Here is a 115,343-nt window from a genome sequence, read left to right as displayed (position 1 = left end):
CGTCGTTGCAGTATTAACCTACTATTTGCATGGAATGAAAGGCGAGGAGTTCGCTAGGGCTTGGAAAGACTCCGGTAAAACGATGATTGCTGCAGGTTCGGCTCTTGTCTTTACTGTTCCAATGGTGCAAGTATTTCTTAACTCAGGCGGTGGGGCAGTTGGTTATCAAGAAATGCCAATCGTTTTAGCAGAAGGTGTTGCAAATCTTGTAGGTTCTATGTATCCGATCTTTGCAACGTTCATTGGTGGACTTGGTGCATTTGTAGCTGGTAGTAATACCGTTAGTAACATGATGTTCTCACTCTTCCAATTCGGGGTAGGCGAGCGCATCGGTGCTGACCCGACATGGATGGTTGCACTTCAAGCGGTTGGTGGTGCAGCTGGAAACATGATTTGTGTTCATAATGTTGTCGCAGCATCAGCAGTTGTTGGCCTTGTAGGAAAAGAAGGGCACGTTATTCGTAAAACGCTTCTTCCGTTTTTCTATTACGCACTATTGTTAGGTTCAATAGGTTATTCCATTATGTGGACAGCTGAAAAAGGGATTTTTAACATTGGATCGATTATAGCTGTACTTATTTGGGGAACTGTTATATACATTATTGCGACAAACAACAAACGTTTGAATGCAATTGAACAGAAACGAAATTCCGCTTAGAGGACCAGAGGGACAGGGCACTGTGCCCCAGTTTTTTGTAAGTTAGACTGAGTGTGTTGGCAGCACTTAGTCTGTTTTTGTGAAAAGGTGTCTGCCCCCCTGTATAAGAATAATTATTAATATGGAGATTCCGTATTTAGAATGAATAACGCTGTGCAAATTGCGAAGTAATTAAAAGTAAAAGAAAAAGGGTCAGTTCCTCACTGCGCTGTTGCGGGGGACTGACCCCATAGCCCGTGTTAGTAAGGTGAGAGTGGTTTGCTAACATAAGTTAAATTAACGGAGGCTTCTCATGAGTTCAGCGAACTTTTGAGAGGCTTCTTTTTTCATTTTTTAGGTTATGTGAAGGTATACATTTTTCGTATAAAACAACAATTAAGTATTAATCAAGGTACATACCACTACTTCAATAGTTCTACGATCACTACTCAAGCCATGTAGAGTGTGTTGCACAGCTTATCTTAAATTAAATAGAGTAATTATTGGGCCCAGAAGAAATAAACCTGGGCCATTTTCCATGTAATTTTCATATGCAAACTACGAAAATCCCCATATACTTTCGGTTGTTTCAAGGGCGTATTATATCACCTGTTTTGGATACTATGCTGGTGAAAGGTAATACTAAAAAGTATAGTAAACGGAAAGAGGTGTCAAGATGTCGGAAGCAACCACTAAAGAGGGGCAATTCATTCACAGGTCAAAAATTTGGCAAATCGGTTTTTTTTCACTTAATAATGCAGCAACAAACCTATATTTCTTTTTACTTGGATTAGTTTCCTATTATGCAACTGGTGTGGCTGGGCTAGCGGTTGTGGTTGTTAGTACAATTTTAACTGCCTTAAGGATTTTTGATGGGATCACAGATCCGATTATAGGATTTATTATTGATCGTACAAATACAAGGTTTGGGAAATTTAGACCTTTTATGGTGTTAGGAAATATTATTCTTGCTGTTTCAACCATCACTATGTTTATGGTAACCCATCACTTGCCAGAAGGTTTACGTTTGGTGTTTTTTATTTGTATGTATGCAATCCATATTATCGGTTATACGTTCCAAGCAGTTTGTACAAGAGCGGCCCAAACAGTGTTGACTAATGATCCCAAACAACGTCCGCTTTTTTCAGCCTTTGATGCAACGTTTACAACCATCATTTTTGTTGGTGGACAAGTCCTTCTTGCTTCTTATCTAGTTCCAAAATATGGAGGGGAATTTTCAGAAGCTTTATTTACTGAATTAGTAACGTATGGAGTAGTAACTGGGGCAATTTTTACAATTATTGCTGTAATTGGCATATGGAAAAAAGACCGCCTCGAGTACTTTGGTTTTGCAGAAAAATCAGTGAAAACAAAGTTCAGCGAATATTGGCCGGTAATTAAAAGAAATCGACCTCTCCAAATGCTCGTAATTGCAGCATCAACGGACAAGCTTGCTAATAGTATCCTAAGGCAACCTGCAGTCCCAGTCATGTTTTTTGGAATCCTTATCGGGAATTATGCATTAAGCGGAACAATCCAAATGATTACCATCCTTCCTACTTTGCTGATTACATACCTAGGAATTGGGATAGCAAGGAAAGCTGGCATGAAAAGGATTTTTGTGTATGGGACTTGGGCAGCGCTTCTTTGTTTCGTTGGTGTCCTAGGATTGTTGATGATAATGGACCCGAAAACAATTTCTCTTATCGATATGGGTCTGAATACATTTCTTTTTCTTGCTTTATATGGATTAGGAATGGGGTTTGCTGGATTAACGGGGAATATGGTCATCCCCATGATTGCTGATACTTCGGATTACGAAACTCATATTACAGGTAGGTATATACCGGGAATGATTAGTACCATCTTTTCTTTTGTTGATAAGTTAATATCCTCTTTAGCGACAACCATTGTTGGATTTTTATTAGCATCTATTGGATTTAAAGAAGTTTTCCCACAGGTAGGTGAGGAGTTGACATCCTCACTATTAATAATGACGTTGGTTTTCCAATTTGGTTTCCCAATGTTCGGTTGGGTGTCGTCACTCTTAGCGATGAAATTTTACGAGTTGAATGGCAGGAGAATGGTTGAGATACAAGATGAAATTGCAGACGTTAAGAAAATACTTGTGGCCAAGAATCAGATTACACTTCCAGACCCTGAATAACTTCAATAAAAACAGTCTTTTCTTAATACAGGTTAGAGTGCCAAAATAATCGGAGAGGTTGGGACGTTATCATCCCGACCTCTTACTTCTTCCTATTCTTCCTAACCCGTTCTTTTCAATTGGAACAAGTTTAGGAAAAGCGATTAGATGTTAAACAGAAATTTTTAACGGAGGCTTCTCATGAGTTGAGCAAACTCTTGAGAAGCCTCTTTTTTCATTCTTGCGTGACATGGAGGTATTATTTTTTCACCGTCTAATTTATTATAGGGGGATTTAATGAACCTTATAGCATTTATAATAACTTTTGTTTTTGTATGTATCGATAAGTTTACCTTAAATATAAGGAATAGGCTATGTAATTGACTGGGTTTCAGATGCAACATAATTTCAAAAGTTTAAAGGATATGTAATTGAGGAATTCTTAATAATTATCTTATATAAACTGTAATAGCGCGTATTGTGGGAATTGTTGTTAGTTTGGTTATTTTAATAAGGCGACAATCAAATGAGTCATAATTTGTACAAGAATATACTTAAAGTAAAGGTGCAGGTTAGTGAAACATTTGTGATTATGAAATCGTACAAATAGAAAGATAACTATTCATGAACATTTGGATTTTTCAATGTAGGTGGTGTTATTTTCTATGAAGAAAGCACAAGTAACAATCGCACTGCCTTCCTTGCTACTCTTAAGTTTAGCTTTAATTAAAATTTAATTACAGTAGACTATTGCTTCATTCCTTTGGCTGCAATCACCATTCAAGACGCATTGAAGAATGTTAACATTTTGCTAACGCAATCCAGTGAAAAACGGTAAAATCTCGTTAAAGATATTACACACTCTCATCTTACGGGCCATGATGTAAACACCCACCCAATTCCCTTGGTGCATGTGGCCTCTTAGGTGTTAGTGATCAAATAAACCATATTTTAACCACATTCTTGGAAAAAGTTAATACTTATTAAGGTTTTGGGATGCCTCTCATTAGTTCACCGAACTTTTGGGAGGCTTCTTTTTTCGGCTCTTAGTGTGGCAGTATTGTCATCTACATGACCTAATTGTTTCCCATAATCTAAGGAACACTTCCCTCTAGCTTTAGCTAATAAAGATGTATGTGTATGTCATAATGAATACTGTGTTAAATATTGTGCTGGAAAAAAACTGCTAATCTGAGTAAAAATCGGTAAATTTCCCTTTCAAAACCTTGATAAATTAGTAAACTATAAATCAAAATAGATTGTAAAAAATCAACGTTTATGCTATTCTTAAAAATAGAGAAAAATTAATAGTATTTTAGTCCTATTAACGTAATCAAAATATTCAAGTTTTAATAAGATGATAGTAAAAGGAAAATGAAGGTTTTCGCCTTTTATTTCTGGTATAGACACCAAGTTTTTCTAACTTTTTATGATTAATACCTTTCGATAATGGCAAACTCATTGAAAAATGGGGACGCAAAGCCCATGGGTCTAAGGTCTAGTACTATGACAGCCGGGTTACCGAAAAAGGGTTGGCTTTCTTAAATATATAATTTTGCGTAGTAGGCAAAACTACTTATTTAAGCCCACCATTCTTTTTGGTGGGCTTTTTTCTTGCTTTAAAAAAAGTGTAAGTTTTGTCGGATTTACGTATGAGAAAACTTCGACCTTCTCAGAAGTTGTGCTTTTCTGGTTATCAAAAGGTACTTAGAAAAAATAAAAGCATTAACCAAGATATTACACGCGGGATTGCGTAAAGATGGAGTTCGCATTACACCCGTTTTATTGGGGGCTGTAAGTAGATCTTTTTGAGAGGATATTGATCCAAAAATCAGATCTATCCTAAATGTTAATTGTACAATCCGTTGCTGAACATTTTTGCATTTTTATTATGTTAACCAAAACAGTCGATTGTTGCTGAAATTACGATAATTTCTTCAGCTGGAATATTATGAGAAAGGGTGTGGAAGGGAAATTGAAAAAATTGGTAAATAAATTTTTTCAAGGATCAAGTGATAAAGGTAAAACAACATCAAATAGTGCTCTTCCAAAACTCGCTGAACTTAACGCTTATAAGGAAGTACAAACGAGGGCGTTAATTGGGTGGCTTGTATACCGCTTGGCGGCTGTAGCAGAAATAGATAATGAGCAAAGAGATGCCTTATTTCATCTTGCTTTTACGGATACATCAATAAGTGACTTCCCAGATGAATCGACAAAACAGTTATACGAGTTAGCAGAATCAGGGGTCGAATGGTTAAAAAGCAATGCTGTAGTGGAAGAAGAGTTAAAGGCCTTACAATTACCCCGTTTATATCGAGAAAATTTGTCTCGATTATTTAGTGAGGTTCAAATGTACTCTGATTTTCAACAGCCTTCTACTGATGATTCCGGTAAGGAATGGGAAGTGTATCGAGATGTTATCTATTCTGCTACCCATGGTGCCTTTCTTTTAATTGATAAAAGTGAACTAGGTAAATACAGGCAAAGTAAACTTCTTTGTGAGGTAGAGATTCATGACCGAGCGGATATTTCTAAGGCTAGGAATTCTGCAAAAGAAGCCTTCAATGGGGCAGGTCTTAAGGCTTCTAAAACAATGAGCTACAACTTAATCATTTCTGAGGCGGTAACAAACATTTTGAAGCATGCTGAGTATGGAAAGATGCTCATTTATAAAGACCAGGATGTTTTTCGAGTTGTGATAGAGGACAAAGGTCCTGGTTTCCCATTAAAGATACTTCCGAAAACAACGTTAATGGCAGGGTTTTCTACGAAAGAATCGCTAGGACAAGGATTTACCCTAATGATGAAAATGGCGGAGCAAGTTTTATTGGAAACATCCTCTACAGGTTCTACTTTAATTTTGATCCTAGACGGAAAGGGGGAAGAGTAAATCTTCAACCTAACTAACAGTTACCTGAAAAATCCGATGGTATGACCAACCACTTGGGACTTTTTCCGAAATCCAATCAACTATCTAATCATACCATTCATAAAAGGTGAATTTCATGATTAAAACGCAGTAGGATGGGGATTATTCCAGATAAATCAAAGCGTTTGTCATTATAATTAATCCAATAGATTCAATAAGAGCTATACATCTATAAAAATAAGGTATGCAACGTTTTGCTTCGAAGATTTTGGGCAAGCACCCAAATTACCATCTTAAGCAACAGAAAATCGATGGAGTCAGTTCAAGACGCGGTTATTACTAGCAAATGAACTTACCAGATATCTATTGAAGGGGGTGATCATGCAGAGCATTATCAAAGGGGAAAAATATAGAGGACAACATATAACTAAGAAAATGATGGAGTTAAAGGGTAGCTAGTGTTGTCCGAGGTGGTGAGGTATACTGTCGTCTCGGAGTCTCTCATATCTAAGTCAATATCAATAGGAGACATACCATTTGTTAATTCTTCTGGAATGAGATTACTAACACGTTAGTCAACAAGCTAAAAGACAGTACTATTAAAGTGACATTTCAAGAGTAAGTCCAGATGTATATAAAACTGCTTCGGCTCCCAGAGATATTGGGTGATGGGGTATTTGTTTAATATAGAAAGTAAAAGGTATTGAGATAAATGGAGGTAATATGGAATGAGAATTCATAATTTAAAAGATAAAGTTATTTTAAGTCTTTTTATTGTATTATTGATTACTTTGCTTGGGGGGTGCAGTGAACAATCTACATCAAAAGATAATGATACATCTGATGAATCCAGTCAAGAAGGAAAACCTGTTGATCTTTTAATACCTACGATGGAACCAGGGACATTACCTTACGTTTCATCCGAAACGTTGACTCCTTATTTTAAGGAAGTATTACCTGAGGGTTCACAAATTCAAAGAACACCAACTTCAACAGGGGATATTAGTGGTATCTATTTATTAAAGGAAAACCAAGGAGATTTGTATATGGTTTCCGATCTACCTGCCCTTTGGGTATGGGAAGGAAAGCCTTATCCAAATATAGATGGGGAATACCAAGGTTTTCGGAAGCTGCTTCAAATGGATTCTTATGCTGGGATGGGATTTTTAGTCTCTAAGGATTTTGCTGAGAAGCATAACATTGAAACAGTCGATGATTTGTTTGAGAAGGATGTAAAAATTTCACTTGCAACTTATCCATCTGGCTCTTCTAGCGTTATTATGTTTGAACAAATTTTGATGGGATATGGATTTGAAAATCTAGAGGAATTTAGGTCACAAGGGCATACCGTTTTACAAGGAGGTCCTCAAGACTTAGTAAAATACATGCGGGATAGACAAGCAAACGTACATTTCGGATTAATTGTTGGGCATAACTTTCCACCTGTAGAAGAGATGATGACAAGTGTAGACTTAAACTTGCTACCATATGGTGAAGAAAAAATGAAGCAAATCCAAGAGGAATATCAATTTCCATCTTTTACTGTACCAAAGGATTCCTATAAAGGCATAGAAGAAGACACTATCATTTTAGGTCTTGGTAATTATGTTATTGTTCGTGAGGACATGCCGGATGATGTAGCGTATCAATTAACAAAAGCGATGTATGAAAACTGGGAAGAAATTCGTGAAAAGGATCCGTTCTTTTCGATTACACCGCTTCATTTTAGGGAAAGTGTTGTTCCATTCCATACTGGTGCTGAAAAATATTTAAAGGAAGTTGGCGCGTTGGAATAGCTAATAACGAATAGATTATTATAAGAATGGTGGTAATTATGCGAAAAATAGTATTGTCTGCAGTAGCCGTTGTCTGGGCGGTTACCCAAATATTCACCCTTTATTTTGTGAATTTAGAAGCTCTGCAGATTGTTTCGTTGCATTTAGGTTTTGCGCTAGCACTTACTTTTATATATATTCCTATGAAAATATCCTTACTCCATAACCGGTTTAAACTCGTTATGGACTTGGTTCTCTCTTTCACAATTTTATTGACAAGTATATATTTCATTATAGAGTATGATCGTATTCGAAATCATATGATGTTTGTGAGTCCGTTTACCTCTGTAGATTTAATTGCAGGAGGAATAACGCTATTGCTTACACTCGAAGCAACTAGACGAGTGTTAGGCTGGCCGCTAACCACATTAGCATTTATTAGCATAAGCTATTTGCTTGCCGGTCCATATATACCAGGTGTGTTTCATAGCAGACCGATCACCATCTCCCAAATAATAGAGTATAACTATTTTACAACTAGTGGTCTTTTTGGAATAGCACTACAAACCTCTGCAACATATGTTTATGTATTTGTGTTTTTTGCATCCTTGTTAAACATATCGGGGCTTGGTCCAAAGTTTATGGATATTATCATCTCGTTTGCGGGAAAATGGCGTGGAGGACCGGCAAAAGTATCTGTATTGAGTAGTGGATTATTTGGGATGATCACAGGTAGTCCATCGTCAAACGTAGCATTTACTGGTTCTTTTACTATTCCATTAATGAAGAAAATAGGTTTTAAGCCGGTCTTTGCAGGTGCGGTTGAATCCGTATCATCATCAGCGGGAATGATTACTCCCCCTCTTATGGGGACGGCGATATTTCTAATAGCACAATTTACACAGGTTGGTATTGGAACTATTGTCATAGCGGCAATTATACCTGCTATATTATATTTCTTCGCCTTGTTTATACAGGTGGATTTAGAGAGTAGAAAGTACAATATAAAACCTTTAGATGCTAAGGATCTACCGAAATTTAAAAAATCGTTACAAGAGGGTTGGCACTTACTGGTACCAATTGGAGTTATAATTGTAATGTTATTAAAAGGTTATAGTCCGCAACTTAGCGCAGTTGTTTCGATTATAATTGCTATTATTCTATCTTATTTTAAAAAGGAATCTCGGCTAGATATAAAGAAACTAATCGAGGCCAGTATAGATACAGGAAAAACGATGACTTTAATTGCAACCGCAACCGCAACCGCTGGTATAATTATAGCGTCTATTACTTATTCGGGGTTAGAGTTTAAATTAACCAGTTTTCTTGTAACTGCTGCTGGAGATAGCTTACTGTTATTAACCGTTTTTACAGCTATTCTTTCATTTATATTAGGTATGGGGCTTCCAGTGTTACCAGCATATATTATCGTTTCATTAATTACAGCACCAATATTAGTTGAATCGGCTGGTGTTAGTGTAATTTCAGCTCATTTATTTGCTTTCTATTTTGCGATGATGTCATTTTATACTCCACCAGTTGCTCCAACTTCGTTTGTTGCGGCTGGGATTGCAGGTGCAGGCCCATTCCGTGTGGGCTGGCAATCGATGAAATTAGGTATAGGTGGATGTATTGTTCCATTTCTGTTTATTTATCATCCGTCTATATTAACTTTTACACCACTTAGTCAATTTTTACTGACGATAATACCTGTCGGCATCGGCATATTTGTAATTGCGGCTGTGCTTTCGGGACACTTAAAACAAAAGCTATCACTTGTTGAATCATCATTCCTTTGTATTCTATCATCCTTGCTTTTATTCGCTAATACGTATATCCAATGGATAAGTATTGTTTTCTTCTTATTGATGTACAAATATAACGCTATAAAAAAGGTTAAAGAAACTGTAGAAAAATGACGATATATAGATTATGCAGAAATGTGGTACAGTATAGTGCAAATCTATCATTCCGAAAATGGCAAACTAGTAAGAAAGGCTAGGGCGCAAAGCTACGGGACTAAAGGGAAGGTTTCTCTCTATAATAGCCGGGTTACCGAATAAGGGTAAATGTCTACTCTTTTTGGGATAAACTATTTTTACATTCAATGACTCAAAAGGTATAAAAACGAAACTTTCAAATTGATTTTGTAAAGGTTATTTCGAAGTTAACTGCTAACGAATTAATTGAATAAAAGTTTAGGTAGGAGGGGAAAACATGTCAACTTTTTATGACTGGATATTTCATCGTAATACGACTGATAAATCCAAAGTATTATTGGCTGATGAAAACAAGGAGTGCACATTAGGTGATATAGAGAAGAAAACAGACTTTTTCTTAAATCTGCTAAAGAAAGAGGGGGACTTAAAAGGAAAGAAAGTAGTCCTGATAGTCCCATCCATTTTGCCACACATTTCTTTGTTTTTAGCTGTAAACCGTTTAGGTGGGACTGTAATCCCTTTGAGCTGGCAATTAAGATCAAAGGATTTAACTGATATTTTATCACTGTTAGATTCACATATTCTATTTACCGTTGAAACCTATCATAATTTTAATTTTTTAAAAGTACTAAAAGATTGGGCAATATCAACGAACAAACATACCGTTATTTATGGAACAGTGGAATATCAAGAATGGAATCGTAACGTTTGTGATGGTATGCCTCGCGAAATAGAACAACAAAGAATTGATTTAATTAGCTGTACATCAGGCAGTACTGGATCTCCAAAGGGTATTATGATTAACAGTGATGCTATGAAGCATTGGGTTGCCTATTTGGAAAATACGTTTGAGATGAAGTCTTCCGATAAACTGATGTCGACAGTACCAATTAGTGTTCCATATGGGATGCTATTAGTATTAGTAGCTTTAAAAAAACAGCATCTTATCGTTGTGAATGAAACGTTTGATTTACCTCAAATGGTAAACATATTCTATCAGAAGGGCTGTAACAAAATAGCGAGTACCCCTTCAATCTTTAAAGCGTTTCACCAATTCTTCAGGCATTTAAAACCGGAAATTGGGGGTCGTATAGAGCTAGCAATCATGGCTGGCGAAGTAATTACAGAAGGTTTTATTAACTCTGTATCTGAATTGAAAAATGTTACATTTTCAAATAATTACGGACTCTCAGAAATTGGAGGGGTTATGTTTAACATGGATATGTTAAGCAAACAAGCATTTTCAGTAAGAGAAGATGCTCAATTTAAAATAGTACCTACTGATAGTAAGGATGATGGTGTAGGTGAACTGGTAATTCGTCCACCTGCTGCATTCCATGGTTATTATAGACGTCCAGAATTAACATCTGCTGTACTAGATGAGCAAGGGTGGTTTTATACAGGGGATCTTGTAAGAGCTGTTGGGCAAAGAGACTTAGAGTTAATTGGTCGTAAAAAAGATATGATTAAAAAAGGTGGACAACAGGTTATACCAGGTGAGATTGAAGATATACTCCTCCAGCACCCTGCGGTTAAAAATGTAGTTGTAGTAGGGGTTCCCCATGATGTGTTTGGTGAACAAATTGTCGCCTTTGTCCAGCCAGAACATTTATTTGATAGTAATGAGCTATATTCTGCCTGCGCTTCTAAGCTTGCTGGCTATAAGGTTCCTGATTTAATTAAAACAATTGATGAATTTCCGATTGTACAAGGCAAGGTAAATAAAGTAATGCTACGTAAATTAGTAAAGGAGGATAAATAGGATGGCAGAAAATAAGAAAAAAATTTCTTTGCGTTTTCAATTTTTAACTAGATTGTTTCTAGTCTTGTTAGCAGTTGCCCTTATAACAGGTGCGTTTCAGTTGTATTTTATTAATGAGCAAATCGACAAGGACATTGAAAAGCAATCTGATATTATTGCAAATAGCATTGAACAAGGGATTGAAGAAACAAATCTTGCCAGTGAAGTAATTGAACATCAAATTGATCTGAAGTTATTGTCTATTTCTCACCATATTGCGGATTTATTGGAAGGGAAAAGCATAGATGAGATTAATAACGAAGAACTAGTAGTTATTAAAGATAGACTAGGGTTAAGTGGTATTTCCCTAATTATACACGATAATAATGATGACATTGTGGTAGCTAAGTCTTCTACATCCGAAGAAATTGGGTTTAGCCTTAAAGAATTTCCTGATGTGTACGAAAACTTTACTAGTTTATTTAATAATCAACCACCACCATTAACGGAAACGTTAAGTATGCATACAGATAATGCAATAATATTGCCAATTGCACAGTCTGGCTCACACGAGGGTGAACCCCTTTTCTTTAAATATGCATATTATCACCCACCAGGTGCAGATTATATTATCGATCCTTATATAGAAGCTAACGAGGTATATAAGTTTACAAGCGAGGTTGGACCTGATGCTTTAATTGAGAAAGTGAGTAAAGTGAATCCATATGTCATGGAATTGGCTGTTTTGGATCCTCGTGTGTTTAAGGATCCGAGCTTAGAAGATAATATTTATCCTCCGTTGAAAAAGGTTGTATACGGGGATTATGAAATGAGAACAGAAGAAGACACTACTACCTTGATCAACATGCTGGAAAAACCAAATCAGACTTCCTATGTTAATAATTATCATGGGGATAAGGTGTATAAAGTATTTATGCCGACAAAAGAAGGAAAAGTTATTTATATGGCGCTAGATTACGGAGAGCTAAGTGGACCATTATACCGTCATTCTATTATATTAATTATTTCCGGTTTGGTTTCGTTAGTTATTCTATTCTTATTAACCGCTCGATTTTTTAATCGTGTCTATAGAAACATTCAACAGATTAAAAAGCAGATTCAATTACTCGAAACGGGTGATTTTACAGCAAAAAGTGCTGTATCGGATAACAATGAGCTTGGAGAGTTGTCGGAAAGCGCCAATAAAATGGTGGATACGTTACACGGAGTACTAAATGAAACAAGCGATCAGGCAAGCCAAACACAACGATTAGCAGTAATGCTAGAGGCTGAAGCTGCAAATTCAGTAGAAAAAATGTATACAATCTCAATGGAAAAAACATCACAGTTCCGCGAACAACTAGATGATATTACCGAATTCTTGGATAAATTAGAGGAATATATTAATAATAATAATCAAACCGAAGATAAAAAAGGAAAAGAAATTCTTGAAAAGATTGGTGAGATGCGTAAAGTGGCTAAAGATCGTACAGGTGCAACAACTGATACAACACTAGCACTTTCTGACTTATTGAAATCCTTACATGGCCAATCTACTGAACTATCTAATATCGCAAATAATCTACTACGTAAGATTGATAAGTTTAAGCTTTAATCGTGTAGATACTTTTGCAAAAGGGGATTTACCTAGGGTTATTGATAATAGAAGAAAACGGCTGACGTTACTCAGCCGTTTTTTTAATGTGTACCCGGCATGAGGGAAAACTATAGGGTGAAAGTCCCAATCAGGAAAGGCAGTAGTAGCTGTAGCTTAAGACAAGGCTATGAAAGGCGACTTACATAGCTGAAGAAAGTCGGCGGCAATCTGCTCCGAGGAATATGAACCTCATACAAGGATAGGTGGCATTGGAAGAGTCTGCATAACAAGTCGAAAACCTTACTGCCGAAGGTGCCACAGAGTAAATGAGGCGGAGACATGGAAGGAAAGTCTCTACTCTTACCCGGGGAGAATCTGTCGGCATACTGTGCTCACAAGGTAAGCGTACCCGAGGCGGGTGCATTGAACACCAGAAGTCAGCAGCGGTCATAGTGCCTGACAGCTTAAGATGTTAGGGAAGGACCAAACCAATTATGGAGAGTCTCGCCTTGGTGTACATACCCTCTCAATGAAACAGAAAACGTCAGATACCTCATCAATGGAGGAAGTAATGAATGTACTGGGAACATTAGAGAAGGGGGAGAATGTTTATGACACAAAAAGAAAAGAGACTCATGCAGGAGAAAATATCGATGAGAGTTGATGTCTCTTAAAATGCAAACATTATTTTGAAATAAAATTTAACAAAAAGAAGTAGAGGAAGGAGATATTTAAATCAAAATAGATAACAGCTATTTTCGGATATCGTAAAATAAATGCTTACATTTTGCTAACGCAATCCAATAAAAAACGGTAATACTTCGTTAAAGATGTTACAGACAGAATTTAACAAAACCCCGATATTCCGTACTTTTAGCACACATCGTTAGAGATATTGTTTGGAGCAGTTCATCTTCCGTCATTATCCTAAAAAACAAGAAAATCACATTTGTTTTTAATTATATCTAAAAGGGCATTTTCGTATTAGTTTTCACTTTTGCGGTAGTGTTCTAGGTATTTCTTTTTTGTGTTTCGTCACCATTCTTTTGACTATAATGTATAATAAAAAATAAAGGTGGTGGGTCTATGCGTTCAGTTAAAATTACACGATTTAATCATAACTTTTTAGAAAATCGTCAAAAGGTGAATGAGCGAATACATGCAGAGCGGGCTGAAAATCCACTTGTTAAACGTAAAACAGTCGGTGCGCCCAGTCATAGTCATCTGAATTGAAAAGTCGTGATAAGTAATTTCGTATACATAAATCAAATGCTGTTGTTCTATCGGTATCATTCATTATCCATATGGCCCCGCGTGTTAAAAGCTTTTAACTCTATTACTGAATTTGAGTTTAGGAAAAAAGTATTCACCTAAAATATTATTCTTGACACTTTCAAAAGATAGATGTACGATATAAATCGTAATGGTTACGATTAAAAAAGAATTGTTAACATGAAGTATTTATGAGGAACAGTATTAGATTTAAGTTTATTTCCAGCGGGTTGTTAGGTTTCAAATTCACCCGAAATGGATTGATTTTCAACAGAATCAATTGTTGAATTAGAGGAAGTAAAGTCTGAAATTATTGTAACCATTGATGGATTAGCTGATTATGATCATGCTGACGATCCTATTCTTAGAAGAATAACGGAATATAGGGATTTGATTAAGCCTTTGGTAAAGAAGGAAATTTTTTTAAAGATTAAATCGTAATGGTTACTATTTACAGGGATTAGGAGGAGAGTTTGTATGACAAAAAAGGTACCGGTTAATGTTCTAAGTGGCTATTTAGGAGCTGGGAAAACAACGCTGCTCAATCATATTCTACACAATAAACAAGGAATGAAAGTTGCTGTTATTGTAAACGACATGAGTGAGATTAATATTGACGTGGGTCTAGTCAAGAATGAGGGGACTTTATCAAGAGTGGATGAACAACTGGTAGAAATGTCTAATGGATGCATCTGTTATACATTGCGGGAAGATTTACTGATTGAAGTAGAGAAATTAACGAAGGACGGTAGGTTTGATTATATTCTTATTGAATCGACTGGTATTAGTGAACCAATTCCTGTTGCACAGACATTCTCTTATTTAGATGATCAATTAGATATTGACCTTAATAAGCACTGTAGACTGGATACGATGGTAACGGTAGTGGATGCAAGTCGTTTTTGGTATGACTTTGCTTCTGGTGAAAGCTTACTGGATAGGAAGGAAGCTGTTTCCGAGGATGATGAAAGGGAAATCGCGGATTTATTAATCGATCAGATTGAATTTTGTGATGTACTTATTCTAAATAAATGTGATCTGATAAAAGAAGAAGATTTGATGAAATTAGAAAAGGTGTTGAGAAAATTACAGCCGAACGCTAAATTCATAAAAACATCATATGGAAATATTGATCCAAAAGAAATCTTACATACCAATTCCTTTGATTTTAGGAAAGCAAGTGCTTCAGCAGGCTGGTTGAAAGAGTTAACCAATGGTCCAGAACAGCATACACCAGAGACAGAGGAATATGGGATTGCTTCGTTTGTATATGAACGCAAGCTTCCGTTTCATTCCGTTCGGCTACTAAGATTTATCGAATCAATGCCTGAAAATATTGTTCGGTCTAAAGGAATTATTTGGTGTGCAACTCGAAATGATTATGCTTTATTGCTCTCACAAGCTGGGTTATCTGCCAACATTGAGCCAGTTTCTTATTGGGTGGCCGCCCTTTCCGAGCGAAAACGAGAAGCGCTTTTACAAGAAAATTCAGAAGTAAGGAAATCATGGGATCCAAAGTTTGGAGACCGCAAAACACAGCTTGTATTTATTGGTATGGATTTGGATAAAGAAGCAATTACACAAGAATTGGATGAATGTTTATTAACAGAGGAAGAGATGGATTCGAATTGGAGGATGCTCCCAGACCCATTCAATTGGAATGTCCAAACAATCTAATAAAGACAGTGATGTCATAGCTAATTACTAGTAAGGAGGATATGTAAAGTGGCAAAGAAATCAAAAGTAGCAAAAGCGTTGAAACAGCAAAAAATGGTAGAAAAGTATGCTGCCATCAGAAGAGAACTGAAAGAAAAAGGTGATTATGAGGCGCTTCGTAAACTGCCTCGTGATTCTTCCCCAACGAGGTTGAAGAACCGATGTGCACTTACAGGCCGTCCTAGAAGTTACATGCGTAAGTTTGGTATGTCACGAATTGCTTTTCGGGAATATGCGCATAAGGGGCAGGTCCCTGGTGTAAAGAAATCTAGTTGGTAGAAGGAAAGGGGAAAGCCACAATTAAGTAAGAAGAAAGATTTCTTGCTTATTGTGGCTGCAAGTATTGCATTTTTTAAATGGTAAGTCTACTTGATAGTCATGTATAACGAACCTTCCACCTACATCAACTGCTCCGATAACCTTTCCGTCTTAAAAGAGGTTTACTACTACCGAATAAGATACTTCTGCTATTGGTTGTATTTTAGTCCGTTCGTATAGCTCCACTTTAGACAAAGTTGCTTCAGTTAACAGCCAAAGCTCCTTGCTTGTTCTAAGTGATCTTCTTCCTTAAATTATTGTTCTATTAAAGATGTCTTTGTGAAAGCACATTATTCTGTATATCGTATGACTATAATATTAAAATAATTAAATAAATAATAATTATTCAAATACATTGATATGTATGTTATTATAACGTTGAATATATTAAATTAGTGATTGGAATACTCTATTTATATTTACATATTAGGAGAGAACCTGGCATTTTATTGACGTCTTTAATTTACATCCATATATATCTAGTAGGCACATTCAAATCATACTTAATTTATGTATCAACGATTTAATTAACATAATCTTAATACATTATTTTAGGAGGATGGTTATTTGGAAAAGGTGAAGAATCGCTGGTTAATTGCTGCATCTGCCGTTGGTGTCCATATTTCGATTGGCTCTGCATATGCCTGGAGTGTTTTTACAAACCCGATGGTCAACCAATATGGATGGGAAGTAACAGAGGTATCCCTGGCTTTTAGTATTGCTATTTTTATGTTGGGGTTTTCGGCAGCATTCATGGGAAGATTTGTAGAAAAGAATGGGCCAAGGAAGTCGGCGCTACTGTCGGCAATTTTCTTTAGTATTGGTGTTGCTGGTTCTGGTTTAGCGACAGCAATGGAATCATTATTGTTATTGTATTTATTCTACGGGGTAATCGGAGGATTCGGCTTAGGTATAGGGTATATTGCGCCAGTTTCGACACTTGTTAAATGGTTTCCAGATAGACGTGGGCTTGCTACAGGTTTAGCAATTATGGGGTTTGGCTTCGCTGCACTCATTAGTGGGCCAGCTGCTGCCACATTAATTGAAGCAACCGGCATTACGAATACATTTTTCACACTTGGAATCGCCTATTTTGCAGTTATGGCAATTTCTGCCTATTATTTGTCCCCACCACCTGAAGGATGGGCACCAAAGGGCTTTATAGAAAGTCAGCAAAATGGTTCACGTAAAATAAAGCAGGATTTATCACAGCTTACTGCTAATGAAGCGATAAAAACACGGCGCTTTTGGATGTTATGGATCATGCTATTTCTAAATGTAACCTGTGGTATTGCAATTATTTCTGTAGCATCACCGATGGCTCAAGAAATTGCAGGTATGACACCTATTGCAGCTGCAGCAATGGTTGGAATTATGGGTCTCTTTAATGGTGGTGGAAGGCTTGGCTGGGCATCTCTATCAGATTATATCGGTCGTCCAAACGTATATACTGTATTTTTCGTTATTCAAATCATTGCATTTTTTATGTTACCATTTGCAACGAATGGTATCATTTTCCAAATTCTAATATTTGCAATTTTAACTTGTTATGGTGGTGGGTTTGCATCGATCCCAGCTTATATTGGCGATTTATTTGGGACGAAACAACTTGGGGCAATCCACGGTTATATTCTAACAGCATGGGCACTTGCAGGAGTAGCAGGTCCAATTTTATTGTCATTCATTTACGACTCAACGAACAGTTATAATTTAACATTGTTAATTTTCGGGATATTATTTGTTGTAGCCTTTATCGTATCACTTTGGATCAGAGTTGATATCAAGAGATTAAGCAATATACAGTCTGTTCCAAGCCAGACAATACGTCATGTGGCTAAAGAGTTTAAATAGAGGCCTTCATAAATGGGGAGTCCAGCGTTCGCTGATTATTAGTAAATAAGTCGAGAGTCTAATAAGTTATTATAAATAACTCCCTACTTTTTCTGATAAAAGTCTTAGAACTAGTTAGTAAAAAATAATAGTTTTTTTAGATATGTTTTTTATGAATAATGGAGGGATTTACGTGGGGAAAACAAAGCATACTGGTCCAGTTAAGTTGTCAAAGAAACCAGACCCATCACTTTGGGTAAGTAAAGTTCCATTCGGTCTTGGGAAAGTAAAGCCACATCATATTCGCGACACCATGAAAGTAGTTTGGGAAAATAAAGATAATCTGCCATATGCAACGAGAATCCTCACACAAGGGGTATGTGATGGTTGTGCACTTGGAGTATCAGGACTTCAAGATCAAACATTAACAGGCCCACATGTATGTACAACTCGCTTAAATGTCCTAAGATTAAATACGATGCCCGCGATGGATGAGAAATTCTTGCATGCTGATATGAAAGATTTGCGTAAAATGAGTAGTACAGAATTGCGTAAACTAGGCAGAATTCCGTATCCACTTATCCGCAGACAGGGAGAAACGAAATTTAGTCGTATCAGCTGGGATGATGCAGTAGATCAAATTTCAAGCAAGATGAAAACGCTTAATCCAAAGAATTATGCATTCTATACTACCTCAAGGGGAATTACGAATGAAGTATATTATACATTAGGAAAGGTTTCAAGATTTCTAGGAACGAACAATGTTGATAACGCATCCCGTATTTGCCATTCCCCATCGAAAACAGCATTAAACCGTTCTATTGGTGTTGGTGCATCTACGTGTAATTATAAAGATTGGATCGGTACGGATGTTCTGCTTTTTTGGGGTTCTGTTGCTGCAAATAATCAACCAGTATCAACGAAATATATGTATGCAGCCAAGCGTAAAGGTACAAAAATTATTGTTATTAATCCATACCATGAGCCATCCATGGATAATTACTGGGTTCCATCCATCCCTGAGTCTGCTTTATTTGGAACGAAAATAGCGGATGATGTTTACCAAGTAAATATTGGTGGCGATATTGCTTTCATGCACGGCATTATGAAGCATTGGTTTGATATGGAAGAAAGCAATTATGGGTCTGCCATCGATCATGAATTTGTTTCCAAGCATGTGAATGGACTGGAGGAGCTGCGAGAAAAAGTTATGGCATATGAATGGGAACAGCTAGAGAAATCGTCTGGCATATCTAAAGTCAGAATGATGGAATTAGCTGAGCTTCTCACTAAATCACAATCGGCCGTTTTTGTTTGGTCGATGGGACTAACACAACACCGATTCGGAACAGATAACATATCACAGGTAGCGAATCTTGCTTTGCTTAGAGGATTCTTAGGTAGAGAGCATTGTGGGTTAATGCCAATCCGTGGACACTCTGGGGTTCAAGGTTCAGGGGAAATGGGTGCAGATCCATTTGTACTTCCAGGTGGGGGTATGGATGATGCGAATAGAAGTCGAGTAGAATCTATATGGGGATTTGATATTCCAAAATGGCAAGGGGACATTGTTGGTGTCTCTTTAGAGAATGCGCTGCTTCCAGATGATCATGAACGAAAGCTGAATCTCTATTATTTATCTGGCGGTAATTTTCTAGAAACGATGCCAAACCCGGAATTCGTAAAGCAATGTTTGGAAAATGTCGATATCCGGGTTCATCAGGACATTATTTTTAATACGTCGACACTCGTTGATGCAAAGGAAGCAGTTATTGTATTACCGGCAATGACCCGCTATGAGCAGCCAGGTGGAGGGACATCTACTTCTACAGAGAGGATGGTATACTTTTCTCCTGAAATTAAAGGACCACGTATGGAGGAAGCAAGGGCAGAATGGGAGATTTACGTTGATCTTGCAAAAAGGGTGAAACCGGAAAAATCGCATCTGATCGATTTTAAAGATACCTCTGAGATTCGGGAAGAAATAGCGAATGCAGCACCAAATTATGAAGGGATTCAACATTTGAAAGATAGGGGAGATGTTTTCCAATGGGGTGGTGCATGGCTATGCGAGGATGGAATATGCCCAACACCAGATGGAAAGGGAAATCTCATTACCGTTGAGCTACCAGAACTTCGTAAGTCAGAAGGACATTTCTATGTGACCTCACGACGCGGGAAACAATTTAATTCGATGATTTATAATGAAACAGATCCATTTAATAACGCAGACCGTTATGACCTGCTTTTAAATGAAGTAGATGCAACAGAGTTAGGGATAAAAGAAGGTGATGCTGTTGTTGCTTTTAATCAACATGGCACATTTCAAGGCCGTGCAAAATTTGTGGAAATCAGACAAGGAAATGTGGAAGTTCACTGGCCAGAAGGAAATGCGCTTATCCCTAAAGGAATCTACGAAAAATATGCAGGCATACCAGAATACAATGTTGCTGTTATTGTAGAGAAGGCGGAAACATATTATGCACATAAAGATACGAAATATGCGGAAAAGAGAGTGGAGGAGCTTGAGATGGAACCAAGCTAAGGGGGTCTATAATGACTGATACAAAGGAGAATGGTTGGGAAATCATCCGATTTAATGGGGATTCAAAGTCTGTCCTACAAGAAGATGTGGCAATTGAACAGCCATTTACCATTGTGTTAAATGGGGAGGAGTTTGCAACCATCGTATGTACACCAACAGATCTTCAGGATCTCATCATTGGATTTCTAGCAGCAGAAGGGGTTATCCGATTCAATGATGAGATCAAATCGATTTCCATTGATGAGAAACTAGGATTTTCCTACATTCAATTGAATAAGACTTTAGAAGTAAGTCAGCTTGATCATTCCAAACGGTTTATCGGTTCTTGCTGTGGGAAAAGTCGCCAGTTTTATTTTAAGAGTGATGTTAGAACAGCGAAGACGATTACGAGTCAACTTACGATTTCCGTGAATCAATGTTTTACCTTAATGAAGGAATTACAAGCAAAATCAGAACAATTTATGAAAACGGGTGGCGTTCATAATGCTGCACTAGCAACTCAGGACGAAATCATTACAATTCGTTCCGATATTGGTAGACATAATGCATTAGATAAATTATATGGGCATGTTATCCAAAATAGAATTCGGCTTGGCGATAAATTAGTAGTTTTTAGCGGAAGGATTTCATCAGAAGTGTTGCTGAAGATTTCCAAGATGGGTGTGGGGATTCTCCTTTCTAAATCAGCACCGACCAATCTGGCATTACAACTTGCAGATGATTTGGGAATTACAGCGATTGGCTTTGCGCGTGGCAATCGATTAAATATTTATACACACCCCCATCGTGTTATAGAGGCAAGTAATAATAATGAAGTGTAAGAGTCTAATATCATCGATTGGAGCTAATTTACTAGATTTCATGCACCAATAAAAGACAGAGAAGGGCATTTCGATCCTTCTCTGTCTTTTTACTGTTAGTTAATCTATTATGTCTCTGTTCTGTTGATGACTTTTGCATTCTTTATACGTGTCCACTTAGAGGTTACTTCTTCGGAGCTGTATAATAAATTTAAACTATTCTACAAAAAGTCATACACAACTATATGATTTTATTACTTTACCTGTATTATTGACCCGCACCAACGTTTATACTTTCGAAAACGTCTACAGCTGCCTGGGCTACTTGAATATCATGGTCAACAGAGCTTCCACTTACACCAACTGCTCCAACAACCTTGCCGTCTTGAACGAGTGGAATGCCACCGCCGAATACGACAATTCTGCCATTATTGGTTGTGTTAAGTCCATATAGCTCTGCATTAGGAACAGTCGCTTCAGCTAAGTTGGAAGTTGGCATCTTAAGGGCAACCGAAGTCCAAGCTTTATTTTGAGCAATATCAATACTTGCAAGCCAAGCATCATCCATACGATGGGTGGCAATTAGGTTTCCGCCTTCATCTAAAACCGTAATGACCATATTTACGCCAATTTTTTGTGCTTCTTTTTCAGCGCCTTCAATTAATTGTTTTGCTAATTCTAAATTCATTTTGCTCATCATTTCATTCCTCCAATTTAAAATAATTAGTAATTTATTAAAAAAATTACTTTAATGATCCATGCGGGTCAATGACAAATTTCCGTGATGCACCGCCATCAAAAGCCTTATATCCTTCTGGTGCCTCATCGAGTGAGATGACTGTCGCATTGACCGCTTTCGCAATTTGGGCGCGACCACTTAAAATCGCTTTCATCAAATCACGATGGTATTTCATTACCGGTGTTTGGCCAGTCACAAATGTATGTGCTTTTGCCCAGCCTAATCCTAATCTGATTTTCAATGTACCTTCTTGGGCATCTGCATCTGTTGCACCAGGGTCACCTGTTACATAAAGGCCTGGAATACCAAGTCTGCCACCTGCTCGAGTGATTTCCATTGCTGTATTTAATACAGTAGCTGGAGCCTCACCTGCACGATCACCATGTCCACTTGCTTCAAAGCCAACCGCATCAACGGCGCAATCCACTTCTGGTACACCAAGAATCTGTTCGATTTGCTCTCCCACATTTTCATGTTCCCGTAAATTAATCGTTTCACACCCAAAACTTCTTGCTTGTTGGAGTCGTTCCTCAATCATGTCCCCAACAATGACAACAGAAGCTCCCAGTAACTGTGCAGAATGAGCAGCAGCCAATCCAACTGGTCCTGCCCCAGCAACATATACTGTTGAACCTGGTTTTACTCCAGCACTAACTGCACCGTGGTAGCCGGTTGGGAAAATATCTGACAGCATGGTTAAGTCAAGGATTTTTTCCATCGCTTGATCTTTATCAGGGAATTTTAACAGCTGAAAATCGGCATATGGCACCATGACATATTCAGACTGGCCGCCGACCCATCCGCCCATATCCACGTAACCATACGCAGAACCAGGACGATCCGGATTCACATTTTCACAAATATGAGTATCTTGTCTCCGGCAGCTTGGGCAACGTCCACAAGCAATATTAAACGGCACAGAAACTAAATCACCTTTTTTAATAAATTCAACATCCCGCCCCGTTTCTATCACTTCACCTGTGATTTCGTGACCGAGTATCAGTCCGGACGGGGCAGTCGTTCGTCCACGAACCATATGTTGGTCACTTCCGCAAATATTGGTCGTGACAATCTTTAAAATAACTCCATGTTCACATTTTCTTCCGACATTAAGGGGATTAACACCAGGTCCATCTTTTAACACAAGCTCTGGAAAATCAATTGCTTCAACCTCTACTACCCCAGGTTCCTTATAGGCTACCCCTCTGTTAGCTACTACCATTCATTTTCCTCCTATCCTGATTATGATGACTTCATTACGAACGCAATTCAGACGTTCTTTTAAAAGCCTCCTTTAGAAAATGGGTGGATTCTTAAGTTTGTTACTTCCATGATAGTGGTTAATTCATATTAGGTAAAATAACTAAAATTGATGGTTGCTATCTCTATTTTTGATATCTCTTTTGTGTTAATTTGAATTTTTTTTGCCTTTGAGAGTTGAGACATTAAAGTAAGTCTTTAAAGTACGTGGTCAAAAAGGAGGATGAAAAGGACCGAGAAGTTCGAGGCGGCGAAGCTTTGAGTAGCGGGCTTCCACAGGATGTGGTGACTTCTACGTTGCCCACAGGACGTGGGCGATTTTAGTAGAAGTTCCTTACCATACGTGAGCAACGGAAAAGTGAGCCAACGAAGAAATTCGACGTGTCCTTTTCACCGGACTTTTTGAACAACCTCTTAAAGGGAAAATAAAGTAAATGATGTGAAGACATGGAGAGGTGAAATACTTATCTGTGGTGTGAGAGGTGGAGGTAAGTGACCTCCACCTACTCGATTATGTTTTGTTGAACATTCAATCTATGTGTTGAAATAAACCTCATAATGTATACTGGTCATAATGGAACCTTACCTGAGTAATTTATACAGGAAACTACTTACGATGAAAGAACGTTAAAAATGGGTTCAATAGCCGGGCGGTGGATATTATTTTTATATTCATTTATAGTTTCAATGAACTTTTCCATTGTATTGGTTAGATAGGAGTCTGCGCGCCGAATAAACACGGTTGAAATATTACTGTAATTAGGCGGGATTTCATGACACTGGATTGCTCCCATTAATTCTAATTTATTAACGGTTGATTGCGGGATAAGACTAATCCCAAGACCAGATATAACACTGCCCAAAATGGTTTCCAATGTGCCGAATTCCATGACCTTCGGGTTAATTACTCCCTCATCACGAAGCCATTCTACTAGTCGTTCCCGGTAACTGCAACCCGAATTGAAAACCAAAAGGGGTTTATTTTTTAAATCGTTAAAATCAGCTTCCTGATTATCGGAAATTAATACTAACTTTTCTTGAAAAACTTCCACTTGCTCCATATCAGGGTGTTTACCAAAACCAGTGACGAACGCACCATCAAGCTTACATTGTAAAACTTGACCGATAAGTTCCTCGCTGACACCCGTTCGGAGTGATAGATCAACTTTGGGGTAATTTCGGTGATAGGCGGATAAAATCGTTGGAAGTTTCATTACTGTTTCAACCGTCCCAATTTCAAGGGTGCCTGAAGGACTGTCCGAATCCTGAAATGCCTCGGTCATATTATCCAGCATGAATAAAATTTTTTCAGTGTAGGCTAGGAGTTTTTTTCCTTCCGAATTTAATGTAGTTCCTCGGCTATGGCGATGAAATAGTTGTGTTTGCAAATGTGATTCTAATGATTTGATTCGAGCAGTTACATGTGATTGAACATAACAAAGTTCCTCTGCTGCTTTACTAATACTACCATTTCGAGCTACACTTTGAAAAATAAGCAAGTCCTTAATTTCCATTTCCACCCCTCCATAATAATAGCACTTTATGAGCTTCCTTCAACTAACTAAACTGGTTGCTGCCATTTTTTAACGATATCCATTCAGTTTCCGTGATATTAGCCATCTTTTCTAGTCATTATACATGAAAGCAGTTTTATTTTATAATATTTTCAAATATTAAACAAGTTAAAATAGTTAAAAAGTTTTAAGGGAAAATAGTAATTTATATAGTATTATGTTCCCCATTATGCTTGATTGAAAGGAGGGACCTGCTGGAAGAAAAAACATTCTTAAAAATGTAAACGTTATCGAGAAAACAAACTGGATAAAGCGAGGTGCTATTTCTAAATGGTGTTGGAAAAAAAGATTGGAAGTGACGTGAAGTATCCCGTTACAGGGTTAAAGAAAACGGTATTCGGTGCAGCAATTGGAAATTTTATTGAATGGTTTGATTATGCAACATATGCTTATTTGGCTACTATTATATCTGCCGTATTTTTTGCATCAAGTAATCCGACAGTAGCGTTATTGGCTACATTTGCAGTATTTGCTGTTTCCTTTATCGTACGCCCTCTGGGAGGGGTGATTTGGGGCTATTATGGGGACAAATTGGGAAGAAGAAAAGTTTTAATACTTACCGTAATTATTATGTCACTTGCAACATTTACTATTGGGTTGATTCCAAGTTATGCGTCAATTGGTATTTTGGCTCCATTATTACTCCTAATTTGTCGTCTTGCTCAAGGTTTTTCTGCATCAGGTGAATATGCTGGTGCATCTGTATTTATTGCCGAGCATGCTCCGGATTCGAATAGAGGACTCTTAGTTAGTATGGTACCTGCTAGTACCGCAGCAGGCTTATTGCTTGGAGCTGTTACTGCCTCACTTTTGGAGTTTAACCTGTCGCATGAGGCATTACACAGTTGGGGATGGCGTATCCCATTTCTTTTATCGGGTCCGCTTGGGTTATTTGCCTTGTTTATACGTTTGAAGCTAGAGGATCCAGACCTCTTTAAAGAGATGGAAAAAGAGATGGAAACGGAAGAAAAATCACCTATGCTAAGTGGAATTAAAACAAATTGGAGAGAGATTTTAGCTGCAGTTGGAGTGGTTTCCCTTAATGCTGTTGGATTTTACATTATTTTAACTTATATGCCAACTTATCTTTCTAAGGAATTAGGATTTAACAGTGTTGCATCTATTTTGACGACAATCTTGTCATTGGCATCTTATGTGTTGTTCCTACCGTTAATAGGAATGTTGGCCGACAGAGTAGGAAGAAAGCCTGTATTAATTTCTGCATGTTTACTATTTATTTTACTGACCTATCCGATTTTTATGATGCTTTCTTGGGGTGGCGTATTCGCTATATTAGCGCAAATTCTGCTTGGTGCAATATTGGCGGGAAATGACGGGGTACTTGCTACCTTTTTGTCAGAAATGTTTCCGACAAATGCCCGCTATAGTGGCTTTGCCCTATCCTTTAATACTAGTAACGCCCTCTTTGGTGGGACTGCACCGTTCGTAGCAACTTTTCTGATTTCGATTACACATAACACATATGCACCAGCTTTTTATCTAATGGGTGCAGCCGTAATTGCCTTTGTATCCCTCTTTTGGACAAAGGAAACGGTAAATCAGCCGCTAAGATCCGACTGAAACAAATGATGATCGAATAAATCGTTGTATTGATTTTGGATGAAACCGGACTTTCTATCATTTGGCTAAATAAACCTACAGACAAGGGAGTGGTGGGCAAAGCAGGGACATTGGGAATTGGCACTTTTGTTAACGCTTCCAAAATCTGTTTAAGGATGTGAATATAATGAAAGAGGATATGATGGCAACTAAAGACGTAGCCATAAATGACGAGGTGAATAGGTTAGAGGGAAGTGTATCCAAAGAATATGTGGACGTTGATTATACGCTGACTCATGTGCCAAAAAGTGCTAGAAAGGGCTGGGTTTCCATATTTGCAGTTTTACTTGGATTTACTTTTATTGTCACAACGATGGCAGCCGGAGCTAGCCTAGGAACATCCATGATGCTTGGAGATTTAATTAAAGTTTTATTGATAGGAAATATAATCCTCTCTACTTATGTTGGAGTGCTATGCTGGATTTCCGCAAAGTCGGGGCTTAATACAATACTTCTGGCGCGTTATACTTTAGGGAAGGTCGGCTCAAAATGGACAGGTATTATATTAGGTGGTACGCAAGTGTTCTGGTATGCATTTCAAGCTGCATATATGGGAAAAGTCTTCACAACTGCTCTTGGATTGGAAGCGTATTTTGTCCCAGTCACGATTTTTTGGTCACTCTTTATGGGAGCCTTCGCTATATGGGGAACGAAAGGGATGGAGTTTGTAGCTTTTTGTTCTATCCCACCTTTTCTGTATTTAGTTTATAAGATCCCCGCTGTTAGTGTGGAACAGGCAGGAGGAATTCGTGAACTTTTAGCAATAGAGCCTACAACAACAATTTCCTTTGCAGCTGCTATTACCATCGTCATCGGGGCTTTTATTTCCGGAGGCACCCAAGCACCTAACTGGGCCCGGTTCGCAAAAACTCCGAAAGCAGGTTTTATTGTAGCTTTTTTAGCGTTTATGATAGGTAATATCGTAATGGCTATGTCTGGAATGTTAGGTGGATTAGTCATGCAGAACAGTGATATGGTAGAGGTATTATTGGGAATGGGAATCATTGTGATGGCAATGCTCATCCTGATTTTCAATATATGGACGACAAATACAACTGCAGCCTATTCCTTTGGTGTTGCAGGTGCTGAATTTTTTAACAAGCCGAATAAAGTTCCGTTTGTTATTGGCGGACTTATTATCGCCTCTATTATGGCAGTTACAGGTATATATGAAGTATTTATTTCGTTCCTTTCATTCTTGGGAGTATTTGTCCCATCTCTTGGTGGGTTAATTATTGGGGATTATCTGTTTAACTGGAGAAAAGGGATGCCGAGAATTGAGGAGATAAAATTTAGGTTTGTACGTTATTCAAATCTAATTGCATATATATTGGCAACGCTTGGTGCGTATGTAAGCTCTGTTTTTGAATTTGGATTGCCGCCTTTAAATGGTATATTATTAGGAATAGTATTAGTTTTTGTTATCCAAAAAATATTCGATGTTTTAGGTGTCGATGATCGTCATGAAATACCAGCTAATCCTAAGAGTGTAGAAGAAATGGTTCATAAACAAAATTAATCATATAAAAAGGAGATGGATATGTATGAAAAATAACCTAATAAGGAACATGACATGGCAGGAATATCAATCAAAGGTAAAAGACCATATTCTTATTTTGCCAATAGGGTCTACCGAACAACATGGCCCCCATTTGCCGTTAGGGGTGGATGCCATTATATCGGAAAATTATGGCCACGCTATTGCAAGGAGAGTAAAGGCAGTTATTGCGCCAACGATAACGTATGGCTATAAGTCACAACCGGCTAGTGGAGGCGGACCTTTATTTCCTGGTACTGTAGATTTAAATGGCACTACTTTAACCTCCTTAGTCTATGATGTATTGAAAGAATTTATAGAAGATGGATGGAAAAATATTTTATTAATGAGTGGCCATTATGAAAATGATGCCTTCCTAGCTGAAGCTTGCGATCTTTTATTAAGAAATCAAAAAGAAGAATACCCTAAAATTTTATTATCTAATTGGTGGGATAACATTTCACCTGAACTGATGCCGAAAATATTTGATGAGGTTGAATTTAAGGGGTGGGCCATGGAACATGCAGCAATTACAGAAACATCCATGATGATGTATTTTGCACCCGAACTTGTACATGAAGACCTCATTACGGACGAGGGCATTGATCAGCCACCAACTTATCAAAGGTTTCCGCCTTCAAAAACGTTCATTCCGTCTTCAGGTTGCCTATACACTGGAAAGTCAAGTTCAGCTGAAAAAGGTCGTTTAATTGTTGAAGATGTTACGAACAACATTGTCTTATTTTTGAAGAAGGAATTTACTGTAGTTGAGGTTTAAAATCATATCATTTTGGACTAATTATCATTCTTTTCCGATATAGTACTTAAAGTTATTCGAGTTACAGAACTAAAGAGCAAGTACAATTATTAAGAGGTTCATCTTAAAGGGAAGTCTATGTAAAACCTGGCAGTATCTATTATTTTAGTAGGAGGCCTTTCAGTTTGCCGGAAATCTTTAAAAATGATAATTACTATCATTTTTAGCTATTATACATGATTGCGTCTATCTATTAAAATAAAATTAGATAATCATTTCCGATCATTTGCTAAGTTATCCACTAAAAATTGAAAACGCATTCATATATCTGCACCGCAAGAAAGGGAGGAAAGGATTATCAAAATCATTGATTATCGTATACCCTCAAGGGGTTAAATCGAAAAAACGAAAGGGGATATAAAAATGCAAAAGATGACTGATTTGGAAAGAACAAAAACAATTAATAACGGGGAGAAGGTACAACCAACCTTTTCCAAGGGAGAAATGGAAAATCGTAATCGAATTTTACGCCGCAACATGGTGGAGATGGGAATCGATGCAGTGCTTTTTACTTCCTATCACAATATTAATTATTATAGTGACTTTCTATATACGACATTTGGCAGATCCTATGCACTTGTGGTAACAGAGGATAAACATTATACGGTTAGTGCAAATATTGATGCTGGTCAACCATGGCGCCGCAGCTTCGGTGACAACATTGTTTATACAGATTGGAATAAAGATAACTTTTTATACGCAGTTCAAAAAGTATTAAATGGATCTTCACCTCAGCGTCTTGGTGTGGAATATGATCATTTGACTTTAGAAATGCAACAAAAAGTGCAGGATGCTTTTCCGAATAGCGAACTAGTAGATGTGTCTAAAGTAACGATGAAGCAGCGAATGATCAAATCCCAAGAAGAAATTGAACTGATTAAAAATGGAGCGCGCATTGCTGATATTGGTGGGGCTGCAGTGGTAGAAGCTATTGGTGAGGGAGTACCAGAGTATGAAGTAGCTTTACATGGGACACAAGCAATGACACGGGAAATTGCTCGGACCTATCCAAATGCGGAATTGAGAGACACATGGGTTTGGTTTCAATCGGGTATTAACACGGATGGAGCACATAACTGGGCAACATCCCGTAAAATACAACGTGGTGATATTTTAAGTTTGAATACTTTCCCAATGATTGCTGGTTATTATACAGCACTTGAGCGCACGTTGTTCTTTGAAGATGTGACTGACCGTGAATTGGAATTATGGGAAATAAATGTAAAGGTACATGAAAGAGGGCAGGAGCTAATAAAACCTGGTGCTAGATGTATGGATATTGCTGCTGAGCTAAATGACATTTATCGGGAGCATGGTCTTTTACCAAATCGTACATTCGGTTATGGGCATTCTTTCGGAGTACTTAGTCATTATTATGGTCGGGAAGCTGGTTTGGAGTTACGTGAGGATGTAGAAACGGTTCTGGAACCGGGTATGGTTATTTCGATGGAACCAATGATTATGATTCCAGAGGGACAGCCTGGTGCAGGTGGATATCGTGAACATGATATTCTTGTTATATCTGAGGATGGGGTTGAGAATATCACCAAATTCCCGTACGGTCCGGAACATAATATTATTAGAAAATAGATGTATTGGCGCTTATCCAGTTAAATGGAAATTATAGAAAAGAATCCGGCACATATTTATCCAAAATAACTTTAAAATGGTTCCAATCATAAAAAACATGATTGGAGCCATTTTTCATTGTATAGTTTTCATTCTCTATGTGCTCATTTAGTTAGTTTACTAGTGGTGTATTTTCTTAGGTTATCAACTAAAAGGCAGAACTTTTCAACGATTAGGAGATGGTATCGACCGATAATTTTACTATATCAACTATTGGAGGATATTTATCAGCCTTTGATCTAGGCATCAAGCAAAGGGTGTTGTTAGGAATTTATATAAACTTCGGCCACTGAAAAATAAGTTTTATCGCTCATAAAAGGGAGGGGAGCGCTCATAAATAAACATTTCCGCTCATAAAAGGGAGGGGAGCGCTCATAAATAAACATTTCCGCTCATAAAAGGGAGGGGAGCGCTCATAAATAAACATTTTCGCTCATAAAAGGGAGAGGAGCGCTCATATATCAGGATTCCTGCTCCAGTAGTAGATTTGCTCCAATATAACTTAATGTTAGTCCGGATTTATATCAAATGCGAAATATAGTTTCCTTGCAAAAAGCAACAAACCTTTTCGGTGGGACGAGTAACCGCTGTCCCAATCTTTGGTAAATGTCAACCAAACGACAGAACCACAGATTTAAATATCACCTGGAAGCTAAATTTTAAAAATAGTTTAACTCTAAAAAGAGGCTAGGATAAGGTCTCTATAAACTAAAAATGATAATCAGTAAGACTGATAGGAGACATCTTTTCCCATCATTATACAAGAAAATAAATCGCTCGTATAATAAAGGTAAGCTATTAAATTTTCAGCACTATTCGATTGGTGCCGAGGGATATCTTTCTGAATGGGGTGAGGTAGGGAAATAATAACAGTTATGAAAACGCTTACCTAATTAGGCTTAATTGTGTAAAAGTAAAATAAGAGGAGGATTATGATGGTGAAACATTATGATGTTATTGTTGCTGGTGCTGGTTCAATGGGAATGGCAGCTGGTTATTATTTAGCTAGACAAGGAGTAAAAGTGTTACTAGTAGATGCCTTTAATCCGCCACATGACCAAGGAAGCCATTACGGTGAAACCCGAATTATTCGTCATGCATATGGAGAAGGACGAGAATATGTTCCTCTGGCCCTTCGTTCACAGGTATTGTGGGATGAATTGGAAAAAGAGACACACCATAAGATATTTGTGCAAAGCGGTGCCATTGGTTTTGGCCAAAAAGGGAATGCCCCATTCATTGATGAGGCAATCGAAAGTGCTAAAGAATACAACTTGAATGTGGAACGTTTAACTGGTGCAGAGCTAATGGAGCGGTTTCCTGGCTTAACCGTTCCAGATGACTACGATGCATTTTACGAGCCGGATTCAGGGTTTTTGTTTAGTGAAAACTGTATTCAGGCTTATCGAGAATTGGCTGAATTTCATGGTGCTGATTTTTCCATGAATGACCCGGTCCAACATATTGAGACGTATGATGATTCGGTGAAGATCAATACCAAAAATGGTACCTTTACTGGAGATAAGCTAATTCTTAGTGCTGGTTCCTGGAATGGAAAATTGGCTTCCCAACTTGGTCTTAATTTGCCACTTGTTCCATCTCGTCAGCCTGTTGCCTGGTTTGAAGCGAATGAAGCCTTGTTTGATGCAAAAGCGTTCCCAACGTTTATGGTTGAAGTTCCAAATGGCAGTTCAAGGGCAATCTATTATGGATTCCCAACATTTGGAGGATGTGGAGTAAAAGTTGGAAGGCATGAATATATCGATGCAATCGATCCAGATACATTAAATCGTGATTTTGGATCTAGTGAAAATGATGAAGGACATATACGTGAGTTCTTAGATCAATTTATGCCGGAAGCATCAGGTGACTTGAAGAAAGGGGTCATTTGTATGTATACACGAACTCCTGATGAGCACTTTATTATTGATAAGCATCCAGAACATCCCCATATTTCCATTGCTGCAGGTTTCTCAGGGCATGGATTCAAGTTTGCCAGTGTTGTTGGAGAGATTTTATCCCAACTGGCTATTTCAGGAGAAACCGACCATGACATTTCTATCTTTCGTATAGATCGACCTAGCTTGAAGGAATCTGCTATAGCAAAAAATTAAAATTAAGTTATTGCCAAAGGAGAACTAAAGGGGAAGTATTCTGCCATAGGGAAACACTTCTGACATTCAAAAGAATGATTTTTAGAATGAATAGACTAATAGATAATAAGTTAGACATATAGATAACCTGGTTCAGCAGGACGATTTGTAGAGGCCTTTACAAGAGGATTTTCCTTTTGAAAGGCATTTTTTTATTTTTAAAATCACCATAAATAAATAGCCTCTACTTTCTTTCGACAATAAACGACAAAAACCGGGAAGTGACAGGCACCTGAATAGCCCACAATCATTCAGCATTTGGCTGAAGTCCATTTTTTTCCCCTTGTAGCGTGCCCTACCAGTCCCGGACCAAGTAACCCCCATTGTTTGTATGACTTTTACTCATATTAGATTTTTCATAAAGGGTTTAAAATCCAATGGTATAGAAGTGCTTATTTTGACTCAACCTTTTCATTGGAATTGTATTTCTTTTTACCAACGGATTTGTTATCATTTTCTACTACCTTACTATCTCCGTTAAATACGCCACCGTCGTCAATAATCATTCCTTTGGTCGTTGCGCTTCCTGATAACTTACCACTTGCTTGTACATGCAGTTTTTCAGTAGTAAACAATTCCCCCTTGACCTCTCCAGCAATGTAAATATTTTTCCCTTTTATCATCGGTTCAACATAGCCGTCTTTACCGATGTATATATCTCCAGTACATTCAACTTCACCATAAACTTTCCCATCAATTCGCAGACTTGATGGATGATTAATCTTTCCTTCAATTACGGTTCCTTGTCCAATGATTGTATCAATTATCTTATCTTTTCTTTCTTTTAATTTCATAAATAGTTTCCTTTCTCTCGTAGATGTTATGGATTGATATCTTTATATATATTCATAAATGGATGTGGATCAATCGGTTCTCCATTTTTTATAATTTCATAATGCAGATGGGGACCTGTACTTCTTCCTGTACTTCCTATCGAACCAATGTTTTCTCCCTTTTTCACCGAATCACCTTGTTTAACTTTTATTTCAGATAGATGTGCATACAGAGTAACGTACATATTGGAATGTCTAATTTTAATTGTGTTTCCATAGCCTCCATAGTCCTCAGCGAGAATTATTGTCCCATCTGCACTGGAATAGACAGGAGTACCGGTATTTCCTTTTATATCAATTCCAGCGTGGAATGAAGAGGAATTATTAAATGGGTCACTGCGTATGCCAAAATTAGATGAAATACTATAGGATGCGGCTGGCCAGATAGTTGGAATGTGTTTTAATTCCTTGTTAGTTTGTTCCATCTGAGCTATTGTTTCTTTATATTGATTAATTAGATTACTTTGTTCCATCTTATCTGCGGATGCATTTATATCCAATCCCCCGATTGGTCCCAAACTATCGGGAAGTTCAGACAGTGATTCTTTTAATTGGGATTCTAATTCGTTTAGTTCCTCTAACTTATTATGTACTTCAGCGTTATCTTGCTCCATATTATCAACTTTCGCTTGTAAGCTATCTACTTTATTAGTTTGTATATTTAAATCAGCAGTTAGGCGATTCTTCTCTTGCTGTTGCTCAATATTTTCGTTAATAAAGTAAAATAAGAGGATGATAGGGATTATAGAAAATACTGTTATTCCGTAAATGCCTATTCGTGGTATGTGCAATCGAGTAACAACCTTATTAGCGTCATTTGCCAAGATGGTAAATGTCAAGGTTCTATTATTTCGTTTTTTCCTGCTCAATTTGATTCATAACTCCTTTTTAAAACCTTCTTTGTCATTTTAAACTCACCACTTGTAAACCTTGCTCCTGTAAATGCTCAAGTATCTGTGGCAACGCGTCGACAACAGCTTGCGATTCGTGAAGTAGGATAATTGAACCGGATACGTTTGAATTTTGTATGTAATTAAATATTTCATCTGGATTATGACTTTTCCAATCTTTCGGGTCTCGATTCCAAAGTACCATTTTGTCTTGGTGTTTGTTGATTAAATCTATTGTTAGTTGATTCATCTTTCCAAAAGGTGGTCTAAAAAGGTTTACCTCCTCCCCCAATATATCTTCTATTAATCTGGTTACTTGTACATGTTCTTGATGCTGTTTGTCAGAGGAGAGTTCTGACAAATCCACATGGTTCATCGAATGAGTTCCAATAGAATAGCCATTTGAACTTACATACTCGACATAGCTAGGATATTTTTCAACATTAAGTCCGATATAGAAGAATGTACCACCGGCCTGATATTTCTTTAAAATATCGACAATCTCTTTTGAATATATGGAAGGTCCATCATCGAATGTAAGCGCAACGTTTCCATCTGGAATACTGTATGTTACTTCATCTGTTAGTTCGACATAAGGAATACTAGTCTCATCGATAGGCTGTTTAGAAGCAACCTTTTCTGAGTTAGCTAATGGTAGATCCATATTTTCTTTTATGTTTATATTAAATTCATTATCCTGGGTTTCCGCATTCGCTATTACTTCCTCATTAGACACTGAATTTCTAGCATGAACTGAAAAACTAAATAGAATAAGAGAAAGGACGCTTACAAATGTAACAGCCATCCATGAAAATTTGCGATCATATTGATTGTGCACTACGATTTCTTGCTTTTGTTCCGATTCTAGCTCTGTTTCATCATTTTTTAATAGATTAAAAGATAAGAAAGATAGTGAATCAATACTTTTTATTGATTGAATAGATTGAATGGCGTTTAATGCTTTTTTATATTCTTCGGAGCATTGAAAATAAACTCTATCACTATGATCAAGATATGTTCTTGATAAATAACTAACATACCGCTTTTTAATAGGGTCCCATGAGATTTGAAAAGATAATCTGTATTGATAAGATTGATTAGGTTCAGCTATGTCCTGTAAATTGGAAGCCGTAAAATTGTCAATTTCCCATCGTAATTCAACATTTCCCTCAAAGGATAACCGTATTCGTAATATAGATTTTTCTGGTGTTTGCTCTATGTCTAATAGTTCAATTAGTTTTAGGTATTCGACTGGCATGGTTGTCTCCTTTCTCAAGAAGTTACTGCAAAAAGTCATCTCTGTCACTCTGATGAATTATCGGCTTTCAGTGAATTATCTGTAGTTGTTTTCTTCGGCGAGAAAGAAAAGGACATTCGCTCAGTAAAATCATTAATGTTTTGCATTAACTCGGCTTTTTCATCTTGAAGTTTTTCATATCGTTCCATGTACTCCTGATTTTCTAGTTCTAGGTTTCTAACTTTTTCTTCAAGTTCTTTGATTTTTAACATGTTTTGGTATTCCGCATTGGTAGATTCTTCATTTAGTTTGTTGTATTTATTTATTTCTTTTTCAAGGTCGTTTGAGAGTTTCTCGTACTGACTATTAGAGGTACTTTGAAACTCCTGATAGTCCTCAAGAATTTGATCATAATTCATTTGTTTATTTGTAAGGGTTGTTTCTAATTCACGAATTTCCTTATTTTTACTTTGTATAAGTTGATCTTTTTTCATCTGGTCATGCTTATAACGATTAATCGTATCATTGGCTGTATGTAATTGATCCTTAAGCCCTTTATTTTTATAAAGAATTAATTCACGGTCCTTCAGCATGTTTTCGACAGAAACGATTAAATCTAGCGATACTTTGTCTTGGTTATCCTTGGAAAATAGCTGTTTATCGTTCGATCCCTCTGTTTGTTTAGGCTCTACCTCGTTCATCTCTTTCTTTTCTTCCACCGATACAGTTGAATCCTGCACCTCTTCACTAAGTGGTTTCGGTTGATTTTGATTTGATAAAACACCTTTGAACCAACCCATGGGCTTCTTTTCCGATTCTTTATTCACAATATCATCTCCTATGTATATAAAATTACGCTATTAAAAAAGGATGAAAGGTAAAATTTACTATTATTATATCGACTGTTTTTGTAACCTGTTTAGGTAAGTGCTCCTATTTCTTAGTTTTGTATAAAAAAATAGGCTAAATTACCTATTTTCGTGCCATGGATGAAACTTCACGTGTAAGTGGCCACAAGTACGTAACCCTATTTATTGACACAGATACGAAACGCTAAATTTTTTGCGAAAGAGTACAAAAATGGTTACTAAATAGTTCTGAAACATTTATAGTTGCTTTATCGTCTAAAGGGCGAAAATTGGTTAGAGAAGAGTTATGGAAAAGGTAGGAAATAGGGTATTTTATCTAAACGAGGTGCGGAATGTTGCTATAAACGGGAATATGAGTATTCATTTGATTATTAAGGGAGGAAGAGCGGTTTGAAAAATATCGATACTATTTTAGATGAATTTTTAGAACAACAGAAAATGAGATTGAAGGATAGGACATTTCGTGATTATGAAGACATAGTTTTTCTTTTTAAAGATTATCTAAATGGATATGGATATTTATCCTTAGATAATGAAAAACACAAGAAGTGGGAAGAGCAATTTGAAAAGGATGAAGCGTGTTTTACGCAGATATTTGGCCAGGAAGAATTGACCGGATATCAAATGAGTGAGTTTTTGGACTATTTTATGATACGTAAAGTAATGGCGTCTGAATCACTAATGGAGAATGCCGTTCGTGTGATGAAGAGGCTTTCAAAATGGATGACGGAAAAAGGCTTTAGCAATGATGATTATCAAGATTATTTTCAAGAAGTAAAAGATCTTCCGAAAGTGGAAAAGCTTGCTGAACTAATTTTTAATCATGCTCGAAACACTCCGTGATTATCATACGAAAGTGTTATGGATAGCTCCTTTCTAGTGAGAAAGATTGAGAAAGGGAAGTTATGGCTGGAAGATGATTTTGGTACTGACATGATAGGTCCAGTTGTAGTTACAAAGGAAATTTCTGATTTATGTCAGGAAGGTTGGAGAATAAATCTGGTAATTGGCAAATCATCGAACGGTTGGCATATTTTGGAGAGTGGGAATGTGTATCGTTATTAACCGTAACTTTATGAAAAAGTGATATTAGTTTTCATGCTAATACCACTTTTTTATTGGATAGTAGTTGGAAAATATAGAAAGTACATAACAACTGAAAAAATCCCCTAAATATAGTTACGAGGGAAAATATACTGGTTCTAAATTTTAGTTGGGACAAGTGCTAGTACATTGTCCCACTAGCATCCATGTATATCATTTCTTTTTTTCAATTCTTTTTCTGTCCGTTTTTGGCTTACTACCGTTTTGCTTTCTTATTCGCTCTTTTTTTGTTTAGGTTTAGTCTTTCCACGCTTTGGTTCGGTTAATGAATGATCAAATAATGATAATTGATCATATCTAAGTGGATCTGAGGAAATTTTCTGTTGTTGTCGTTCGGTAAATGTCTGGTGAAATTTTTCCTCTTCTTCATGTAAATTCCTCTATAGAAAGAGAGTTAGGTTTATTCCATTTATGTACAAAGTCGAATTTCCAAGTATCGTTTTCAGTCAAAAACGGTGAATTTCCGTTAAAGATATTATGACACCTCTTTAATGTCCTGAGTATAAGAAAACAGTTCATTAACAGACGAGCGAATGCGAGTTTTTCTAAAAATAAATCTCATGGATTGGAGGGGAGGGGCTATTCTGTGTTATATTCCTTGAAGCTAGTAGTTTTTCTCCATAACGAAAATATGAGAAAATAACTAAATGCAATGATATGACTTTAGAGGGGGATAAATATGAACAACAAATACGCTGTTTTATTTGAGTCTCAACTATTACCAAGTGGAGTTGAGCTGAAAAATAGAATTATGATGGCACCGATGACGAATTTTTCTTCCAATCCAGTTGATGGTACGGTGACAGATGAGGAAATTAACTATTATATTCGTCGTTCTAAAGGGGTCGGTGCTGTTATTACAGCTGTGGCTAATATCACACCGGGTGGGAAGGGATTCAAAGGTGAAATTGGTTGTTACCAGGATGAACAGATACCAGGCTTAACCAAACTGGCTGATGGAATTAAAAGTCAGGGAGCGAAAGCGATTTTGCAAATCTTTCACGCTGGAAGAATGGCCCCACCTGAACTCGTTCCTAATGGTGATGTCGTTGCACCAAGTAATATCCCCGCCGAACGAGGCGAGACATCTGGAGTCGTGCCCAGAGAATTAACCGTTACAGAGTCTGAAGAAATTATTGTAGCATTTGGAGAGGCAACCCGTCGAGCGATCCAAGCCGGATTTGATGGGGTGGAAATCCACGGAGCAAATGGCTATCTCATTCAGCAATTTTTCTCTCCACATTCCAACCGCCGTGAAGATCAATTTGGCGGAGATTTGGAAAAGCGCATGACATTCCCGTTAGCAGTTGTAGATAAAGTTCAGCATGTAGTGAAGGAATATGCAAAAAATCCGTTCATCGTGGGTTACCGTTTTTCTCCGGAAGAGCCGGAAACACCAGGAATTACAATGGGGGATACGTTAGAGTTAGTAGATGTATTGGCAGATAAAGGTCTTGATTATTTGCATGTCTCTTTGCAGGACTTCTGGTCGAAAGCAAGAAGGGGAGCAGATACGACAAGAACACGTGTGGATTTGCTGCTTGAGAAGATTCATAAACGTGTCCTATTAATTGGAGTAGGTTCCATTTATACGGCGGACGATGCAGAAGCCGCTCTGAAAACAGGGGTAGAATGTTTAGCACTGGGAAGAGAGTTAATTATTGATCCAGAATGGGTGCAAAAAATTAAAGATGGTAATGAATCAGACATACAAACGACATTAGATCTAGACGGTAAAGATGCGTTAGATATACCAGATGCATTCTGGAACGTCATTACATTTGTGCCAGGATGGTTCCCAGGAGTAAAATAAGGGATTTTAAAATGAGCGATAACTATAAAAACAGCCTTCCCACTAGTCAGAGGGAGGCTGTTTTTATTCGACAAATTTCGGGAAGTGACAGTGAACCATCTAGACGCCGCGTTTGTTGCCCCAAATCAGGGCGTGAACTTGGGGAAGGACACGGACGTGATTAAGTGTAGTCGACGCAACTACTTTCTCTATAAGCCATTCATATTTATTTAAAAGGTTTTGAGCAAGATTCGATGCGTCGTTTTCCTCTAAATCATCATTTCCGACCTGGAGGAAGAAAGGGACTTCTGGATACCGGTGATGAACTTTTTCTGCATATGTTAAATCCTCCTCATTAAAAATAACAATTTTTAAACTGGTGTTTTGAAGTCGGTCATGCTTCTTTAATGTTGTAATTATATAATCAAGAATCTCCCAATTGGTGTTCATTTTTGAGCTTGGCGGTTTGGGAGAAATCGTTAAGTCGTCAATCAGAAGGAACCATTCCTGCCAGCGGCTTCCTTGGGTTTCAAGTGCTACCTCAATATCTAATTCATGTAAGGCTTCCACTAATTCAGTTAAATTCGTTAAAAGGGCTGGGTTTCCACCTGAGATGGTAACATGATCAAAATGGTCTCCTCCAGTTTGTTTGAGCCTTGTAATAATTTGGCTCGCTGTTAGCCTTTCGATTTCTTCTTTAGCACTGCCGTCCCACGTAAAGGCGGAATCGCACCAGGAGCATCTGTAATCACATCCAGCTGTTCTCACAAACATCGTTTTTCGGCCGACGACCATCCCTTCACCTTGAATCGTTGGTCCAAAGATTTCAAGTACGGGAAACTTATTCATTTATCATCCACTCCCGTCTTGCTTCAGCGAAGCTTGTTGGTGTTTCATACAGTTTGACAAATTCTACTCGGCATTCATTTGGCTGATTGCGGAGTGCCTGCTCCATCTTTTCATAGAGCCAAACAACCATATTCTCAGCAGTCGTGTTCATGTTGGGAAGGGTATCATTCAAATAACGATGGTCGAGATAGACTTCCATTTGCTTCTTCCAAATATTTTTAATTTCACCAAAGTCAATGGCCATTCCAATCTCATCCAGGTAACCGCTGATACCAAAGATGACTTTGTACGTATGTCCATGTAAATTTTTGCATTTTCCTTCGTAGCAGTGAAGGTGATGGGCTGCATCAAATGTGAATTCTTTACTTACCAGTACACGTTTCTTATGGTATTTTAATTCATGATGTTCAATATCCTTGCCCATTTTTTGTAAGTTTTCCACAATGGTAAATTCATTCATCAGTATTCTCCTTCCATTTAGAAAAAGAGAATCCTACTCACCCAAATAAAAAAACCGTACCCCAAGGAGAGTACAGTTCCATCCTTAGTTTTTTATAGAGGGTGTAGCTAGAACCTCTCCTGCAATTTGCAGACTTTTATTTAGTTTATTCACTTTGTATTATAGCAGAAAGTTTATTCTTTTGTAATTTCATTTGAATTAGTGATTGATTTAGATTTACTGGAGTTGTATAGGGGGAATAGCTACTTTTAGTCAAAATATTAAGGATCAATTGTTATTCATTAATGAGGAACTTGTGAATTGAATATAAGTAAAAGAAAGCAAGAGAATCGTCCCCATGCTTCCGGGTGTATATCAGGAAATTTTACCGTGTCCATTTTTCCTCCGCATCTGCCGATGGAAAATACAAATAGATCATCTTGTCCATGTTTCTTAGCTTCAGAATCAGCTGTTTAAGGGCTGTCTTCTCACTATAGTAAAAGTAATATTGAAGTGGGGAGTTACCCTTTATGGAAGAGAGTAAGCCTACTACCTTAACAGAACAACCCTATTTTTTATTTTGGTTAAGGTCGTTTAATAACAGCATTAATCTATTTTTTTCATTTGAGGTAAGTTCGTCATATCGATCCAATTCGGATTTAATGAATTCGATAGTTGAATTAACTTCTTTATTGCCCTTTACAAAATACGTAGTTATAGAACTTGTTAACATACCAATTAATCCGATTCCAACAATCATTAATATAATGGCAATTATTCTCCCTACTGCTGAGTCTGGTGAAATGTCACCATATCCTACAGTCGTTGTCGTAACAATTGACCACCATAATCCATCTGCATAGTTGTCTATATTTGGTTCGAAATATGTGACTAAGATGGAGGAGCCAATTAGAAGAAAAATGGATAAAGATAATACTTTGTTAAGACCATTTGTGTTGATAATGTTTCGTATAGGCTGAAGAAGATTAGTTGCAGAAATAAATCGAAGTAATCGAAAGCCTTACTATCCTTGCAGTATGAAAGATACTGTCTAGTGGAATTGCTGCTATAATATCATATGGATTTTTCATCATATAATCCCACTTACTTTTGCTTTTAAAAAGTCTAATCACTACATCTATAAACAGTAAAAACCAGACAATTCTATCCAGAACTAATAATGACTTATTCGTTGTATCCATTAAAAATACAGAAATAAAAGCTAGTGATACAAGAACTATTTCGTATATTAAAGACTTTTTCTTCATAAATTCTCACTTCACTCTTCTTTTTTTTAAGTAGTACCGACCACATTACATTTTAGGAAAGTATAAAATTTTAGCCAGGAAGAGGATCCGAAGTAGCTAAAATTTTAATGTCAAAGTATAAGAAAAACTATCACATTCTCTGGGTAACAAGCAAATGCACTGATTGAAGTTTTATATTATCATTCTCAGCCAGAAGACTCCCTCTTCCATCGTGAGAAGGGCATGATCCCAACGATAAGGGGGAGATGAATGGCTGTTGGCGATAGCCAAAAACTCCCTCATTATGTTACAATGAGAACAAACGTTCCTAATTGGTGAGGTGATTTCATGTTGGTAAAAAAGGCGTTTAAGTTTCGTATCTATCCTAATCAAAAACAAATCGAACTCATAAATAAAACCATTGGCTGTTCGAGATTTGTATTTAATTACTTCCTCGCTAAGCAGAAACAAAAGGATGCTTACTGGTATATCGCTGAAGAAATGAAACAAAACGGACAGCTGCCAACAATTGGAAGGGTGAGTTTTTCAATAAATATGATTCAGTTAAGGCTGTTAGGCAGTTGAAAGAACACTATCCATTCCTAAAGGAAGTAGACAGCATTACCCTTCAAAAGTCCGTTGAAAATCTAGCCGATGCTTACCAACGCTATTACAGGAAACAAAACAAAATGCCCTTTTTTAAAAGCAAAAAAAACAAGGTGCAATCCTATACCACGAAACAAACCAATGGGAATATCGCTGTTCTTGATCACCATATTAAACTACCGAAACTCGGTCTTGTTCGGTTTGCAAAAAGTCGTGAAGTAGATGGACAAATTATGAATGCAACGATAAGACGAAATCCTAGTGGCAAATACTTTGTATCTGTTCTTACGGAAACAGAAGTATCTGAACTACCAAAAACAAATAGCAGTATAGGTGTTGATTTAGGGCTGAAGGACTTTGCTATTCTTTCGGATGGAATGAAGTATCCAAACCATCGCTATTTTAAGTCCTTAGAGCAAAAACTAATGAAAGCTCAACGAATCCTTTCAAGACGTGTGATTGGATCTAGTAACTGGAAGAAGCAACGGGTAAAAGTTGCTCGAATTCATGAAAAGATCGAAAGCAAGCGTACAGATTTCTTGCATAAAACCTCTACCGACATCATCAAAAACCACGATGTCATCGGAATCGAGAGTCTGCAAGTATCTCATATGATGAAAAATAAGAACAATGCGAAATCCATCGCTGATGTGTCATGGTATCAATTCAAGACGATGTTGAAATACAAAGCGGAATGGTACGGCAAAACAGTCGTGGAAGTAAGTAAAACGTTTCCTAGTTCACAGCTTTGTTCGAGCTGTGGATATAAAAACAAAGACGTTAAAGATCTAAAATTGCGAGAGTGGACCTGTGTATGCGGAGCCCATCACCAAAGAGATATAAACGCAGGATTAAATCTTAGAAATGAGGCTCTAAGACTTCTAACCGCAGGGACTGTGGGGTTAGCCTAATCCATAACTGGCGGTTACGCTGGTGTTCTTAGGAATCCCCCACTTCAATCAGACCTTAGGATCGATAAGTGGTGGGGAGTTCAATTTAACGTAATTAAATAGAAAAATACAACATAATTTTATTACTATAAACAGTAATTCCATTTATCACGTAATTAACTGGCTGTAAGACCCCCGCTTTAAGAATTCCAGATTTTTCAAGAATGTTAAGTGGGAACGCAGTAAGTAAACTCCCTATTCTTCATCTAACAATCAGTGGGCAATGAAAAAACTCCAACTTATTGAAGATTCTCTTTATAGCATTCAATTTTTTATCTACTTCTGCATACTGTAAACAGTAGGGATAAGAGGCTAATGCAGAGTTTTTTTAAGCCTTTCAACCATTTTTTAAAATCATCACAACTCAAAACGAACTAGTATATAGGGTTGGTAAAAAGATGTATCGGAGGGGAAATGAGTGGTAGTACATTATAACGAAGCTGATGTGGATCTTATGGCAAGACTGCTCAGAGCGGAAGCGGAAGGTGAAGGGAAGCAAGGGATGCTGATGGTAGGAAATGTTGGGATTAACAGGGTAAGGGTAAATTGTTCTGATTTTGAAGATGTTCGTACCATTGAACAAATGGTTTTTCAGCCACATGCCTTTGAAGCGGTTACCCATGGCTACTTTTATCAAAGAGCAAGAGAGAGCGAAAAGAGATTAGCACGACGAGCAATTAAAGGGGCACGTTTATGGCCTGCCAAATATAGTTTATGGTATTTTAGGCCACCTGGAGACTGCCCACCAACCTGGTATGACCAGCCTCATGTGGGCCGTTACAAGCTTCACTGCTTTTATGAACCTACTGGAGAAGAGTGTGATGCTATTTATAGTACGTATTAGCGCTCTTGAAACGAAGCCTCCCATGAATACTAAGTGGAGGCTTGATTTTTTGGCTGCAATGGATCGCTAGATGGAGTTTAGGATTACATAAATTATGTAAAGTCCCACATAATAACTACTGGAAGGTATATGAGATAAATCGAACGAAACATATTTCTATTTGCATAAGGATGTCGGTATATGTATTCATTTCGTGGCGATGCAGATAAAATTTATCGCTATATAAAAAAAACATCAAACGAAATAAGAGAGGTTAAGTACTTAAAAGAAATTGAGGAGATTTTAATATTTTATCAGTCGATGGACAGCTATTCCTTAAAATTAGTATATTACCGGATGATAAAAGAGAAGAATGGATCGGGAATGATTCCCATATTTGTATCAGCAATTCCATGGCTTCTTTTTTTGTTTTCAAGTCATTTGGAAGATTTTCTGTTTACAAATGGGAGTATGAATTGGCTTATATTTGCGATCGTTTATTTATTAGGTCTATCTATAAGTTTATATCTTCATTTTCGTGAAAAGGCTTGGGCTGCTTTTCATATTGAAATCATTCAGGATATTCTCCGCGAAAGGAAAGATGAGGTGGTGTCAGAACCTGACTAATTGTTGAGCAGCATGGATACAAACTACAAACTCGTAGTAACTAGTAAGAAAAGTTTTAGAATATGTATTCGACAAATTTCGGGAAGTGACAGGCACCAATAATCTGCTCTCTGATGCGCTTCGACATAAAACGACAAAATCCGGGAAGTGACAGGCACCAAATGGCACCAAAAGGCACCAGAGAGCGTTTAGAGGGTGTCATTTGCTTCTTTTAAGTAAATTTTAAGCAGGATGGACCTGAGGATCCCTCCAACGATTAAACCGATTGGCAAAAATAAAAATCCAGCCCACATCGGACCGATTAAGTATCCCATAATGGTAATTCGATTGGAGTAGAACACTCCAGTTGTGACGAAATAGGCTGAAAATACCAATGGCAAATAGGCAAATGGTTTACCACGTTCTCCACCTGCATCTTTATAGGCATCCCAGATAGAAAAGAAATACAGACAAGGGTAAAATAACAGCCACTGATAATTGGTCACTTCAATTGCTTCTTCAATTTTGAAATTGAAGCTTAACATAATAATCGTATTAAAATTCCCCATCACATTGATTAAAAATTCCAAGCCAACTAACAATATTCCTTTTATATACCGTTGATTTAATAATTGCCAAAAACCAGGTAATGCAATGCTCCATAGGATTGCCTCTAATTTTTGGCTTTTCTGTTTTATAGTTGTTTCCATGGCAAACCCCTATTTCGCAAGATTCTTTCGATCAGGAGCCATTGGTGGTTTTTCCATCCAACCGTTGTCAATCATAATATTTGCCCCATCATCTGCATAGTTGGCTATTTCTGCAATCAAACGTGTATAATGAACACCGAGATCATGCCTTGGGCTTTCTGACATTGAACGACCATATTGTGCTATTCCTGCAGAACTAAGGCTGTTTACAAAGTACATCATCAACTTGTCTGAAAAAGGGGATTCCGTTGAATCAGTTACTTTTGAAGTCATTAACGAAGCTCCATCATCTAAATATTCATCTTTTAAAATTGAACTAAAAATTTCAGAATGTTTTCCAGCGATTTCACGGCCTCTTTCAAAGTATCTCCGCACTTCTTTAGACGATGCGACTTGACTGAAGGCAGTTATAGCAGCCTGTCCCAACATATTATGCTTAGCATTAAATGCAAGGTTCGCAATTTCCATACCAATTAATGGACGGCGATTTCCAAACCATCCAGCAAGAAAACTTTGCTTCTCTACAAATTCAATGATATCTGGTTTTGGTAAGTGTGGAGAACGTATATAGATTCCTTTTTCCATCGCCAGATGTTTAGCTCGTTTATGAAATTGCTGTGTGATGGATAAGCTCTCATCATAATATTCAATAATATCTTGACGCTCCGCAATGCTTAGATACATGGCATACATACTTAGGCTTAAATTAGTCGTACTTAAAATATAAAGAAGGTAAATAGTATCAGAAAAAAGCCTTGGTGCATGAATGTTTACATCATGATCTGTAAATCCCTGTGGAATAGGATATTCTTCTTTTTTGAAAATATGAACTAATTTATCGACATGTTTATTCATGATGTTTAGTGTATCCTGAAGCAGGACTTTAATTTCTTCATCTGCTACATGATTTAGAGAGTGCTTTAATCCGCAAATTGCCATCGTTTTGTTTAGGTATTGAGCCCATAGTGTCGAAATTTCTGATGCTGTTAGTTCTATATGTTCGTAATTACTCAATTTACTTTCCTCCTTATATTTTCGCTAATTCTTCGCGATCAATTATTCTTGGCGGTTTTTCCAACCAGCCATTTTTAAACGATAATATTTATCCTATCTTCCTCTGCACATAACATGATTTTTTGTATACTGAGTGGCCAAATCTCATCTTCCCCTTTCGGCTATACTCATAACGTAAAAACTGATTCCAAGGCTTATCAAACCTGTGTGTGGAACATCATTAACTTATCGGAAAAAGGTGCCATTATTAGCGGGATTTGTAACCATGGGAATCCGCCCCCATTGGAACGGGTACATAACTGTCTTCAAGCAATTCAGAGAAAATCTGGACGTGTTCTTTGGCAATTTCAATACATTATTGGAAGAAAATCACGAGCTTCCTTGTTTTCTTAACTTGACTCAACCCAGTTAATGTTACTACTCTTAGAACATTTCTTTGGAGGTTGGAACACAATTCAGAAATCTCAACGGATAATAATGTATATCATCTTCTGTAAATTCATGGGGAATCAAATGATTTACACATCAAATAAAATCCTTAAGTCGTGCTCAATGTCTCTTGGGATTTTAAGTCCGTCTTTTATAACATTCTTTATTTCTGGATTTCGCGTATTAGGTTATTTGAATGACACTAGAAAAGATGACATTTATATATGCTTCTTAAAATTTGCGACAGCTCCGATGAAAGTAAGGCCTTTTTATTATCCATACATAATCCCCCAGTTCTTTTTTAATATAGTTTGTCATTAAAGGAAAATAGTTATACAATTTTCATCCTGTCATTTGTTGTATAAAAAAGGATGGATGTGGGAAAGAAAAGGAGGAGTATATTACATAATCGAGGGGATGAAATGACGAGAGGTTCAATTTTTAACCGTTTGAAAGGAAAAAAGCAAGGGAATACCAGTCAATCGCCAGTAGGGAAGCATACTGGATTTACCAATCAAATAACGAAAAACCTGGATGATAATTTAATGAATGTGAAACAAATGATGGGGGATCCGGGGGACTTAGTTGTCCGAGAACTAACAATAGGAGGAGCAGGAACAAGGGCGGCTATTATTTATATAAGTGGCATAACGGATGAGGATTTAATTAATAACAATATTTTGAAAACAATCCAATTAAATAAAAAGGAGTTTGAATCAAATCAACTAGACGAGATTCATAAGAAAGTTATTGCCATAACTGATGTTCAAAAATCTAATAACTTGGATGATGTTTCTTTTGGTATATTAAATGGGAATACGGCGTTTTATCTAGATGGCCAAGAAACGGTTCTTTTAATTGGAACAACTGGAGGAGAAAGTCGTTCGATTGAACAGCCTGATTCGGAGACACTCATTCGTGGACCCAGAGATGGTTTTGTAGAAAGCATTGAGACAAACATAGCTCTCGTGCGCCGGGATATAAAGGATCCGAATTTGAGATTTAAACAGCATGAAGTGGGAAAGCGTTCCAAGCAGAAATTGGTTTTATGTTATGTGGAAGGTATTGTGAATCCTGAGCTTGTAAACGAAGTAAGTCGGAGGCTGGAGTCAATTGATATCGATTACATATCTGATTCAGCATATGTTGAACAATGGATTGAGGACAGTTTTTTGTCACCGTTTCCACAAATCTTAAATACCGAACGTCCTGATAAAATTTCCTCTGATTTAATCCAAGGAAAAGTGGCGATTATAGTGGATGGAACGCCATTTGCGCTCGTTGCCCCGTTATCCATTGGAGATTCGCTTCACACGATGGAAGATTATAACCAACGGTGGTTTTCTGCAACTTTATTAAGATTACTTCGTTATTTGTCCGCTTTTTTTGCGCTGTTTCTCCCCGGATTATACATTGCTTTGGTTTCCTATCATCCTGGCATGATTCCGAGTACATTAACGTATTCGATAGCAGCGACTAGAGAGGGGGTGCCTTTTCCGGCCGCTGTAGAAGCGATGTTAATGGCGATAACATTTGAAATTTTGCATGAAGCAGGAATACGGCTCCCCAAAGTAATCGGTCAAACCATTGGTATTGTTGGAGGCTTAGTAATTGGAGAAGCAGCAGTAAGTGCCGGGATTGTAAGTCCAATTATGGTCATTGTGACGGCACTCACAGCAATCGCTACCTTCAGTGTTCCATCCTATAGTGTGGCGATAGCCTTTCGAACATTAAGATTTGGATTTATCATTGCTGCGGCATTTTTAGGCTTATATGGCATTGTTATCGTTTATATTATGATAAATATTCATATTGTTAATTTAAAAAGTATGGGTATTCCTTATTCAACACCTTTTGCACCTACCTTTACAAATGACTGGAAGGACTTAGTGCTACGTGCGCCGATTACAAAATTAACGAAGCGGCCTTCCTATTTGAAAACAATGGATAGCCAATCCAAGGATAATAAACCAGGGTAGGCAGATTTTGAACATTTTTCAATGAAAAACCATGAAGGAAGAGATCATACATGAGTACTTTTAAATACGGTGACGAAAAAATTACAGACCGGGACATCATGGTTGCTATTCCTTCTATGGCAATTGCAATCGGAATAATCGTCTTTCCGAGATATCTTGCTGAAAAAACGACAGCTTCTGACGGATGGGTTGCTGTAATTCTAGGAGGAACACTAGCCGTTCTAATAACGTGGGCCGTTGCAAAACTAGCAGCAAACTTTCCAAATCAATCTTTTCTCTCTTACTCCTCTTATTTAGTATCAAAGCCAGTTGCAGTTGTGATGACATTGTTATTTTCCTTTCAGGGTATTTTACTTACGGCCTTTGAGCTTGCGGCTATATCAGATATATCGCATCAATATTTATTTGATCGAACACCTATTGAGATGGTTTCCTTGACCTTCTTGCTAGTAGTTGTTTATGCTGTCTCCGGTTCAAGGGCTGGTTTATTTCGACTAAACATGATGTTTCTGCCAATTATCCTTATTACGACAGGTTTGCTGGTTTTTTTGTCCATAGGATATATTGAAAAAGACAATCTCTTACCTGTGTTTAAAACGGATTTCCGAGGTTATGCACAAGGTACGCTGGATAGTGCTTTATCCTATACAGGAATTGGCATTTTATTTTTTTACATTTCACTGGTAAGACATCCTAAAAAAACATCTGGTATGGCTGCTTTTGGAATGTCATGGGCAGTGATTTTGTACACTATTATTTATTTAACATGTATTGCTGTTTTTGGAGAGCAGTCGACAGCAAATATTCGCTTTCCACTTATTGAACTGGCCAAATCAGTAGAAGTACCAGGGGGATTTTTGGAACGGCTGGAATCGGTATTTTTTGTTATATGGATTATGGCTATATTTAATACGACGGCAATGGCTTTTGATGTCGCGGTCATGGCAATAAATTCGGTCTTTCCTAAAGTAAAGAAATTAAACATCATATTTACGTTGTCTCCAATCGTATTTTTCATTTCCATGATTCCTCAAAAATATATGGAAATTGGAAAGCTAGGAGATTGGGTTGGTTATTATGGCTGGGGGATGACAGGCACTACAGCAATCGTACTTTGGGTGATGTATAAAGTCAAAGGAGCGAAACAGAGTGGGAAATAATCGCATTTGCCTAATCTTTCTATTTGTCTGTCTCTGTATGTTTCTTGCAGGATGCTGGGATGCTATTGATTTGGAAGATCGGGGATTTATTGCAGGAGTTGCAGTTGATTCAGCAGAAGAACAGGGGGCAAAAGGAACCTTTGAATTAACCAATCAATTTGTTGTTCCGGCAGGGTTAAGTAATGAATCCAGTGGTGGAGGAGGAAAGGCATATCGCAATTTAAGCCAAACAGGAGAAAGTTTATATGAGATTAATGCTGACATATCAAGACAGGCTAACCGTACGACTACTACCGAGCATCTGCAAATCGTTATTATAGCAAAGGATCTGGTGGAACGGTCTGGGGTATTTATGGATCTTATTGATGTTTTTTTACGCCAGCAAGCGATGAGAAGAGGTATCGTTGTAGCAATTGCCAGCGAAAATGCAAAAGAACTTTTCGAGGTGGAACCAGAGCATGAAAAGGTTCCATCCAAATACCTGAGTGAACTATTAGAAAATCCTGTTAATCCTGAAACAGTAAAACCACTTCAAGTAGGAAAGATACAGGAAGCATTATTAAACAGGAATAGTTTTACTGTTCCACAGTTAAGTGTTTTAACGAATACAAGTGCAAACTATGAAGGAGTAGCAGTCCTGAAAGGGGATACAAGTCAATTGGTTGGCACACTTACTGGGGAAGAAGTGAAGGGAATGAACTTTATAACAGGTGAGGAGATAGAGGGAAGTATGAAAGCGGAAGTAGACGGGAAAATGGCGACTTTCTCTATATTGGAGGGTGGCAGTACCATCACTTTGAAAAATAAAGATAAAAATAATTTACAGTTTCAAGTAGATATTGAAGTGGATGCTCAATTGGCGGAATACTTAGGTGATAAAGATATTTACAAGAAGAAACATTTGCAGGAATTTGAGAAAGTAATGGAAGAGAAAATTAAGAATATAGCAGAAAATACGGTGAAAAAGGTAAAAGATGAGTTTCAAACAGATGTCCTTACTTTTGGTAATCATGTCAGGATGCATCATTATGAACTATGGCAGGAAGTAAAAAATGATTGGGATTTTGGTGAAAACTATTTTGCTGATAGTGATGTCACCATTCAAGTGAATGCAGATTTGAGAGAGCCAGGCAATATCATTCAAGTGAAAAAAGATGGAGAAGGGGAATAATATGTGGAATCAAATCATGGAAAGAATGCCAACAACCTTAGGGTGGATTTTCACGGTTTTGGCATTTTTAATACCGTATGGAACGTATAAAATAAATCAGAAACTTCATAAATCTGGTGATCCTCCATGGAAAAAGGAGGAGTATGACAATCAGTATAATGAAGGGGAAAATCAGGAAACAAACAAACAGCAGCCATCTAATTAAGGGGCAGCTACACGCTTTTTATATTCCAAAAAAGGGTATCCAATTTCTTTGAAAAATGACTTACTGCCGGATAGTTTTCTTTTACTCCGATATTCCATTTCTCGAGCAATGTATTCCGGTGTATTTCTGATTCCGCTTTTTGCAGTTCCCATGGCTGATGATGAATATCCGTTTTGAAAAGATTGGAACGTTTATCTGTACAGTACATGCGATATCTTTCCATCAGCCAATAATCCAAGGAACCTCGGTCAGCGGCATAGATATCTCTCAGTGGTGTAATCGAACCTTCTCCCTTTATATTTGTTTGTCCATTACGGATACATTCAAAATGATAGGAGTGCTGCGATGGTTCGATGGAGATTGAAGCATCATGATAAGGCAATCGGAACCATCTTTTTGCTATTTTTGAGGAGGCCCAGTTATCTACATCGATGGAAAGAAAGTAGACACCTGGTATCCCATTATAAATAACATAAGTTCTCAGGTTAACCTCGGAAAATGCAGGGGTTAGAGAATGAGATGGTATACCTCTTAAATGGATATTCTCCATATCAAATACAACCAAACTAACCCATGCATGGCCATGAAACGTATCGATTTCTAATGAACTTGGAACCCATGAACGTAATAAATTCGGTGAAGTGGGCCAATGGAAAAAGGCGATGTTTTTCCAACTTTGCCGCATTATCCATCGCTTGGAAGGCAGAGGAAATGGCCGATGCTCTGTCACGTTTAATAGGTTCATACCTTCCTTCTACTCCCTTCTGCTAACGCAATAGTCCGATTGTAAGTCGTATCAATACATTATAGAACAGGTTAAAGGTTATTAAACGTCATTTTGGAAAATATAAGATTAAATGCTATTGGTTAGGTAGGGATGGTGAATGTTAGTTATATCGGTTATTAATCTTATATTACTGGTTATATTATTCGGTTTTTTTATGTTTTTCTACTCCAGGTGGAAACAACAAAATTTGGATCAACAGCATACTAAGCAAAGTAATTCGGAAAAGAAACAGGGAAACCCACTCAATCAGCCAACAAGCTCATCAAAAAAATGGCCACACTTCGACGAGCTTACATTTATTCCGGCACAGGTATCCACCTTTCCGATTGATTCGGAGGAAACGGTAGACATACAAGTAACCATCGGTCAACAGGCTAAAAAGCCGCTAAAAGTGGATATTCCAATTCTGATTGGTGGTCTGGCTTATGGACTTTCCTTGGATAAACAAACAAGACTCACCATAGCGGAAGCGGCAAAACAGACCGGTACAGCGCTAAATTCCGGAGAAGGAGGAATTTTGCAGGAGGAAATAGATGCTGCTGGAAAGTATATCTTGCAATTTTCCAAAACGGATTGGGCGAAAGAAGAACAGTTGATCAAACAGGCAGATATGATCGAGATAAAGCTTGGTCAAGGTGGTTCTGCTGGTATGGGTGCGACGATATCATCGGATAGACTAACAGAAAATGCAAAGCAGTCCATGGACTTAAATGGGACGGAAAATGCGGTGATTTATGAACATTTTTTTGAAAATCAATCGACAAATGATATCAAAGAAATGATAAAGGAACTGCGGAATTTATCAAAAGGTGTTCCAATCGGAGTTAAAATCGGTGCTGGAGGAAATCTCGAGCAGGATATCGATGAATTAATTGGGATGGGTGTTGATGCTATTGCAATAGATGGAGGACAGGCTGCAACATATGGTGCTCCATCTATTCTAATGGATGATTTCGGGATTCCTACTTTACATGCTGTCGTTCGGGCAAGTAATCATTTAGAACGAAAACAGTTGAAAGGGGAAATTAGTTTAATCGTCTCAGGTGGGCTTTTTACAGCAGGAGAATTTTTAAAGGCACTTGCTCTTGGAGCGGATGCAGTTTACGTAGGAAGTGCGATATTACAAGCAATGGAAGAAAAGAAAAAGAACGAAACTTCATCAGAGTCGAATAAAGATAACTCCAATAATGAATCAGATGGTGCAAAGAACAAAGATAATTCCAATAATGAATCACAGAATGCATCTAATCAAGACAAGTCAAATAACGAGTCTGAAAAGAAAGGAAAGGGGAATGCAGCAGCAGACTTTTTAACTTCGGCCGTGGAAGAAATAGAAACAGGAATAAGAGCGATGGGAAAACGTTCTTTAAATGAGGTGTCCAAAAAGGATATGGTTTCCTATGATGAAGTGACGGCTAAGATGGTTGGCATTCCATATTCATTTGAACCTCTAAAGAACAAGAAAAATGAAGTGCAGCAGAATCCGGATAATCAAGGTGGGCCCCTTTTAAATGGGGAAGTAATAAATGGGCAGAGTGAGATTGGGCAAGTACAAGCTAAGCAAAGTCCTTTAGAACAGGGAAACCAGAGTACTGCTGAAAAAACTAATCGTAGAAGACGAAGAGCAAGGAGGCGGAGGCAAAGCCAGCAAACAAGCAATCAAACACAGGAAAATCCGAACGACTTAAGCAGTAGCTAGCATTGGAAGTCTTTTATATAAGTGATAAACTGAATGTAAGAGGGTGTTCAAAAAATCTGGTTCATCTTCTTTTTTAAATAGTTATGTATAGTGAATTTACGTAATAAAAGGCTTTTAATGAGGTGTAGATATGGACATCGAAACGTATGTAACATTAGATGCTACTGAGATGGCAAATTTAATTAAAAGGAAAGAAGTAACTCCTAAGGAATTGGTGAAAGCTGCATTTGAACAATTGGAAAAGGTTCAGCCGACTTTAAATGTGGTGACAAATACACGAAAGGAAAAAGCACTGGAGGAAGCAGAACGAATTTTTATGGAAGATGCTCCATTTAATGGTGTGCCTCTTTTATTGAAGAATATATCCCAAAATGTGGAAGGGGAACCAATGACTTCTGGTTCCAAGCTACTTGTGGGAAATCAGTCGAAACATGATTCTTATTTTGTAAAGAGGTTTCGCGATGCCGGCTTTCATTTTTTGGGACATACGAATGCACCGGAATTTGGTCTGAAAAATATCACAGAGCCGGAACTTTATGGTCCAACGAGAAATCCATGGAATACAGCATATTCACCCGGTGGATCCAGTGGTGGGGCGGCAGCAGCAAGCGCTTCAGGTGTGATTCCGCTTGCAGGTGCCAGTGATGGTGGGGGATCGATTCGAATTCCGGCATCATTTACAGGGCTATTTGGATTAAAACCAACGAGAGGTCGTACATCTGTTGGCCCTGGATTCGGAAGACAGTGGCAAGGGGCATCGATTAATTTTGTCCTGAGCAGAAGTGTGAGAGACAGTGCGGCGATGCTGGATCTGCTTCAGGTTGTTCAGCCAGAAGCGGCATTTCAAACGCCTTTGTTTCCAGGGAGCTATAAAGAGGAGATGACCAAGGATTTTGATCGTTCAGTACGTGTAGCTTTTAGTGTAAAATCCCCTGTTGGAACTCCCGTTTCTGAGGAGGCTGTAATGGCTGTGAAGAATACAGTGAAGTGGCTGGAAACCCAGGGACATCACGTGGAAGAAGTGGATAGCCCCGTTGATGGCATTCAACTCATGAAAGATTACTATTTAATGAACAGCGGAGAAATGAATGCTACGATCATTGGCTTAGAGCGTGCATTAGGACGAGCCATTAATTTGGATGATGTGGAAATCGAATCATGGCTTCTACAACATGCAGGAAAATCAGTGACCGCAGCAGCATATACGGACAGCCTTTCATCGTGGGATGTTGCGGCAGAAAGAATGGCGAATTTCCACCGGGTATATGATTTTCACATTACTCCAGCAACGGCATATACAGCACCAAAAGTTGGAGAGCTAACACATAGTCAAGCCTCCAGAGAGAAATTGCTGGAGGAAATGGCCTCGGCAGTTACAGTGGATCAGCAGCAACAGATTATTTATGATATGTTCTTACCTAGCCTTACCTATACTCCGTTCACACAACTGGCTAATCTTACTGGGCAGCCAGCAATGTCTGTACCTGTATATGTTTCCGAGGAAGGACTACCTCTAGGGGTCCAAGTAATGGCCCAAAAAGGCGAGGAACATCGGTTGCTGAAACTTGCTTATCAGCTGGAACAGTCAGACTTGTGGGTTGGAATGCAAGGAAATCCGTATTTTAAGTAGATCCGGAAATAAGCAGAGTTAGCGGCACCCCTAATGAATGGGGGGCCTATTTTCACTGGAGAAAATTTCCGTTAGATTAAATTTATCACGTGATTAACTGGCTGTAAGACCCCCGCTTCAAGAATTCGAGATGCCTAAGGAATTATAAGTAGGGGACCAACAGCTAGTAAATTCCTGATTCGTTCAGAGGCCTTTAGGTCATCCTTTAGTGCTAACAATCAGTGGGGGATGGAAAAACCCCCCCACTGATTGAAGATTCACTTTATCTAAAACGCTGGAGGAGATATAGCATACGAAACGAACGAGCCTCCCTCCAAACCGAGCGACCACTAAACCAAATTAATCGTGCAATCCTCAAAATCGGTTGCAAACTACTCATTCGTGTGTTCAAGGAAAACAAACTAAATCCACTTTTAAGTAATATTGCTTTCCTAACAAGAATAGTAATTCAACGAAGGGTCAAAACGACAAGAGTATAACTCTTTGTAATAACGGGAACCTCAAGAAATATGTTGCAATTCCTACTACTTTTGTGTGGGTTTTCAACGATAGGTAATGAGGTTTATAATAATAACTGGTCAAATGCTTTAATTATATTCGGAATATTAAAACGAAAAAGAAAGGGAGTAACTATGAGTAAAAATAGAAGAGGTTTGTTCCAGCGTTCCTTGGACGGAATTGAAACAGTAGGGAATAAACTGCCGCATCCGGTAACATTGTTTGCGATTCTAGCATTTGGTGTTTTGTTTCTTTCCGCACTCTTACAGCCATTGGGAATTAGTGTTGAGCACCCCGGAGATAAAGGGGAAATGGTTGAGATTAATAATCTATTAAGTGCAGAAGGGATCCAATATATTTTTACAAGCATGACAGATAACTTCATCGGTTTCGCGCCTTTAGGCGTTGTGCTCTTGACCATGCTTGGTATTGGGGTTGCAGAACGTACTGGCCTGATTAGTGCTTTGCTTAGAGGATTTGTACTATCTGTACCAAATCGCTTTATTACCTTAGGATTAGTATTTGCCGGTGTTATGTCCAGTGTGGGATCAGATGCTGGGTATGTCGTACTTCCACCACTTGGTGCGTTAATCTTTGCAGCGCTTGGGAGACATCCGTTAGCAGGTCTTGCTGCTGCATTTGCTGGTGTATCAGCCGGATTTAGTGCGAACTTGTTCTTATCTGGTACAGATGCAATGCTTGGTGAGCTTACCATTGCAGGTGCTGCCATTATTGATCCTGAATATGCAGGGACAATAAGTATTGCGATGAACTATTACTTTATTATTGTTTCAACGTTTATTCTTACCTTTATCGGTGCGTGGGTTACGGAGCGCATTGTTGAACCTCGTTTGGGCGAGTATAAAGGTGAATATCGTGAGAAACTGGAAATCTTAACTTCTATAGAGAAGAAAGGAATACTTTGGGCGGGTGTATCTGTTCTTGTTTCTTTAATTCTAGTATCCTTGCTCATCTTACCGGAAAATGCACCACTTAGAGGTACAGAAGGAAACTGGGTGGATCAAATTATTCAATCTCCTTTTATGGGCTCGCTCGTACCAATCATTGCGATTCTATTTTTCATTCCGGGACTCGTTTATGGGTTGGTGACGAAATCCATTCGCAGTGATAAAGACGTGGCAGCACAAATGTCCGATACGATGGCGTCAATGGGCATGTTTATTGTCCTTGCATTTACTGCAGGACAGTTCGTTGCTTACTTTAATGAATCCAATATGGGTCTAGTACTCGGTGTATATGGAGCGGAGTTTTTAGATAGCATTAACCTGACAGGGATTCCTTTAATTTTAATGTTTATTTTAATCACCGCATTTATTAACCTATTTATCGGAAGTGCATCTGCAAAATGGGCCATGATGGCACCGGTCTTTGTGCCAATCATGATGCAGCTTGGCTATTCACCAGAGCTAACACAAATGGCTTATCGCATTGCCGATTCAACCACGAATATCATATCTCCATTAATGACATACTTTGCGATTATTATTGCTTTTGCACAGAAATATGATAAGAAAATGGGAATTGGTACACTGGTTTCAACGATGGTACCATATTCTATGTTCTTCCTTATTGGATGGAGCTTTTTGCTGGTCGTATGGATGCTACTTGGTTTACCACTAGGACCAGGAGCACCGATTTTATATCAATGAATGTTGTAAAGGATTCTTATCTTATGTTCAAGGAAGTGGATTTCTTCGAAGAGGGCTGAAGCGTTACCCTAAGGTGCGTGACTACCCGCAGCAGAAATCAACGTGCACTTTATATCGCATTTCATATCAACTGCAAACATGCAATAAAGTTTTCTAAAGAAAAGCGCAAGAGCCCGTTTAGCGACATACGGACTGCGCCTGGCCACGCCAGGTGGTTCGGTGTTGCCGCGCTAAGCGGCGGTTTTAGCCGAACAGTCCCCGTAGGAGATTAGATGATCTTGATTTTTACGAATGTAAAAATCTTAGTGAATCTTATGCTTGAAGAGCGAAAAGGAAACATGCCCCTTCATAGGGGTATGCCGCCGCCTGAGCGCTAGCCCGCCTTTAGTCGGCCTTCCTAAACTTGAGTCGATGTTGACTTTCACCGCAAGGGTATAAGTGCGACTAAGCCTCTGGTTTCACCAATCGGCAAGTCTTCTTTATCGTACGGAGGTGAGGGAAGTCCGCTAGTCGCTGGGCGATGGAGCTAGACATCAAAGCGCAAATTTATACTTTCTTATCTTTCTAAAAAAGGAAGCAAGTAGAAGGTTAACTTGCTTCCTTTTTAGAAAATAAAGTATCCTGCTATTATTAATAAATTACCCAAGAAGAGCAAGTAGTAATTTTCCTTACCTTTCTTTAAAATCAACAACACCTCATCCACCAGACTAAAAACAAACGAAATCCCGCATACTAGTTTAAAAACTTCATATAGTGTGTATACTAATTTCAGAAAAAGTAAAAAATTCCAGCGAGGCATTATTCCAACCTCATAAAGGAACAACATTTCAGGAAAAGTGTCACATTCACTGGCGGACAAGTAGTCGCAGGTTTTCTAGCAAAAATTCTACTTTTACTTGAATGTTTTTTCTTGTATAGTTATAATATATGGCTTTAGTTTTAGAATGAAGTGAAGTAGATGAGAGGGGCGAAGGAATACATGCAGGATACAACCGTATATAACGAAAAGATCGAAAAAGTGCTGGCCAATATTAATAAAGTAATGATCGGAAAAGAGGATGTCGCAACACTTAGTTTAGTAGCATTACTCGCCGAAGGACATGTCCTGTTGGAAGATGTACCAGGGGTTGGGAAGACGATGCTCGTTCGGGCATTGGCTAAGTCACTAGATTGTGATTTTAGAAGAATTCAATTCACCCCAGATTTACTTCCATCAGATGTTACAGGCATTTCTATATATAATCCCAAAGAATTAGAGTTTGAGTTTCGCGCTGGTCCGATTTTAGGAAATATTATTCTTGCGGACGAAATCAACCGTACTTCTCCCAAGACACAATCATCACTCCTTGAAGCAATGGAGGAGAAAAATGTTACCGTAGATGGACAATCTATACCTCTGAAAAAGCCCTTCTTTGTTATGGCAACCCAAAATCCAATTGAGTATGAAGGAACGTACCCATTACCGGAAGCACAGTTAGACCGTTTTATTTTAAAACTGAAAATGGGTTATCCGACGTTTATGGAAGAATTAGAGATTCTGGAACGAACATCAACCAATCATCCAATTGAAGAAATAGAAGCGGTCATGACAAGGGATGAACTAGTAGCAATACAGCAGGAAGTCAGAGAGGTTTATATTGATAGAAATATCCAGCAATACATTATTAATCTTGTAACAAAAACAAGAGAAGATTTTGCAACATATCTGGGAGTAAGCCCAAGGGGAGCTATTGCATTAATGAAAGCGGCCAAGGCCTATGCCTATATTTATGAAAGGGACTACGTTTTACCTGATGATGTAAAACTGCTGGCTCCCTATGTGATGGGACATCGAATTATCCTCACTTCTGAAGCGAAATATGAGGGAATGACGAGTGAAGATGTCATTGCGAATATTGTGAAAACAACGCATATTCCGATTCGAAAGGACTTTTAGTGGATGAAGAAATCACTGAAGTTTTTTGGGAATTTAATATTTATCATTGCTTTAATTGCGATATTGTTTTCCTATGCCATGTTTCAGGGTGGGTTTGTCAGCTGGTTTTTATTTGCCGGCTTTTTCCCAATTTTAATCTATCACTTAGGTTTTCTCCTTTATCCAATAAATAACTGGGACGTCACCAGACAATTATCGCGTCAGGTCATTCGCGCTGGTGATTCGGTATCGATTTCAATTAATATAGAACGAAAAGTTCCCTTTCCTATTTATTACTGTGTCTTTGAAGAAGTGCTACCTATTTCTCTTAACAAGGTGGAAAACGGGCAACAGAAGTATTTTTATATGGAACAGCCTAACAAATTAATGGTACAGCGGAAAGTGAAGAAAGCCGTATTTCCATGGTTTAAGCGGAATATTCAGCTGGACTATTCGATTGCCCATGTACCAAGGGGGCAGCATACATTAAAAGAAATTCGTGTGAAAACTGGAGATATCTTCGGATTTGTGAAAAAAGAGCACGTATTTCCTGTTGAGGACGGACTGATTGCCAATCCGGGTCAGCTGGCCGTACGCATGAACAATCAAATCAGTAATTTTGAGCAAGGAACGGTAGCCTCTGCAACGAATCGTGTAACCAATACAAACGTTGCGGCAGGAGTTCGTGAATATGAGCCTGGCGATCGCTTTTCCTGGATTGACTGGAAGCAAACAGCGAGGAAAAACACGGTCATGACCAAGGAATTCGAACAGGAAAAAAGCACGAATATTTTAATCGTATTAGACAGTTGTCATTACCCGGCACTTAATCCGCTGGCATATGAAGCGTCCATCGAGCTAACATTGGCCTTAATGGAAACCATCCAGAAAAAGGATACAGAAGTTGGATTGCTGACCATTGGTGGAGAGGAGGAGAAAGCTTATTTCCCAATGCATCAGGATTCAGCGGCGAAAAGTATGATTGTTAATCATCTGTCCCAATTAGAGGCACAGGGAAAACGCTCTTTTTCTTTGCAGTTGAAAGAACAAATGATGCAAATGGGTAGTGGGGAAATGGTATTTGTGATTACCACACAGATGGATGAAACATTTAAACAAACGATTGAACAACTAAATAAGCGGATGAATCGGATGGTAGTTTTGTTTATTCAATCTTCTTTATTTATTACGGAAATACAACAGAAGATAATTGGACAGTTCAGGATACAAGGAATAGGCGTACAAATGATTACGGAAGAACAATTAGTGAAAAAACCGATTGAGGTGAATGTGCAGTGAATCGAGCAACGAAAAACAAATCAACGATACTATACACCTCTGTGCTTTATGTTTGCAGTTTCTTTCTGTTTCTGGAATGGCTGTATCCGCTGGAAGATATTACAGATACAACGAGTATAACGGCATTTATTCTTTATGCGGTTTTTTGCTTTATTATCTCGATGCTGCAATTAAAGTGGTGGATATCCTATTTATTAAAGGGGTTTGGTCTCGTCTTCCTCCTTCATGGACTATTTTTTGACCAGCCGCTACTCAGTATCCTTTGGCTGGAACAATTGCTAATGGAATTCTCCTTTAATATACAAGCACTTATTTCACAGGAATTGTATTATCTCACTCCATTATTTCGCAGCTTTCTGTTTTTAATATTAATATGGTTAATGAGTTATTTACTCCATTACTGGTTTGTACAGATGAAACGAATTTTTCTGTTTGTTTTGTTAACCTTTGTTTATTTGACGATATTGGATACGTTTACTGCTTATGATGCAGGAATCTCAGTCGTTCGGTCTTTTGTCATCTCGCTGATTGCTTTAGCCATTTCCAATTTGCTAAAAGAATTGGATCATGAACAAATCCGGTTAGCGTGGATGAAGAAAACATCGGCCTGGCTTACACCACTTATTGCCATCGTTATTTTTTCTACATTGGTTGGTTTTGCCGTACCAAAAGTGGAACCGCAATGGCCTGATCCTGTTCCGTTTATACACAGTGCTGCAGAGGGGGCTGGTGGTACAGGGGCTGCCACACAGAAAGTAGGCTATGGGGAGGATGATTCCAGACTTGGTGGATCATTTGTTCAGGATTATACGCCTGTCTTTACTGCGAATGTCCATGATTCGCATTATTGGCGAGTAGAAACGAAAGATTTATATACTGGAAAAGGATGGGAACTGTCATCTGAACCAGAATATGAAGAACTGGAAAATGGAATGATTGGGCTGGAAATGTTCTCAGACGAGGTAGCCTCAGAAAGTCTAACAGGGCTTATCGAGCTGCATAATCCATCAATTGGAAAGTTAATGTATCCATATGGTGCTACTCAAGCAGAAGAGTTAACGGGGATAGAAACGAGCTTTTCACTGGATCCAAACTCTGAAGCGGTACAAACTGAATTTAACACGACACCTGAGATGGCCGTGTACCAGGTCGAGTATGACAACCCGTCCTTTGCAATTAATCAGCTGAGAAATAGCTCTGAGGAAGATCCGGCAGACATAACGGACCGGTACACACAGCTTCCTTCCTCCTTGCCGGATCGAGTCGGAGAATTGGCAGAAGAAATTACCGCAGATGAGGATAGTCGCTATGATAAGGCAAAAGCGATTGAAAGATACTTCAGCAGTAATGGATTTGAATATCAGACGACAGATGTCCCCGTTCCTCAAGGTAATCAGGATTATGTAGATCAATTTTTATTTGAGTCGCAGGTCGGTTATTGTGATAACTTTTCCTCTGCCATGGTTGTAATGCTTCGTTCATTGGATATTCCGACAAGATGGGCAAAAGGCTTTACCAGTGGAGAGCTAATTGAAAACAATGTTGGGGAAGAACCAGATGTGTACCAGGTTACCAATGCAAATGCCCATTCATGGGTTGAAGTATATTTTCCTGGATCAGGGTGGGTTCCATTTGAACCGACACAAGGATTTTCTAACCCTACTGATTTTCATTTAGGTGAAACTCAAAGCGATAATCAAACAGAGGATGATGTACTGGAAGCGCCGGAAGATATTCAAGAACAGGAAGAAGAGGAACAAGAGGAATTAGAAGAGGAAGAAGCGGAAACGGCATTTAGTCCAACTTCAGGCAATACGGAATCTGGTGGAAGCAATTGGTGGTTTGGAATCATTGGACTTGCCGTATTAGCGGTGCTTGCATTCTTCATATATAAAACGAGATATCGCTGGCAAACGAAGGTCGTATCTGCGAGATTGGCTAAAACACAGGATACGGAAACATTTCAAGATGCCTATCATTATTTAATGAAAGTATTAAACGATAAAGGGTATGAAAAAGCACCTGATCAGACATTAAGAGAATATGCGGATCAGATTGATTCCAGCTATGGATCAAAAGAAATGGGACAGCTTACAAACTATTATGAGCGTGTCCTGTACAAAAACGAATTATCTAATCAGCATGTAGTGGAACTCACGCAATTATGGAAAAATTTAATTAATCGTATAATGGGTTGACCTCGTGCACGTTGGTTAGTAGAATATAGAAATAATGAAGACACAATAAAAATAAATGCCTTTCGTATATCCTCGATAATATGGTTCGAAAGTCTCTACCGGGGCACCGTAAATGCCCTGACTATGAAGGCAGAAAATCTAACGGTTTACACGAAAACTTGGATTTCTGCCTTTTTGTAGTTTTTTTACTATAAAAAGCAGGAGTTCAAGTTTTTTCAGTTTCTATAAGTGTGTGTTCGAATAAGATGGTAAAAAGGACCGAGAAGTTCGAGGTGGCGTGAGCTCCTTTAGTTCCGGGCTTCCACGGAGGTGGGACCTCGACGTTCGACTTAAGACTTGTTAGTATTTAGTCGAAGCTCCTCTATCTTGATGTTATTTTTACTGGACTTTTTAGAACAACCTCTTATAAAGGATAGATAGATTGGGAAACTATTTTTAAGGATAGACCATTAAAGGAATAGATAGGAGCGTACAAACATGGGTAATGATGAAATGATTCTTGTATTGGACTTTGGCAGCCAATACAATCAATTAATAACTCGCCGTATTAGGGAATTTGGGGTGTATAGTGAATTGCACTCCCATAAATTAACGGCTGAAGAAATTAAGGAAATGAATCCTAAAGGAATTATTCTTTCAGGTGGACCTCATAGTGTATATGATGAAAATAGTTTCCGCACAGATGAGAAACTATTTGATTTAGATATACCGATTTTAGGAATTTGCTATGGAATGCAATTAATGGCGCTTCACTATGATGGTAAAGTTGAAAAGGCGAAAAACCGTGAATACGGGAAAGCGCTGATTGATTTAAATGATCAGCCAATTCTTTTTAAAGATACACCGGACAAGCAAACGGTATGGATGAGCCATGGGGATAAAGTGACGGTTGCCCCTGAAGGATTCCAGGTTGATGCAACAAGCCATTCAACACCAATAGCTGCCATGAGTCATCAGGCGGAAAAATTATACGGTGTACAGTTCCATCCTGAAGTTCGCCATTCCGAGTATGGAAATGATGTGCTAAAACATTTCGTATTTGATGTATGTGGAAGTGCTGGAAACTGGAGTATCGAAAACTTTATTGAGCAGGAAGTTGCAAACATTCAGGCTAAAGTTGGTAATAAAAAAGTATTATGTGCCCTTAGTGGTGGGGTGGATTCATCGGTTGTTGCTGCACTTATTCATAAAGCAATTGGTGATCAGCTAACATGTATCTTCGTTGACCACGGTTTGCTTCGTAAAAACGAAGCAGATGATGTGATGAAAGTTTTTGCCGAAGATTTCCATATGAATGTCATTAAAGTGGATGCTAAAGACCGTTTCCTTTCTAAACTTAAAGGTGTCGATGACCCAGAGAAAAAACGTAAAATTATCGGTAATGAATTCATCTATGTCTTTGATGATGAAGCGGATAAGCTAAAAGATATTGATTATCTAGCACAGGGAACCCTCTACACGGATGTGATTGAAAGTGGTACAGATACTGCTCAAACGATTAAGTCACATCACAATGTTGGCGGATTGCCGGAAGATATGCAATTTGAATTAATTGAACCATTAAATACGTTATTTAAAGATGAAGTACGAGAGCTTGGGTCACAGTTGGGAATTCCGGATTATATTGTTTGGCGGCAACCATTCCCAGGGCCGGGACTTGCGATTCGTGTATTAGGTGAAATAACGGAAGAAAAACTGGAAATTGTCCGCGAATCCGATGCCATCCTCCGTGAGGAAATTGCTGCCGCTGGATTAGATCGCGATATCTGGCAATACTTTACCGTGCTTCCTAACATTAAAAGTGTGGGAGTTATGGGAGATGCAAGAACGTATGATTATACAATTGGAATTCGTGCGGTAACATCGATTGACGGTATGACATCAGACTGGGCACGTATTCCTTGGGATGTACTGGAGAAAATTTCAACTCGTATCGTAAATGAAGTAGCGCATATTAATCGCGTTGTGTATGATGTAACGAGTAAGCCACCTGCAACGATTGAGTGGGAGTAAATTTGGGTCTGTAATGGACGGAAAAAAACAGTGGGAACTTTTTGTTCTTGCTGTTTTTTTGATTAAATACGAACAAAAATGTTAATTTTTTATAAAATATTCGACTTTTATTGACAAAGGTTGATGCGGTTAGTAATATAGTAATGTAATTTTAATAGAAATGCGTATAATTTCGGGGATATGGCCCAGAGTTTCTACCAGACTGCCGTAAATAGTCTGACTACGCAGAGATATAGTAATGAAACAGGTTATTTAATCATTGCTTTTTCTGCCGTAGCACTCTTGGGATTTCCATGGGTGTTTTTTGTTGCGTTAGTATAAATATATGAAATTTTGTAAAAAAGAGGCAAATCCCGAGTTTTTTAATGTTTTTAGGAAATCATAAATTTTAGCATATGGGAATTATTTTTACATGACAAAGATGTAGAAATCATATGTCACTAAATCGTGCACCCCCTTTAATTTTAGTTGCGTTTTGAAAGACAGTTTTATGGAAAAGCGACAAAAACTATGGAAGAGCTTTGTTTTTATCTATTTTAAGGAGGAAAAGGAATGAAAAAGTATTTTCAGTTTGAGGAATTGGGTACCAGCTACAAAACAGAATTTACAGCCGGTTTAACTACATTCTTGGCGATGGCCTATATATTATTTGTCAACCCAGCGGTGCTTGGTGATGCGGGGATGGATCAGGGAGCAGTGTTTGTCGCAACTGCACTTGCTGCTGCAGTCGGTTCCCTAATTATGGGGCTGGTTGCTAAATATCCAGTTGTTCTTGCGCCAGGGATGGGACTGAATGCATTCTTTGCTTATACGGTTGTTTTAGGTTACGGAATTCCTTGGGAGTCGGCACTAGCTGGTGTTTTAGCTTCTGGTATTATCTTTATTATCTTAACGTTAACTGGAATTCGCGAAAAAATTATTAATGCCATCCCATCCAATTTAAAGATGGCAGTTGGTGCGGGTATTGGTTTATTTATTGCTTTCATCGGTTTAACCAATGCGGGAATTGTCGTTGCGGATGAGGCTACATTTCTTGCCCTTGGTGATGTGATGTCACCGTCTGTATTATTAACTATTTTTGGACTTGTCGTTTCGGTTATCCTTTTAACAAAAGGAATTAGAGCTGGAATTTTCTATGGAATGATTACTACTGCGATTGTGGGTATGTTCTTTGGCTTAGTTCCGGTTCCAACAGGTCTTGGTGACATCGTAGGTTCGGTTCCAAGTATTGCACCGACATTTGGACAAGCATTTCTGCATTTTGGTGATATCTTTACCATCGAGATGCTCGTTGTTATTTTAACTTTCTTATTTGTTGACTTCTTTGATACGGCTGGAACATTAATGGCAGTTGCGTCACAGGCTGGTTTAGTGAAGGATAATAAATTGCCTCGAGCAGGTAAAGCATTGTTCTCTGATTCTGCCGCAACGGTTGTTGGTGCAACAGTAGGTACGTCAACTACTACTTCTTATGTTGAATCCACTGCCGGTGTTGGTGTCGGTGGACGTACAGGATTTACCGCTGTGGTAGCAGCAGGATTTTTCCTTTTAGCATTGTTCTTTTCACCATTACTAGGCATCGTCACTACAGAAGTGACTGCACCAGCATTAATCATCGTCGGTGTTTTGATGGCAAACCAATTGAAGAATGTCGAATGGGATAAATTTGAAATTGCTGTACCAGCATTCTTTACGGTATTGATGATGCCAATCACTTATAGTATTGCCACTGGTATTGCCATTGGATTTATCTTCTATCCAATCACAATGATTGTAAAAGGCCGTGCAAAAGAAATTAATCCAATTATGTACGGATTGTTTGTTATCTTTATTTTGTACTTTATTTTCTTAAACTAGACGGTTCATAATTAATAAGAAATAGAAAGCGAAAGAAAAGGCTGGAGCCCCGTATGTTAAAGGGCCTCAGCCTTTTCTTATCAGATAAAAAAAGTATAAATTTGCGCTTTGATGTCTAGCTCCATCGCCCAGCGACTAGCGGACTTCCCTCACCTCCGTACGATAAGTCAACATCGACTCCCTCCGTTCGTCGCGTTTCCTTTATCTCCTACAGGGACTGTTCGGTTAAACCCGCCGCTTTGCGCGGCAACACCGAACCACCTGGCATGGCCAGGCGCAGTCCGTACGTCGCTAAACGGGCGCTTGCGCTTTTCTTATCATTCGACAAATTCCGGGAAGTGACAGGCACCATAACGGCACCGTTTCTATTTTTCTTTTCCGAATGGGAGTGCGTGATAGGCAATGAGCAGTATGGTTCCTGCTGTGGCCAGGCATCCCATGATGAAGTACAGGAAGTTTCCTCCGAAGTTATCCATGATGGCCCCGCCTGCAAGGGATCCGATAATTCCGGATAATCCAAAGAACACGGCGAAGAATACAAGGTGTCCAGTAGATTGCAGGAGCTTCGGAATGAGTCTAGTCACATATTCAAATGCTGCTGTGTAAAATACACCAAAGGTTAATCCGTGCAGAAATTGCAAGGCGATAATGTACATTGGATCATCAACGACCGCATAAAGGAACCAGCGGATAGAATATAGAATCCCCGCAGCAATGATAAACACCATGGAATGGAACTTTCTGAACCAAAACCGTGCAAAAGCGAAGACAATTGCTTCCATAAGGACGCCGACAAACCAGGCAAGACCAACCAACCCTTCACTGCCACCAAGCTCTGTGATGTAAAGGGCCATATAGCTGTCATTTGTTCGGTGGCTGATGGTAATCAACACAACAACACTTAAAAAGATTACAAATGGTTTATTTTTAAAGAGCTTATTCACGTCCTTTAAACTGACGGGGTCTGACTCTACTTCTACATCTTTTAGTGGAATAGTAGCAAGTAATGCCATTACACCGAAGAAAAGGTAAGGGAAAATCATATATTGAATACCGATCACATCAAGAACTCTTCCAACTACCAAAGAAGAAATCGCAAACCCAATCGATCCCCACGTACGAATCGTTCCAAAGGCGATATGTAAATCATCTGCACGGCGCTGTGCCAAGCTATCGCCAAGTGCACCAATTGGAGTCGTAAAGAAATAAAAGACGGCCCCCATTAAAATAATGGTTATTAACGTGTTCATTTGGAAAAATAATGTACCTCCAATGATCAGACCGATGATACAAATAATTAATGTCCATTTTACTGTTTTGTATTTATCGCTCATATATCCCCAAAAAGGCTGAGCGAGCATGGATGCAAGCGGTCCGATCGCAAGTACCCATCCAATTTCTGTTTCATTGAGCTCCTTATACTGTAAATATAATGGCAAAAAACTAATGATAACGGTATTGGACGCATGAAAACTGAATAATAGGGTTTTTAAAGGTATAACCGATTCATTTTTTGACAAAAAATTCCTCTCCTGACTACGCTTGTATGAATGTTTTCGTTACTAAAAACTATATCACTTATTTTTCGTTTTGTAATTCTCATAATGAAGATTGTTTTATCGTTGGTAGACATAAAGATTAAAAGACATTAGACTATAATTAATTTTTTCAATAAAAAGGAGGATTTTAAATGAAACCTATCATTGGAATTACCTCTTCCATGGAAACCGATAAGACACATTATGCAGTAACCAACAGGAATATTAAAGCAATTGTTCAAGCAGGGGGAATGCCGGTGATGCTGCCTTATTTATTGGAAGAAGAGGACCTGAATCAAATAGCCAACCAAATGGATGGTTTGTATGCGACAGGAGGATTTGATATTGATCCGACCTTATTTGGGGAGGAACCTCACCCACAGTTAGGTACAATCATTCCGGAACGGGATCACTTTGAAATTGAACTAATGAAAAAAATGCTAGCATTAGATAAACCCATTCTCGGTGTCTGCAGGGGCAGTCAAACATTAAACATCGCAGTAGGCGGAGATATGTATCAGGATATTTATGCGCAAATGGATGGAGAATTGCTCCAGCATTCACAAAAAGCACCAAGGGAACACGGCTCTCATTTTGTGAACGTCCTGGAAAATTCCTTGCTCCATCGCTTAACAGGCCAGGAAAAAATAAAAGTAAACAGTTATCATCATCAATCAAACCGTAGAGTAGGGGATGGTTTTCAAATAAGCGGTTTAGCAAATGATGGTGTAATCGAAGCAGTAGAAAGCAAAGAACATACGTATGCGCTTGGTGTGCAGTGGCATCCAGAAGCCATGAATGACGAAGCTTCCCAGAAAATTTATCAGGGATTTATTGAGGCAAGTAAAGCTGGAATATAAAAGGAATTCCACTAGTTCTGGAGAATATTGTATATAAACTAATATTCACAGAATGAGGTGGAAGCATGCTTCAAAATAAAATCACGGAGCTTTTTAATATTCAGTATCCAATTATTCAAGCGCCAATGGCTGGAGGAGTGACAACTAAAGAATTAGTGTCTGCGGTTTCCAATAATGGGGCTTTGGGAATGATTGGTGCAGGATATATGAGTCCGAAAAATTTACGAACGTTAATCAAAGAAGTAAAACAATTAACGGATCGACCTTTTGGTGTCAATCTTTTTGTTCCAAATCAATTTCAAGTATCAGACGAAAAAGTGATGACAGCTGAACAGTTATTAAAGCCCATTCGCAATGAATTATCTATAGATGAAAATAATTCATCAGAGCTTCCCGACCAGAAAATAGCCTTTCAAACCTATGAGGAACAGCTTAACATCATCATCGAAGAAAAAATTCCAATATGTTCCTTTACTTTTGGAGTTCCCTCACAGGAAATAATTCATGAGTTAAAACAGCACGGGATTATTGTAGTGGGGACAGCTACGACGGTTAAAGAGGCTCAGGAGATTGAAAACCGAGGCATGGACGTCATTGTAGCGCAAGGCAGCGAAGCAGGCGGGCACCGCGGGAATTTTATGAACACGACAGAGGAAGGATTGATAGGAACCATGTCACTGATACCGCAAGTAGCGGATGCAGTAAATATTCCTGTAATCGCTGCGGGTGGGATCATGGACGGGAGAGGATTAATGGCTTCTGTGTTTCTTGGAGCAAAGGCAGTCCAAATGGGAACAGCATTTTTGACTTGTACAGAAAGTGGCGCACATCCACTGCATAAACAAGCCATTCTTCAAGCTTCAGAAGACGAGATGACACTCACTCGCGCCTTTTCAGGGAAGACAGCTCGAGGCCTAAATAACTCTTTTATGAAGCATATGAAGGAGCATGAATCGAGTTTGCCAGAATTTCCTGTTCAGAATCATTTAACGAACCGAATTCGAAAAGCTGCAGCATTACAGAATCAACAGGAATATATGTCGCTTTGGTCTGGGCAAAGTCCGCGACTGGCAAAACATCAGACGGTAAAGGAGCTAATCAACCGAGTCATGGAAGGGGTCATATAATAACAGAAAAAGATGCCCAGTAAACCACCTAGTAAAACAACTGTTTGACATAAAATCTATAAAAACCGACGTATGTTGCGGTGTTGATTTCCGCCCCGGACAGCCAGTAAACTCCTTGTTTACCTAACAATCAGTGGGGTGAAAAAAAACACGGGTTGAAGATACACTTGATTTGCCTTATCCATGTTGGGAAGATACATGCACAAACTAGCGAAGGAAATACACGGAGACTCATGCGGGAAAAGAGGCATCGGTGAGCCCCGGAAAGACGAGGCAGCGCAAGAAGGCTCACCAGCCGGCCTATAATGTGTGCGTATTGTATTTCCATAGTTGTAAATTAAGTTCAACGTCATTTTAAGGTATGGTGCATTTTATATCAAACACAGGAAAGAAAAGAATTAATCATTCCAAACGGTTTCGATAAACTCATCCCGGCCGGATTTTTCTCGATCTTCCTTGTATTCTTGTTCGCTTTTTTTATAAAAATCCTGATGATAGTCTTCTGCAGGGTAGAAAGTCACGGCAGGAAGTATCTCTGTGACAATTGGCTTTGTAAATCTACCACTCTGATCAAGCGTTTGTTTAGATTTTTCCGCAAGTGCCTTTTGTTCTTCATCATGATAAAAAATAGCCGTGCGATATTGGTCTCCGCGATCATGGAATTGTCCACCATCATCGGTTGGGTCAATTTGTTTCCAGTATAGGTCAATGATTGTATCATAGCTAATGATAGAACGGTCATAAGTGATTTCAACCGCCTCGTAATGTCCGGTTGTCCCAGTTTTAACTTCTTTATATGTTGGATTTTCGACATGTCCACCAGTGTAACCTGAGATGACACTTTTGACACCGTCCCATTGATCAAATGGTTTAACCATACACCAGAAACAGCCGCCTGCAAAAGTTGCTTTTTTAAAATTTGCCAATTGAATTCACTCCATTACGGTTTATGTTAAAAAATATCTATTTTTCTAGTAGAATAAATATATCACATCTTTAAAGCAGGTGAAATAATGGATGAACCATATGTACATAAAATATTTAGCGGAAAAGAACAAGTGCAGGGGAAAATATGGTTGAGCAAGACCGGTTTTTCCGCAGACGATATAAAGGATCGAGCGGTTTTTGCTTATCCGATTAAGCATTATACTTATTGGGAAGAACAAAATTCGGGCACCATCAATATTGGAGCAATGGGGGAAAATTTTGCCATTTTGGAAATGGATGAATTCAGTGTTTGTATTGGAGACACATTTCAAGTGGGAGATGCCGTTATTCAAGTTTCCCAGCCTGGAAAAGCCAGTACTAGGCAGCTAAGAAATAGTATGCGGACTGGATGGTATTTTCGTGTTTTACAAGAAGGGGATATCCAGGAAGGAACGGATCTGGAATTATTGGAACGGCCGTATACTCAATGGACTATCGCTGCCTGTAATGAAATCATGTATGTGAATAAATATGATTTAAGAATGACAGATGAGCTTTATGAATGTAAGTTGCTGGGAGTGCAGTGGAGGCGAGCGTTGAGAAAGAGGGTGCGTGGGTTTTAGTCATAGTGTTCCCTAAAAAAATACACGAGACCTGTAGGATACAACAGGCCTCTATGCAAAAATTATTCGTCCTCCAGTAACTTAATATCTACCTTATTAAGATTGCTTGTTTCGGAAATTAATCGATGCAACTGGATGAATACAAGACCATTTTTGTATGTTGCGTCCATTTTATCGGCACGAACTGGGAATGGGAGGTCAATTTTTCGGTCAAAAACACCTTGTAGAATTTCCTCCTTGATGACTGTTCCATGTGCATGTTCCAAATTAATATTACCCCTGAGTTCCAATGTAGTATAGTTGACATAGATATCGATTTGGTTTAAATTTTTTAAACCAGGCATGTTGACGATGCATAAAATCTCATTGTCCGTTTGATACATATTAATTTGGGGAATATTAGGTTTCATAATCCCTTCAAATTCGTTCCAGAAGTTTTCACCGAAAAAATGATCCATATTCTTTTTCCAATCAGTCATTTGTTTGAATGGATCCAAAGAAATCACCTCAAGTTATCCATTTTTGTTATAGCCTATGCCTAGTGTGTAGGGAAGGTGCCTAGAACATGGGGAAATATTGGAAGGGTTAATTTTGCTGGAACCACCATTCGGGAATTCGTCTTCTTTAAGATTAGAAAAAATGATTACAAATATGTAGAACAATGACTCAATCTAGGAGGGTAAATCTTGCTCAGTAATGCGTTAGTAATGGTGACAATCATTTTTATTGTAAATGTTGTTTATGTATCCTTAATGACTATTCGTATGATACTGACATTAAAGGGACGCACATATATTGCCTCCTTTGTCAGTATGTTTGAAATTGTTGTATACATTGTCGGTTTAGGATTGGTTCTGGATAATTTAAATGAAATACAGAACTTGATTGCCTATGCTCTAGGCTTTGGTTCTGGTTTAATTGTTGGAGCGATGATTGAAGAGAGACTGGCATTGGGATATATAACCGTAAATGTTGTTTCATCTAATCCCGATATTAAGTTTACGAGGAAGCTAAGGGAAAAAGGATATGGTGTAACGAGCTGGTCCTCCTATGGAATGGATGGAGATCGATTATCGATGCAAATTTTAACACCTAGAAAGTATGAGCTCCGTCTTTATGAAGTGATTAAGGAAATCGATCCTAAGGCATTTATTATTTCTTATGAACCAAAACGGATACATGGCGGATTTTGGGTGAAGCAAGTACGAAAAGGAAGACTGTTTAATCCGAAGAAAAGTCCGAAAGAGCAAGGTACAGATGTTGTAGCAGATGCCCAAACAAAAACAACAAAAAAAGAGTAGGCCGGTTTTAAAGCGGACCTACTCTTTTTCCATGTATAGCTTCCTATTTATCATTTCTTTTTACCGAAATGAAATAACCCAACAAATAAACCCAATACACACATTACTACGGAGAAAATAAGAAATGGTATCGGACCGAATTGGAAAATAATTGGAACAGATAGTGCTGTTACAAGTCCTCCGCCTAAAAATGGCTCAAACACTAATTGCTTGTAACCGAAACCTTCAAATGCTGGAGATTCGGCTTTCGGATCTGCAACACGCATTAACAACAGCCCTGTTGCTGTTATTCCCATCGACTGGCCAAAATCACCAATACCCCTTTCCAGCCAATAGGTGGGAATCATTCGTGGTGCAAGAATGAAGAAGCCGAACACATTCCACAAAATACCAACCACTGCAAGCAATAAGAATGGAAGGATGTTTTCCCCAATCACATCAAGCGAAACCGTTGCGATAGCTGTTAAAATTAACATATCAAGGGCAAAGCCTTGGATACGACTAACCATTTTACGATCAAGAATTTCCGTGTTATCGATTTTCTTGAAAAATAACTGAACGAGGATTCCACCAATCATTGCCAACGGGAATAAAGGTACATATGTCATGAAGTCCGAACTAAAGATAGAGGCTTCCATCCAAATAAGAATTTGTTGCAAGACGTACCCGACCAAAATTGCTGCACCAATAACCGAAAAATGCAGGGAAAGTGGCTCGATGGATTCAGGGCGAACAGTCATTTTTGCTGCAGGCTCTCTGTTTTCAAATTCGATAATGCCTGCTTTTCTTAAAGAAGAAAATTTTTGTACATTTTTAATGACCTCTGTCTTCTGCCTGCGAATTCCCCAGTTAATAATAATAATTCCGATAATGACCCCTGATAAAATACCAACAGTCGCCAGTCCGATAGCGAAATCGTAAGCTTCAGGGATGCCGATTTCCTCAAATGTCCCTTGGAGACCTGCTGCCGTACCGTGACCACCTTCAAAGGCTACTTCAATAAGCGCACCAAACATCGGTGGTATTCCAAAGACGGGCGTTAATACGAGCAGTGTCAGCAGTATACCAACAACATATTGTCCCCATCCAATTGTCCAACCAAAGGCGAGCTGAGGCCCTCCAATATCCCATACTTTGGACAAGCTTGGTAATACCGTTCCTAAAAATAAAGTCGCAAAGACTACATTGATCATTAAACCCGGAATGGCATCCCATACTTCCAATATGTCAGGTGCCAAAAGACCTGTAGCCCAAAATGACTGTTTACCTGTAATTGGCTCAAGCATCCTGCCCAGTACTTGTGGTCCCAACAGTAGTGCAATAAATCCGCCGATGACAGAGGACGGCAAAAATAAATTTTGCAGCCATTTTACACGTACACGAACCCATTTTCCGATCAACAAAAACAATCCAAGATATAATAACGCAAAGCCTATCTTCTCTGCTGTCATGTTTTTCACCCCTTATTTGAGTAGTTTTAATTTTTATACCCTGGATTGAACTTATCCAAACGAATGGGCTTTTTTACTTTTAGGTTGTATTCTAAAAGATTATGTTTTTGTCGCTAAATCTATAAACTCCGACGTAAGGTGCTGCTCCGACCCAATTCTGCTAGGGGCAATCACGCAACTTATGGCAATGCTTCAGCCTCCTCGGGAGAAAACCACTTTTTCTGCGTGTGATGTAAAGCTGTTGTAGCAGCCAAGGAAATACATGGAGACTCTTTGATTGAATTTCGGGCTCATCTGGACGTAGACCCCTCTACGTTACCTTTTGACTGGTTCCGGGTCTTATTGGGTAACGTAGACCCAATCTACGTGCCCTTTTGACTGAATTCCGACTTCATTGGGTAACGTAGCCCCCCTCTGCGTGCCCTTATGATTGAATTTCGAGTTCATTGGGTAACGTAGCCCCAATCTACGTGCCCTTTTGACTGAATTTCGGGTCCATTGGGTAACGTAGCCCCAATCTACGTGCCCTTTTGACTGAATTTCGGGTCCATTGGGTACCGTAGCCCCAATCTACGGGCCCTTTTGACTGAATTTCGGGTCCATTGGGTACCGTAGCCCCAATCTACGGGCCCTTTTGACTGAATTTCGGGTCCATTGGGTACCGTAGCCCCAATCTACGGGCCCTTTTGACTGAATTTCGGGTCCATTGGGTACCGTAGCCCCAATCTACGGGCCCTTTTGACTGAATTCCGATTTCATTGGGTAACGTAGACCTAATCTACGTGCCCTTATGATTGAAATTCGAGTTCAATAGGTAACGTAGCCCCAATCTACGTGCCCTTTTGACTGAATTCCGATTTCATTGGGTAACGTAGCCCCCCTCTACGTGCCCTTATGATTAAATTTCGAGTTCATTAGATAACGTAGACCCCTCTACGTTACCTTTTGACTGATTCCAGGTCTCATTCGGTCAGGTAGATTCCCTCTACGTTACTTTTTCACTGAACTCATGCGACAACACAGGGATCACCAGTTGCCCTGAGGTGCGCGTATTTTATTTTCGGAGCGGTAGATCAAGCGCCGATATCATCTAAAGTTAAGTGTATTTTATATCAACTGCGAGGACCGAAAACATCCAGGAAAGATTCAGATTCATCCCTGTACAATCTTAGAGGTATGAGTATAAGAAAAAAGAAACAGCTACCCTAAAGAAGGGATGAATCCGAGTTAACAACACCGAAATCCGAACATTAAATAAAAATAACATCAAATCGTTCGATATTTTGTTGACAATAGCTCCGCAAATTGATATGCTTAACACGTCAAAATGATACGAAAAACACCTCATATATCTCTGGGAATATGGCCCAGAAGTTTCTACCCGGCACCGTAAATGCTGGACTATGAGGGAAGATGAATCGTTGCAGCAGAACAATGGTTTGTTTTGCTGTCTATAAAACAGCTAAAGTCTGTTCATCTTTCCTCATGACGAGGGAGACGAATAGACTTTTTTAGTTTTAAATGGACTTTTAAATTACTTTAAATAGAAAGAGGGATTTCATGGCTCAAGTTGGTGTCATTATGGGGAGTATCTCGGATTGGGAAACGATGCAGCATACGTGTAGCGTGCTTCAGCAGTTGGAAATTCCGTATGAAAAGGATGTAATTTCCGCACATCGTACACCGGATAACATGTTTGATTATGCAAAATCTGCACGAGATCGCGGGTTAAAAGTGATCATTGCTGGTGCAGGAGGTGCGGCTCATTTGCCCGGTATGGTAGCATCGCAAACTACTTTGCCCGTCATTGGGGTTCCTGTTCAAAGTAAGGCATTGAATGGATTGGATTCCCTTCTATCCATTGTCCAAATGCCTGGAGGGGTTCCAACTGCAACCGTTGCGATTGGCAAAGCCGGTGCAACCAATGCAGGAATACTTGCAGCACAAATCATCGGAGCATTTGATGAAAAGATTGCGTCAAATCTACAAAACTATCGAAAAGAAATGCAGGATAAAGTAGCAGAAATGAGGGATGACCTTGCAAACAAGTAGAACAATCATTCCAGCACAGACGATTGGTATTATTGGCGGTGGCCAATTAGGTAGAATGATGGCTATTGCTGCCAGATACATGGGCTATAAGATTGCAGTACTTGATCCAACTCCAAATTGTCCTACCGCTCAAGTCGCTGATACACAAATCACAGCAGCTTATGACGATATGGATGCCATTAAGCAATTAACGGAAATAAGTGATGTCATCACTTACGAATTTGAAAATGTCGATCTTGATGCGGCCGCTTATATTGAAGCACAGGGGAAACTTCCACAAGGTGCCTATGCCCTGGAAATTACACAAAACCGGGAAAAGGAAAAAACATTAATCAAAGAATTGGAATTGCCTACATCCAAATTTGCCATTGTTACAAATGCAAAAGAGTGTGAGGAGGCTTTAAAGACATTTAATTTCCCAGCTGTTATAAAAACCTGTCGAGGAGGATATGACGGGAAAGGACAGTTAAAACTAAATTCAGAAGCAGATGTGGAAGAAGCGAAGCAATTTGCCGATAAACATGGACATTGCATCCTGGAAGAATGGATTTCCTTTGATAAAGAGATTTCTGTTGTATTTACAAGATCAAAGTCCGGAGAAATTGCTTATTTTCCACTCGCGGAAAACAAACACCGTGATCATATTCTCTATCAAACAACAGCACCGGCACATGTGAATTCCGATATTCAAATAAAAGCATACGGAGCTGCGCACGTACTAGCTGAGAAAATGAATATCGTCGGTACGTTTGCAATTGAAATGTTTGTGAAAGATGAGGATATCTATCTCAATGAAATGGCACCAAGACCACATAATTCCGGACATTATACGATTGAGTCGTGCAACATTTCCCAGTTTGGCCAGCATATCCGGGCTATTTGCGGACTGCCACTCATGCAGATTAGACAATTCAAGCCAGCAGTAATGATTAATATTTTAGGGGAAGACATTGAATCGGTCCTAACAGCAATTCAGTATACAAATGAAGGATTTGTTCATTTGTACGGAAAAGATGAAGCAAAAGTGAAACGGAAAATGGGGCATATTACATTTATAGCAGATACGGAAGATCAACTATTAGCACAGATTGAAAAATTCGAGGAGGCAAAACGATGATCGAACGCTACACCAGAGAGGAAATGGGTTCCATTTGGACGGAAGAAAATAAATTCAAAGCATGGCTTGAGGTGGAAATCCTGGCATGTGAAGCATGGAGTGAGCTAGGCGTTATCCCAAAAGAAGATGTCAGAGCACTTCGTGAAAATGCATCCTTTGATATCAACCGTATTTATGAGATTGAACAGGAAACACGCCATGATGTGGTTGCCTTTACTCGTGCTGTATCAGAAACATTGGGGGAAGAAAGAAAATGGGTGCATTATGGCCTGACTTCTACAGATGTTGTCGACACCGCACTTTCTTACTTGATTAAACAAGCAAATGAAATCATTCGTAAAGACTTGCACAACTTCATCGAAATTTTGAGAAACAAAGCAATAGAGCATAAGCATACCGTTATGATGGGACGTACACATGGGGTCCATGCAGAACCGACGACATTTGGCTTGAAGCTTGCTCTCTGGTATGAGGAAATGAAGCGTAATCTGGAGCGTTTTGAGCTGGCTGCAAAAAACATTGAGTTCGGAAAATTATCAGGAGCAGTCGGAACCTATGCGAATATTGATCCATTTGTTGAAAAATATGTATGTGACAAGCTTGGTATTTCACCTGCACCGGTTTCCACACAAACCCTGCAGCGTGATCGTCATGCGGCATACTTTTCCACGCTTGCGTTAATTGCAACGTCCATCGAAAAATTTGCTACAGAAATTCGCGGATTGCAAAAAACGGAAACGCGGGAGGTAGAGGAACGATTTGCAAAAGGCCAAAAAGGATCTTCTGCAATGCCTCATAAGCGTAATCCGATTGGTTCGGAAAACATGACGGGAATGGCGCGTGTTATTCGTGGATATATGATGACATCTTATGAGAATGTTTCCTTATGGCATGAACGTGATATTTCGCATTCTTCAGCTGAGCGTGTCATTTTACCAGATGCGACCATTGCGCTGAATTATATGCTGAACCGTTTTGGAAACATCGTGAAAAACTTAACGGTATTCCCGGAAAACATGAAACGCAATATCGATAAAACACACGGTGTCATTTTCTCTCAGCGTGTATTACTGAAGCTTATCGATAAAGGCATGGCAAGGGAAGCTGCTTATGACATCGTACAGCCTAAAGCCATGCAGGCATGGGAGACAGAAACCCATTTTAAACAGTTAGTCGAGCAGGATGAACAAATCAGCAAAACGCTGACACAAAAAGAAATAGATGATTGCTTTGATTACACGTATCATCTAAAAAATGTTGACTTTATTTTTGACCGCATTGGACTAACGGAAGGGGAATAACAAACATGAAAGCGGAACTTTTATACGAAGGAAAAGCAAAGAAAGTTTACCAGGCAAAAGGCCAGCCGGGAAAATTAGTTTTATCCTATAAAAATGATGCAACAGCATTTAACGGAGAAAAGAAAGCCACTTTCGTTGGAAAAGGTCGATTAAATAATGAAATTTCATCACGGATTTTTGAATATTTGCGTGATCATGGAATGGAATCTCACTTTATTGAGCAATTAAATGAAACAGAGCAGCTCGTAAATAAAACAGAGATTATCCCGCTTGAAGTAGTGGTCCGCAACATTGCCGCAGGAAGCATTACGAGACGGTTGGGGATAGAGGAGAAAACCCACTTCTATCCACCAATTGTGGAATTATTTTACAAAAAGGATGAGCTTGGTGATCCGCTCATTAACGACGAGCATGCTGTACTGCTTACAAACATCACAGCCTTGGAATTGCAACAAATAAAGAGCAAGGCATTGGAGGTTAACCAGGAGTTAAATAAGTTATTCTCTAAAGTAGGCGTTCAATTAGTAGACTTTAAGCTCGAATTTGGAAAAATCAAAGACGACATTGTTCTTTCTGATGAAATTTCACCGGATACATGCCGTCTATGGGATAAGGAAACAGAAGATAAATTAGATAAAGATGTATTTCGTCAAGGTACAGGAGATTTAATAGAGGTATACGAAGAAATCTTACATCGACTGGAGGCAAAAGTATGAAAAAGGTAACGGTATATGTAACATTAAAAGCTGGTGTATTAGATCCACAAGGAAAAGCGATTCAGGAATCACTGAATTCACTGGGGTATGAGGAAGTGAAAGATGCAAGAGTTGGGAAAGTCATCGAGCTAAACGTGGAGGATGGTCCTGATTTAGATGCGCGCATCAAGGAAATGTGTGATAAGCTGCTTGCTAATCCAGTGATGGAAGATTATCACTTCGAGGTCGAGGAGGCTGACAAAGCGTGAAATTTGCTGTGATTGTTTTTCCAGGTTCGAATTGTGATCGGGATATGTATCATGCGGCCAAAGAGGTTCTAGGTGAAGAAGCGGATTTAGTCTGGTATCAAAATAGCAATCTGGAAGACTATGATGCGATTCTTTTGCCAGGAGGCTTCTCATATGGTGACTATCTTCGCAGTGGTGCCGTTGCTGCAACATCAAATGTCATGAATCAAGTTCGTGAGCATGCGGAAAAAGGAAAGCCTGTCCTTGGGGTATGTAATGGATTTCAAGTATTAACAGAATCCGGTCTCCTTCCTGGTGCATTAATGCGTAATAAAAATCTATCTTTTATGTGCCATCAGGAAGAGCTCGTTGTAGAAAATAATGAAACGATGTTCACGACAGACTATGAAAAAGGCGAAATCGTACGTTTTCCAATTGCCCATGGGGAAGGAAATTACTTCTGTGATGAAGAAACCTTAGCAGAATTAAAAGCAAATAACCAAATCGTTTTCACATATAAGAACAATCCAAATGGTTCTGCCCTTGACATTGCCGGAATCATCAATAAAGAGGGGAATGTCCTAGGGATGATGCCCCATCCGGAACGTGCGGTGGAAACACTCTTAGGCAGTGATGATGGTGTGAGATTATTCGAGTCAGTGATTAAGAATTGGAGGCAGACCTATGTTACAAACGCGTGAGTGGAGCCCAGAACAAATTGAAGAAAAGAAAATCTATCAGGAAATGGGCTTGAGTGATCAGGAATATGACATGATTAAAAACATCCTGAAGCGCCGCCCGAATTTTACAGAAACAGGAATCTTTTCTGTTATGTGGTCTGAGCATTGCAGTTACAAAACATCCAAACCATTATTGAAAAAATTCCCAACGAAAGCACCTAATGTTCTTCAAGGTCCTGGGGAAGGTGCTGGAGTTATCGATATTGGCGATAATCAAGCCGTTGTGTTCAAAGTGGAAAGCCATAATCACCCATCTGCAGTAGAGCCATACCAAGGTGCAGCAACTGGTGTGGGCGGGATTATTCGTGACATCTTTTCGATGGGCGCTCGTCCGATTGTATCGATGAACTCGCTTCGTTTTGGAAATTTAAATAACGAACGTACGAAATATCTTTTCACCGAAGTCGTAAATGGAATTGCTGGGTACGGGAACTGTGTTGGTGTTCCAACTGTCGGTGGTGAGGTTCAGTTTGATGACAGCTATGAAGAAAACCCGCTAGTTAATGCGATGAGTATTGGTCTCATTCATCATGACGACATTCAAAAAGGCTTAGCAAAGGGAATTGGAAATACGATTCTATACGCTGGTCCACCAACTGGCCGTGACGGAATTCATGGGGCGACATTCGCTTCGGATGATTTAGGAGAAGATGCAGCGAAGGACCGTCCATCTGTTCAGGTTGGCGATCCGTTTATGGAAAAACTAATCATTGAAGCATGTTTGGAAGTGATTCATTCTGACGCCTTAGTTGGGATGCAGGACATGGGTGCAGCAGGATTAACCTCATCTGCATCGGAAATGGCAAGTAAAGCCGGTACTGGTTTGGAAATGAACCTGGACCAAGTACCACAACGGGAATTAAATATGACAGCATATGAAATGATGCTTTCAGAGTCCCAAGAACGTATGCTGTTATGTGTGAAAAGAGGACGTGAACAGGAAATCATCGATATTTTTGAAAAGTACGGCTTAAATGCAGTACCTGTCGGTGAAGTGATAGAAGAGAAGGTATTCCGGATTAAACATCTCGGGGAAGTGGTCGCAGATATTCCAGTTGATTCCCTTGCTGACGATGCACCGGTGTTTCATATGCCATCTACAGAAGCGAAATATTTCCAAGATTTTCAAAAGATGGAAAACACCGTTCCAGAAGTCGCTGACCATAAAGACATGTTAAAACAGCTTCTACAGCAACCGACGATTGCGAGCAAAGAATGGGTTTATGATCAATATGATTCGATGGTACAAACGAATACGGTTGTTGCACCAGGTTCTGATGCGGCAGTGATTCGAATTAAAGGGCATGACAAAGCACTTGCGATAACTACCGACTGTAACTCCCGCTATATTTATTTAGATCCGGAAACAGGTGGAAAAATTGCGGTAGCAGAAGCAGCTCGCAATATCGTCTGCTCTGGTGCGAAACCGCTCGGACTTACAGACGGTTTAAATTTCGGGAATCCATCCAACCCGGAGATTTTCTGGCAAATGGAGAAAAGTGTAGAAGGAATGAGTGCTGCATGTACCGCTTTGGAAACTCCTGTTATTAGTGGGAACGTATCACTTTATAATCAATCCAAAGGAAAATCAATTTTCCCAACACCGGTTGTTGGAATGGTCGGTCTGCATGAATCATTGGAGCATATTACACCTAGCTTTTTCCAGCAGGCTGGTGACTTGGTTTATGTGATTGGCGAAGCGGATGCAGAATTCGGTGGAAGTGAATTGCAAAATGTGCTTCAAGGAAAATACGAAGGAAAAGCACCATTCATTGATTTGGATGTAGAAGCGAGAAGACAGAAACAGCTACTGGAAGCAATCAAGGCAGGTGTTGTCGTATCTGCACACGATTTAGCTGAAGGCGGATTGGGAGTAGCACTTGCTGAGAGCACATTTGGCGAAAAAGGATTAGGGGCAAAAGTGGAGCTTACTGGTGAAGCAACCGTTGAATTATTCAGTGAAACACAGTCCAGATTTATCGTTACAGTGAAACCGGAACACAAAGAGAAATTTGAAAGCACCGTAGAAGATGCTAGCGCAATTGGTATGGTTACAAATAATCAAACACTTCAAGTTCTCGTAAATGGAGCAGAAGTCGTAAACGAAAACGTGGAGGAACTTGAAAAACTTTGGAAGGGAGCTATCCCATGCTTGCTGAAATCAAAGGCATAAATGAGGAATGTGGTGTATTTGGAATTTGGGATCATGAAAAAGCAGCGGAATTAACTTACTATGGTCTTCACTCCATGCAGCATCGCGGTCAAGAAGGTGCCGGCATTGTCGCTAGTGATGGGATGGAGCTAAAGAGCCATAAAGGATTAGGCCTGGTCAACGATGTATTTAAACAGGCAAAATTTGATCATCTGCAAGGGCGTACGGCGATTGGTCATGTTCGCTACTCGACCCAAGGCGGAAAAGTGATTGAAAATGTCCAGCCATTATTATTCCGTGCACAAACAGGAAGTATGGCACTGGCGCATAATGGCAACATCATGAATGCCTATAAGCTTCGCGGACAGCTGGAAGAACAAGGTAGTATTCTGCAAACCTCTTCGGATACAGAGGTTTTAGCGCACCTAATCAAGCGCGATGGCCAAGGGATAAATGAGGAAACGATTGGCGATGCACTGAATCAAATGGTCGGTGCCTATGCTTACCTTATCTTAACCGAAAATAAAATGTTTGCAGCTCTGGATCCAACGGGTATTCGCCCATTATCCATCGGGATGCTTGGTGACTCCTATGTGATTGCATCGGAAACGTGTGCCTTTGACCAAATCGGTGCAACATTTATTCGTGACGTAGTGCCAGGCGAATTAATTACAATCGATGATGAAGGATTACGGTCTACTCGCTTTGCCCAGCAGCAGCAACGAGGAATGTGTGCGATGGAATATGTATATTTATCTAGGCCGGACAGCAATGTGAACTATGTGAATGTTCATGCGTCACGTAAACAGATGGGGAAAGAGCTGGCAAAGGAAGCTCCAGCCGATGCGGATATCGTAATCGGTGTACCGGACTCCAGTATTTCAGCAGCGATTGGTTTTGCCGAAGAAAGCGGCCAGCCTTATGAAATGGGAATTATTAAAAACCGTTATGTTGGCAGAACGTTTATTCAGCCATCCCAGGCACTGCGCGAACAAGGGGTAAAAATGAAGCTTTCGCCAGTACGTGGAATTATTGAAGGAAAGCGTGTCATTATGATTGACGATTCCATTGTACGTGGTACGACAAGTAGACGAATTGTTCAAATGCTAAAAGAAGCAGGAGCAAAAGAAGTGCATGTTCGCATCGCTTCTCCTGCTATTCAAAATCCATGTTATTACGGAATTGATATGTCAACACGAGATGAATTAATTGCGGCCAACAATACGGTAGAAGAAGTTGCTGAGCTAATTGGTGCAGACAGCTTAGCATATTTGACCGAAAGTGGTCTGGAAAAGGCGATATTAACAGACAACACAATTAATCAGGGACTTTGTACAGCATGTATGACAGGTAAGTATCCTGTGAAAGAAGAAGGAAAAAAGGAAATCTCTTATACGGGCTGTTAAGAAGGGTTTAGGAGTTGTGTGGAAGCTTTGAGTTGTAGGGTTTGGCTTGAATTTTGAATGTGCGTGTGTGAAATGAAGTAGGTGGGGCGCGATTTGGATGTGCTCCCGCGCGAACAGAAGAGGGAATCGCACGATTTGGGTGGGCTCTCGCACGAACTGTTAAGGGGTAGCACGATTTGAATGGTTTCCCGCCCGATTTGTACAACTGGTTCAAACGCGTACTTCATTTCTTATTAACATAATATTACTGCTAAGGGATGTGTGGATCAACGATGTCAGATGTATATAAACAGGCTGGTGTAGATGTAGAAAAGGGTTATGAAGCGGTGGAGCGGATGAAAAAGCATATCGCAAAAACAACACGTCCTGAAGTTTTAGGTGGAATTGGGGCATTTGCTGGCCTTTTTGATTTATCGAACATGAATTATAAAGAACCGGTGATGGTTTCAGGAACAGATGGAGTTGGAACGAAACTGAAGCTTGCCTTCCAGTTGGATAAACATGATACGGTTGGAGTCGATTTGGTTGCAATGTGTGTGAATGATATTGTGGCACAAGGAGCGCAGCCGCTTTTCTTTTTAGATTATATTGCTTGCGGAAAGAATGATCCGGAGCGAATTGAACAGATTGTAGCTGGAGTTTCTCAAGGTTGTGTGGATGCTGGAGCGGCACTGATTGGTGGGGAAACCGCGGAAATGCCAGGGATGTACACGGATGAAGAGTACGACTTAGCAGGATTTGTAGTTGGGATTGCCGAAAAATCCAAACTCATTACTGGTGAATCGATTCAAGCGGAAGATGTTTTGATTGGTCTTGCTTCCAGTGGCATTCATTCCAATGGGTACTCACTTGTTCGTAAATTGGTGGACGGATTAGATTTAACGGAAAAACACCAAGGTTTATCACAATCCTTAGGTGAAACGTTACTTACCCCAACCAAAATTTATGCGAAACTAATCCAAAAAGTACTGGAAAAGCATACGATTAATGGAATCTCTCATATTACTGGTGGTGGATTCTATGAAAACCTGCCACGAATGATGCCAGAGGGATTGGGTGTAGAGATCGAAACAAACAGCTGGGACGTACCTGAAGTCTTCCCGTTCTTACAAAATTTAGGATCGATTCCTGAAGATGAAATGTACGGTGTCTTTAATATGGGAATTGGAATGGTGCTGGCTGTTAGTCAAGAGGACGTTTCCAGCATTCTAGCAATTTTGGAGGAGAATGGAGAAAAAGCGTCGGTGATTGGAAAAGTTATCACTGGTGAAGGAGTGCATTTCCAATCATGAGTAAAGTGAAGGCAGCTGTTTTTGCCTCGGGAACAGGCAGTAATTTTCAGGCAATTATGGAGGCGAACAATCTTCCATGTGAAATTTCCCTGTTAATCTGTGATAAACCTGGGGCTGGTGTCATTGAAAAAGCGAAAAATTCCGATGTGCCAGCCTTTGTTTTTCAACCAAAAGAATTTACATCCAAGGCGGAATATGAAAAACATTTAGTAGAGAAGCTTCGGGAAGCGAATGTTTCCTGGATTTTTTTAGCCGGATATATGCGTATTGTTGGACCGACATTGCTTACGGCATTTGAGGGGAAAATCGTGAATATTCACCCTTCCCTTTTGCCGGATTTTCCGGGGAAAGATGCGATTGGACAAGCCTACCATGCTGGAGTGAAGACTACTGGGGTAACGGTTCATTTTATTGATGAAGGAATTGATACAGGTCCGATTATCGCACAGGAAACGGTGGAAGTGCAGGATGATGATACCGAGGAAACGCTAAAGGAAAAAATCCAAAAAGTAGAGCATGAGTTATATCCAAAAGTTATTCAGCAAATTGTACAAACAAAGTGAGGGGTAATGATGAAACGAGCACTAATCAGTGTTTCAGATAAACAAAATATAATCGAATTTGCCAAAGGTCTAGTTGAACTGGATTACGAGATTGTATCAACAGGTGGAACACTACGTAACATTCAGGAGGCTGGAATAGCAGCGAAAGCAATTGATGAAGTAACAGGATTTCCGGAAATCATGGATGGACGTGTGAAAACATTGCATCCAAAAGTACATGGCGGATTGCTTGCCAAACGATCTAATCCGGACCACATGAAACAAGCGGAAGAAAACGGGATTCATGCCATTGATATGGTTGTTGTTAATTTGTATCCATTCAAACAAACGCTTGAACGAGACGGCGTTTCCAAGGAAGAAATTATCGAAAATATTGATATTGGCGGTCCGACGATGCTTCGTTCTGCTGCGAAAAACTTTGAAGATGTTACGGTCGTAGTGGACCCAGCAGATTATGAAGGTGTACTGGAAGCGCTGAAAACAGACTCTCTTGATTTTGAAAAACGTCAAAAGCTTGCTGCCAAAGTTTTCCGTCATACAGCAAACTATGACGCAATGATAGCTGAATATTTCATGGAAGAAACGAAGGAAGAGTTTCCTGAAACCTACACGGTTACGTACGAAAAAGTACAGGATTTGCGCTATGGTGAAAATCCGCATCAAAATGCAGCATTTTACAAACGTCCGATTGTAAAAACGATGAGCCTTGCTACAGCCAAACAATTACACGGGAAAGAGTTATCGTATAACAATATCCAGGATGCCAATGCAGCATTGGAGATTCTGGCTGAATATGATGGACAGGCTGCAGCGGTTGCTGTGAAACATATGAATCCATGTGGAATCGGTGTATCCGATACAATCTCAGATGCTTTCAGCCATGCTTATGATGCCGACCCAATTTCGATCTTCGGTGGAATTGTCGCATTAAATAAAGAAGTAGATTCGCCAACTGCTGAAAAGTTAAGCAACATTTTCTTGGAGATAGTGATTGCTCCTGGTTTTTCCGAAAAAGCTTTGGAAATTTTAACGAAAAAGAAAAACATTCGTTTGCTTAAACTGGAAATGTCCGATAAAGAAGCCGTGAATCATAAACTCACTTCGGTTAATGGTGGAGTTCTTATTCAAAGTCAGGATAACGGGAAAATTGCCCCCGAGGAATTAACTGTTGCAACGAAGCGTCAGCCTACAGAACAGGAATTAGCAGATTTACAATTTGCCTGGAAAGCTGTGAAACACGTGAAATCCAATGCGATAGTTTTAGCGAAAGATGGACAAACAATCGGGGTTGGTGCTGGGCAAATGAATCGCGTAGGTTCTGCAAAGATTGCGATTGAACAGGCTGGAGAAAAAGCCAAAGGATCTGTGATGTCATCTGATGCCTTCTTCCCAATGCCGGATACAGTGGAAGAAGCAGTAAAAGCTGGTGTGACCGCAATTATCCAGCCAGGTGGTTCTAAACGCGATCAGGATTCCATCGATGTCTGTGATGAACATGGAATTGCCATGGTTTATACCGGAATGCGTCATTTTAAACATTAATATTTTGGCCGGGGTAGGGCGGGATTTTGGTAAACCGTCAATATCCCTGCCTGAAAATCGATAAACCAAAAACCAACGTAATGAAGTATACCTATAAAGGGAGGGTTAATGGATGAATGTACTAGTAGTTGGACGAGGTGGCCGTGAACATAGTATGGTGCTCGAACTTGCCAAAAGCGAACAAGTGAAGAATCTTTATGTCGCCCCTGGTAATGGCGGTATGAAAGAACAGGCAACTTGTGTCGCGATTGATGAGATGGATACCGATAGCTTAATCCATTTTGCCAAAGAGAAAGCCATTGACCTTACAATAGTTGGGCCAGAAGCACCATTAAACGAAGGAATTGCGGATCGTTTTCAAGAGGCGAATCTGAAGGTTTTTGCCCCAACAAAGAAAGCGGCACTGTTGGAAGGTAGTAAAAGTTTTGCTAAAGCATTTATGAAAAAATATGATATTCCAACTGCAGCATATGAAACTTTCAACGATGCAGAACAGGCTAAAGCTTACATTGAAAAGCAAGGTGCACCAATTGTCATTAAAGCGGATGGACTTGCAGCAGGAAAAGGGGTTATTGTGGCTGAAACAAAAGCAGAAGCTCTGAATGCTGTGGATGACATGCTTGTGTCCAAAGCCTTTTCTGAAGCCGGATCAACGATTGTTGTCGAAGAATTTCTGTCCGGACGGGAATTTTCGCTCATGGCCTTTGTTCATGAAAATCATGTGTATCCAATGGTTCCAGCCCGTGATCATAAACGTGCGTTTGATCATGATGAAGGTCCAAATACGGGAGGAATGGGGTCCTTTGCTCCTGTACCAGACATCACGGAGGAACATATTGCTTTTTCCGTGGGAAATATCCTGCAAAAAGCAGCGGACGGCCTAATGGCAGAGGGGTGCCCATTTACCGGGATTTTATATGGTGGATTAATGATGACAGATGCCGGACCAAAAGTCATCGAATTTAATACGAGATTTGGTGACCCGGAAACCCAAGTTGTTTTACCATTGTTGAAAAATGATCTCGTACAGGTCTTTCTGGACGTTTTAGATGGGAAAGATCCGGAATTGGTTTGGGAGGATGCGGCTTGTTTGGGCGTCGTACTAGCATCAGCAGGCTATCCCGGCCCCTACGAAAAAGGCGCGGCCATCCCATCATTTTCAGTACTAGACGATAGCTATGTAGTTCATGCTGGAACAAAGGATGAAGGGGGTACCCTTGTTTCCGATGGCGGCCGCGTACTGTTAGTTGGAGCAAAAGCAGCAACATTAAAGGAAGCACAGGAGAAAGCATACAAAGTAATAGACACAGCCGGAGATAACAAAGATTACTTTTACCGGAAAGATATTGGAGTTAACTCGATTTAGCGAATAAACATGAAAAGTACACACGTTAACAATAATGTGTGTACTTTTCATTTATATATTGCTATTTTGTACAACCGTTGATATCTGCTCCTTTGCGGTTGATATCTGCCCTCTAATGGTAGATATCCGCTTCTTTCTGGTTGATAAAAGCCCACTACTGGTTGATATGTGCTATCGTTGTGTTGATAGTTTGCGCAACGGTTGATATCTGCTCCATTATGGTCACCCGCGGAAGTTAGTTACCTAACATCATTTGAAGTTAGTTTGGAGTTTCGGTATCAACAGCGAAGGTTACTTCGAATTATGCCGAAGATGGAAATACATGTTTGTCACAAATATGTCATTTATAAATTTGAAAACTTTACAACATTAAAGCATAAAATTATGTTAAAATAATATAAATTCTAATTTATTGGAGAGCTGGCCTTATGTTTGCAAATGATAATTATTGGAGAAACCGTGAGCTTAGACAGCATGTAAAGGTGATTGATGGATTAGAATCACCTACACTTATTTTAAAAAATGGTACCTACTTGAATGTTTTTATAAAAGAATGGATCAAAGCTAATATATGGATATACGATGATCGAATTGTTTATGTTGGGGAGAAATTTCCAGAGAATACGGATCATGCAGAAATAATAGACTGTGAAGGGAAGTATCTTGTTCCTGGATATGTTGAACCCCATTCCCATCCTTTTCAATTAGCAAACCCAGAAGAATTAGCCAACCACGCTGCCAGATTTGGAACAACGACCTTGATTAACGATAACCTGATGTGGCATTTTTTATTAGATAAAAAGAAAGCGTTTTCTTTAATCGATGAATTCAACAATCTGCCTATGTCGATGTACTGGTGGGCGAGATTTGACTCGCAAACAGCGTTGCAGGACGAGGGGGAAGTGTTTAATACAGATGATATTTTATCGTGGATTACTCATCCATCCGTTGTACAAGGTGGGGAATTAACTTCCTGGCCGAGTCTATTAAATGGGAATGATAGATTGCTGTATTGGATTCAGGAAACGAAGCGACACGGAAAACCTATTGAAGGACATCTTCCCGGTGCATCGGAAAAGACATTAACGAAGATGAAGCTATTAGGAGTTACTGCGGACCATGAGCCGATAACAGGGGAAGAGGTGTTGCGCAGGCTTCGACTAGGCTACAGTGTATCATTAAGAAACTCTTCCATACGACCTGATTTACCGCAATTAGTGGAAGAAATACTGGATCTTGGTCTAAGTAACTATGATAACTTAACGTTTACGACAGATGGTTCCACACCAGCCTTCTCTAAAAAAGGGTTGATTAATGTTTGTATTGATATTGCCATTAAAAAGGGAATTCCATTGGAAGATGCTTATAGGATGGGAAGCTATAATGCAGCCAGGCACTTCCGTTTAGATGAAACGCTTGGAAGTATTGCTCCTGGACGGATTGCCCATATTAATATTTTGGATAGCAAAGAAAATCCGCATCCGGTCAGTGTGCTGGCGAAAGGGCAATGGGTTTTGAAGGAAAAGGAAAAACAGGAACTTTTAACAAAGATTAATTGGGAAAAGTATGGTATAGCGCCATTGGCATTTGATTGGGAATTGGAGCAGAATGATGTGCAATTTTCCATGCCGATGGGATTAGAGATGGTAAATAATGTCATTGTTAAACCATATACGATTAATATCGATATTACGCCAGAAGAATTACCGAAAGATAAAGAAGATGCCTTTTTATTACTCATTGACAGAAATGGAAAATGGCGTGTGAATACTACTATTAAAGGATTTACAAATCGTTTAGGTGCAATCGCAAGTTCATTCTCTTCATCAGGGGATTTAATATTTATTGGAAAAAGCAAGAAAGATATTTTGCTGGCATGGAAACGATTGAAAGAAATTGGCGGAGGAATTGTGCTTGTTCATGAAGGGGAAGTATTAACCGATCTTCCTCTTTCCCTTGGTGGAATGATGTCTATGGAAAGCATGGATGATATAATTGAAAAAGAGAAGCAAATAAAAGCATATTTAAAAGAGTTTGGGTATAATTATGACGACCCTATTTATAATATTTTATTCCTGTCGGCGACCCATCTACCGTATGTACGAATCACCCAGCAAGGAATAATTGATATTAAGAAAAGAGAAGTACTCTTCCCAGCGACTATGTGTTAGCATATAATGGATATACTAGAGACAAAAAGAATTTTACAAAAGGTGTTGGGAAGATGAGAAAAATTGTATACTTTTTCCTGTCCATGTTCTTCCTTTTGGTTGGGTGTTCCGACGAAGAGCAAGCACAGGAAATTGAAGGAAATGAAGCAGAGACAAAGGAGCAGGTGGAAGAACCTGCAAGCGGGGAAGAAAGTTTTGCTAACATTTATCCACTGACAGGGATTGGGACAAACGAACCTGTTAATAATAGAATTGTTAGTGTGATGGTTAACAATCATAAAAAGGCTAGACCACAATCAGGGTTATCTCAGGCTGATATGGTGTTTGAGATTTTGGCAGAGGGAATGATTACAAGATTTCTAGCTTTATACCAAAGTGAGCTGCCGGATGTGGTTGGTCCTGTAAGAAGTGCCCGTGAATATTATTTTGAATTGGCCAATAACTATAATGCACTTTATGTCTATCATGGAGCTGCAGAGTTTATCGATGATATGATTGTAAATCGCGGGGTTCACTTTTTAAATGGTTCTACCTATGATAATGATGGTCATTTATTCAAAAGAGAATCCTTTCGAGAAGCACCACATAACTCTTATTTACAGCTAGGTGCAGCTTATGATGTGGCAGAAAGTAAAGGATATGAGATTACAGCTGATTATGAGCCATTGCCATTTCTGTCAGAAGATGAGGTGGACGATTTAACAGGACAGCCTGCCCAACATGCGGAAATCGTCTATTCAGAATCTTATTCATTTGCAAATGTACAATATGATTATGATGAGACAACTCAAAGCTATACAAGATCAAGTGACAGGCAACAAACTGTGGAATTAGAGACAGAAGAGCCCATTCAAGTAGAAAATCTATTTATCGTCGAGACACATCATGAGGTGATCGATGATGTGGGGCGCCGATCGATTGATTTGGAAAACGGTGGGGATGCCTACCTTCTTCAAAAAGGGATTGTACAAGAAGTAGAATGGGAAAATCATAATGGAAGAATCGTTCCTGTCAAGGATGGAATAGAGGTTGGCTTTGTCCCTGGTCAAACTTGGATTAATGTTGTCCCATCTTCTCCAGGAATAGAGCAAACGGTGACGATTTCCAACGAATCGTAAATGGAGATAGTAAACCCGGTATCGTCAGTGGTACCGGGAAAGTATAGAAGCAGGAGGATTTGCTGTGCAAATAGATAAGCTAAGAGGAGAGCAATTGGATCAGTTATTTGATGCTATTCTTTCCCTCAAAGACAGGGAAGAGTGCTACCGATTCTTCGATGATATTGCAACCATGTCGGAAGTCCACGCATTATCCCAACGATTACAAGTTGCCAAAATGTTAATGGACGGAAGCACGTACAATAATATTGAAAAAGAAACAAAAGCCTCCACCGCAACCATCTCCCGTGTCCGCCGCTGCATCAATTACGGTAGTGATGGATATAAGATGGTACTGGACCGGGTTTTGGAAAAGGAAAAAGAAGAAGAGTAAGATAAAGCCGCTGCCTGTTGGGTAGGGCTTTTTATTTTTGCTAATACCGGGAGCCGCGCTTCATAAGTGGAGTAGGAGCGCTCAAAAAAAGAGGAGCACCGCTCATAAAGGAAGCGCTCAAAAATAACAGAGAAGAATCCCCATTCACTAAAGTGTGAATCCTCAGTAAAAACAGCATCAAATCCTCCTTTCCCCACATCTCCAGCACATTCAAAAATTTCCACTACATATCTCTAAATTCCGCTGTAGTTTTTTGGTATAATGAATTAATGGAATTCGAGGAGAGATGGAGGATTTCCCATTTGAATACAAAGAGGAACGAATGGAAGCATATTTTTAAACTGGATCCAGCAAAGGAAATCTCAGATGAAAAGCTGGAAATCTTGTGTAAATCTGGTACGGATGCGATTATGGTTGGTGGGACCGATCATGTTACATATCAAGGTGTAGAGGAATTGCTTAACAGGATTAGTAAGTATTCCGTTCACCGGATACTGGAAATTTCAAGAATGGATGCTATTACCATAGGATTTGATGACTACTTCATCCCGATGGTGCTTAATTCCAAAGAGAAAAAATGGATGATGGATATGCAGCATCAGGGACTTAAACAATATATGGATTACATTGATTATGTGAATCCGACCTTTGAAGGTTATTGTATTTTAAATGGAGAAGCTAAGGCTTTTCAGTATACCAATAGCAAACTGCCAGACGAAAAGGATACGCTGGTTTATGCTTATATGGCAGAGCAGGTGTTTCATTTGCCGATTTTCTACATGGAATACAGCGGCACATATGGAGATCCTGAATTAGTGAAACAAGTAAGCAGCCAATTAAATCATACGCTGCTTTTTTATGGGGGAGGAATTGAGAATGGCCTCCAAGCCAAAGAAATGAAACAGCATGCGGACGTCATTATCGTCGGCAATAGTATATATACAGATTTTGAACGGTCGTTAGAAACGGTACAGGCAGCACATGGAAATTAAGTTGGAGGTGTAAGGATGAGTCAGACAATGGATGACTTATTGAAAGGTTTAAATAAAGAGCAGAAAGAGGCAGTAAAAACAACAGAAGGACCACTGCTAATTATGGCAGGTGCGGGTTCAGGTAAAACGAGAGTGCTCACCCACCGCATTGCATACTTAATCGGTGAAAAAGAAGTGGCACCAAGAAATATTCTCGCCATCACATTTACGAACAAAGCAGCTAGAGAGATGAAAGAACGTGTTCGCCATTTAGTAGGATCAGAAAGTGAAAATATGTGGGTATCCACGTTCCACTCGATGTGTGTACGAATTTTGCGCAGGGACATTGAACGAATTGGTTACAACAGAAACTTTACCATTTTGGATAGCGGTGACCAGCTATCCGTTGTGAAGCAAGTATTAAAAAATAAAAATATTGATGCGAAAAAATTTGACCCTCGTGCGATGATTGGACAAATTAGCTCGGCCAAAAATGAACTTGTCACTTACGAGGAATTCAGTAAAAACGCAGGGAATTTCTACGACAGGACGGTTGCAGAGGTATATGAAGGTTACCAAAAAATGCTGCAAAAAAACCATTCCCTTGATTTTGATGATTTAATCATGCAAACAATCCATCTTTTTAAACGCGTACCTGAAGTACTGGAATTTTACCAGCGTCGTTTTCAATATATTCATGTCGATGAGTATCAGGATACGAACCATGCGCAATACTCCCTGGTTAAACAGTTGGCCAATCGTTTCCAAAACCTTTGTGTTGTCGGGGACTCGGATCAGTCGATATACGCATGGCGTGGGGCAGATATTTCTAATATCCTTTTCTTTGAAAAAGATTATCCAAGTGCTAAAGCGGTATTCCTGGAGCAAAATTATCGTTCTACCAAATCGATTTTAGCAGCAGCAAATAAAGTCATTGCCAACAATCCTGGCCGCAAACCGAAGAACCTTTGGACAGATAATCCGGACGGGCAAAAAATCAATTATTATCAAGGGGCAACAGAGCAGGATGAGGCTTTATATATTACGAATAAAATTCAGGAATTAACTGGACAGGAAGGCTATTCCCCTAGTGAAATAGCGATTCTTTACCGTACGAATGCTCAGTCCCGTGCAGTGGAGGATGCCTTCGTGAAATCCGGTGTTTCCTATCAAATGGTTGGAGGCACCAAGTTCTATGATCGTAAAGAAATTAAGGACATGCTTGCCTATTTACGTTTAATTACGAATCCGAATGATGATATAAGTTTTGAAAGAGTGGTTAATGTACCGAAACGTGGTATCGGGAAAACGTCGATTGAAAAATTACGTGCCTATGCTGCGGAACATGATATTTCCTTCTATCAAACGATACAGGAAGTGGATTTCACTGGTGTATCCAAGAAAGCGGCGAATGCACTGGCAGAATTTGGACAATTAATTAAAAACTTGGTACAGCAGCAGGACTTCTTAACTGCAACAGATATGGTTGAGCAAGTGCTGGAACGGACAGGCTATGAACAGATGTTAAAAAATGAAAACTCGCTCGAATCCCAATCCCGTCTAGAGAACTTGGAAGAGTTTATGACAGTTACTAAAGATTTTGAAGAAACAGCAGAAGATAAAACACTCGTAGCCTTCTTAACAGACTTAGCATTAATCGCTGATATTGATAAGGTTGATGAAGAAGATACGGATAGTGAAGAAAAGGTCACCATGATGACGTTACATGCTGCAAAAGGACTGGAATTTCCGGTAGTCTTCCTGATTGGAATGGAGGAAGGTGTCTTCCCGCATAAACGTTCACTTATGGATGAAGAAGAAATGGAGGAAGAGCGCAGACTAGCCTATGTAGGTATTACGAGGGCAGAGAAGCAGCTTTATTTAACCCATGCGAAAATGCGTACCTTATTTGGACGTACCAATATGAATCCGGTCAGTCGTTTTATTAATGAAATTCCGGAAGATTTAATCGAAGGGTTAGAGGAGCTAAAAACATCGATGTTTGGAAATTCCTTCTCTGAAAAGTCTTTCTTAGGTCAGCCAGCACGACCAATAGATAAACCATCGCCTGTGAAACGAAAAGCAGAGCGCAAGCAAAAAACATCCGGAGCGGAAAATGAAGCTTGGGCACCAGGAGATAAGGCAAGCCATAAGAAATGGGGAGTCGGTACGGTCGTCAATGTTCATGGTGAGGGAGAAAAGATGGAACTGGATGTAGCATTCCCAGCACCTGTTGGCATCAAACGATTATTAGCCCAATTTGCTCCGATTACAAAGCAGTAGGAGGTGTGCTTCTTTCATGGATAAAAAGCAAGCACAAGAGAAAATCAACGAACTAAGAAAACTACTAAACCAATATGGATACGAATATCATGTATTGGATCAACCATCTGTCCCTGATGCGGAATATGATGAAAAACTAAATGAACTGCAAAAGCTGGAAGAGCAATTTCCAGAATTGATTACAGAGGATTCCCCAACCCAGCGTGTAGGCGGGGAGCCTTTGGAAGGTTTTGAAAAAGTACAGCATCGTGTACCAATGTTAAGTTTAGGAAATGCCTTTAATGAACAGGATGTACGTGATTTCGCCAGGCGTGCCAGCCAAGGAGTGGACGGAGACATCTCGTTTGTTTGTGAATTAAAAATTGATGGTCTTGCTGTTTCTTTAACCTATGAAAACGGAAAATTTGTTCGTGGTGCGACTCGTGGAGATGGTACAACAGGAGAGGATATTACGAGTAACTTAAAGACGATTCGCAGTATTCCTTTATCCTTAAAAGAACCGGAAACGATCGAAGTGCGCGGAGAAGCATTTATGCCACATAAGTCATTTCTGAAGTTAAATGAAGAGCGACTTGCAAATGAGGAAGAGCCCTTTGCCAATCCAAGAAATGTGGCAGCAGGCTCACTCCGCCAATTAGATCCAAAAATTGCGGCAAAACGGAATTTGGATATCTTTTTATATGCTGTTGGGGAATGGGAAAATAGTGATGTCACCACCCATAGTGGTCGTTTAGAAAGGCTAAAAGAGCTTGGTTTCAAAACGAACCCAGAGTGGAGAAAGTGTTCCACTGTGGAGGAAGTAATGGAATTTGTGGAATATTGGACAAAAGAACGTCCAAATTTAAATTATGAGATAGATGGAATTGTTATTAAAGTGGATAGTCTAAATCAGCAGGAGGAACTAGGCTTTACAGCAAAAAGTCCGCGCTGGGCAATTGCTTACAAATTCCCGGCTGAAGAAGCGATGACGAGGCTAAAAGAAATTGAATTAAGTGTGGGAAGAACCGGTGTCGTTACACCAACTGCAATTTTAGATCCCGTCCGAATTGCCGGTTCTACCGTTCAGCGTGCAACCTTACATAACGAGGATCTCATCCGTGAACAGGATCTTCGTATTGGCGATACCGTCGTGATTAAAAAGGCGGGAGATATCATTCCAAAGGTCGTTCGTGTTGTAGAAGAAAAGCGGACAGGGGAAGAAAAGGAATTTCATATGCCTGATGAATGTCCGGCATGCGGCAGTGAACTTGTCCGGTTAGAAGGAGAAGTTGCCCTAAGGTGCATGAATCCTAGCTGTCCCGCCCAGTTGATGGAAGGACTAATCCATTTCGTCTCCAGAAATGCAATGAATATTGACGGATTAGGCGAAAAAGTGATTATCCAGCTTTTCCAAGAGGAACTGATTCATACCATTGCTGACTTGTATCGTTTGGAACGGGAAGAATTATTAAAGCTGGAACGAATGGGTGAAAAATCGGTTGATAACTTATTGAAGGCAATTGAAGCGTCGAAAGAAAATTCACTAGAAAGGCTGTTGTTCGGGTTAGGCATTCGTTTTATCGGTGCCAAGGCTGCGAAAACATTGGCGATGGAGTTTGAGACCATGGAAAAACTGCAAAACGCAACCTACGAGGAAATCATTGCAATAGATGAAATCGGGGAAAAAATGGCCGATGCCATCGCACAATACTTCCAGGAAGAGAAAGTAAAGGATCTGCTGGAAGAATTGGCAGAACTAGGTATTAACATGGAATACAAAGGACCGAAGAAAGCAGAAGCTGCTGATGAGGATCATGTATTTGCAGGGAAAACCGTTGTTCTAACAGGGAAAATGGAAAGCTATACCCGCAGTGAGGCCAAAGAATTAATCGAAGCACTGGGTGGATCGGTGACAGGCAGTGTCAGCAAAAAAACAGATTTCCTTATTGCAGGTGAAGATGCTGGGTCAAAATATGAGAAAGCACAGAAGCTGGGGGTTACTATTTGGGATGAACAGCAGTTAAAAGAAGCGTTGGGAAGTGTATCACCATGAAAAAATTAAGTATTACATTAATAAGTACACTCCTATTTCTGGCCAGTTGTGCCCCGGATAACAATGAAGAAGAGGAAGTCGTGCAGGAAAATGAGATAACGGAGCAGCAGACTTCGATTGTTCCCAGTTATCAATTAACGGATGAAACATACCGCATCATTCTTCCTTATCAAACGAGTGAAGCTAGAGGAGTAATTACGAATCAAATGGGAAATCGGGTAGACATAGATGAATTAGAGGAAGGACTGATGCGCCACTCTAAGGAAGTATTTGATCCGAGTGAACTGTATTTTCAAGAGGGTCAATACTTATCATCTGACCAGGTTTTTAACTGGATTGATGAGTTAAATCCGCAAATTGATGAGGATGAGCTGGAGGGGTTGGAAAAAGAGGAAAAAGTCGAGGTCTATGAAGAAAATCCTCGTTACTTAACCCATATCTTAGAACAAAACTATTTGAAGCGGAACGAAGATAGTACGGTTGATCTAGCGGGTGTATCCATTGGAATCGCATTAAAATCTATTTATCGATTCCAGACGGAAATTGGTGGACCGTATTATTATGAAGAAATTCCTATGAGTCAAATGATTGAAAAAGGTCAAGAGGTTGCCCAGACTATTGTTAGTGAGATGCGGGAAATGGAAGACTTTCCAGATGTACCAATTATGATTGCTCTATTTAGAGAGGAAGAGCAAAACTCTCCTGTACCAGGTAGCTTCGTTTCCAAAACATTGGTACCTGCGGGAGATAATTCGATAGATGGCTGGGAAACAATTAATGAGGAAAACGTTCTATTTCCATCTAATAGAGCAAGTTCGGAATTCCCTGAAGATCATGAGGTAATCAGCAGCTTTGGTACAGAAATCTCCCAGTTTTTCCCAAACTATGTTGGCTATGTAGGAAAAGGGTTTTATGTAAATGATGAATTGCAAAGGCTGACCCTGGAAATTCCACTTGAGTTCTATGGAAAAGGGGAAGTTATTGGCTTTACTCAGTATACATATGGCCTTGTTCAGGATATGTTTGCAAATAACTATGATTTAGAGATAAATATAACCTCAAGTCATGGTACAGAAAGCTTAATCAATCGGGAAGCAGGAGAGGAAACCCCTACTGTTCACATTTATGATTAGTTGGACTTTTCAGTTAATTGGTGTAAAATAAAGATATTGTTAACTTTGTAAAACCAAAGTAAAAAATAGTACTCGTGTCATATTGACAAATTTAACAAACTAGAAAAATTCACCACTTTTTAGAGGTTTTCCCTCAAAAAAGTGGTGAATTTTCCTGTTTTAGGAAAATCGGAAAATTTATCAAGCGATAATAGGGGATAAGCCCTCTATTTTTCCCAATATGAATTTATAGAACTTATGATATAATATAACTAAGTCAAATGAATAGAAATTCTTATGGAATGATAGGGTGGGTATTTTGATAGAGATTGGATCCTTCATCAAGCTTCAACGCACCAAACAAAATATGACATTAGGAGAATTAGCAGATGGTATCGTTTCTGTATCCTATTTATCAAAAATTGAAAATCTAAAAACCCAGGCAAGCCCAGAGATTACCCAAATGTTATGTAATCGACTTGGTATTCAGGTAGATAGTAGCGAAGAGAAGGCTATTAAAGAAAAATGCAAGCAATGGTATGGCATGCTATTCGAAGTAAATGATAAAGAAGAGATTACAGCTAAATACAAAGAAATACAAGAGTTGATGGATAGAAATCTATCAGAAAACCTGATGATGTTTGAGATTCATAAGATTAGGTATTATCTTTTGATGAGAGATACGGAAAATGCAATAAATAAAATTAATGAGCTGAATGAAATTTCCAGTAATTTTGATAAGGAACAAGAATATTATTGGTATAAATTCAGAGGGAATTATAATTCTATTACAGGAGATTTTAGCCAAGCACTATATATGTATAAACAGTCAGAGGCTAAAATTAATCATTTAAATCTAGACGAAATAGAATTAGCAGATATTCAATATCTTTTATCTATCACAAACAGTAAATTGCGAAATACATTAGAAGCGATTGACTATGCTAATAAAGCATTAGAAATATATATGAAACATTATGATTTTGTTCGTTGTGCACAATGTCATAATATATTAGGAATATCGTATAGAAGAATAAGAATGTATGATAAAGCAATTAAAAATTATAATTTAGCATTGCATCTTGGTAAGTTAAATAATAATAATGATTTAATTGAGTTAACTAATCAAAATTTAGGTCATTTATACTCTGTGAGAGGTGAGTCTGAAAAGGCAATTAAACACTTCTTAGAGATAATAAACGCAAATAAATCTGATAACAGGGATTTACTTACTCCTCTGGCATCAGTAATAAGTGAATATTATAAGGTGGAAAATTATGATGAAGCAAGAAAATATGTATCTTATGCTTTAAAGTTATTTGCAAAATACTCAGAGGCCTCGCCTTATGACATAACACCATATGAATTATGCTACTACATAGTACACACGTATAATTATTTATTAAATGAGGAATATCAGAAGTTTGAGGATTTAGTAATAAAAGATTTCTTACCTTATTTAAAAAAGAGAAAAGATTTTGGTATTCTAGTAATCTACTCAAATCTATTAGCAGATTACTATGAAAAGCAGCACAAGTATAAAGATGCAACTAAGTATTATAAAGAGGCTAATTTTGCCTACCAGCAAATTACAAATATATAAATTTTCCTTAAGGAGGAGAGAAAATAATGAAAAAAATTCTAGCAACTTTAACATTAGGTGCATTATTACTTACGGGATTTACTTTAGCTGAATCTTCTGCAACAGACCTTTCATTAGAAAAGGAACCTAGTATTTTCTCAGTTCAAGAACCAACTCAAGATTACTAAGAGCTATTAATTAATTTTTGTTTATTTTTACCCTATTACTATATGAGCATTTACTGGAATAGATTGGAAACCTATTCCGGTTTTTTTATGCCCAAAAAAGATAGGTTATATATAGTATAAGTTTCATGAGTATAAATATATCCCTCATAAAACACATTCCACAAATTAAAGAACAATTAAACCGATACGGGATATATAGTCGAATACATGGAAACTTTCTCAAAATATCACACGTACAATATTACATAATTTGCCTACAAACGACTATCTCTGCTATTATCATAGTGTTATAATAATGAATTATGGTTATATTGAAAGGTATATATCAATTTTTAGTTTGGAGGGTGACCGATGGCAGATATTTCAAAAGAGCAAGTAAAGCATGTTGCACATCTGGCGAGACTTGCTGTGACAGAGGAAGAAGTTGAGCAATTAACGAAGGACTTAGGTGCAATCATTGATTATGCGGAGCAATTAAATGAATTGGACACAGATAACGTGGAGCCAACAACACATGTTATGGATATTAAGAATGTGATGCGTAAGGACGAGTCTAGAGAATGGATTACGCAGGAAGATGCATTGAAAAACGCTCCAGATCAAAAAGATGGACAATTCCGTGTACCATCAATTCTAGAATAAGTAAGGAGGGAACTGCATGTCATTATTTGATTATACGATTAAAGAATTAGAAGAGAAATTACATAATAAAGAAATTACCGTTCAGGATCTAGTAGACGAATCCTACAATCGAATTAAAGAAGTAGATGGAGAAGTTCATGCCTTTTTAACATTGAATGAAGAAGAGGCAAGAGCAAGAGCGAAGGAATTAGATGAATCTCCTGATGCTGCTGCAGCTCTTTTCGGCATGCCTGCAGGAATCAAAGACAACATCATGACGAAAGGTCTTCGCACCACATGTGCAAGTCAATTCCTGGATAATTTTGAAGATCCATTATACGATGCAACCGTTATGGAAAAATTAGCGAAAGAAAAACCGGTGACAATTGGAAAATTAAACATGGATGAGTTCGCAATGGGTTCATCGAATGAAAACTCAAGCTATGAACCAACAAGAAATCCATGGAATACGGATTATGTTCCAGGTGGATCCAGTGGTGGTTCTGCGGCCTCTGTTGCGGCAGGTGAAGTTCTATTCTCACTTGGTTCCGATACAGGTGGATCAATTCGTCAGCCGGCAGCGTTTTGTGGTGTCGTTGGAATGAAACCTACCTATGGACGTGTATCCCGTTTTGGATTGGTTGCATTTGCATCATCCCTTGATCAAATCGGACCAATCACACGTACAGTAGAAGATAATGCAAGAGTATTAGAAATCATTGCAGGTCATGACAAGATGGATGCAACGAGTGCGAATGTGGAAGTTCCTAAATATACAGACGCCTTAACCAATGATGTGAAAGGTCTGAAAATTGCTGTACCGAAAGAATACTTAGCAGAAGGGGTCAACCCGGAAGTAAAAGAAGCGGTCATGAATGCATTGAAAGTATATGAGTCCCTTGGTGCAACATGGGAAGAGGTTTCTCTGACACATTCCAAATATGCGGTAGCAACATACTACCTGCTATCATCATCAGAAGCTTCCGCAAACCTTGCACGCTTCGATGGCGTACGTTATGGTGTTCGCTCGGAAAATGCCGATAACATGATTGATATGTTCAAGAAATCCCGCAGCGAAGGATTTGGAGACGAAGTAAAACGCCGTATTATGCTTGGAACGTTTGCTTTAAGTTCAGGATACTATGATGCTTACTATAAAAAAGCACAAAAAGTACGTACATTGATTAAAAATGATTTTGATAAAATTTTCGAAGACTATGATGTGGTTCTTGGACCAACTACGCCAACACCAGCATTTAAAGTCGGAGAAAAAATTGATGACCCATTAACGATGTATGCTAATGATATTTTAACGATTCCGGTCAACTTGGCTGGTGTACCAGGAATTTCCGTTCCATGCGGATTTTCTGAGGAAGGTCTTCCAATCGGCTTACAAATCATCGGGAAGCATTTTGATGAAAGTACGGTTTATCGTACAGCACATGCTTTCGAAAAAGCAACCGATTATCATACAAAACGACCTCAGGATTTGGGAGGTGCCAAATAATGAACTTTGAAACAATTATAGGTCTTGAAGTACACGTAGAGTTGAAAACACAATCAAAAATATTTAGCCCAAGTGTGAATGCATTTGGCTCAGAACCAAATACAAACGTGAACCCAATTGACTTAGGGTATCCGGGAACCCTTCCTATTTTAAATGAAGAAGCAGTTAACTTTGCCATGAAAGCTGCGATGGCACTAAACTGTGAAATTGCAACAGATACGAAATTTGACCGTAAAAACTACTTCTATCCAGATAATCCAAAAGCCTATCAAATCTCGCAATTTGATCAGCCGATTGGAGAAAATGGCTGGATTGAAATTGAAGTCAATGGCAAGAAGAAAAAAATCGGTATTACCCGTCTTCACCTGGAAGAAGATGCAGGTAAATTAACGCACGGGGATGATGGGTATTCCTATGTTGACTTTAACCGTCAAGGAACCCCATTGATTGAAATCGTATCGGAACCAGACATGCGTTCACCGGAAGAGGCATATGCCTATTTAGAAAAGCTGAAAAATATCATTCAGTATACAGGCGTTTCTGATGTCAAAATGCAGGAAGGCTCACTGAGATGTGATGCGAATATTTCCTTACGTCCAATCGGCCAAGAAGAATTTGGTACGAAAACGGAGCTGAAGAACTTGAACTCCTTTAACTTTGTTCAAAAAGGGCTGGAATTTGAAGAAAAACGCCAGGAAAAAGTTCTTTTATCAGGCGGAGAAATATTACAGGAAACTCGTCGTTATGATGAGAAAACAAAAGAAACGATTCTGATGCGTGTCAAAGAAGGTTCGGATGATTACCGTTACTTCCCAGAACCGGATTTGATTCCACTCTATATTGATGAAGCTTGGAAAGAGCGGATTCGTGCCGAGATTCCTGAACTTCCAGATGCACGCCGTGAGCGTTATGTAAAAGAACTCGGTTTATCTGAGTATGATGCGAACGTACTGACAAGCTCCAAGGAAATGGCTGATTTTTTTGAAGAAGCAGTTAGCAACGGTGCAGATGTGAAGCAGGCATCCAACTGGTTAATGGGTGAAGTTTCTGCTTACATGAACAAGTATTACAAAGAGCTTCATGACTTAGCCATTACTCCGGAAGCCTTAGCGAAAATGATCAAGCTCATTGAAGATGGAACAATCTCATCCAAGATAGCGAAGAAAGTCTTTGCTGAGCTGGTAGATAATGGCGGAGACCCTGAGAAAATCGTGAAGGAAAAAGGACTTGTACAAATTTCTGATCCAGAGCAATTAAAAGAAATTGTCAACAATGTTTTGGATGAAAATGAACAATCTATCACAGACTATAAAGCAGGGAAAGGTAAAGCACTTGGTTTCTTAGTTGGTCAAATAATGAAGGAAACCAAAGGGCAAGCTAACCCGCCAATGGTAAACAAGATTCTAAAAGAAGAAATAGAAAAACGATAAAAACCCTTTATAGACTACTATTACAGACGTAATAGTAGTCTAAACTTTTCAAAACCTGAAATTGGGATTATGATGGATTTGACATTCATATAAAATGAATCGTATTATACGATTTATGGCAATATATTAAAACAAACATTTATTTTAAAATTTTACCCTTGATCAAGGTTACAATCGGGGAGGAAACAAAATGAAAAAGGCCCGAATCATCTATAATCCGTCATCTGGCCGGGAAGCGTTTAAAAAGGAACTGCCTTATGTGCTCCAAAAACTGGAAGAGGCAGGCTATGAATCTTCTGCACATGCTACAACTGGTGAAGGGGATGCCGAGGCAGCTGCGAAACATGCGATATCAAGAAGTTTTGATTTAGTGGTTGCTGCAGGTGGAGATGGCACAATTAATGAAGTCATTCATGGGTTAGCCGAACAAAATCATCGCCCAAAATTAGGCATTATTCCAACCGGTACAACGAATGACTTTGCCAGAGCACTTAATATTCCAAGGGATATCCCTAAAGCTGTGGATATCATTGTAGAAGGTCATTCCAGTTTGCTGGATATTGGCAGAGTAAATGACCACTATTTTATTAACATTGCTGGCGGAGGGAAGCTGACAGAACTGACCTATGATGTACCAGCAAAGTTAAAAACGGTTCTCGGACAATTGGCTTACTATGTTAAAGGGATTGAAATGCTCCCTTCATTGAAACCTGCAAGGGTAAAAATTGAATATGATGGCAATGTCATTGATGAAGATATTATGATATTTTTAGTCTCTAACTCCAATTCGGTTGGAGGATTTGAAAAGCTTGCCCCAGATGCGAATTTACATGATGGCTATTTTGATTTAATTATCCTGAAAAAGGTTAACTTGGCAGAGTTTGTTCGAATTGTTACGTTAGCTTTGCGCGGCGTCCATTTAGACGATGAAAATGTCATTTATAAGCAGGCTAAACGAATTATCGTTACCCCTGAAGAAAAGATGCAGTTAAATATTGATGGAGAGTATGGCGGATTGTTGCCAGGTGAATTCATTAATTTGAATGAGCATATTGAATTTATGGTTCCAGCAGCATTCGTTAAAAATGACGAAGAAGAGGAGAAGGCTGAGGAATAGGCAGTCTTCTTTTTTTTATGAGATTTTTTGAGTGGAATACAGGGCAAACACCGAAGTTCGGGGGGAAATACACCATTTTAAATACAAAGCTCACTTTTAGGAGTAGTACTGAACACGTATTCCATTCTTAAAGTATGAGGCATGCGCTTCCGGTTAAAAATATGATAAGATATAACCACTAAATTTTGCTCGGAAAAGGAAGATAAACGAAATGGCGAAACAAACAGCACCAGTCAAGAAGAATGAAACCATTACCCTTACATTTGAGGACCTTACCCATGAAGGAAATGGGGTAGGGAAGGTAGAGGGTTATCCATTATTTGTACCTTATGGACTGCCAGGTGAAGAAGCAACGGTGAAGGTGGTAAAGGTCAATAAAAACTTTGGCTTTGGCAAGTTACTCGATGTCAAAAGGAAAAGCGAGGAGCGTGTAGAGCCACCATGCAATGTGTTTTACCAATGTGGTGGCTGTCAGCTACAGCATATGAGTTACGACTTGCAGCTGGAAATGAAGCGAAACCAAGTGAAAAACGTAATGAAGAAGATTGCTCACTTGGAGCATGTGCCTGTTCATCCGACCATTGGCATGAAAGATCCATGGCGCTATCGGAATAAAGTACAGATTCCAGTAGGGGAACGTGATGGAGAGCTGATTACCGGCTTCTACCGGATGCGCAGTCACGATATTATCGATGATATGGAAACATGCGTTGTGCAGGATGAGGTCAATGATCGTTCGGTTCATGCTGTACGCAGAATTGCCAATCGTTTAGGTATCCAGGCTTATGGTGAAAAATCTGACCGTGGGGTACTTCGCCATATTATGGTTCGGACAGGCAGAGAGACGGACGAGACAATGATTGTCCTTGTTACACGTACGAAGAAATTACCGCATCAAGAAGAATTGATTCGTGAATTAACCGAAACCTTTCCACATGTGAAATCGATTGTTCATAATATTAATGACCGGAAAACGAATGTTATCTTAGGCCGCAAGTCAAAAGTGATATGGGGCGAGGAATACATTTACGATACGATTGGGGATGTGAAGTTCGCCATATCAGCAATGTCCTTTTACCAAGTCAATCCGTACCAGACAAAGGTGCTTTATGAAAAGGCACTGGAATATGCCAACATTGACAGTAATGATGTTGTGATAGATGCCTATTGTGGAATTGGCACGATTTCACTGTTCCTGGCACAAAAGGCGAAAAAGGTTTACGGAGTAGAAGTGGTTCCGGATGCGATTAATGATGCGAAGAGCAATGCGAAGTTAAATGGGATTTCCAATGTAGAGTTCGTTGTCGGGGAAGCGGAAAAGGTGATGCCTGAGTGGAAGCGTGACGGACTTGATCCAGATGTTATTGTCATCGATCCGCCACGCAAAGGCTGTGAACCAGAATTTCTTCAGGCCATGATTGAAATGGAACCGAAGCGTATTGTATATGTATCCTGCAATCCTTCGACATTGGCCAGGGACTTAAGGATATTAGAAGATGGAGGGTATGAGACGAAAGAAGTGCAGCCGGTGGACATGTTTCCTCAGACGAATCATATAGAGGGTGTTTGTTGGTTGGAGAGGAAAGTGTCTAATTAAAATAAACATTTCCGATTAGTTTGATATAAAGTGCTTAAGCATTTATAAGTGAAAAAGAAGCAGAATATTTATGCTTTTTAAATTTTGGGATAAGAATTTGATGGTATCCCATTATGAAAGGGTTTGAACGTATTTATGATAGATAATTTTTGGCGTGATTTACCAAAGCCATTTTTTGTACTGGCACCGATGGAAGATGTAACGGATGTTGTTTTCCGCCATGTAGTGAGTGAAGCTGCCAGACCTGATGTGTTTTTTACAGAGTTTACAAACACGGAGAGTTATTGTCACCCTGAGGGGAAACAGAGTGTGCGTGGGCGTTTGACTTTTACAGAAGATGAACAACCCATGGTGGCTCATATATGGGGGGATAAGCCCGAATATTTTCGACAAATGAGTATTGGTATGGCAGAACAAGGATTTAAGGGTGTGGATATCAATATGGGCTGTCCTGTACCGAATGTTGCAGCCAAGGGAAAGGGATGCGGACTTATCCGTCGTCCCGATGTTGCTGCAGACCTAATAAAAGCAGCAAAAGCAGGAGGATTGCCCGTAAGTGTGAAGACAAGACTTGGTTACACGCATGTAGACGAATGGCATGACTGGCTAACACACATATTGAAACAGGACATCGTGAATCTTTCCATTCATCTGCGTACCAAAAAGGAAATGAGTAAAGTGGATGCTCATTGGGAACTGATTCCGGAGATTAAGAAACTTCGTGATCAGGTGGCACCAGATACACTTTTGACAATTAATGGGGATATTCCTGACCGTCAAACTGGTTTAGAACTCGCTCAGCAATACGGTGTTGATGGGGTTATGATTGGGCGTGGTATTTTTAGTAATCCATTTGCCTTTGAAGAAGAGCCAAAAGACCATAGCAGTGAGGAATTGCTAGATCTCTTAAGGTTGCACTTGGACCTTTTTGACAAATATTCAAAATTAGAGCCACGTTCATTTAAGCCGCTACGTCGCTTTTTTAAGATTTATGTCAAAGGGTTTAGAGGGGCGAGTGAATTAAGAAATCAATTGATGAACACAGAGTCAACAGATGAAGTGCGTGAATTACTGGATAACTTTAGGTGAAAGAATGTTGATGGGACAAGGGAATAGGAGTTTATCTGTGCCCTGTGGAATTTGATGTCTGGAATAAGGTACAGGTTTACAAGAATTGAATAGCATTACTATGCCTTGGTCGGGGCATTGAATCGTTTCGTTTTAGGTAGAAAAGAGGCTAGCATTAAATTTTGGGGAGAATATAATCAGCCTGTTGATTGTCAGTGTTATTTTGTATTTTAGTTGTTTGTTTAATAGGTTTTTAGTTCCTATCCAATCTAATTAAAAACTTGTTTCGCTAAAATCTTTGATAATACCAAATCTAGTTGATGTACTTTCTTGTTTCCTAACATCTTCAGTCTACTATACTAGTGCAAATAAACTATTCTCAGTAAAAATAAACATATCCGATTTCGGAGTTGAATCAAATAATCTCTCGGGTTTTCCATATGGAAGCCCGAGATTTTTTGCGCACTTTCCAATTTATTCTTCCTTCTATTATCGAAGAACTTTATTTTAAAACTGAAAAAAATGCGAAAAAAACAGGTGAAAATCGACCATTATTGAACCAAAAAAGTGTGTAAATGGGGTTCGGTAGGAAAACTTTATTTTAACTGAAACAATGGAATGTTGGTTGAGGCGGCGGGATTTTGGAAAGTTTCCTGTCTTTTCTCTGTTATGGGAAGAAAGGGACATAAGAAATAAGAAAGAGAACAGCATGGAATAAATCCAATAGTGAAGTGGAATTTACATGAAATGAAAATTTTGAATATATGGTAAAATAGAGGTGGATTAAAGACGGTATTGTATTATATTTCAACTAACTGGCAGATTTGTATAATAAGGGGGTATAAAATGGAACTGAAAATTGAGTATTACGTTCTGGCTTTACTTTTAATTTCATTTTTATTTTTCAGTACTGTTGCTACGTTAATGGAGGGGACAAATGAGGCTTATAGAGACTTTTTACTAACTATTGCAGTAGTTCATTTTGTCATGTCAAAACTTATAACAATAAAAAAAGAATAAGGGGTAACAAGAAAAATAAATTATCGCATTAACGGATGCGAATATTCAATAAGGAGTTGTCGCTTTGGCAGCTCCTATTGTGCTAGAGGGAAGAATGGTTTAACTAGGTGTAAAAAGTTTTAGTGTGAATCGTTTAAAGGGGGAGACGATGAAAAAAATAATATTTGGTATTATAGTTGTTGTAATAGTGATGATATCTGTTTTCGTCTACTTAGAGAATAGTAAAAAGAATAATTCATATTCTACACCAGAAGTGGCCCTAAGTAATGTTGAAAATCCTAAACTTGATGTTTTGGAAATCTTTGATACAAAGTTCTACGATAATGTTGCGTATGTTTTTTACTATTCAGAAGTAGGTGAAACTCCAAAGGACTATTTAGCAGCAGGAAAAATAATTAAGAATAAATATGGTTGGCGATTTAACGAAATAATTGGTGTCGGAAGTATTGATAAAAATAATGTAGGAATGTCTTCAGGCAAGGATGATTACATCGTAGGACTTGCCTCAAAAGAAGTAACTAAAGTGAAATTTGGAAATCATGAGGCTAATATGATAACGATGGATGAAAAAGAAATGAAAGCATTTTTGTTTCACGGTGTAGAACCAGATTTGACTGCTCAAACCGATTTCGAGTATTTTGATAAAGAAGGGAGCGAATTACCTTATTAAACAAACAGGTGCAATTTTTTAATAAGGAAGTATTAGAAGATGTGATAATTGTGAAAGGTAAACTGTTTCTTTTCTTAGTCTTTTAGCTTATTAGTTGGATGTGCTACTGTTAAAAGGGATGAAAAATTGTATTCCGTTTTGGTAGTGCAAAATGGAAATGACAAAACGCACAATATTATCACTGACGCAGTAGATGTTTCATCAGATAGATTTCAAGAAATAGGAATCCTCATGAGCCTAGAAGATGCTGAAGAAAAATATCCAGAATATGAAATAGAACAAGCTCCCGCAGTGTTCATATTTGAAACTGGTGGTGCAGAATTAACACTGTTAGATTTTTAAACTTATAACATAGAGGAAGTAATAACTATATTAAAGGAACTTTCAAATTAAGAATTACTTTTAAGGCAACGGGTACTTACTTACAAGAAGGATAAGCCCCCCCTTTTTTGTTAAACTAATTTTTGTAAAGGGGCAGAATAGTGCAACAAGGAATTCGGAAATAATGTAAAGTATTTTTATATATAAGGAGGGGTTATATGGTCTTTGAAACATTGACAGGACAACTTTCCGTTGTGATTACCCTTGCTTTTGGGTCATTGCTAATTGCTCTATACCCTTTAATAAATAAGGAAAATAAGTATTTTGCCTGGTTTAGTCTTGTGATGGGGGTTATAGTTTTATTGCTTTTATTATGGTTTACATTTGGCAACGAGGTTATAAGACATCAGATACTAAAATATGGGCTTCATTAAAATCTCATTCAACAAACGGGTGGCGATTGTTTAATAAGAGCAGTCGCTTTTTCACTAAAACGAGATGGTAAGGAATTAATTTTTTAAGAATTGAGGTAATTTACTTTGGATAACATGATGCTAATTGTAATTCTTGCAGGTGCATTTACTGCTATTATTGGAGGGGTTATTGCGTCAGAGAAGAATAACAATAAAAAAAAGTGACTATTCAACTATCAAGTGTAATTATCGGGAGGTGCCTGTCACTTCCCGAATATTGTCGAAAAATGGCACCGCTTCCTCTGTTCCCAAAATATCAAAGCAGAGAAAGTGTGATTCTTATCCTTTTCTATAGTGTTGCTATTCTCGTCATTTTAATGGATCAACTATCTAAGTATTGGATTCGTGCTCATTTACATGTTGGAGATACGATGGAAGTTTGGGAAGGTGTATTAAACTTTACCCACATTCAAAATAGTGGAGCTGCCTTTGGATTATTTGAAGGGTATGGCCGTCTGTTTGTACCAGTTGCAATCATCGTGGCTGTTTTTAGTATTTATATGCTAAAGAAAGGTTATATAAATGGGAAGCTTTTGGAAATTGGGATTGCACTTTTTGCAGGTGGTGCAATTGGTAATGCCATAGACCGAATTTTATTTAATCAAGTAACGGATTTTATACACTTTCAATTTCGCCAAGGTATTCTTAATTTGGCGGATTATGCTCTCAGTTTGGGTGTAATCATTATATTTATAGACTCTCTAATCATTGATGCTATTAGAAAGAGAAAGGCTACAGTTCCGAAATAATAGAAGGTGCCTGTCACTTCCCGGATTTTGTCGAAAAATGTCAGGTGTATTGTCACGGAAACGGTGGGATCTGACAACAAGAACGGATTACACAAAAATACTCAAATGTTATACTATTCAATATCATTAAAGTTAAAGATAGAAAGTAGGTTGATATATATGAGTAATGATTCCATAAATCAAATGTGGGAGGAGTTTAAGAAGATTAACCCTAATGCACCAAAGGATTATGAAGCGTGGGCATTTGGTGATTCTGAAGAAATGGCAGATGAACTTGCTGAATTGGTTCTTGACGGTATCAAAACAGCCACAGCTTCCAATTATTCGCTTTACGGGGAAAATGAGTCGTTGCCGTATGTTGGTCTTCACAATATTATTCTTGGTGGTGATGGAAAGGCCGTAGCGATTGTCGAAACTACTTCTGTTGAAATAGTTCCTTTTGATGAAGTTTCCGAAGAACATGCTTATTTAGAAGGTGAAGGTGACCGTACATTGAAGTTTTGGCGTGACGTACACGAAGATTTTTGCAAGAAAGAATTCAAAGGGGTTAACCAAGAGTTCCATCATAAAATACCAGTTGTTTGTGAAAGGTTTAAGTTATTATATAAAAAATAAATTGTATTTTCATTATTCCACAAACGGGTGCAACCCTTAAATAAGAAATCGCATCTTGTTGCATAAAAGAAGCGGGATTGTATAATGAGCCGTACAATGATCAAGGCATTTTCCATTATTGCTGGGTTGGTGTTGATTGGTTTTGCTGATTATTTTGTTTATGAGTTTATTGTTGGAATGCAAGAATTGATTTAATAAATACTTGGGAAGCTGTTATGCTAACAAACTATTACTTGAAGAAGGAAAATCTGTTAAGGGAAATAAATTATAGAGGTGAGGAAATGTCGATAAAAGGCCTGAATCATTTCTTATTTTCAGTTTCTGATTTGGAAAATTCTATCAGGTTTTATAAAAATGTATTTGATGCTAAATTGTTAGTTAAAGGTAGAAGCACCGCCTACTTTGATTTAGATGGAATCTGGCTTGCTCTCAATGTTGAGAAAGATATACCTCGTAATGAAATAAATCAATCATACACGCATATTGCTTTTTCAATTGAAGAAGAAGATTTGGATAGATTGTACGACAAACTGAAAAAATTAAATGTAAATATCCTGTCAGGTCGTCCGAGAGATGAAAGAGATAAAAAGTCCATCTATTTTACTGACCCGGATGGGCATAAATTTGAATTTCATACGGGCACATTACAAGATAGATTGGATTACTATAAACAAGAGAAAACGCATATGGAGTTTTTCGATTAAAAATACTTTTTAATAAACAACGGCTTGTTAATCTAATACGATATAAAAAGGACTACCATAAGAATTGGACGGCTCTTTCCATTATGAGCATCAGTGTTTGTGCTGTTTAGTTATTTTTTCATATTTCCAATAGCTATACTCGTGTAAAGATTGGGGATTGCCTGCTCTTATGGACATTATGGGGGCAAGGGTATCCGTCACAGCAGTTCTTCTCATTGTTACTATTATTCTCAATGTTATTACTCTATTTGTGCATCGTAATGCAACATTAAAATAAAAAATATCTTTGATCATCCCTAGGAACTTTAAAGAAATACGTGAAGAATTAAAGGAAAACTGCAAAATGTAGATTTACTGTTAAATTAAAGGGAGCATTAGTTCAAAAAGAAAAGCTTATTCACTAAAAGCAGGGTGGTCGAAGAATTATAAAAGGGGGATAAAGTGAGTAAAAAAAGTTTAATATTATATAGTTGTTTTACGATTATAATTGCTGTGGGTTGGTTTTCCTATCAAAAAGCCACTGATGATACCTATGAGGGGATGACCATTATTCCAGAGCAACACAAAGATATTCCTTTATTTGATGGTTTGAAACCAACAGACCATAAATACGTAATAAAGGGAAATCATTGGGAGGATATTTATGACTTTTACATGAGTAAACTTCCATCCCTTGGTTGGAAGGTTGAACATGAAGAGTCAGCTTTAGATGATAGCGATCATGAAAATGATTGGTCTGGCTTTTATTCTCGATGGAGAAAAGAAAATTTTGACGGTGAGCTAGGGATTTCAGTAAATTATAATCAATTTGATGAAGAAACAGAAGTCATCTTTGATAAGACCCCTATATATAAATCGACTTCTTGGGTTAAAGAATCACCAAACAACATTTGTATCTATGAAACCCTAAATCAAGAAGGGTGTTTTGTTATAGATGATAAATCTAAGGTTGAGGAAATAAAAACACTAATAAATAAAGCAGTTGATTGGGAAAAAGAGGAGTTACCTAATCGAGAAAAAACAAGTATCATTGATTTCGGAAATATGGAAATTAAAGTTTATTATGGAAACGATAAGGAAATATATTTTCAATCAAAAAAAGGGATAAAAGTAATGAAACCAGAACCGGAATTCTTTGAACTCACAAGTCTTTCACAATAGTTCTTGTTCTGCTAAAGGGTGTAAGAGTTTAACAAGGCGATCATCAAATTGATCGTCTTTTCTTATATAAAAAAACGCAATATATATTTGGAATATTATGTTAGTATTAAAGTGTGATGTTAATGAAGGAAGATAGAAGTTAGTTGAACAAAAGTTGAAAATAAAGCGTTAAATATTTCATCAAGTAAGTAGAAATTTCCGTAATTAGGAGTGCTATGTAGTGGAGTATAGAAAATTAAAATGGTTGGCAGTTATTGTCTCTTTTTTGTATCTTGCATTTTTTTATTTACAAGTAATTGAAAATGGTTCCCCCATATATGATTACTTTACTGTCTTCGGGAATTGGATAGTAATAACTGCCTTAAGTATTTGGTTTGTAAATAAATCCATTGTCAGAAGTACGTTTGATTTTCTTATCTTATGTGGTTTTACTCTTTACCTGTTTGTATTACATCAATACGTGAGTTTTATAAGCGTTGGTTTTTACTTTACCTCCGAATACATTGGAGATCATCATATCCAATTCGAACGCCTTAACCTTATTCCATTTAAGACGATATGGCATGTCATTACTCTTCCAGTATTCGTACCAGTCCAGATTATTCAGGTTTTAGGTAATCTGTTTTTACTCACGCCATTTGCTTTTGCTTTATTAGCGTTATGCATTACAAAAAGTATAAAGAAAACGGTTTTTATAACAATGTTTATATCAATTGGTATTGAAATTTATCAGTTCTTACACAATTTTATTCTTTCTGGTTATAGATTTGGAGAGGGACGTGCAGTAGATATTGATGATGTTATTCTAAATACACTTGGAGGTCTAATGGGTGTACTGTTTTACAAATTGTATAGACGGATTCTGCTTTTCTTAAACAACATGATGAAAAAGGAACCAAATGAGTCTTAAAACCATATAAAAATGAGCGGATGCATTTCTGCAAGAATAAAGACGCTTTCTTATTGAAGTAACTGGAAGTTTTGTGTAAGAAGGAATTGTGTTTCTTACCCCAGAAAAAGAGAAAGAATAGGGAACAGTAGTTATTACAATAAAATTTATTAAAGAGAGGGAAACAATGGTAGAAATTAGGGATTCTTGGTTCACAGTTACTCAAATAGATGTTGATACTTTTGCTATTAGCGAATATGGACATTGGGAAAA

General features: G+C 38.7%; 92 protein-coding genes, 1 pseudogene and 6 riboswitches (1 of these 99 running past the window's edge). Of the genes and pseudogenes, 76 read left to right on the top strand and 17 right to left on the bottom strand.

The window, feature by feature from the left end; translation table 11 throughout:
* From GMJ66_RS14705 to fdhD, 13 genes are all read left to right on the top strand, one after another.
* Positions 1-658, top strand: partial view of an L-lactate permease gene (locus GMJ66_RS14705; RefSeq protein ID WP_156291075.1) — the final stretch only. It extends 1,109 nt beyond the left edge of the window; the window shows 658 of its 1,767 coding nt (coding positions 1,110-1,767); its start codon lies beyond the left edge, outside the window; its stop codon occupies positions 656-658.
* Positions 659-1,313: 655 nt separating this feature from the next.
* On the top strand, positions 1,314-2,804 hold the full coding sequence (locus GMJ66_RS14700; RefSeq protein WP_156291074.1) for an MFS transporter: 1,491 nt from the start codon (positions 1,314-1,316) through the stop codon (positions 2,802-2,804).
* Positions 2,805-4,224: 1,420 nt separating this feature from the next.
* Positions 4,225-4,309, top strand: a riboswitch (cyclic di-GMP riboswitch).
* A 425-nt stretch (positions 4,310-4,734) separates the two neighbouring features.
* A complete protein-coding gene (locus GMJ66_RS14695; RefSeq protein ID WP_156291073.1) occupies positions 4,735-5,676 on the top strand; it encodes an ATP-binding protein in 942 nt (313 codons plus the stop codon).
* A gap of 707 nt (positions 5,677-6,383) precedes the next feature.
* Positions 6,384-7,451 (top strand): TAXI family TRAP transporter solute-binding subunit, encoded by a 1,068-nt coding sequence (locus GMJ66_RS14690; protein ID WP_156291072.1) that lies wholly within the window; start codon positions 6,384-6,386, stop codon positions 7,449-7,451.
* A gap of 38 nt (positions 7,452-7,489) precedes the next feature.
* On the top strand, positions 7,490-9,349 hold the full coding sequence (locus GMJ66_RS14685) for a TRAP transporter permease (RefSeq protein ID WP_197046720.1): 1,860 nt from the start codon (positions 7,490-7,492) through the stop codon (positions 9,347-9,349).
* Between the two features lie 50 nt (positions 9,350-9,399).
* Positions 9,400-9,490, top strand: a riboswitch (cyclic di-GMP riboswitch).
* Positions 9,491-9,647: 157 nt separating this feature from the next.
* Positions 9,648-11,132, top strand: coding sequence for a class I adenylate-forming enzyme family protein (locus GMJ66_RS14680; protein WP_156291070.1), 1,485 nt, complete (start codon positions 9,648-9,650; stop codon positions 11,130-11,132).
* Between the two features lies 1 nt (position 11,133).
* Positions 11,134-12,726, top strand: coding sequence for a methyl-accepting chemotaxis protein (locus tag GMJ66_RS14675; protein WP_156291069.1), 1,593 nt, complete (start codon positions 11,134-11,136; stop codon positions 12,724-12,726).
* A gap of 1,068 nt (positions 12,727-13,794) precedes the next feature.
* A complete protein-coding gene (locus GMJ66_RS14670) occupies positions 13,795-13,941 on the top strand; it encodes a hypothetical protein (protein WP_156291068.1) in 147 nt (48 codons plus the stop codon).
* Between the two features lie 516 nt (positions 13,942-14,457).
* On the top strand, positions 14,458-15,657 hold the full coding sequence (locus GMJ66_RS14665; protein WP_156291067.1) for a CobW family GTP-binding protein: 1,200 nt from the start codon (positions 14,458-14,460) through the stop codon (positions 15,655-15,657).
* A gap of 48 nt (positions 15,658-15,705) precedes the next feature.
* On the top strand, positions 15,706-15,975 hold the full coding sequence (gene rpsN, locus GMJ66_RS14660) for a 30S ribosomal protein S14 (protein WP_156291066.1): 270 nt from the start codon (positions 15,706-15,708) through the stop codon (positions 15,973-15,975).
* A gap of 606 nt (positions 15,976-16,581) precedes the next feature.
* Positions 16,582-17,865 carry an L-lactate MFS transporter gene (locus tag GMJ66_RS14655; RefSeq protein WP_156291065.1) on the top strand — a complete coding sequence of 428 codons (1,284 nt, stop codon included), beginning with the start codon at positions 16,582-16,584 and terminating at the stop codon, positions 17,863-17,865.
* A 172-nt stretch (positions 17,866-18,037) separates the two neighbouring features.
* A complete protein-coding gene (locus tag GMJ66_RS14650) occupies positions 18,038-20,389 on the top strand; it encodes an FdhF/YdeP family oxidoreductase (RefSeq protein ID WP_156291064.1) in 2,352 nt (783 codons plus the stop codon).
* 11 nt (positions 20,390-20,400) lie between these two features.
* On the top strand, positions 20,401-21,210 hold the full coding sequence (gene fdhD, locus GMJ66_RS14645; RefSeq protein WP_156291063.1) for a formate dehydrogenase accessory sulfurtransferase FdhD: 810 nt from the start codon (positions 20,401-20,403) through the stop codon (positions 21,208-21,210).
* Positions 21,211-21,457: 247 nt separating this feature from the next.
* On the opposite strand, the gene GMJ66_RS14640 is transcribed toward fdhD, so the two are convergent.
* The 3 genes from GMJ66_RS14640 to GMJ66_RS14630 form a co-directional block, all read right to left on the bottom strand.
* Positions 21,458-21,886, bottom strand: a complete 429-nt coding sequence (locus tag GMJ66_RS14640) for a GlcG/HbpS family heme-binding protein (protein ID WP_156291062.1) — start codon at positions 21,884-21,886, stop codon at positions 21,458-21,460.
* A 46-nt stretch (positions 21,887-21,932) separates the two neighbouring features.
* Positions 21,933-23,150, bottom strand: a complete 1,218-nt coding sequence (gene fdhA, locus GMJ66_RS14635) for a formaldehyde dehydrogenase, glutathione-independent (RefSeq protein ID WP_156291061.1) — start codon at positions 23,148-23,150, stop codon at positions 21,933-21,935.
* A gap of 649 nt (positions 23,151-23,799) precedes the next feature.
* Positions 23,800-24,702, bottom strand: coding sequence for a LysR family transcriptional regulator (locus tag GMJ66_RS14630; RefSeq protein WP_156291060.1), 903 nt, complete (start codon positions 24,700-24,702; stop codon positions 23,800-23,802).
* A 330-nt stretch (positions 24,703-25,032) separates the two neighbouring features.
* Here GMJ66_RS14630 and GMJ66_RS14625 point away from each other — a divergent pair, with 330 nt between their 5' ends.
* The 5 genes from GMJ66_RS14625 to solA all read left to right on the top strand — a co-directional run bounded on the left by GMJ66_RS14625 (position 25,033) and on the right by solA (position 32,479).
* Positions 25,033-26,343, top strand: coding sequence for an MFS transporter (locus GMJ66_RS14625; protein ID WP_156291059.1), 1,311 nt, complete (start codon positions 25,033-25,035; stop codon positions 26,341-26,343).
* Positions 26,344-26,509: 166 nt separating this feature from the next.
* Positions 26,510-27,901 carry a cytosine permease gene (gene codB / locus GMJ66_RS14620; protein WP_156291058.1) on the top strand — a complete coding sequence of 464 codons (1,392 nt, stop codon included), beginning with the start codon at positions 26,510-26,512 and terminating at the stop codon, positions 27,899-27,901.
* Positions 27,902-27,926: 25 nt separating this feature from the next.
* Entirely contained in the window at positions 27,927-28,697 is a 771-nt protein-coding gene (locus GMJ66_RS14615) for a creatininase (protein ID WP_156291057.1), read from the top strand.
* 402 nt (positions 28,698-29,099) lie between these two features.
* A complete protein-coding gene (locus tag GMJ66_RS14610) occupies positions 29,100-30,326 on the top strand; it encodes a M24 family metallopeptidase (RefSeq protein ID WP_156291056.1) in 1,227 nt (408 codons plus the stop codon).
* A 974-nt stretch (positions 30,327-31,300) separates the two neighbouring features.
* Positions 31,301-32,479, top strand: coding sequence for an N-methyl-L-tryptophan oxidase (solA, locus tag GMJ66_RS14605; RefSeq protein WP_156291055.1), 1,179 nt, complete (start codon positions 31,301-31,303; stop codon positions 32,477-32,479).
* 431 nt (positions 32,480-32,910) lie between these two features.
* Here solA and GMJ66_RS14600 read toward each other — a convergent pair whose 3' ends face one another.
* The 4 genes from GMJ66_RS14600 to GMJ66_RS14585 are packed head-to-tail and all read right to left on the bottom strand — an operon-like array spanning position 32,911 to position 36,305.
* Positions 32,911-33,312 carry a bactofilin family protein gene (locus GMJ66_RS14600; protein WP_156291054.1) on the bottom strand — a complete coding sequence of 134 codons (402 nt, stop codon included), beginning with the start codon at positions 33,310-33,312 and terminating at the stop codon, positions 32,911-32,913.
* Between the two features lie 26 nt (positions 33,313-33,338).
* Positions 33,339-34,220, bottom strand: a complete 882-nt coding sequence (locus tag GMJ66_RS14595) for a peptidoglycan DD-metalloendopeptidase family protein (RefSeq protein ID WP_156291053.1) — start codon at positions 34,218-34,220, stop codon at positions 33,339-33,341.
* A gap of 34 nt (positions 34,221-34,254) precedes the next feature.
* Positions 34,255-35,499 carry a polysaccharide deacetylase family protein gene (locus tag GMJ66_RS14590; protein WP_197046719.1) on the bottom strand — a complete coding sequence of 415 codons (1,245 nt, stop codon included), beginning with the start codon at positions 35,497-35,499 and terminating at the stop codon, positions 34,255-34,257.
* A gap of 44 nt (positions 35,500-35,543) precedes the next feature.
* The gene (locus GMJ66_RS14585) at positions 35,544-36,305 is read right to left on the bottom strand and encodes a hypothetical protein (protein ID WP_156291051.1); all 762 of its coding nucleotides are present in this window, start codon (positions 36,303-36,305) and stop codon (positions 35,544-35,546) included.
* A 432-nt stretch (positions 36,306-36,737) separates the two neighbouring features.
* On the opposite strand from GMJ66_RS14585, the gene GMJ66_RS14580 reads away from it, so the two are divergent.
* From GMJ66_RS14580 to GMJ66_RS14570, 3 genes are all read left to right on the top strand, one after another.
* Positions 36,738-37,190 (top strand): hypothetical protein, encoded by a 453-nt coding sequence (locus GMJ66_RS14580; RefSeq protein ID WP_156291050.1) that lies wholly within the window; start codon positions 36,738-36,740, stop codon positions 37,188-37,190.
* Positions 37,191-37,226: 36 nt separating this feature from the next.
* On the top strand, positions 37,227-37,412 hold the full coding sequence (locus GMJ66_RS14575; RefSeq protein WP_156291049.1) for a hypothetical protein: 186 nt from the start codon (positions 37,227-37,229) through the stop codon (positions 37,410-37,412).
* Between the two features lie 718 nt (positions 37,413-38,130).
* A complete protein-coding gene (locus GMJ66_RS14570; protein WP_156291048.1) occupies positions 38,131-39,264 on the top strand; it encodes an NADH-dependent flavin oxidoreductase in 1,134 nt (377 codons plus the stop codon).
* A gap of 99 nt (positions 39,265-39,363) precedes the next feature.
* On the opposite strand, the gene queE is transcribed toward GMJ66_RS14570, so the two are convergent.
* The 3 genes from queE to GMJ66_RS20770 all read right to left on the bottom strand — a co-directional run bounded on the left by queE (position 39,364) and on the right by GMJ66_RS20770 (position 41,492).
* Entirely contained in the window at positions 39,364-40,092 is a 729-nt protein-coding gene (queE, locus tag GMJ66_RS14565) for a 7-carboxy-7-deazaguanine synthase QueE (RefSeq protein ID WP_156291047.1), read from the bottom strand.
* A complete protein-coding gene (gene queD, locus GMJ66_RS14560; protein WP_156291046.1) occupies positions 40,085-40,552 on the bottom strand; it encodes a 6-carboxytetrahydropterin synthase QueD in 468 nt (155 codons plus the stop codon). The genes queE and queD overlap by 8 nt, the downstream gene beginning before the upstream one ends.
* 78 nt (positions 40,553-40,630) lie before the next feature.
* A riboswitch (PreQ1 riboswitch) is annotated at positions 40,631-40,675 on the bottom strand.
* Between the two features lie 424 nt (positions 40,676-41,099).
* Positions 41,100-41,492 carry a potassium channel family protein gene (locus GMJ66_RS20770; RefSeq protein ID WP_231514946.1) on the bottom strand — a complete coding sequence of 131 codons (393 nt, stop codon included), beginning with the start codon at positions 41,490-41,492 and terminating at the stop codon, positions 41,100-41,102.
* Positions 41,493-42,126: 634 nt separating this feature from the next.
* On the opposite strand from GMJ66_RS20770, the pseudogene tnpB reads away from it, so the two are divergent.
* The 3 genes and pseudogenes from tnpB (at position 42,127) to GMJ66_RS14540 (ending at position 44,784) form a co-directional block, all read left to right on the top strand.
* A pseudogene (tnpB, locus tag GMJ66_RS14550) lies at positions 42,127-43,295 on the top strand (IS200/IS605 family element RNA-guided endonuclease TnpB).
* A gap of 493 nt (positions 43,296-43,788) precedes the next feature.
* Entirely contained in the window at positions 43,789-44,178 is a 390-nt protein-coding gene (locus tag GMJ66_RS14545) for a cell wall hydrolase (RefSeq protein ID WP_156291103.1), read from the top strand.
* Between the two features lie 180 nt (positions 44,179-44,358).
* Positions 44,359-44,784, top strand: a complete 426-nt coding sequence (locus GMJ66_RS14540) for a hypothetical protein (RefSeq protein WP_156291045.1) — start codon at positions 44,359-44,361, stop codon at positions 44,782-44,784.
* 188 nt (positions 44,785-44,972) lie between these two features.
* Here the strand turns inward: GMJ66_RS14540 and GMJ66_RS14535 are convergent, their stop codons facing one another.
* Positions 44,973-45,473 carry a hypothetical protein gene (locus GMJ66_RS14535; RefSeq protein ID WP_156291044.1) on the bottom strand — a complete coding sequence of 167 codons (501 nt, stop codon included), beginning with the start codon at positions 45,471-45,473 and terminating at the stop codon, positions 44,973-44,975.
* Positions 45,474-45,482: 9 nt separating this feature from the next.
* A complete protein-coding gene (locus tag GMJ66_RS14530; protein ID WP_156291043.1) occupies positions 45,483-46,487 on the bottom strand; it encodes a DUF3231 family protein in 1,005 nt (334 codons plus the stop codon).
* Positions 46,488-47,338: 851 nt separating this feature from the next.
* On the opposite strand from GMJ66_RS14530, the gene GMJ66_RS14525 reads away from it, so the two are divergent.
* From GMJ66_RS14525 to GMJ66_RS14510, 4 genes are read left to right on the top strand one after another with little or no spacing between them, the layout of a single operon-like run.
* Positions 47,339-48,895, top strand: a complete 1,557-nt coding sequence (locus GMJ66_RS14525) for a spore germination protein (RefSeq protein WP_156291042.1) — start codon at positions 47,339-47,341, stop codon at positions 48,893-48,895.
* Positions 48,896-48,945: 50 nt separating this feature from the next.
* Positions 48,946-50,055 carry a GerAB/ArcD/ProY family transporter gene (locus GMJ66_RS14520; RefSeq protein ID WP_156291041.1) on the top strand — a complete coding sequence of 370 codons (1,110 nt, stop codon included), beginning with the start codon at positions 48,946-48,948 and terminating at the stop codon, positions 50,053-50,055.
* Positions 50,045-51,226 (top strand): Ger(x)C family spore germination protein, encoded by a 1,182-nt coding sequence (locus GMJ66_RS14515; RefSeq protein ID WP_156291040.1) that lies wholly within the window; start codon positions 50,045-50,047, stop codon positions 51,224-51,226. The genes GMJ66_RS14520 and GMJ66_RS14515 overlap by 11 nt, the downstream gene beginning before the upstream one ends.
* Before the next feature lies 1 nt (position 51,227).
* Positions 51,228-51,431, top strand: a complete 204-nt coding sequence (locus GMJ66_RS14510; RefSeq protein WP_197046718.1) for a hypothetical protein — start codon at positions 51,228-51,230, stop codon at positions 51,429-51,431.
* Between the two features lie 7 nt (positions 51,432-51,438).
* Here GMJ66_RS14510 and GMJ66_RS14505 read toward each other — a convergent pair whose 3' ends face one another.
* Positions 51,439-52,176, bottom strand: a complete 738-nt coding sequence (locus GMJ66_RS14505; protein ID WP_156291039.1) for a YqjF family protein — start codon at positions 52,174-52,176, stop codon at positions 51,439-51,441.
* Positions 52,177-52,405: 229 nt separating this feature from the next.
* On the opposite strand from GMJ66_RS14505, the gene GMJ66_RS14500 reads away from it, so the two are divergent.
* From GMJ66_RS14500 to GMJ66_RS14465, 8 genes are all read left to right on the top strand, one after another.
* Positions 52,406-53,917: an FMN-binding glutamate synthase family protein gene (locus GMJ66_RS14500; RefSeq protein ID WP_231514944.1), complete on the top strand. Its 1,512-nt coding sequence runs from the start codon at positions 52,406-52,408 to the stop codon at positions 53,915-53,917.
* A 130-nt stretch (positions 53,918-54,047) separates the two neighbouring features.
* A complete protein-coding gene (locus GMJ66_RS14495; RefSeq protein WP_156291037.1) occupies positions 54,048-55,547 on the top strand; it encodes an amidase in 1,500 nt (499 codons plus the stop codon).
* 632 nt (positions 55,548-56,179) lie between these two features.
* Positions 56,180-57,715, top strand: a complete 1,536-nt coding sequence (locus GMJ66_RS14490) for an AbgT family transporter (protein WP_156291036.1) — start codon at positions 56,180-56,182, stop codon at positions 57,713-57,715.
* Positions 57,716-58,694: 979 nt separating this feature from the next.
* A complete protein-coding gene (locus GMJ66_RS14485) occupies positions 58,695-59,651 on the top strand; it encodes an AAA family ATPase (protein WP_156291035.1) in 957 nt (318 codons plus the stop codon).
* A gap of 3 nt (positions 59,652-59,654) precedes the next feature.
* Positions 59,655-60,929 (top strand): DUF58 domain-containing protein, encoded by a 1,275-nt coding sequence (locus GMJ66_RS14480; RefSeq protein ID WP_156291034.1) that lies wholly within the window; start codon positions 59,655-59,657, stop codon positions 60,927-60,929.
* Positions 60,926-63,127 carry a transglutaminase domain-containing protein gene (locus tag GMJ66_RS14475; protein ID WP_156291033.1) on the top strand — a complete coding sequence of 734 codons (2,202 nt, stop codon included), beginning with the start codon at positions 60,926-60,928 and terminating at the stop codon, positions 63,125-63,127. Before GMJ66_RS14480 ends, GMJ66_RS14475 begins: the two co-directional genes overlap by 4 nt.
* A gap of 42 nt (positions 63,128-63,169) precedes the next feature.
* Positions 63,170-63,271, top strand: a riboswitch (purine riboswitch).
* A 333-nt stretch (positions 63,272-63,604) separates the two neighbouring features.
* Positions 63,605-65,140, top strand: a complete 1,536-nt coding sequence (gene guaA, locus GMJ66_RS14470) for a glutamine-hydrolyzing GMP synthase (protein ID WP_156291032.1) — start codon at positions 63,605-63,607, stop codon at positions 65,138-65,140.
* Between the two features lie 142 nt (positions 65,141-65,282).
* Positions 65,283-65,383, top strand: a riboswitch (purine riboswitch).
* Between the two features lie 309 nt (positions 65,384-65,692).
* On the top strand, positions 65,693-66,997 hold the full coding sequence (locus GMJ66_RS14465; protein ID WP_156291031.1) for an NCS2 family permease: 1,305 nt from the start codon (positions 65,693-65,695) through the stop codon (positions 66,995-66,997).
* Positions 66,998-67,362: 365 nt separating this feature from the next.
* On the opposite strand, the gene GMJ66_RS14460 is transcribed toward GMJ66_RS14465, so the two are convergent.
* On the bottom strand, positions 67,363-68,517 hold the full coding sequence (locus GMJ66_RS14460) for an MFS transporter (RefSeq protein ID WP_156291030.1): 1,155 nt from the start codon (positions 68,515-68,517) through the stop codon (positions 67,363-67,365).
* Between the two features lie 170 nt (positions 68,518-68,687).
* Here GMJ66_RS14460 and GMJ66_RS14455 point away from each other — a divergent pair, with 170 nt between their 5' ends.
* The gene (locus GMJ66_RS14455; protein ID WP_156291029.1) at positions 68,688-69,395 is read left to right on the top strand and encodes a gamma-glutamyl-gamma-aminobutyrate hydrolase family protein; all 708 of its coding nucleotides are present in this window, start codon (positions 68,688-68,690) and stop codon (positions 69,393-69,395) included.
* Positions 69,396-69,460: 65 nt separating this feature from the next.
* A complete protein-coding gene (locus GMJ66_RS14450; protein ID WP_156291028.1) occupies positions 69,461-70,522 on the top strand; it encodes an NAD(P)H-dependent flavin oxidoreductase in 1,062 nt (353 codons plus the stop codon).
* A 398-nt stretch (positions 70,523-70,920) separates the two neighbouring features.
* On the opposite strand, the gene msrA is transcribed toward GMJ66_RS14450, so the two are convergent.
* Positions 70,921-71,448, bottom strand: coding sequence for a peptide-methionine (S)-S-oxide reductase MsrA (gene msrA / locus GMJ66_RS14445; RefSeq protein ID WP_156291027.1), 528 nt, complete (start codon positions 71,446-71,448; stop codon positions 70,921-70,923).
* A gap of 87 nt (positions 71,449-71,535) precedes the next feature.
* Here msrA and GMJ66_RS14440 point away from each other — a divergent pair, with 87 nt between their 5' ends.
* Positions 71,536-72,072, top strand: a complete 537-nt coding sequence (locus tag GMJ66_RS14440; protein WP_156291026.1) for an MOSC domain-containing protein — start codon at positions 71,536-71,538, stop codon at positions 72,070-72,072.
* A gap of 62 nt (positions 72,073-72,134) precedes the next feature.
* Here GMJ66_RS14440 and GMJ66_RS14435 read toward each other — a convergent pair whose 3' ends face one another.
* A complete protein-coding gene (locus GMJ66_RS14435) occupies positions 72,135-72,578 on the bottom strand; it encodes an Hsp20/alpha crystallin family protein (RefSeq protein WP_331279687.1) in 444 nt (147 codons plus the stop codon).
* Between the two features lie 180 nt (positions 72,579-72,758).
* Here GMJ66_RS14435 and GMJ66_RS14430 point away from each other — a divergent pair, with 180 nt between their 5' ends.
* Positions 72,759-73,373, top strand: coding sequence for a DUF2179 domain-containing protein (locus GMJ66_RS14430; protein WP_156291024.1), 615 nt, complete (start codon positions 72,759-72,761; stop codon positions 73,371-73,373).
* Positions 73,374-73,423: 50 nt separating this feature from the next.
* Here the strand turns inward: GMJ66_RS14430 and GMJ66_RS14425 are convergent, their stop codons facing one another.
* On the bottom strand, positions 73,424-74,824 hold the full coding sequence (locus GMJ66_RS14425) for a sodium/glutamate symporter (protein WP_156291023.1): 1,401 nt from the start codon (positions 74,822-74,824) through the stop codon (positions 73,424-73,426).
* Positions 74,825-76,148: 1,324 nt separating this feature from the next.
* A riboswitch (purine riboswitch) is annotated at positions 76,149-76,248 on the top strand.
* 136 nt (positions 76,249-76,384) lie between these two features.
* Here GMJ66_RS14425 and purE point away from each other — a divergent pair.
* From purE to GMJ66_RS14250, 36 genes are all read left to right on the top strand, one after another.
* The gene (gene purE / locus GMJ66_RS14420) at positions 76,385-76,876 is read left to right on the top strand and encodes a 5-(carboxyamino)imidazole ribonucleotide mutase (protein ID WP_156291022.1); all 492 of its coding nucleotides are present in this window, start codon (positions 76,385-76,387) and stop codon (positions 76,874-76,876) included.
* Positions 76,863-77,993 carry a 5-(carboxyamino)imidazole ribonucleotide synthase gene (gene purK, locus GMJ66_RS14415; protein ID WP_156291021.1) on the top strand — a complete coding sequence of 377 codons (1,131 nt, stop codon included), beginning with the start codon at positions 76,863-76,865 and terminating at the stop codon, positions 77,991-77,993. The genes purE and purK overlap by 14 nt, the downstream gene beginning before the upstream one ends.
* On the top strand, positions 77,990-79,294 hold the full coding sequence (purB, locus tag GMJ66_RS14410) for an adenylosuccinate lyase (RefSeq protein ID WP_156291020.1): 1,305 nt from the start codon (positions 77,990-77,992) through the stop codon (positions 79,292-79,294). The genes purK and purB overlap by 4 nt, the downstream gene beginning before the upstream one ends.
* A gap of 5 nt (positions 79,295-79,299) precedes the next feature.
* Positions 79,300-80,010, top strand: a complete 711-nt coding sequence (gene purC, locus GMJ66_RS14405; RefSeq protein WP_156291019.1) for a phosphoribosylaminoimidazolesuccinocarboxamide synthase — start codon at positions 79,300-79,302, stop codon at positions 80,008-80,010.
* Positions 80,007-80,258 carry a phosphoribosylformylglycinamidine synthase subunit PurS gene (purS, locus tag GMJ66_RS14400; RefSeq protein ID WP_156291018.1) on the top strand — a complete coding sequence of 84 codons (252 nt, stop codon included), beginning with the start codon at positions 80,007-80,009 and terminating at the stop codon, positions 80,256-80,258. The genes purC and purS overlap by 4 nt, the downstream gene beginning before the upstream one ends.
* The gene (gene purQ / locus GMJ66_RS14395) at positions 80,255-80,938 is read left to right on the top strand and encodes a phosphoribosylformylglycinamidine synthase subunit PurQ (protein ID WP_156291017.1); all 684 of its coding nucleotides are present in this window, start codon (positions 80,255-80,257) and stop codon (positions 80,936-80,938) included. The genes purS and purQ overlap by 4 nt, the downstream gene beginning before the upstream one ends.
* Positions 80,922-83,150, top strand: coding sequence for a phosphoribosylformylglycinamidine synthase subunit PurL (purL, locus tag GMJ66_RS14390; RefSeq protein WP_156291016.1), 2,229 nt, complete (start codon positions 80,922-80,924; stop codon positions 83,148-83,150). Before purQ ends, purL begins: the two co-directional genes overlap by 17 nt.
* Positions 83,126-84,535: an amidophosphoribosyltransferase gene (purF, locus tag GMJ66_RS14385; RefSeq protein ID WP_156291015.1), complete on the top strand. Its 1,410-nt coding sequence runs from the start codon at positions 83,126-83,128 to the stop codon at positions 84,533-84,535. Before purL ends, purF begins: the two co-directional genes overlap by 25 nt.
* Before the next feature lie 272 nt (positions 84,536-84,807).
* Positions 84,808-85,827: a phosphoribosylformylglycinamidine cyclo-ligase gene (gene purM, locus GMJ66_RS14380; protein ID WP_156291014.1), complete on the top strand. Its 1,020-nt coding sequence runs from the start codon at positions 84,808-84,810 to the stop codon at positions 85,825-85,827.
* Positions 85,824-86,390, top strand: coding sequence for a phosphoribosylglycinamide formyltransferase (gene purN, locus GMJ66_RS14375; RefSeq protein WP_156291013.1), 567 nt, complete (start codon positions 85,824-85,826; stop codon positions 86,388-86,390). The genes purM and purN overlap by 4 nt, the downstream gene beginning before the upstream one ends.
* A 6-nt stretch (positions 86,391-86,396) precedes the next feature.
* Complete coding sequence (purH, locus tag GMJ66_RS14370; RefSeq protein ID WP_156291012.1) at positions 86,397-87,932, top strand: bifunctional phosphoribosylaminoimidazolecarboxamide formyltransferase/IMP cyclohydrolase; 1,536 nt, start codon at positions 86,397-86,399, stop codon at positions 87,930-87,932.
* Positions 87,933-88,044: 112 nt separating this feature from the next.
* Positions 88,045-89,298: a phosphoribosylamine--glycine ligase gene (purD, locus tag GMJ66_RS14365; protein WP_156291011.1), complete on the top strand. Its 1,254-nt coding sequence runs from the start codon at positions 88,045-88,047 to the stop codon at positions 89,296-89,298.
* A gap of 428 nt (positions 89,299-89,726) precedes the next feature.
* On the top strand, positions 89,727-91,469 hold the full coding sequence (locus GMJ66_RS14360) for an adenine deaminase C-terminal domain-containing protein (protein WP_156291010.1): 1,743 nt from the start codon (positions 89,727-89,729) through the stop codon (positions 91,467-91,469).
* A gap of 53 nt (positions 91,470-91,522) precedes the next feature.
* On the top strand, positions 91,523-92,587 hold the full coding sequence (locus tag GMJ66_RS14355) for a DUF3048 domain-containing protein (protein WP_156291009.1): 1,065 nt from the start codon (positions 91,523-91,525) through the stop codon (positions 92,585-92,587).
* A gap of 64 nt (positions 92,588-92,651) precedes the next feature.
* Complete coding sequence (locus GMJ66_RS14350; RefSeq protein WP_156291008.1) at positions 92,652-92,960, top strand: YerC/YecD family TrpR-related protein; 309 nt, start codon at positions 92,652-92,654, stop codon at positions 92,958-92,960.
* Between the two features lie 302 nt (positions 92,961-93,262).
* Positions 93,263-93,952, top strand: a complete 690-nt coding sequence (pcrB, locus tag GMJ66_RS14345; protein ID WP_231514943.1) for a heptaprenylglyceryl phosphate synthase — start codon at positions 93,263-93,265, stop codon at positions 93,950-93,952.
* A gap of 15 nt (positions 93,953-93,967) precedes the next feature.
* Entirely contained in the window at positions 93,968-96,214 is a 2,247-nt protein-coding gene (gene pcrA, locus GMJ66_RS14340; RefSeq protein WP_156291006.1) for a DNA helicase PcrA, read from the top strand.
* Positions 96,215-96,230: 16 nt separating this feature from the next.
* Complete coding sequence (gene ligA / locus GMJ66_RS14335; protein WP_156291005.1) at positions 96,231-98,246, top strand: NAD-dependent DNA ligase LigA; 2,016 nt, start codon at positions 96,231-96,233, stop codon at positions 98,244-98,246.
* Positions 98,243-99,379, top strand: coding sequence for a CamS family sex pheromone protein (locus tag GMJ66_RS14330; RefSeq protein WP_156291004.1), 1,137 nt, complete (start codon positions 98,243-98,245; stop codon positions 99,377-99,379). Before ligA ends, GMJ66_RS14330 begins: the two co-directional genes overlap by 4 nt.
* 298 nt (positions 99,380-99,677) lie before the next feature.
* Entirely contained in the window at positions 99,678-100,961 is a 1,284-nt protein-coding gene (locus tag GMJ66_RS14325; RefSeq protein ID WP_156291003.1) for a helix-turn-helix domain-containing protein, read from the top strand.
* Between the two features lie 26 nt (positions 100,962-100,987).
* On the top strand, positions 100,988-101,128 hold the full coding sequence (locus GMJ66_RS14320) for a hypothetical protein (RefSeq protein ID WP_156291002.1): 141 nt from the start codon (positions 100,988-100,990) through the stop codon (positions 101,126-101,128).
* Between the two features lie 351 nt (positions 101,129-101,479).
* On the top strand, positions 101,480-101,770 hold the full coding sequence (gene gatC / locus GMJ66_RS14315; RefSeq protein ID WP_156291001.1) for an Asp-tRNA(Asn)/Glu-tRNA(Gln) amidotransferase subunit GatC: 291 nt from the start codon (positions 101,480-101,482) through the stop codon (positions 101,768-101,770).
* Between the two features lie 16 nt (positions 101,771-101,786).
* The gene (gene gatA / locus GMJ66_RS14310; protein WP_156291000.1) at positions 101,787-103,256 is read left to right on the top strand and encodes an Asp-tRNA(Asn)/Glu-tRNA(Gln) amidotransferase subunit GatA; all 1,470 of its coding nucleotides are present in this window, start codon (positions 101,787-101,789) and stop codon (positions 103,254-103,256) included.
* Entirely contained in the window at positions 103,256-104,686 is a 1,431-nt protein-coding gene (gene gatB, locus GMJ66_RS14305; RefSeq protein WP_156290999.1) for an Asp-tRNA(Asn)/Glu-tRNA(Gln) amidotransferase subunit GatB, read from the top strand. Before gatA ends, gatB begins: the two co-directional genes overlap by 1 nt.
* Positions 104,687-104,876: 190 nt before the next feature.
* Positions 104,877-105,803: a diacylglycerol kinase gene (locus tag GMJ66_RS14300; protein WP_156290998.1), complete on the top strand. Its 927-nt coding sequence runs from the start codon at positions 104,877-104,879 to the stop codon at positions 105,801-105,803.
* A 211-nt stretch (positions 105,804-106,014) separates the two neighbouring features.
* Positions 106,015-107,400: a 23S rRNA (uracil(1939)-C(5))-methyltransferase RlmD gene (rlmD, locus tag GMJ66_RS14295; RefSeq protein ID WP_156290997.1), complete on the top strand. Its 1,386-nt coding sequence runs from the start codon at positions 106,015-106,017 to the stop codon at positions 107,398-107,400.
* A gap of 135 nt (positions 107,401-107,535) precedes the next feature.
* Positions 107,536-108,489 (top strand): tRNA dihydrouridine synthase, encoded by a 954-nt coding sequence (locus GMJ66_RS14290; protein WP_156290996.1) that lies wholly within the window; start codon positions 107,536-107,538, stop codon positions 108,487-108,489.
* Between the two features lie 825 nt (positions 108,490-109,314).
* Positions 109,315-109,488 (top strand): hypothetical protein, encoded by a 174-nt coding sequence (locus GMJ66_RS20475; RefSeq protein ID WP_197046717.1) that lies wholly within the window; start codon positions 109,315-109,317, stop codon positions 109,486-109,488.
* Positions 109,489-109,636: 148 nt separating this feature from the next.
* A complete protein-coding gene (locus tag GMJ66_RS14285) occupies positions 109,637-110,158 on the top strand; it encodes a hypothetical protein (protein WP_156290995.1) in 522 nt (173 codons plus the stop codon).
* A gap of 126 nt (positions 110,159-110,284) precedes the next feature.
* Positions 110,285-110,500, top strand: coding sequence for a hypothetical protein (locus tag GMJ66_RS14280; protein WP_156290994.1), 216 nt, complete (start codon positions 110,285-110,287; stop codon positions 110,498-110,500).
* A gap of 197 nt (positions 110,501-110,697) precedes the next feature.
* Entirely contained in the window at positions 110,698-110,913 is a 216-nt protein-coding gene (locus GMJ66_RS14275) for a hypothetical protein (RefSeq protein WP_156290993.1), read from the top strand.
* Between the two features lie 311 nt (positions 110,914-111,224).
* Positions 111,225-111,701 (top strand): signal peptidase II, encoded by a 477-nt coding sequence (lspA, locus tag GMJ66_RS14270; protein WP_231514942.1) that lies wholly within the window; start codon positions 111,225-111,227, stop codon positions 111,699-111,701.
* Between the two features lie 159 nt (positions 111,702-111,860).
* The gene (locus tag GMJ66_RS14265; RefSeq protein ID WP_156290992.1) at positions 111,861-112,316 is read left to right on the top strand and encodes an ASCH domain-containing protein; all 456 of its coding nucleotides are present in this window, start codon (positions 111,861-111,863) and stop codon (positions 112,314-112,316) included.
* 281 nt (positions 112,317-112,597) lie between these two features.
* On the top strand, positions 112,598-113,020 hold the full coding sequence (fosM, locus tag GMJ66_RS14260) for a FosM family fosfomycin resistance protein (protein WP_156291100.1): 423 nt from the start codon (positions 112,598-112,600) through the stop codon (positions 113,018-113,020).
* Between the two features lie 441 nt (positions 113,021-113,461).
* Positions 113,462-114,181 (top strand): hypothetical protein, encoded by a 720-nt coding sequence (locus tag GMJ66_RS14255; RefSeq protein WP_156290991.1) that lies wholly within the window; start codon positions 113,462-113,464, stop codon positions 114,179-114,181.
* A gap of 220 nt (positions 114,182-114,401) precedes the next feature.
* Positions 114,402-115,091: a VanZ family protein gene (locus tag GMJ66_RS14250; protein WP_156290990.1), complete on the top strand. Its 690-nt coding sequence runs from the start codon at positions 114,402-114,404 to the stop codon at positions 115,089-115,091.
* The last annotated feature ends 252 nt before the right edge of the window (positions 115,092-115,343 follow it).

Origin of the sequence: Oceanobacillus salinisoli, assembly GCF_009733865.1 — a bacterium.
In the GTDB taxonomy this organism is placed as follows: domain Bacteria; phylum Bacillota; class Bacilli; order Bacillales; family Amphibacillaceae; genus Oceanobacillus; species Oceanobacillus salinisoli.
Note: the sequence above shows the minus strand (reverse complement) of the source record. Positions and strands in the feature narration are given on the sequence as shown.

Coding starts and splice junctions, on each gene's coding strand:
- GMJ66_RS14700 (WP_156291074.1), top strand. CDS start 1,314: ATGTCGGAAGCAACCACTAAAGAGGGGCAATTCATTCACAGGTCAAAA.
- GMJ66_RS14695 (WP_156291073.1), top strand. CDS start 4,735: ATGAGAAAGGGTGTGGAAGGGAAATTGAAAAAATTGGTAAATAAATTT.
- GMJ66_RS14690 (WP_156291072.1), top strand. CDS start 6,384: ATGAGAATTCATAATTTAAAAGATAAAGTTATTTTAAGTCTTTTTATT.
- GMJ66_RS14685 (WP_197046720.1), top strand. CDS start 7,490: ATGCGAAAAATAGTATTGTCTGCAGTAGCCGTTGTCTGGGCGGTTACC.
- GMJ66_RS14680 (WP_156291070.1), top strand. CDS start 9,648: ATGTCAACTTTTTATGACTGGATATTTCATCGTAATACGACTGATAAA.
- GMJ66_RS14675 (WP_156291069.1), top strand. CDS start 11,134: ATGGCAGAAAATAAGAAAAAAATTTCTTTGCGTTTTCAATTTTTAACT.
- GMJ66_RS14670 (WP_156291068.1), top strand. CDS start 13,795: ATGCGTTCAGTTAAAATTACACGATTTAATCATAACTTTTTAGAAAAT.
- GMJ66_RS14665 (WP_156291067.1), top strand. CDS start 14,458: ATGACAAAAAAGGTACCGGTTAATGTTCTAAGTGGCTATTTAGGAGCT.
- fdhD (WP_156291063.1), top strand. CDS start 20,401: ATGACTGATACAAAGGAGAATGGTTGGGAAATCATCCGATTTAATGGG.
- GMJ66_RS14640 (WP_156291062.1), bottom strand. CDS start 21,886: ATGAGCAAAATGAATTTAGAATTAGCAAAACAATTAATTGAAGGCGCT.
- fdhA (WP_156291061.1), bottom strand. CDS start 23,150: ATGGTAGTAGCTAACAGAGGGGTAGCCTATAAGGAACCTGGGGTAGTA.
- GMJ66_RS14630 (WP_156291060.1), bottom strand. CDS start 24,702: ATGGAAATTAAGGACTTGCTTATTTTTCAAAGTGTAGCTCGAAATGGT.
- GMJ66_RS14625 (WP_156291059.1), top strand. CDS start 25,033: ATGGTGTTGGAAAAAAAGATTGGAAGTGACGTGAAGTATCCCGTTACA.
- codB (WP_156291058.1), top strand. CDS start 26,510: ATGAAAGAGGATATGATGGCAACTAAAGACGTAGCCATAAATGACGAG.
- GMJ66_RS14615 (WP_156291057.1), top strand. CDS start 27,927: ATGAAAAATAACCTAATAAGGAACATGACATGGCAGGAATATCAATCA.
- GMJ66_RS14610 (WP_156291056.1), top strand. CDS start 29,100: ATGCAAAAGATGACTGATTTGGAAAGAACAAAAACAATTAATAACGGG.
- solA (WP_156291055.1), top strand. CDS start 31,301: ATGGTGAAACATTATGATGTTATTGTTGCTGGTGCTGGTTCAATGGGA.
- GMJ66_RS14600 (WP_156291054.1), bottom strand. CDS start 33,312: ATGAAATTAAAAGAAAGAAAAGATAAGATAATTGATACAATCATTGGA.
- GMJ66_RS14590 (WP_197046719.1), bottom strand. CDS start 35,499: ATGCCAGTCGAATACCTAAAACTAATTGAACTATTAGACATAGAGCAA.
- GMJ66_RS14570 (WP_156291048.1), top strand. CDS start 38,131: ATGAACAACAAATACGCTGTTTTATTTGAGTCTCAACTATTACCAAGT.
- queE (WP_156291047.1), bottom strand. CDS start 40,092: ATGAATAAGTTTCCCGTACTTGAAATCTTTGGACCAACGATTCAAGGT.
- queD (WP_156291046.1), bottom strand. CDS start 40,552: ATGAATGAATTTACCATTGTGGAAAACTTACAAAAAATGGGCAAGGAT.
- GMJ66_RS14545 (WP_156291103.1), top strand. CDS start 43,789: ATGGCAAGACTGCTCAGAGCGGAAGCGGAAGGTGAAGGGAAGCAAGGG.
- GMJ66_RS14540 (WP_156291045.1), top strand. CDS start 44,359: ATGTATTCATTTCGTGGCGATGCAGATAAAATTTATCGCTATATAAAA.
- GMJ66_RS14535 (WP_156291044.1), bottom strand. CDS start 45,473: ATGGAAACAACTATAAAACAGAAAAGCCAAAAATTAGAGGCAATCCTA.
- GMJ66_RS14525 (WP_156291042.1), top strand. CDS start 47,339: ATGACGAGAGGTTCAATTTTTAACCGTTTGAAAGGAAAAAAGCAAGGG.
- GMJ66_RS14520 (WP_156291041.1), top strand. CDS start 48,946: ATGAGTACTTTTAAATACGGTGACGAAAAAATTACAGACCGGGACATC.
- GMJ66_RS14510 (WP_197046718.1), top strand. CDS start 51,228: ATGTGGAATCAAATCATGGAAAGAATGCCAACAACCTTAGGGTGGATT.
- GMJ66_RS14505 (WP_156291039.1), bottom strand. CDS start 52,176: ATGAACCTATTAAACGTGACAGAGCATCGGCCATTTCCTCTGCCTTCC.
- GMJ66_RS14495 (WP_156291037.1), top strand. CDS start 54,048: ATGGACATCGAAACGTATGTAACATTAGATGCTACTGAGATGGCAAAT.
- GMJ66_RS14490 (WP_156291036.1), top strand. CDS start 56,180: ATGAGTAAAAATAGAAGAGGTTTGTTCCAGCGTTCCTTGGACGGAATT.
- GMJ66_RS14485 (WP_156291035.1), top strand. CDS start 58,695: ATGCAGGATACAACCGTATATAACGAAAAGATCGAAAAAGTGCTGGCC.
- GMJ66_RS14480 (WP_156291034.1), top strand. CDS start 59,655: ATGAAGAAATCACTGAAGTTTTTTGGGAATTTAATATTTATCATTGCT.
- guaA (WP_156291032.1), top strand. CDS start 63,605: ATGGGTAATGATGAAATGATTCTTGTATTGGACTTTGGCAGCCAATAC.
- GMJ66_RS14465 (WP_156291031.1), top strand. CDS start 65,693: ATGAAAAAGTATTTTCAGTTTGAGGAATTGGGTACCAGCTACAAAACA.
- GMJ66_RS14455 (WP_156291029.1), top strand. CDS start 68,688: ATGAAACCTATCATTGGAATTACCTCTTCCATGGAAACCGATAAGACA.
- GMJ66_RS14450 (WP_156291028.1), top strand. CDS start 69,461: ATGCTTCAAAATAAAATCACGGAGCTTTTTAATATTCAGTATCCAATT.
- GMJ66_RS14440 (WP_156291026.1), top strand. CDS start 71,536: ATGGATGAACCATATGTACATAAAATATTTAGCGGAAAAGAACAAGTG.
- GMJ66_RS14425 (WP_156291023.1), bottom strand. CDS start 74,824: ATGACAGCAGAGAAGATAGGCTTTGCGTTATTATATCTTGGATTGTTT.
- purE (WP_156291022.1), top strand. CDS start 76,385: ATGGCTCAAGTTGGTGTCATTATGGGGAGTATCTCGGATTGGGAAACG.
- purB (WP_156291020.1), top strand. CDS start 77,990: ATGATCGAACGCTACACCAGAGAGGAAATGGGTTCCATTTGGACGGAA.
- purC (WP_156291019.1), top strand. CDS start 79,300: ATGAAAGCGGAACTTTTATACGAAGGAAAAGCAAAGAAAGTTTACCAG.
- purS (WP_156291018.1), top strand. CDS start 80,007: ATGAAAAAGGTAACGGTATATGTAACATTAAAAGCTGGTGTATTAGAT.
- purL (WP_156291016.1), top strand. CDS start 80,922: ATGTTACAAACGCGTGAGTGGAGCCCAGAACAAATTGAAGAAAAGAAA.
- purF (WP_156291015.1), top strand. CDS start 83,126: ATGCTTGCTGAAATCAAAGGCATAAATGAGGAATGTGGTGTATTTGGA.
- purM (WP_156291014.1), top strand. CDS start 84,808: ATGTCAGATGTATATAAACAGGCTGGTGTAGATGTAGAAAAGGGTTAT.
- purN (WP_156291013.1), top strand. CDS start 85,824: ATGAGTAAAGTGAAGGCAGCTGTTTTTGCCTCGGGAACAGGCAGTAAT.
- purH (WP_156291012.1), top strand. CDS start 86,397: ATGATGAAACGAGCACTAATCAGTGTTTCAGATAAACAAAATATAATC.
- purD (WP_156291011.1), top strand. CDS start 88,045: ATGAATGTACTAGTAGTTGGACGAGGTGGCCGTGAACATAGTATGGTG.
- GMJ66_RS14360 (WP_156291010.1), top strand. CDS start 89,727: ATGTTTGCAAATGATAATTATTGGAGAAACCGTGAGCTTAGACAGCAT.
- GMJ66_RS14355 (WP_156291009.1), top strand. CDS start 91,523: ATGAGAAAAATTGTATACTTTTTCCTGTCCATGTTCTTCCTTTTGGTT.
- pcrA (WP_156291006.1), top strand. CDS start 93,968: ATGAGTCAGACAATGGATGACTTATTGAAAGGTTTAAATAAAGAGCAG.
- ligA (WP_156291005.1), top strand. CDS start 96,231: ATGGATAAAAAGCAAGCACAAGAGAAAATCAACGAACTAAGAAAACTA.
- GMJ66_RS14330 (WP_156291004.1), top strand. CDS start 98,243: ATGAAAAAATTAAGTATTACATTAATAAGTACACTCCTATTTCTGGCC.
- GMJ66_RS14320 (WP_156291002.1), top strand. CDS start 100,988: ATGAAAAAAATTCTAGCAACTTTAACATTAGGTGCATTATTACTTACG.
- gatC (WP_156291001.1), top strand. CDS start 101,480: ATGGCAGATATTTCAAAAGAGCAAGTAAAGCATGTTGCACATCTGGCG.
- gatA (WP_156291000.1), top strand. CDS start 101,787: ATGTCATTATTTGATTATACGATTAAAGAATTAGAAGAGAAATTACAT.
- gatB (WP_156290999.1), top strand. CDS start 103,256: ATGAACTTTGAAACAATTATAGGTCTTGAAGTACACGTAGAGTTGAAA.
- GMJ66_RS14300 (WP_156290998.1), top strand. CDS start 104,877: ATGAAAAAGGCCCGAATCATCTATAATCCGTCATCTGGCCGGGAAGCG.
- rlmD (WP_156290997.1), top strand. CDS start 106,015: ATGGCGAAACAAACAGCACCAGTCAAGAAGAATGAAACCATTACCCTT.
- GMJ66_RS14290 (WP_156290996.1), top strand. CDS start 107,536: ATGATAGATAATTTTTGGCGTGATTTACCAAAGCCATTTTTTGTACTG.
- GMJ66_RS20475 (WP_197046717.1), top strand. CDS start 109,315: ATGGAACTGAAAATTGAGTATTACGTTCTGGCTTTACTTTTAATTTCA.
- GMJ66_RS14285 (WP_156290995.1), top strand. CDS start 109,637: ATGAAAAAAATAATATTTGGTATTATAGTTGTTGTAATAGTGATGATA.
- GMJ66_RS14275 (WP_156290993.1), top strand. CDS start 110,698: ATGGTCTTTGAAACATTGACAGGACAACTTTCCGTTGTGATTACCCTT.
- GMJ66_RS14265 (WP_156290992.1), top strand. CDS start 111,861: ATGAGTAATGATTCCATAAATCAAATGTGGGAGGAGTTTAAGAAGATT.
- fosM (WP_156291100.1), top strand. CDS start 112,598: ATGTCGATAAAAGGCCTGAATCATTTCTTATTTTCAGTTTCTGATTTG.